This is a genomic window from Christensenella tenuis (genome assembly GCF_014287795.1).
GTDB lineage: Bacteria > Bacillota > Clostridia > Christensenellales > Christensenellaceae > Christensenella > Christensenella tenuis.
This window is the reverse complement of the sequence record NZ_JACOON010000001.1, coordinates 115343-230685: the sequence shown is the minus strand read 5'-3', so window position 1 is coordinate 230685 and position 115343 is coordinate 115343. Positions and strand designations below refer to the sequence as shown.

The following is a 115343-nucleotide window of genomic DNA, read 5'->3' as shown; positions in this document are numbered from 1 at the left end:
AATACATGGCAACCCACGTGATACCTTTCTTGCCTTTCCGCTTAAACGGATTGCCGCGCTTTGAATATGTTTTATTTGTATTTTTCATTTCTGCTTCTTCCTTCCTTTCGGCGGAAGGAGAAGCATCGTTGTCACTATATTCAGTTTTCAAAGTACTATCCGGTTGATGATAGCACTCTACCACACTGGAATCTGTTTGTAAAGCGCTATCCGTCTCAAAAACCGGAGGTAAACCCACTGATTTCAGATAGGCATTTATTTGTTGCTTAGTGAATCGATATTCATTACCATAACGGCAGAAATCAATTTTCCTTTCTCGAAGCAACTGATACATTGAAGTTCTGCCTATCTTCAATATATCCTGCACGGCTTTTGTTGTATAAAACACTTTTGAATAATTTCTCCTGCATATAAATACCCTCTTTTTTCCAAAGTGTTTATCATATTTTCCAAAGCAATTAAGGGAGATAAATTATTATATGATAGATATGTATAAGTATATCTATTCAAAAATTCAGAATGGCACATCGCTGTCATCTAAAGGTACTATAGGCGTTTGCTGCGCCCTCATACGATTTTCAAACAAACATAATTTTTTAAAATACATATGAGCATCTTCTGCGGATAAATCTTCGTAATTGCCGAACCTTTCTTTGATATCATCCGCACTTATCCCATATTCTTTATATTCTGTTGCCAAGGATACGATTTTGCTTTGTATTCTATCATTTAATGATGAATTTGAACCGTCAAAATTCTGCAAAGAGTTAGAACAAGCCAGTTTTTCAAAATCTAACTTTCTTTCAATCTTCGCCGCATCATCGACCTCTACCTTTATATTTGTCTCTATCTCTTTATTATTATTCTTTTCTTTTTCATTATTCTTATTAAGTGGTTGTAAACCATCGGGTTTGCAACCACTTTCCTGAGATGAGAGAGAAGATATATTTTCTCTTCTTACAATACTTTTGAGAGTACTGATATTTATGCCTGTCATTTTTCCGATAGTACCATAACTATAACCGCAAGCGCGATATCTCATAATTTCTTCATAATCAATTTCGCGCGGTCTGCCACCGCTATTGTTAGATTCAGATGTTTTTTTCCCACATTGGTAATCGTATCTTTGCTGTGCAGCATTTACATTGGGGAGTGCTTGTGCTATTACCATATTCACGATAGAATTAGAACTTTCCTGCAAAATCCCCGTGAAACTGTAATTCAGGAGAGTTTGTATCGCTTCCAACCTATCGCTTTCGCTTGCGATATGATTGATTGCCTGCCATGTGCTCGCAAGCATTATGGCAGTATCATTTACATAATTTTTCATATCTGTCATATCGACCGACATTTCTTCTTTTTTAAAATTCATTTATTTTTTCACCTCAAATTTTTAATATTTTTTCACAAAAAGTTATTGACAATTTCTCGCGGTTGTAGTATACTTAAATTAGCGAGGTAAACGTCGCTTTTTTTGTGATACTTTTATAGTATAGCACATTTTGATTGATTTGTCAACCCCTTTTAACTATTTTTTTAGAAGTAATGGGAAAAGAAACACCGTTTCCAGTGGAAACGGTGTTTTTTTGGTTTTTTCTATCTATTTTTTTCCCGAAGGTGTTCAACCATCTCAGTAACGATTTTTATATCATCGGGAGATAAACCCTCTAAATCCAAAACATTAGTTTTGGTTCTTCCCAATAAATAATCAGTGGTAGTGTGGTACAGATTTGCAAGTTTGATAAGCACATCATAAGATGGGGTACGGTGCGTGACTTCATACGAACTAATCACAGATACAGAAACACCGATACGCTGCGCAACCTGTTTTTGTGTTAAATGATTATTTTTTCTTAATTGTTGAAGGTTATTACCTAATGTATCGCCAATTTTAGCCATAAAAAATACCTCTTTATATAGTGTAATACCTGCGATTATATTTAAGGCGTATATAAATACGCCTATTGTTGAATTTGCTGTTTGGTTGTTATAAAATAGAAATAATACATATGGGTTGCAAGTGAAAGGGGAAATGAAAATGAAAAAGATAATATGTCTATTGGCTGTACTGTCTATGGTTGTTGCCACGTTTGCGGGGTGTGGTAAAGATGGACAGCAACAATCACCAGAACCTACAGAAACGGTTATATCAAATTCTGAACAGCAAGATGAGATAACGCCTACAGTATCTCCGTCGGCAAGTGTCTCACCAACGCCAAGTGCTTCGCCGTCCGCTTCACCATCATCAACAGCATCAAAATCTATTTCTGGTACGGATGGGAGAAACGGTAGGGATGGACAAGACGGCAAAGATGGGGCAAATGGTGAAGATGGTCGGGATGGTGCCGACGGTCAAACGCCATACATTGGTTCTAATGGTAATTGGTGGATTGGAAGCACAGATACAGGTGTATCGGTTACAGGGCAAGGAACAGGAGGTTCGGTAAGGACTTCTTTAGCAGATGTTCCGGTTGGCACGAAGTTTCCCTGCTATCCCAATAAAGAGTTTGATTGGGTGGATGGATATAGTGGCAAAACAGTCCACGTTAATTCAATCGTAGTGGAATTAACATCAAAGAATAATTTTGACGAGTGGGCGACCAATCCTGATTTGAGAACGGGATATTCTTTTTATTCACCATACACCGTGACAGCGCAAATAAACGGATATATTAGTGGCATGAATAGTGGTAGTGTCGAAATTGTTTTAAAATCTAATGATAATGGATTTGCACAGGCATCGAGTGCAATTAACAATGATGGAACTTTCCAAGTAACAACGCAATTTGACGATTTAACACGTATAGTAGATATATGGTTTGGACGCGCTTCTGTTTATAGCAAGACACCTACGCCTACACCAACACCTACGCCGGAGCCGCCTGTTATTGCTGATGTTGAAGCATTTATTGATGTGGCAAAAGCACAGTTAGATAAACCTTACTCTTACGGTGGCAAGGGCCCAGATTCTTTTGATGCTTCTGGATTGGTTTATTATGCTTTAAAGAAAAGCGGGAGTAATATAGGATTTATGAATCTATTAGGATGGACGCAGGATAAGTATTATCCTACAGTCGAGAATATTAACGATTTACAGCGCGGAGATTTTATTTGTACAAATATCGGAATGGGCATCTACTTAGGAAATAACCAGATGATAGAAGCGTCACTGTCACAGGGAAAGGTAGTGATAGTAACGGTTGACGATGATATCAGAAATAATTTTTTGTGTGGCAAGCGGTTACACGCTGGTACCGATACCTTATCCAAGCAGTCAATACAAGAGCCTATACAATCTGATAATATAGCTGTTCCATCTGCAAGTGTAGCAGATACGCAGTCACCAACTGATGCTCCGATACCTACAGAAGCACCTGAGGCGGTAGAATCATCTGTATCTCTTTCCCCCGAACCAACGGCAGAAAAATCACCAGCACCCAGCGCAACAGCAACAGACGATACAGAAACACCGGTTTGACATAAATTTTCACAAATTTACTGATATAGAAAAATGTGATTTTTCATGTCAAAGAGAGTTATAATGAAATATGCGGGGCGGTAGAGTAACACTGAGATATGTATTACTTGCCGCCCCGCCATTGTTTTTATAACGTGTGGTATTTTTTTAGATGTATTTTTTAACTTGCTGTTTGCCGCCTTGCCTGTATCGCTCTGTAAAGCGTAGCAGACGATATGCCAGTCATTTCTGTGATTTCCTTAATGCTGTGCACCTGTGAATCATAAAGGCGTACAGCGCGTTCTACGGCTTTAGAATCGGCTTTCGGTCTGCCGCCCTTCCTACCCCTTGCCCGTGCCGCTTTTAGCCCTTCCTGTGTGCGCTGTACCGTTATATCGCGTTCAAACTGGCAGATAGCGGAAAGAACTGTTAAAAGCAATTTCCCTGTAGGTGTTGAAGTATCTATATTTTCTTTTAGAGATATTAATTTAACGCCCTTATTATCCCATTCATCAATCAATGTCAAAAGGTCTTTACTGCTGCGTCCTAACCGTGAAAGGGATTCAATGACAACGGTATCGCCCGCGCGGACTATCATCTTCACTTTATCCAATTCGGGACGGTTTGCTTTTGTGCCTGTGATTTTTTCTGTATATAGTTCATCAACGCCATAGGCAGTCAAAGCATCTGTTTGACGTGCTAATTCCTGTTGTTCTGTGCTTACTCTTGCATAGCCAATAATCATAATGAAAACCACCTTTTATTTAATATAACCATCATATCATAAACGGAGGTAAAAGGGAGCATGTTTTTGAGAAATGTTTTGAGAAAGAAAATGCTGTAAAAAGCAGTGATTTTTCAGCACTTAAAAATTTTATCATAAACAATCGTTTTTGATGATAACCTTCATATGACTCGTTTAAGTGGTATAATAAAAGACACCTAAACTATGGGAGGACTCAAAGATGCCTGAACTTTTTATACGGGGAAGTTTGTCAGACTTATTCAAGAAGATAAAAGAAACTGTTGATTCTGATATTGGTAAAATCACTAATGAAGAAATTCTAAATATTGATATCAACGAATGGACGAAATTTCTATGGAATAAATATACTATTGAGCCGATTACTCTTTATGAAGAGAATATCACTTATAATTTGGAAGAAACCACTATTAAACGATATAATAAATTTCATCATCATAATCCATATGAATCTGAATATTTTTCTATGGATGGATATAAGATGACGTTCTCTGTTCCTTTCGAGGGCAATGAAAAATTGCTATATTTTCAAGCATCGACGTATATAATGAGCCGCTTTGAGGTTGATTCTGTCGAGAGTTCCACTAGTAATAAATGTGGTATAATTAAATATTCTTTAGAATACACTAGACAGGAATTAGAAAGTAAAGAAAATCAGAAAGACTTTATTCTCTCTCAATTTAAATGCCGATTTGACAAGTATATAAAAAATATTGACTATATAAACGATGATGTGAAAAAATTTAACACTTCCCTTAATTTATCCATAAAAGAATCTCTGGAAAAAAGACGTAAAAAGGCGGGAGATTATATTGCTTTGCGCGCAAAATTAGATTTACCTCTAAACCTTAACCCGAATGCGCCAAACACAGTCCCTGTTGTACTTGCAAAGAAAAGTAAAACAATACCATCCAGACCAGAAAAGAAATTTTCAAAGCCTGAATACACTATTTCTGATAAAGATTATGAAAATATCAACAACATAATTAGTATGTCATGCACTTCTATGGAAAAAACAGCATCTACTTTTATCAAATTACAGGAAGAAGAATTGCGAGATATTGTCGTTTCTCATTTGAACACACATTATTCAAATGTAACGGGCGAGACATTTAACAAGGTTGGAAAAACGGATATACATATCTTGTTTGATAGCAAGGCGGCATATATTGCTGAGTGTAAGATTTGGCATGGAGAGAAAAAATTTAAAGAAGCACTGGAACAATTATTTAGTTATACTACATGGCGCGACATCAAAACTTCACTAATCGTTTTTAATAAAGAGAATAAAAATTTTTCCAATGTTTTATCGGTTGTAGAAAATTATTTGAAAACGTGTCCTTTGTGCAGGACGAAACGCGAGAAAAACAAAAATGAATGGGATTGCACATTTCAAAAATACGCAGCTAGTGATGAAATTATTTCTGTCTTTATTGGTGTATACGATTTATATTGTTAAGATGAACGAATAAGAGCGGGGGTACTAAACAATGTGCACCTATCTTTTTCTCCGCCAAAAGAGGTTTAGTAGATTCTTTCGCTTGTTCCAGATTGTACAATACCTTGCTGAATATAGCGACTGATGCTTCATCCTTCCAAGAATTTTGTACAGATTTTGTACAAATTAGTTGTTTTCGTGATTCAGGCGGTTCTCAATAAAACAAAAAAACTGCCTGAAACCCTTTGTTCAAGCAGTTTTTTCTGGTGACCCACCGGAGACTCGAACTCCGGACACCTTGATTAAAAGTCAAGTGCTCTACCACCTGAGCTAGTGGGTCATTTTGCGTGGAACGTCAGTTATTATATCATAACTGCAGACATGTGTATAGTCTTTTTTTAATCTGCAGACATTTTTTTTGGCTGGGGTAGCAGGATTTGAACCTACGAATGCTGGAATCAAAATCCAGTGCCTTACCGCTTGGCGATACCCCAATGACAAAAGATAAAAAGAAAAATGGGGTGAGTAGTGGGATTCGAACCCACGGCCTCCAGGGCCACAACCTGGCGCTCTAACCAACTGGGCTATACCCACCATGTCCTTGTTTATCTTTTTGGCGCGCCTGAAGGGATTCGAACCCCTGACACACGGCTTAGAAGGCCGTTGCTCTATCCAACTGAGCTACAGGCGCATAGCACTCGTGGCGCAACCTTGTTGAAATATTCCAGCCTCGGCTGACAATTAGAAATTATAGCAAACGCACTTTCAAAAGTCAATTGCTTTTCTATATTTCCATGATAAGAAATGCATAGAAATTTTGTTTATTCAAGTAAATAATGAAATAATGCATTACTCTTCTGTAAAAAGGGTATCAATCTATCATATGCAAACAATATAGTGAAATTGTAATGAAATGTTCAGAATTTGCGCATAGATTTTGACATACTACTGTGCTATAATCTGAACTTGTGTGAAAAAGGCGGTTCATTAAAAATGGCCACACATGGCGAAGGAGGGCTTAATTTGTTATCGTTTATTACAAACTTCAATTTAGCAATGTTTATACTTTTCACCGCACTTTACTCGTATCAGGTGATTTATGTCGTGGTTGCACTTTTTAAAAAGCCTAAAAAACCTGCGGCAGCTGCAAAAAATCATCATTTTGCAATCCTGATTGCAGCGCGTAATGAAAGCGCGGTGATTGGACAACTTATCAGCAGTATTAAAAAGCAAAAATATCCTCAGGACAAAATCGATATTTTTGTTGTTGCTGATAATTGTACTGACGATACGGCCAGAGTCGCCGAAAAAGCCGGCGCCAATGTTTATGAGCGCTACAACAAGAAATATGTAGGGAAAGGATATGCTTTAAGCTACGCTTTGAATGCCATCAAACGTGATTATGGGAAAAATGCTTTCGAGGGCTATTTTGTATTTGATGCCGATAATCTGCTTGATGAAAATTACGTAGCAGAAATGAATAAGCTGTTCGATCAGGGCTATCGGGTACTCACCTGCTACCGCAATTCAAAGAATTATGGCACCAATTGGATTTCCGCCGGCTACTCCTTGTGGTTTTTGCGGGAATCGAAATATCTCAATAATCCGCGCATGATGCTCAAAACCAGTTGCGCAATCTCGGGCACCGGTTTTTTAATCCACAATGACATTATCCAGAAAAACCACGGGTGGAAGCACCATCTGCTTACAGAGGATATCGAATTTTCTGTAGATAGTATTATCCATGGTGAAACCATTGGCTATTGCGGCGATGCGAAAATTTATGACGAACAGCCCTGTACGTGGAAACAGTCATGGACGCAACGCCTGCGTTGGTCCAAAGGTTTTTATCAGGTTTTGGGCAAATATACCAAAGGGCTTTTAAAAGGTTTTGCCTTAGAGCGGCGCTTTGCCTGCTATGATATGTTTATCACCATTGCTCCAGCGATCTTTGTATCGCTTGCTAGCATTCTTGTGAACGCATGTTTCCTTCTGAACGGTATGATGGGAAGCAACTTTTACATTCAACATCTTGTCTTTTCCACTACAACTACAGCCATTCTTTCATCGCTGTTCAATTTCTATATTATGTTGTTCCTTGTAGGGTTGATTACCACGGTTACTGAATGGAATGAAATCCACGATACGAGTCCGGTGAAGAAAATACTATACACCTTTTCTTTTCCCTTCTTTATCCTGACTTATATTCCGATTTCGATCGCGGCACTTTTCAAGAAAATTGGCTGGGATCCAATCCCGCACAATATTTCAAAATCGATTGAAGATTTTGAACGTTCGTAAGAATAAATAAAAAAGGATGCCCTCCGGCATCCTTTTTTATTTCTGTTTTACCCTCTCTCAAGATCGATACGAAACTCGTTTAGGTCTCCCCGGTATTTTGCAATCGAATATTCCACCGGTGTTCCATTCTTCGTATAAGAAAGCGTGTAAACCACATAAATCGGCGATCCTTCCGGTATTGCCAGCAACTCCGAGAGTTCCCCGTCCGCAAGCCCCACTTGCAATCTGCGCGAAACCCGGTGTACCACAACCCCAAATTTTTCCTCTAAAGTTTTATATAAGGAATGCTTTCCAAGGTCTACCTTCAATAGTTCTTTAAAAGGTTTAGCCGGAAGATACGTACGTGCATAAACCATTGGATCATTGTTCGCGTATCTTACGCGATTGATATATACGCAGGACGAGCGCCCATCAAGGCTCAATTGTTCGAGGACTTCCCTGTCATGCATGATCCCCGAATCTACCACCACCGAAGAAGGCTGCAAGCCTTTCTTCTTCATCTCATCATTAAAACTTTCAATGACCTGAAAAAAACGCCCCTCTACTTTAGGTTTCGCAATAAAGGTCCCTTTCGCTTTCTGGCGTTTCAAATGCCCTTCGTTTACAAGCTCGCTGAATGCTTGGCGAATTGTGGCCCTGCTGATATTGAGTATTCCACATAGTTCTTCTTCTGTCGGAACGGCATCCCCTTCCTTCAGCTTCCCATTTTCAATATTTTCAATCATAAACTGTTTCAGTTGATAATAAAGCGGAACGGGAATATTACGATCCAATTCCAACTGATAATATACAGAATTCATGATACCGACCCTTTCAGATGCTGTGCTGAATTTAAAACAAACAATATTTTATTTATTATACAGCATTTACACCAGCATTTCAAACAACAAAAAATCCCGAATTTGCTTTGGGCTTTTTCAGGCAGCCAGTACTTTTATATATTCTATTACAATTTCACTAGAGCTCCCCATTCGCTCAGCGCCTACTGCAAGCAAGTACAAATATGTGGCAATATCCCGAGTGCCGCACACCGCCTCAACGTCTATCTTCGACGGCTGCTTTCATGATAGGGAACTAAAATTTAAGCGCCTATTTTGCATTTCTTCCTATAAATGCCGCCCGTACCTTATCGAACCATATTTTTTGACTTGGATAAAGCCCATAATATCCTGAAAAAACATAGCTGACCGCACATGCCAAAAGAAAAAACAATCCAGCCCCAGATCCGAACACTTCCAGCCCCAGAACAAACGCAGTCAGCGGGCAATTCACCGCTCCACAGAATACTGCGACAAGCCCGGTCGCGGCGCCCATAGATGGAGAAAGCCCCAGCAAATTCCCGGCAAAACTGCCAAAAGTCGCTCCAACAACAAAAGTCGGGACAATTTCTCCTCCCTTAAATCCCGCACCGATCGTAAGGGACGTAAATGCAATTTTCCATAAAAAATCCTGCGGTGCGGAATTGCCGTTTACCGCTGCGCCAATCAGTCCAATGCTGTCTCCATTATACAAGTTGTTTCCCACCATGTAAGTAAGGCCTACAATGAGAAGGCCTCCAGCTATTACGCGGGAAATTTTACCAGGAAAAACGTGCTCATATAACTGTTTCGATTTCCGGAGCGCAATGCAGAACAGTATACTGACAAGCCCACACATAGCCGCCAGAACTGCCACTTGCAGAATTGATATTGGTCCTAGCTCAGGAATCCCTTTCAATGTATACCGTGGAAAATCAATGTGAAATGCAGATGCAATCATAAAGCCTACAACAGAAGATAATGCGCACGGCAGGATAGCCGAATAGTAAACAACGCCGATCCCTACAAGCTCCAGCGCCAGTACAATCGCCGTTACAGGCGTCCCAACCACAGCAGCAAACCCAGCGCTGATGCCACACATGATCATAATCTTCTTTTCCTTAGCATCCATACGGAACATCCTGCCGAGGCTGGATGCAAGCCCTCCGCCAAGCTGGATCGCCGCTCCTTCTGTACCAACCGAGCCGCCAAAAGCACGCGTGAGCAGCGTGCTGACAAAGATAAGCGGTACCATAACAGTGGGAATACGGTCCGTTTTCCGTACAGAGAAAATTACGGTGTCTGTTCCATTATCATGACTTTTTTTGCACCATCGATATAACAGCACGATGAATATTCCGCCAACTGGCAGCAGCCAGATTATCCAATTATGTTCCAAGAAGAATTGCGAGCTTTGATTAATCAGAAGGCAAAAAACAGAGCCAATAGTTCCGGCCACAGCTCCCACTGCGGCTGAACATATGACCCACTTCAAAAAAGACTTCAGATATGGCGCTGCGTTGCTCCAAAATTTTTGCATGCGAACTGACCCATCCATTCTTTCTTATATTACCCTTAAGAATCTGCTTATAAACAAAAACAGGCCTTATATAAGACCTGCCCTTTATGTTTTTAATGTTCGCAATTTAGGAATGACTCCCATTTTTCCGATCAGTAATGTTGCATAGTAAATATTCCCATCCCAGGATGCGCCGGCACTCCCCGGGTTCACCAGCCATAAACCATCTTCGTATTCGCAGTATTGCCTATGTGTATGCCCGAATAATGCGGCCGCCGCCTCGCACTCTTTCGCATGGTAAAACAACCTGTCATATGAATATTTTACTTTATAAAAATGCCCGTGTGTAAGTAATATCTTCTGCCCTACTAGCACGATCTCATCTTCTGTGTTGCCTGCGTCACCTACGTCGCAGTTTCCTTTTACGCAAATTACCTTGGCGCGTATATTTTGGTCAATATAACGTGCATCCGCTATATTATCTCCCAAGTGAAAGATATATTCCACATTTTGATTCTGCCCCAACACCGCATCGATCGCACTCCTGTTTCCATGTGTATCACTCAGTACAAGGGCGTGTATATACTGTCCCACCTATATCTCCTGCACTTTTTCCTGAAGCTTTTTCAATGCTTTTGCACGATGGCTGATCTTATTCTTGACCTCTGGCGGAATTTCAGCAAAGGTCTGGCCATATTCTTCGACATAAAAGAGCGGATCATAACCAAACCCGTTTTCTCCACGCGGCTCATCGATGATTTTTCCCTCCGCGCGTTCTTCGACATATAACTTTTCTTTTCCCCCGTTTGCCAGCACCAGTGCACATACGAACCATGCCCGGCGGTTTTCCTGCTCTTTCACCAACGAGAGAAGCTTGGCATTATTCTTTTCGTCAGTTGCTCCTTCCCCGGAGAAGCGGGCCGAGTAGATCCCGGGCGCCATATCGAGCGCTTCCACACATAGTCCGGAGTCATCCGCCAAAACATCGCCTTCCACCATTTCGCTGATTTCCACTGCTTTCTTTCGCGCGTTCGCGTGGAAACTGTCTCCATCTTCCACTACATCAACTGCGATTCCGGCATCCTTTAAAGATTTGATTTCATCATAAAAATCTCCAAGGATCGCTTTGATCTCCCTAACCTTTCCCTGGTTATTTGTCGCAATGATCAATTGTTTCATACTGTAATTCCCTCTTCTTTCAAAATTTCTTTCTGCCGGGCGATGATTTGATGGATTCCTTTCTTGCATAGGGCCATCAAAACCGTAAACTCCTCTTCCGTAACCGTACGCTTTTCTCCGCTGATCTGTATTTCCCCAATATTCCCGTCATCTGCCGCAACCATATTCATATCGGCCTGCGCGCCGCTGTCTTCCGCATAGCAAAGGTCAAGCAGCGGAGTATCCTCTACGATCCCCGCGGATACCGCGGCGACATGTTTGGTGAGTGGAGATTTGGTGAGCATTCCTTCTCTTACAGCTTTATCAATACAAAGGGCGGCAGCGATAAATGCCCCGCTGATTGAAGCGGTACGCGTACCTCCATCTGCGTTCAGTACATCGCAGTCGATATAGATCGTATACTCACCCATTCCTTCAAAATTGCATACACTGCGCAGCGAACGGCCAATTAGCCGCTGTATTTCTACGCCCCGCCCATCTTGTTTTACGCCGTCGCGTTTTTTTCGATGCGGCGTTGAAGCTGGTATCATTGAATATTCTGCCGTCAACCAACCATTACCCGTTTCCGCGAGGAACGGCGGCACGCCTTCCTCCAGCATTGCCGTACACAGGACTTGTGTGTTCCCGGCGCTGATCAGCACGCTTCCGTGTGCATTTTTCAATACGTTTGCCTGAATGCTCAAAGGGCGGAGTTCATCCGGTTTTCTTCCGTTTTCTCTCATAGCAATCCCCCATTTATTTGCTGTGTTCATTTTAGCACAATTCCTGTGTTCATACAATTGGATGTGGTATAATAATAAAATGGAGGATGCTTTATGACATTGGATGGCTTGACATTACATATGTGCGTAAATGAACTGAAAGAACGCTGCGCCGACGCTAAGATACAAAAGGTGCTGATGCCCGGCAAAGAAGAGGTTGTGCTCCAGCTCTATTCTGCCGCGGAAGGGACGCTCCGTTTGGTGCTGAGTGCGGATGCGGGCGATTGTGCCCTCTACCTTACGCGTACCGCAAAAGAAAATCCCAAAGTGCCGCCGGTTTTTTGCATGTTCTTACGTAAATACCTGACCGGAGCCCGCATTACAGACATCGGGCAGCGCGGCCTTGATCGTGTCGTCATCTTTACGCTTGAAACAAAAGACGAACTTCTCCACCCCATTACGCTTAAACTTGTGATTGAAATCATGGGGAAGTACTCCAATATTATCCTTACGGATGCAAACGATAAAATTCTCGACAGTATTCGGCGTGTATCTGTGGATATGAGCAGTAAACGGCAGGTTTTGCCCGGGGCGCGGTATGAAAATCCGCCCCAGACAAAATTCGATCCTCTTTCGCTTTCTCCTACGACGCTTGCAGAAGCTCTTACAACACATAAGGATACCAAAATCATCAATCACATGGTTTCTACTTTCGACGGTCTTTCGCTGCAAACTGCACAAGAAATCCTGCAGCGTTCCGGAATCGGCGTATTTCTTACGTCCGAATTATCTTCGAAACTGGCGGAACGTCTTGCCGGGAGTATGCGAAGCTTCCTGCAACAGGCTGTTTCCAGGCCTGCACCATGCGTGCAATTCAATACCGACAGAATGCCCGTTTTTTTTTCATGCATCCCCTATGAAACCTATCCAGCCGAAATGCGGAAAGATTTCCCTACCGTCAATGAGACGCTGGATTTTTATTATAGCCAGCGTCTGCTGATTTCTCGTTTGAGGCAGCAAAAGGAATCCCTTTACAAGGCAGTTCATAAAATCTATGTCAAACTGCAAAAGTTGATCGGCGTATATGAAGCTACACTGCGCGATGCCGCCAAAGAACAGAAGCTGCAAAAACGTGCCGATCTTATCACAGCGAATATCTATCGGCTGAAAAAAGGCATGAAAGATTTTGAGGCTGTGGATTACGAAACTGGCAAAACTGTCATAGTTTCCCTCGACGTATCGCGTACGCCGCAGGAAACGGCACAAAAGCTTTATAAGAAGATCAGTAAGTTGAAAACCGCATCCGCAATCAGCGCGAAAAAGCTGGCAGACGCCCGTGAAGAGGAAGATTTTCTGGAAGGAGCGCTTCACTTTACAGAGAATGCGGAAACGCCTGAGGATATTGCCGATATCCGGCATACACTTGTGCGTGCGGGATATCTTTCCGCTCCCCCCAAAAACAAAAAAGAGCCGGAAGTTCAGTCTCATCCTCTTCGTTTCAAATCCCCCAGCGGTTATGAAATTTATGTCGGAAAAAATGACAGGCAAAACGACCAGCTCACTATGCGTACCGCTTCAAAAGACGATATTTGGTTCCATACGCAAAAGATTCCCGGTTCACATGTGCTTCTGGTCACAAACGGTGTACCGCTTGACGATATTGACGACGAAACCATCGTCATGGCGGCCGAGCTCGCAGCGGCACACTCCCGTGCGCGCCAGTCCGGGAAAACCCCCGTCGATTATACGCAGCGGAAAAACCTCAAAAAACCGCCGTCCGCCCGTCCGGGTAAGGTAACTTATGACGACTATTTTACGGTCTATGTGGACGCACATAGGGGGGCCCTTTATATGCCCACGGAGGAAAACTAATGGATATCAGGGATGAAATCTATGATTTGTTCACTGAAGGAATCGACAGGAATGAAAACCGGAACCTTCCCATCCCGGATCGGTATATTATCAAGCGAGGTCATTCCCCGAATGGCTGGTATTCCCTTTCCAATAAAGACCGGATCCGCCTTCAGCTTTCGCCTGTAGCAGGCAGTTGGGATTATGTCCAGCTTAACGATCGCATGTTCCTATGGTATCATGGCAATATATTGAAAAAGTTGATTGCATATGCAGACTATCCTGACGAAAGTACGCGTGCTTATTTTGAAGGTGATTTCCACATCCCATCCATCATACGCCGCAGGATCCCGCCTGTCGTGCTGACGCGCAAATATTGTAAAATCTGTGCGGATAACCTTCTTGGGCGGGAAATACGCAGTTTTTATGTCAATCTCGGGGCAAAAGATGCTGGGGAAGGATTTTACGATATACGTTTATATGACAAAAAGCTTTTCTTTCACAGCCCGGTGCCCCAAAGAATCGACGCTATCTGGCCATTTAATAAATGGTTCCAACGTGGACTTCGTTTCCATGCGCCGTGCTATCTGTCATTATCGGAAACAAAAGAGAGCCGCAGCTAAATCCGCGGCTCTTTTTCTGTTATACTATTTTACTGGAAGTTTCCTGCTTCCCGGTTTTATGAGCGGTATGTCCGTTTTGCAGATTGGGCATTCATCCGGTTCGTAGGATTTGACTTCCATGGAAAGTACCGCACGGAAGGGTACGCCAAAATCCACTCCACCCGCACTGCGGTCAACGACGCTGCCTACGCCGACAACTTCGGCTCCCATTTCCTCAAGCAGCGCAATCACTTCTTTCACAGAGCCGCCTGTCGTGACGACGTCTTCCGTCACAAGTATCTTTGCTCCCGGTTCCACGGTAAAACCGCGGCGCAAAGTCATTTTTCCGTCTTCACGCTCTGCAAAAATATTTTTTACACCAAGCTGGTGCGACATTTCATAAGCCATAATAATTCCGCCAATCGCCGGCCCCACCACAAGGTCGATCTTCATATCTGAGAATTGCTCTGCAAGCTGTGCGCAGATCTTTTCCGATACATCCGGATACTGAAACAGTTTTGCGCACTGCATATATTTATCCGAATGCCGCCCTGATGTCAGTAAAAAATGGCCTTCCAGCATCACTTCTTTTTCCTTAAAAATCGCAATGATTTCTTCTTGTGTCATCATGTATCAATACCTCTCCTCATTCTATATTCAGCGAACCAGTCAAGTCTCCGATCCGTTCCAATCCTATTTTATCTGCAAATTGCTCCAGTTCAAATCCAATTTCTTTCGCTGCCGATGGGTTGCGCATCGTAGCAGTTCCAACCATCACAGCGTCTGCTCCAGCGATCATAAATTCGGCGGCATCCTCTCCCGTCATGATTCCGCCCATACCAATAATTGGCAGTCCGAGGTTCGCACGATAGACTTCCCATACCATCCGCAAGGCAACAGGCTTCACCGCAGGACCGGAGAGTCCCCCTGTAACATTGGCAAGAACCGGCTTTCTGGTGACTGCGTTAATTGCCATCCCGGTGATGGTATTAATCAGAGACAGTACATCTGCTCCGCCATCCGCCGCAGCCTTCGCCATATCCGCAATATGGGTCACATTAGGCGTTAATTTCACAATCAGCGGTTTTTTGGAAACTTTTTTAACTTCCTCCACTACGCCGCGCAGCGTCTTTTCATCTGTTCCAAAGTTGACGCCGCCATGCTTTACATTCGGACAAGATACATTGACCTCAAAAAGATCGATTCCAGTATCATTCAGGCGCTCGGCAACATAAATATAGTCTTCCACACATGCGCCCGCAATGTTGGCAATCTTTACGGTATCAATCTCTTTTATCCGAAGCCACGTTGTCCTCAAAAACTCATCAACTCCAGGATTTTGGAGCCCAACCGAATTCAGTACCCCACTCGCCGTCTCCGCGATACGAACAGGCGGATTCCCCAAACGCGGTTCCCGTGTCAGCGCCTTCAAGGCAATCCCGCCCAGCCGGGAAAGATCCGTATAAAGTGCATATTCCTCGGCAAAACCAAACGTCCCTGAGGCGGTAACGATAGGATTTTTCAGCTCTACGCCCGCTATATTTACACGCATATCAGTCATAAAGCGAATCCACCTCCCGGATATTAAAGACAGGTCCTTGCAAGCACACCTTCTTGTATTGGCCCCCAACCTTGCACACGCAGGTCGCACAGCCTCCGGTTCCGCATCCCATATGCTGCTCCAGGGAGACAAACGTAGGAATCTCTCCCACCACCTTTGCAAGGGATTTGAAAAACACATGCGGCCCGCATGCAAGAATCACATCCGGCGGCCCGCTTTCTTCAAGCTCTGCACGCAATACGTCGGTGCAAAAACCACGGATACAATAGCTGCCGTCGTCGGTTGTAATATGTGTTTTGGCAAACAATTCAAAGTCATGTGCCTCGTACACGCATTCCCGGCTGCGATATCCCAAAAACGCCGTATATTCCCGATCCGGATATTTGCAGTAAAGCGATTTCAAGGGAGCAATTCCAATTCCGCCTCCAACCAACCATACCCGTTTCATATCGCCCGCAAGCTGGAAACCATTTCCCAGCGGCATCAGCACATCGAGCATGTCTCCCGCGCGAACAAGCGAAAGGAGTCTGGTTCCTTTGCCAACGGCATTATAGGCCAGATGAACTTCCTTTTTTTCGAAGTCCACATAATTGATGCTGATCGGCCTGCGCAGCAAAAGATCCTTTGCATGTGGTATTTCAATGTGGGCAAACTGCCCGGGACGATAAATCCGCAAAAAATCCTCTGTGCACGTAAGCCTCATCAAATAGGTGTTTTGTGCAATCAGTTCGTTTGCAAGAACCTTCTCCGTAAAATGCTTTTTAATCATGACCTTCTCTTCCTGTCAATGAGCTCGATAAATTCGTCGAACAGGTAGGCCGTATCTTCCGGCCCAGGCGCAGCTTCCGGATGGAATTGGACTGTGAACATCGGATACCCGATATATTTTACGCCCTCAATCGTCTGATCATTCCAATTTTTGTGCGAAACGACCGCACATGCCGGAAGCGAACGGCTCATAATCGTATAGCCGTGATTCTGCGAAGTAATATATACTTTATTTTTCTGCATATCCTTTACAGGATGGTTTGCTCCCCGATGGCCATATTTCAATTTCTCCGTATCCGCTCCCATGGCAAGGGCAACAAGCTGGTGTCCGAGACAGATGCCAAAAATCGGCAGCTTTCCAATTAGCTGCTTTAGATTTTCAATGATCTCTGTGTTTACCTTTGGATCCCCCGGCCCATTGGTTAGCATAAGGCCGTCAAAGTTCCCCTCAAGAATTTCCTGCGGGTCTGTCCTGGCTGGGAATACCGTAAGTCCGCATCCGCGTTTTTCAAGGCTGCGGAGAATATTGCGTTTCAGGCCAAAATCAAGCACCGCTACCTTGCGCTCTCCCACACAATATTGATATTTCTTCGCACAAGTCGTTTTGTCCACCGGCCGTTCTACTTCAAATACCTTCATCTCTTCAATCTGGTGGACGGACGGAGGAACCTGCGTGATGATGCCATGCATCGTTCCCTTATCGCGCAGCTTCCGTGTCAGCTCACGCGTATCGATCCCCGCGAGACCAACGATATTATACCGTTCCAAATACTCTTGCAAGGTCTCCCTGCAATTCCAGTTGGAAGGCTCTTTGCAAAGCTCACGCATAACGAAGGCACGTACCTGCGGTCCGGAAGATTCCGAAATTGCCTCGTCAATGCCGTAATTCCCAATCATTGGATACGTCATCGTCACAATTTGGCCGCAATAGGACGGATCGGTCAGCACCTCCTGATATCCCGTCATACCCGTGTTGAATACAACCTCCCCCATAATATCAATTTTCGCCCCGAAGGATTCTCCTTTGAATATTGTTCCGTCTTCCAGTGTCAGATACGCCATTATTTTACGCTCCCTTATTCATCGTATGAAATTCCATTTTTATCAAAAGTATCAAGGATATCACGCTGCATTGCAAGCGTCGCTTCCCTCGCCGCTTGGTCGAAAGGCATCTTCGCATACGCCTCATTACGGTAAGCAGTCAGTATCGCACGCGAATTGTTCACGATTCCTCCAAGGCCCTTCCTGTCAAAATTCGGCAGCAGTCCTTCCGCACTGCCGCCCTGCGCCCCATATCCCGGAATAAGCACAAAAATGTGCGGATGCGTTTCCCGGATACGGGCCGCCTGCTGTGGGTACGTCGCCCCGATCACCGCCCCAATGGAAGAATAGCCGTAGATTCCAATGCATCCTTCTCCCCACTCTTGCACATAGTCTGCCATACGGTCATAAATTGTTTTATGCCCGAATTCAAGATCCTGTATTTCCCCCGAACTTTTGTTTGATGTTTTTACCAGTACGAAGATTCCCTTGTCATATCTTTTACAGTCTTCTACAAACGGGGCGATCCCATCCGTACCAAGATAGCCGTTCACCGTTGCAAAATCCGCATCGAAAACGGGAATTTCTTCTTCTCCAATCTTTGTCCTGCCAATATAAGCGCTTGAATATGCCGTAGCTGTCGCGCCGATATCATTTCGCTTTACGTCCGCAATCACAATAAGCCCTGCATTTTTCGCATAGCGGATCGTATCACGAAAAGCTTTCATGCCTTCGCAGCCATACATCTCGTAATAGGCGGCCTGTACCTTCACAGCCGGCACAATATCTGCAACGGCATCTACCAGCGCGCAGTTATACTGGAATATATTGTTCGCCGCATAGGTAAGAGCATCCGTCGAAAATTCATGGGATAAAAACTCCTGCGGAATATAATCAAATTTTGTATCGAGCCCCACGCAAATCGGGCTCTTTTTTTCTATAATCTGCTCAATCAGCTTGTCTATCATAGGTAAACTTCCCCTTCCTGATCGTATAGCATACGCGCCCCCTCAGTTCCATTCCCAGAAACGGACTGTTTTTCGCTTTTGAAGCAATCATATCTTTATTATACACGAATTTCTCATTTGTGTCGCATATCGTAATATCTGCGCATACATTTTTTTTGAGCTCACCGCCCGCGATTCCGAGAAGCTCATGTGGCCGTTTGGAAAGCAGCCTTGCGATATCTGTAAGCCCGATTATGCCCGGGCAAAGCAGATTTGTCACGGTAAGCGGAAGCGCTGTTTCGAAACCAATCATCCCAAAGGGAGCATCTTCAATTTCCCGCGCTTTTTCCTCTTCGCTGTGGGGTGCATGGTCGGTCGCAATCACATCAATCGTTCCATCGGCAATTCCTTGCCGCACGGCCAGCATATCTTCCTTTTCCCGCAGCGGCGGGTTTACCTTTGCATTTGGATTTCGATCCAATATCTTTTCATCCGTAATAGAAAAATAATGAGGGCCTGTCTCACATGTCACAGGTACGCCGTTTGCTTTTGCCCGCCGTACAAGCTCCACACTTCCCGCCGTGGATACATGGCAAATATGAATCGGTACGCCCAGCTTTTCCGCATAAAAGATATCACGGGCCGTCATTGTCTCTTCTATGGCACGCGGTATCCCGGCAATTCCTGCTTTGCGCGCATTTTCCCCGTCATGCACTACTCCGTTTCCGCGTTTGGCCAAATCTTCCTCGTGCAGCATCAGCAGCGCGTGAAGTTCCTTTGCGCGCCTCATTGCCGCAAGAATTATTTCATCCTCTGCAACGGGCATCCCGTCATCCGAAAAAGCTACCGCTCCTGCTTTTAGAAGCCCTGCAAAGTCCGTGAGTTCTTCCCCCCGCATGCCCCGCGTAACCGCGGCGACTGGCAGAACCTCTGCAAAACCTGACTTTTTCGCTTTTTCGATGATGTATCTTACAACCTCCGCGCTATCTGTCACAGGCTTTGTATTCGGCATGCAGCACACAGCGGTATATCCTCCCGCCGCCGCTGCACGCGTGCCGGTTACAATATCTTCCTTATGTACAAGGCCCGGATCGCGCAGATGACAATGCATCTCCAAAAATCCAGGGAACGCTGTAAGGCCGGCCCCGTCAATTACGCGGGCCGCATTTCTTGCAAGTCCCATTCCCATTTCCGTAATGCGCTCTCCTTCAATAAGGATATCCACATTTTTTTGAATACCGTCTGCATTTACAGCCGTGATATTTTGAATGAATATCGACATAAAACTCCTTTATAGAGAGAGCAGCGGGCGGGATATCCCGCCCGCTCCCCAGCCTAAATGTTCTTTGGAAGTACAATATTGAGTATAATTCCCGCAAGCGCGCTCAGGAAAATATTTGAGAGCGTAAACGATTCCGAGAACTGGATGCCGCCGGAAAGGCCGAGGCCAATAACCAGCATCAGGGAAACAATAATCAGATTGCGGCTGTGTGTAAAATCGAGCTTCGCTTCTGCCAGCGTCCGCAGTCCGATTGTTGCAATCATGCCAAAGAGCAGAATAGAAACCCCACCCATAACCGCGCCCGGTATAGAGCCAAGGAATGCGGTAAATACACCAAAAAAGCTGATGACGATAGCAAATACCGCCGCAATGCGCAGCGTAACCGGATTATAGTTTTTCGTTACGGCCAGAACACCCGTGTTCTCGCCATAGGTTGTATTGGCGGGTCCACCGAGGAAGCCGGCGACCATCGTTGCAATACCGTCACCCATCAAGGTTCTGTGCAGGCCCGGATCCTCCAGGAAATTTTTCCCAACGACAGCGCCGTTAGTCGTAATATCGCCGATATGTTCCATAAAGGTAACAATCGCAATCGGCGCAATAATACTGACGGATGTTAAAACGCCTGCAGGCTCCAGATCATGCGTCAGGAAGATGTTGAATGGCGGTACCTGAAATCCAAGATTCGCGCCATTCTGGAATCCGGAAAAATCCACCTGCCCCATCAATGCCGCGCAGATATATCCTACTGCAATGGCAATGATAATCGGTACTAGTTTGAAAAATCCTTTGGCAAAAATCGAGATAACTACCATCGTTACAACAACGATCAGCGCAATCACCCAGCGCATCCACAAAATATCCGCAACGCCCTCCGCTGCCGGTGCGGTAATGATATTGTTAAATGCCGTCGGCGCGAGTGTGAGCCCGATTACCATAATCATTGGCCCTGTTACAACTGGCGGGAAAATTGACATTACGCGTTTAACGCCCACGAGTTTTACCACAAGAGCAAGAATCAGGTACAGAGCGCCCGCCGCTATGATGCCAATGGCTACATACGGCAGCGCCGCCTGGTAAGCCGGGGATGCAAGATAGCCTTCTACCGACGGATCCACACCGCTAATCTGCGTCGCTACAATTACGATGACGCCAATAAATGCGAAGCTGGATCCCAAGAATACCGGTACTTTTCCCTTGGTAATCAGGTGAAAGATTAATGTGCCAATCCCGGCGCAGCAAATAGCTACCGCGGGATTGAGCCCCGTGAGAAGAGGAACCAGCACCGTTGCGCCAAACATAGCAAAAAGATGCTGGAATCCGAGAATCAGTTTCTTGCCGACTCCCTTTTGCTGGTCAAGTGAATTTTCCATATGATACCTCCCAATATAATATGAATGATAAAATGCATTCCCTTACCGCTGCTCTTTGGCTGCGGCATGGGTATGAAAAAACCTTATCTGCAGGATAAGGTTCAATCGTTGTTTTTGAGATCACAAATATCGACGCTCTCTTCCCCGTCAAATTCCGTGACCTTGACTGAAATAAGTTCATGAGCCGCTGTGGGAACATTTTTTCCAACAAAATCGGCGCGGATCGGCAATTCCCGGTGTCCCCTGTCTACCAATACGGCAAACTTAATAAAGTTTGGCCGTCCCATGTCCATAATCGCATCCATGGCAGCCCGTGCCGTACGCCCCGTATAGAGAACATCGTCGAATAGAACGATTCTCTTTCCATTTACATCGAATGCAAGGTTTGACGCCCCTACAACCGGCTGGTCGGAACCATGCGAAAGGTCATCCCGATAAAACGTAATATCAAGCGTCCCTATGGGAATTACAACCCGCTCAAATTCATGAATATATTCTGCAATCCGGCGGGCAATGGTTACGCCGCGCCGGGCAATGCCAATGAATACGAGGTCTTGTGCGCCATCCGTATTTTCGATAATCTGATGGGCAATGCGTTTTAACGTACGCTGCATTGTTTCCCTATCCATGATTGTCGTTTTCCTGTTGCTTTCCATCCCGTATTCCTCCCATTAAAAAAGCCTTCCCACATCATTTCAAGACGCAGCAAGGCACACAAAAACTAGCTTTGATATGTCACCTTACGGCCTCTCAACGGACCAGTTTAAAGGTATGATTTTCTTCCCATTCAGTATAGCAAATTTTATCCTAGGGTTCAATCTGTTTTTACATTTTTTTTAATTTTACAAGTATCGCCTTAAAATGTTCGGGCAAAGGTGCTTCAAATATCATTTTTTCACCTGTTTGGGGATGGATCAGTTCCAGCCTTTTTGCGTGCAAAAGCTGTCCGTCAAGACCATACCTATCTTTCTGTCTGCTGTAAACCGGATCGCCGACCACTGGATGTCCGATATGTTTCATGTGAACACGAATCTGATGAGTTCGTCCTGTTTCCAGTTCGCATTCCACAAGAGTATATCCTCCATAGCGCTCAAGAACCTTGTAATGCGTAACTGCCTGGCGCCCTCCTGCCCGCAGCACTGCCATCTTCTTTCGATCCCGCGGGTCGCGCCCGATAAGCGTACTGACCGTCCCGTTATCTGTTTTAATATTTCCATAAACAAGCGCAAGATAGATGCGTTTTGCTTCTTTTCGTGCAATTTGTTCTGAAAGCGCCTTATGCGCAATATCGTTTTTAGCAATCACCAGCAGCCCCGAAGTATCCTTGTCAAGCCGATGAACGATTCCGGGGCGCAGCTTTCCATTGATTCCCGAAAGATCGTTCATATGATACATAATCGCATTTACGAGAGTTCCATTATAGTTTCCTGGCGCAGGATGCGTCACCATGCCCTGCGGCTTGTTGATTATTGCAATATCGCCATCCTGATATATAATCTCAATCGGAATATTCTGTGGTTCTACCGATATTTCCTCCGCCTTGGGAAGATCAAGGAGAATCTCATCCCCTTCCTTCACTTTCACGCCTGCTTTTGTTCTGCCGCCGTTCAGTAAAATATACTCCCGGTCAATGGCATTTTTCAAAAAAGAACGCGAAAAATGCGGATATTTCTCCACAAGGTATGTATCCAGTCTTTGGTTCTCTGAAGAGTTAACTTTGCTTTTTAGTACCGTCATCTTCTATTTCCGCTTTTTTATGTTTATCCCAAAACCATAACACCCATATCCCCAGCATAATCGCACCAAATGTTACAAAGCAGTCCGCAACATTGAAAATCGCAAAATCCACAAAGGTAAACTGCATCATGTCGGTAACATACCCCTGTATGATTCTATCGATCAGGTTGCCGATTGCCCCGCCGGCAATAAACGCCATCGCAGCATTAAAGAGTTTGGAATTTACTTGTTTTTTATATTTAAACAAAAGAAAGATAACGACAGCCGCCATAACCGCAGAAAGCAGGGTAAGTATCCATGTTGCGTTGCTGAACATGCTAAATGCCGCTCCCGTATTCTGAACATGCGTAAAATCCATAAATCCTGGAATAAAGGTAACGCTTCCACCCACCGGAAGGTTTGCCACTGTAAAATATTTTGCAACCTGGTCCCCAATCACAATCGCCGCAATCAGCAGTATGTAAATCATATTCTGCACTCCATTTTTTATAGTCAAGGTGATTATACCATATTCCAGGCAAAAAAAATACCGCTTGCCAAACAAGCGGTATTGCAAATCATATTTCAATCGTCAATAATTTCATTTACAATTTCCTGAAGGTTCGCAGTACTTTGCTTAAAGTCATGCTCCGTCTCTTCTTTTGACTGCTTCAATATTTCGTTTAAATGAATCGACGTATTCTGCGAATCGCTGTCAATATCCGCTATCTGATTGGTCAGATTACTGATCGACTGGCTGATTTCCGTTGCCTGATGCTTCAATACAGCCTCATCATCCAGTTTAGATTCGGCATACGCCATTTGTTCATCCAAAAACAAGCGAAACCGCCGCTTATAGTCTGCAACCTGCTTTTCATAACGGCGAATTTCCTGTTTTGCCGCTTCCATACGCAGCTGTGTACTTTCAATTACAGTTTTTGCGTTCTGATTCGCAACGTCCATAATTTTCTGTGCCTGAAGCTCTGCCTTTTCAATATATAAGGTTGCATTCCGCTGGGCCGTGATCACAGTAGCCATCAGCTTTTCTTCCACATTTTCAAGCTTATCCGCTTTTTGTTTCAACCGCGCGACCTCGGATTTCAGTTCTTCATTCTTGGCGATAATATTTTCATTTTCTTCCAACAAAGATTCAAACTGCTTGATGATCTCATCCAGAAATTCATCAACCTGTTCCTGATCATAGCCATTGAATTTTTTTGAAAATTCTTTTTCCAGTATATCCTTTGGTGTGATGTTCATCGGTTTACCTCAATTACGATTGGTTCAGTCCCTCTCCAAATATCCGCCAAAGCCAAAATCATCAACCGATTCCGCCGCATTCGTAGATACATCGACATTGTACGGTGCAACCACAAAAATATTCCGTGCCGCTTTCCGAATATTCCCATTAAGCGCATAGACAGCGCCGCTCACAAAATCCAGAATACGCTGCGCCACATCGGTATCAAGTTCATCCAAGTTAATAATAATGGGCTTCTTTTCTTTCAAATTGTCGATGATACTTTGCGTATCTTCATAAGAGACCGGCTTGTAAATCAATACCCGTACCTTGCTCGTATCCGGGATCCCGATTACTTTCCCTGTATCCCCTCTATGCTCCCGGGCTTTTTTGTTGAACTTTTTCTCTTCTACCGGAGCTGGCTCATAGTCGTCCGGTGGGAAACTCATATCATCATCCATCATTTCCTGATCCTCATATTCATCTTCGTATTCTTCTTCATCTGTCGGTTCTAATCCGATAAAAGAAAGCAACTTGTCTCCAATTTTAGCCTTAGCCATGCATCAAGCCTCCTACTTATTTATAAATTCTGCTGCCAAAAATGGCCGTGCCTACGCGTACCATATTTGAGCCTTCCAGAATTGCGTCCTCATAATCGTTCGACATTCCCATAGATAAATACTTAAATCCCGGAAAGTCCTTCTTCTTTGCATCATACAGCGTCTTCGCCTGTGCGAAAATCTTTCGCAAATACGTTCTATCCTCCGTGTAGGGCGCCACTGTCATAAAACCCTTTAAGCAAATCCGGTCAAAATCCGCAATTTCATCCAGAAAAGCATCCACTTGTTCTAAATATAAACCGGATTTACTCTCTTCTTTCGCAATATTTACTTCTATCAACGCATCAATTGAAGTATTTTTCTTCACACATTCTTTCTGCAATTCCTGTGCCAGCGAAAGACGATCCAAAGAATGTAATAACGCTACTCCATTATTAATTATATACTTAACTTTGTTCGTTTGCAACTGTCCAATCAAGTTCCATTTGATATCGCTGGGCAATGCTTCACTCTTTTTCAGATATTCCTGTACACGGTTTTCACCAAAGCATCTCAATCCCTCACGATAGGCAGCCTCTACCGTTTCTGTATCCACTGTTTTTGACACGGCAACAAGCGTAACATCTTCCGCCTTGCGTCCCGCTCTGTCCGCGGCAAAAGCAATTTTCTGCCGCACTGCCGTAATGTTTTCTGAAAGTCCCATCTTACACCTCTACATGCTGGCGTTCAGCCAACAAGCTTTCCCCTTCCACCGGGGTAATAATCGCATTTCCATCTTTAATAATATCTACTGTCACAGGAACAAAAGTTTTATCCCGCCCTACGACTACGTAAACTCCAGTTACTCCATCCTTTTCCTTCAGCGCTTTTTCGGGAACTTTTAGTCCTTCAAACTGGGTAAACACCCTCGCTTCCGTCCTGCGTACATTCAGAAGCTCCCCGATGTCATCCGAAATTTCTATCACATAAAGGTAATCGTTTTCTTCTTTCACCGTCCCTGATACAACGCCCTGATATTGCCGCGCAACATAATCGTCAAATGCAACAGAAAACTCCCTGTCATTGGTAAATTCCGGAATCTCCGTCTCGGACTGGACTACCAAATACCATTTAAAACTGTTCACCAGACGGTAAACAGGTTTTTCAGCTTCCTCATCCTGAGACGTCTGCACACTCGTTGTTCCATTCAGGATATCTACAATATCCGCCGATTTTATATTTTCGATATTGGCTGCATTCAACGTATCCTCCGCTCCGTCGAAATAATAACTTACTACGCCTGCCGACGGAGCTGTCAATTGTTGCCTCCAGTTGTTAACCCGCCCTTGAATTTCCTCTTCCTGTGTATAAAATTCCTGTAATTGCTGATCTGCAGATACGTTGTCTTTCAAATATTGCTGTTTCTGTGCCATCAGGGCTTTAAGTTCACGTTCCGCGGTGACAACATCACCTTCTGCCGCGCCATTTATAATATTACGAAGCTCCACAGCTTTCGCTGTAATCTGATTTTGTAAATTTGTTAATTCCTCTGACTCGAAACCATTTTCCTGATACTGCTCAATCTTAGTCTGGTAATCGATCAGATCGTTCATTACTTTTTCGTTATAGCCCCATTTATATACTTCCATCACAGGCGCTTCCGCTTCTACCCGTTCACCCTCGGCTGCGATATAATTCGCTTTTCCATAGTTCTGCGCGGAAATAACCTGTTCATCCCTCACGACAACAACCGAGACTTCCGCCTCGAAAGGAATCGCGCCCCGCTCCACTTCCACCGTTTGCAGATTAAAAATAAAAAAGAGAACGACAACTGCAACCACTGCGATAGCGCCAATAAATAGGTAAAATTTAGTGTTTGCACGTCTTCTCCGTTTAATTGCCATATCGGAATCCTTCTTCAAATTGTCTCAATACTACCATATTCAGTAGCTACGGATGTATTATACCACAATTTGAAGAATTATCATAGCTTTAATGTCACATCCACTGTATTTCCACTCTCACTATAATGGAAGCTGTCCGTCATCATTTTTACCAAATAAACGCCGCGCCCGTTTTCATTCATCAAAAATTCTCGCGTCGTTACATTCCTGGAGACCACAGGACCTGTCTCAAAACCGCTTCCATCGTCTGCAAGCACGATATGCAGCCCGTCTTGCCCATATTCTGCCTGAAGCTTTACTTCATTCGCATCAGAATATTTAAATATATTAACTACCAGTTCGCTTAGAACGAGGCGAATACGGTATTCCTGTTCGTCATCAAGCTTTTTCTCCCGCTCTACTCCTCTGATAACCGAACAGATCGCTTCATTTAGTTCATTCAGACTGAATAACTTTTTCCTTACCAGCAAAATTCCATACCCCTGATACTTTTTTCTAAGGTATTCATACCCCCAGAAAAAAACGACTAACGAAACAAATGTAAAAAAATTTTGAACATGTCAAACCAGCCGGTATTCCAGCGCTATACAGCTCCCTATTTTTTGTATACCATTGCCAATTTGTTAAGGATTTTTCGTTCCATACGCGATACCTGCATCTGTGAAACGTTCAGCATATCAGCAACTTGCTTTTGCGTTTTATTTCCAAGATAACGCTGTTCAATAATTTTTTTCTCCGTGTCGTTCAAAAGACTCATACAATAATTGATAAAATCATGGTTCTCTACATGTTCAAAACTTGCGTCTTCCTGCCCCAGAACATTTCCAAGGGAAAAATTTTCGCTGTCTGCCGCAAGCGCGCTGTCGAGAGACAAAATGTTATCTGCCTGCTGCATTTCAAGCACTTCAAGCACACGCTCCACCGAAAGATCCATCTCCGCCGCAATTTCCCGTGGCGATGGTTTTCTTCCATTCCGCGCCATATATTCCTGCGTATACAATTTTATTTTTTTCAGTTGTTCCGTATCCCTGCGCGGAAGGCGCATGACCCTCGACGAATCCCGGAAATAATTCTTAATTTCCCCAATTAGGGAGGGAGTCGCGTAACTCGAAAACTTGATTTCCCGTTCCGGTTCAAAACGTTCAATCGCTTTCACGAGCGCAAGGCTGGCAACCTGAAAAAGATCTTCATAGTCTACGCCCCTGCCTGCGAATTTTTTTGCGGCAATCTCTGCAATATACAGATACCGCTCAATCAGTATATTTCTGATGTCAACATCGTGCTCTTTCACATATAATTTAAACAGCTCGTCGCTGTCCATCTTTGTATAATCTGCCACTGAAAACTCCTCGTCTTTTACGCTGCCGGCCTTTTGCCAAATGAAACCGACCTCAGCATTCCGTCTTCTTCCTCAAACTCCGCATCGTCGCTTAAAGACTGGATCATCAACTTGCTGATTTCTTCACTGAATCCCGTGCATTCAACACATTCTTCGCATACGACCTGCCGCCCTTCTCCACGCACTGTAACAGATACGTGGTCGCCGCAGTCCACCACGACTTCCAGAATCTCGCTTTTTTGTCTGCACAGGAATAAAATACAAGACTCCGCAACGCATGTTTTCAAATCTTCGATTTCGTCAACATCATATGCGCTGTTGCACGCAATTCCTGCCACAGCGAGGCGAATTGCCTTCAAATATTCCCGTTTTGCCGGGAACTTCATTCTTACCGTATCAGTCATTATTCAGCCACCTCAATTTTAAATACATTCGTCAGGCCCGTCACATCAAAAATTTTGAACAAATAGGGTTTGAGTGCCTTGATCTCCATTATGCCGCCATACTCTTTTACTTTCTTCAGGATACTGACAAGAACGCCAAGTCCTGTGGAATCGATATACCGCAGCTCCACGCAACTGATCGAAACATCCGTTTTGTTTTCTTCGAGCGCCTCATCCATCTGCCGCTTAAAGTCATTGACGCTGTTCAGGTCGAGATCTCCATTTAAGTCTACCAAAATTTTGTTTTCTTGGTCATCGAATTTTACTTGAATATCCAAAACTATACCTCCGAAATAATAGGTCATTTTTATACCTCTTATTGATAAACATCCAGCGGTTTCATTAAACGAAAAAAACAGGGAAAATCACTTTTCCCTGTTTTTTTACTTTTTCACTTGTTTCAAACAATGCCCTGGGCCATCATGGCATTCGCAACTTTTTTAAAGCCTGCAATATTTGCCCCTGCCACAAAATTATCTTTGAAACCGTATTCTGTGCTGGCTTCCTCACACTGCTTATAAATATTGATCATAATCTGATGTAGTTTTTCATCAACTTCTTCGAACGTCCACGGAAGACGCATACTGTTTTGTGTCATTTCGAGGGCCGATGTCGCAACACCGCCCGCATTTGCCGCCTTTCCGGGTGCAAACAGGACGCCTGCTGACTGGAAGACCTGTGTACCTTCAATCGTTGTCGGCATATTTGCGCCTTCGCCCACTGCATATACACCGTTTTGCACAAGAATTTTAGCGGATTCTTCATCAAGTTCATTTTGCGTCGCGCAGGGAAGCGCAATATCACACTGAATTGTCCAGATTCCTTTGCATCCCTCATGATACTCGGCACTCTTTACGATGTCGGCATATTCCTTAATCCGGCCGCGGCGCACTTCTTTAATTTCTTTTACAACGTCAAGCTGAATTCCATTCGGATCGTAAACATATCCGGATGAATCCGAAAGCGCCACAACCTTCGCGCCATACTGCTGCGCTTTCTCAGTTGCATAGATCGCAACATTGCCCGATCCTGAAACAACAACCTTTGCATCCTGGAAAGACTTTCCTTTTGCCTCAATTACTTCTTTCATGAAATAAACAAGACCATAGCCGGTTGCTTCCTTGCGGGCAAGGCTCCCGCCATATTCAAGGCCTTTGCCCGTGAGAATCCCGCTGTACTCATTCCTGATTTTTTTATACATCCCAAACAGATAACCAATTTCGCGCGCTCCTACGCCAATATCACCCGCCGGTACGTCCGTATCCGCTCCAATATGCCGATAAAGCTCCGCCATAAAAGATTGGCAAAAGCGCATGACTTCGTTATCGCTTTTCCCCTTCGGGTCAAAGTCGCAGCCGCCTTTGCCGCCGCCAATCGGCGTACCTGTGAGGCTGTTTTTAAATACTTGTTCAAAGCCCAGAAATTTAATAATGCCAAGATTCACGGACGGATGGAAACGCAGGCCGCCTTTATACGGACCAATTGAGCTGTTGAATTGAACACGCATCCCGCGGTTTACATGCACATTTCCTTGGTCGTCTACCCACGGTACACGGAACATAATGACCCGTTCCGGTTCAACAAGCCGCTCCAGAAGCGCTGCTTTCTCATATTCCGGATGCTTTGCAAACACCGGTTCAAGCGTTCCCAGTACTTCTGTGACTGCCTGTATAAATTCCGGCTGATCGGCATTTTTTTCTTTTACCTGATTTAAAACATTCTGTACATAAGACATTTCATAAACCTCCATTGCTTTATCTTTTTCTTTAATCATTACTTTGACATTATATCAGCAATAAAATTCAAAAACAAGTAATTTCAAACGATTTTTAGCGTTTATTTTTTATTTTTCTGCAATTTTTCTTTTTTTTCTTTCATATTTTGTAGCAAAATGTATCAAACTTGCCTTTTGAAACATAATTTGCTACAATAATTATATTCAAAGTTGTTATATTGGTGGGGACCAATAAATGCGGAGGCAGCACTGCTTATGCGGTGTTGCTTTTGTTTTTGGCAAAATTCTTTCGTTGTCACACTGGCTCGCTATAGTGTATAATGAAACTGATTTTTATGGAGAGCAGCAATGAAGGTAGAGTGGAATAAAAAATATACGACCATTGCCGTCTATACCATTATTGTGGCGGCTATTGTCACAATGATCGTCTTGTTTTTCCTGAATATTCAATTTTTCGGCAGCGCCATCGCCGCTTTTTTCATGATATTAATGCCTTTTATCGTCGGTTTTTGTATTGCCTATCTTTTGGTGCGCCCCTGCCGTTTCGTAGAAAAGCACTGGTTTTCTTTCATTGAACGCAGGCGGCCTCATCCGCGTTTACGGCGTTCTCTTTCTATCTTCATTGTAATTATGATTGCATTCGCAATTTTTGCATTGCTGATTTATTTTATTATTCCGCAGGTTGTCGCAAGCCTTACGATGTTGTTCAACAATATTCCCATGTATCTGGATGAACTTCAGGGATCGGTAGTAGGTCTGCTTCAATCCTGGAATCTGTATACACCTGAAGTGGCAGAACAAATTGCAAACCTGCGCAGCACGTTGCTTGACCTGACATCCTTTTTTGATAAATTGATAGAGAGCCTGCCCAGCATGCTTACAAGTGTAGGAACAGGACTGTTTAACTTCTTTGTCGGCCTTATTGTCAGTATTTATGTCGTTTTTGCCCGCGAGAAATTTAAACGGCAGGCCAAAAAACTGACATACGCTTTATTTACTCCGGGTTTTGCTGACAAGTTTCTCGATGTGTTGCGTTATTCCAATAATGTATTTCTTGGATTTATTAACGGAACCTTAATTGATGCAGCCTTTGTTGGAATTACTACCTTTATTTTCATGACAGTCTGTGGGCTGCCCTATGCCTTGCTGATTGCAGTTATCATTGGATGCACCAATATCATTCCCTTCTTCGGGCCCTTTCTCGGCGCCATACCAAGTGCAGTTATCCTACTGATTGTCGATCCATTGTATGCGCTTATATTTGTTATTTTTATTCTTATTCTGCAGCAAATTGACGGAAATATCGTGATGCCGAAAATCGTGGGCCTGAACATCGGTATGTCTGCCTTTTGGGTGCTTTTTGCACTCATTCTTTTTGGCGGTCTATTTGGATTCTGGGGTATGTTGCTTGGCGTACCTGTTTTTACAATCATTTATTCCCTGATCAAAACATGTATCAACCGTTCACTGGAGAAAAAAGGGATTCCTCCCCAAAAATATAGTTATCCCAAGGATATCATTGAAAAAAATGGCGGAAAGAAAAAACGAAAAACAGAGCGCCAGTCAAATAATAAATCGTAAAAATACCCTCCGGTAATCATGAGTGCCGGGGGGTATTTTTTCATTTTACTCCGGCTTTAAGAGATCTTTACTCCAACAATTTCCTGTCCTCTCGTTCCTACAACCAACATATCCTCAAAGACAGCTGGTGAAGCCTCGATATTAGCTCCAAAATTCAGGCGCGAAATCAACGTTCCCTTGCGAGCGTCGAGCAGGTCCATGTCCCCCGCTGAATTGCATACGATAAGATACGCATTTCCCTCACGATCGTAAATATCCACCGGCGAACTCCACACATATTTTCCTGTAGGATACCGCCAGACCTCTTCTCCTGTTTTTTTATCGAGCGCAACCAAAAGGCCGGTACGTACCTGCGGTGTACGCGCAACTGGAAAAATGACGAGATCAGAAATCCCCTTTTTTCCATTGATGCAGGTCGCCTGTATCCCCCCGGAAATGCCTGCAACCGTATTGCAAAGGTAAGTATGCTTCCATACATATTCCCCTGTAATTGCATTGATCTTAAAAATGGGAACGTCGCCGAGCTTTAATCTGCGGCTCGCCGTCCAGTGCAGCGATGTTGCAATGTAAATATAAGGAATGTTTTCTTCCACACTGAAAACCGGTGAACCATTCGTGTCATCTACCACATCTTGAGCCCACATAATTTTCATGGTATTGATATCAATACACATCAAATTACCGCCGTTATCCGCAATATAAAGGTAGTCATTCCACATCACGCCGCTGTCTTCCATCCCCAGCCAATAGCTCTGTTCGCTGGAACGGTAGGTTTTATAACGCAATTTCACGATTTCAGAAGGAGAAATCGAAAGTTCACCTGTCTCACGATTGAATTTTGTATTCAGCTTCATTGTATACAGAATTCCGTTTTCACCGGGAGCAATCAATGTATCCGCTTTTTCCGCAACAAGCACCGAACTATCATAGCCATGGAATTTACGCAGTGCGAAAGGATCGTGCGCGCCAAATTCATACAGCTTTTTGCAATCAATCAAGCTGTAAATAAAACCACGGGCCGGCTCATCCCCACAGGAATCTCCGGGGCCGAGGTACAGCATGGGAATACCGCGCGGGTCGAGTGCTCCAGCTCCTTTGAAAGGTAGTCCTACAAAAAGATCGTCCCGCGTTTTTTCGCCGTCTTCGATGTCAATAAAATAGACGTTTCCATCCATTGTGGAATAGATCGCTTCCGTAAGACCTTCCTTTTGCTTTTTATGCGGATAGATGTTCATAAGCATACGCAGCTCTGCAGGCCAGCGCACAATGAGCGGCTGCCCGGTCCAGCCGCTTCCTGTCCAAAAACCTTTTCCATATCCTTTTTGCAGCCTTCCGGTGGAAACAGACCACTTTTTTTCTAACCTTTGCGGCTGTGAGGAAAGCGTTCCAAAGGCTGCACCGCTTCTCAGATTATTTCCGCGGAAAGTTACGATACCCTCCAATTTCGTATAAGGTTCTTCCATGGGAAAGGTGATCGTCTCCGGCCTGTGATAATCCTGCCTTATTGCTCCATCCACTTCAAGATCACATTCAATTCCCAAATCTTCCTGTGCCGTCCCCTTGACCGCATGCGGCCTGTCGGATAGGCTGCTTTTTTCCACTGCTTCATAACGGTATACCTTGTCGAACCGCCGAAACATCCGCAGAAAAAAGAGTACCACCGTATCCAGCGCCATCATAAATATCCGAAACCAACGACTTGTTTTCATTTATTTCACCTCACCACAAACCTTAGGCCACTCATTTTTGTTCATTTAGCAGCTTCTTTTTCAGATTATAAAGCCCGTCCGACAAATCTACTTTATAGAGGTGCGGGCGTTTGATCCGTCTGAATTCATCCCAGAAGCTCGCCATATCCTTTTTGGCATATTCCTGTATTTCTTTCAGGGACGGTGATTCGTAAACCTGCTTTCCATCCACGAATACCGGCACAAGCAACTCTCTGATCTCGTAATCTGTCAGCGTCATTTTTTTCCATGTTTCAATTGGATCAAAAATTGTAAGGGATTTACTGGCATCTATCGTTTCATTCCCGAGCATAATCAGATCAGCAATCGCCATATGGTCCTTTTTGCCGTAAATACGTACGACTTTTTTAATGCCGGGGTTGGTAATCTTCCATACGTTTTCACTAATCTTAAGTTTAGGGACGACTTGTCCGTTTTCCACATTTGCGCTCAACTTATATACGCCTCCAAGGGCCGGATGATCATGCCCGGTGATCAACCTGGTTCCTACGCCCCAGACATCGATTTTTGCCCCCTGCTGCTTAAGATCCGCGATGGTGTATTCGTCGAGGTCACTCGACGCAAAAATACGCGCATTGGAAAATCCCGCGTCATCAAGCATTTTGCGCGCCTGCTTGGAAAGGTAGGCAAGGTCCCCTGAATCAAGGCGTACGCCCACCGGCTCATATCCTTTTTCCCGCAATTCCCGGAAGACGGTGATTGCGTTGGGAATACCGCTCTTAAGCGTATCATAAGTATCTACAAGAAGCATGCAGCCCGTTGGAAACGTGTTTGCATAAGCACGGAAGGCAGAAAGTTCGTCCGGAAAGCTCATAACCCAACTATGGGCGTGCGTTCCCGCCGCAGTAGCTCCAAACATCTGGGCTGTAAGAACATTCGATGTAGAACTGCAACCACCTATAATCGCGGCGCGCGCCCCATAGATTCCAGCGTCCGGCCCTTGGGCGCGCCGCAGTCCAAATTCCAGAACCGGATCTCCTTGGGCCGCATAAACTACCCTGCTCGCCTTGGTTGCAATCAGCGTCTGATGGTTTACGATATTCAGGAGCGCAGTTTCTACGAGTTGTGCTTCACTGATGGGCGCGCTCACGCGTACCAAAGGTTCCATAGGGAATACCACTGTTCCTTCCGGAATCGCATAAATTTCTCCGGTAAAACGGAACCCCCGCAAATATTCCATAAACTCTTCGTCAAACAGGTTCAGCGAACGCAAATACTCGATATCTTCTTCCTCGAACCGTAAGTTGTTAATCAGGTCTATCACCTGTTCGAGTCCCGCGCATATCGCATAATTGGTTTCATCTCCCTGACGACGGAAAAAAAGATCGTACACAGCTTTCTCGCCGTGCTTGCCGGCCTTAAAGTATCCATACATCATCGTCAGTTGATACAGGTCCGTCATCATCGTCAAATTTCTCACAATACACACCTCTTGCAATTAAAATTTAAGGGCGGAAAAATCCGCCCGTGTTTGTTCCCTTCTTATGCTTCCGCTTTTTTGAAATTTTTGCAATACCGCCCCTCATAAAGCACATCTGGTTTATTTCGTTTGCGCATAAAAAGGATGTACGCAATACCTATAATCACCAGTATCAAGGAGAGCAATTGAGATACCGGCATTCCAAAACCGGTTTGCAGTGTAGATATACGGATTCCCTCGATCCAGAAACGTCCAATCCCATACCCGATTAAATACATGGCGAATACGTTTCCATCATGCTTCGCCCTGCGTGCATAGAGAAGCAACAGTACCATCACACCGAGATCCCACATGCTTTCATAGAAAAACGTTGCCTGCACCCATTGGTTAATAACCCATTCCGTTCCGGTAAAACGTTCTTCGATATAAACCGCATATGGAAAAAATTGCAACTTGGGATCCGTCACAATATTCCCAAATGCTTCTTGGTTTACAAAGTTACCCCAACGGCCGATTGCCTGGCCCAAAACCAAACCAGGCGCGCAAATATCAAGCAGCCTTCCCAACGGAAATTTCCGCCACTTCGATAAAATGAGCGCCGCCACTACCCCGCCGATAATGGCCCCATAAATGGCAATTCCACCATTCCATACGGCGACAATCTCCTCCGGATGCTGGGAATAATAATCCCATTCAAACGCAACATAATAAATACGCGCACCTACAATGGCAAGCGGCAAGGCCAATATCATAAAGTCGACCAGCAGTTCCGACGTATACCCGCGCCGCTTTGCCTCGTGGACCGCCAAAAGCACACCTGCAACGATCCCTATTGCAATTAATATGCCATACCAGGCAATATCCAGTCCTTCGATCCCAAACAGATTGTGAATTGCTATCTTGTCCGGAGCACCCATCTATCTTTCCTCACGCGGTCTCAATTTTTGCCGCATCTTTCAGGTTTAGTTCTTCAATTGCCCATTCGCGCATTTTGAATTTCTGTATCTTCATACTTGCCGTCATCGGAAATGTATCAACGAAGCGTACATAGCGCGGCGCTTTGAAACGGGATAACCCGTTTTTTACAAACTCAATCATTTCTTCTTCCGTGGCCTCCGCGTCGTCTTTCAGAATAATGCATGCCAACACTTCCTCCCCGTAACGCTTATCCGGCACGCCGATTACCTGTACGTCGCGCACTTTATCATTTGTATACAGGAACTCTTCGATCTCCCGCGGATAAATATTCTCGCCGCCGCGAATAATCATATCCTTCAGGCGGCCTGTAATTTTAAAATATCCATCTTTATCCATGGTACCAAGATCCCCGGTATGCAGCCATCCATCCTGATCGATCGCCTGTGCCGTCGCCTCCGGCATTTTGTAATACCCTTTCATCAGGTTATAGCCGCGTGCAACGATTTCTCCTTGCGTATCGAATGGCGCGTCTTCGCCTGTTTCCGGATCAATAATTTTTGCTTCCACATGCGGAATTTTTTTGCCTACCGTCGCAACACGTACTTCAATTGGATCATCTGTGCTTGTCATTGTGATTGCCGGTGAGGATTCCGTCTGTCCATATGTAATCGTAATTTCCCGCATATTCATATCCGACATTGCACGTTTCATAAATTCAATCGGGCATGGCGATCCCGCCATAATTCCCGTCCGCAGCGTCGAAAAATCGTATTTCCCAAAATCCGGATGATCCAGCATAGAAATAAACATTGTCGGCACACCGTGCACTGCCGTACATTTTTCACTCTGGATTGCTCCCATTACCTTGAGCGGATTAAAATGGTCAATCAGTATCATCGATGCCGCGTGCGTATAAGCCGCCATCACGCCCAGTACACATCCAAAACAATGAAACAGCGGAACCGGAATACACAGCCTGTCTTCATGCGTCAATTTCATACAGTCGCCGATTGCCATACCGTTATTCACTAAATTATAATGCGTCAGCATGACTCCCTTGGGGAACCCCGTTGTGCCCGACGTATACTGCATGTTAATTACATCATGGATATCAAGTTCCCGTTTCCGCATTTCCAATTCTTCCGGGCTGACCTTGTCTGCAAACGCATAGATGTCGTTCCACTGATACATTCCCGGATGATTTTCCTCATCAAGGAAAATCACATTTTTCAAGTAAGGCAGGCGTTCAGAAGAAAGCTGCCCCGGTTCGGATTCCCGGAGCTCCGGGCACAAGCCGTAAATATGGTTTACATAGTTGTTATCCTTCACGCCTTCCATCATGATAAGCGTCATGGTATCGCTCTGCTTCAAGAGATATTCAAGCTCAAACTGTTTGTAATTCGTATTGACCGTGACCATCACAGCCCCCATCTTAGCGGTAGCAAACTGCGTAATCATCCATTCTGGATAATTGCTTGCCCAGATAGAGACCTTATCTCCTTTTTCAATACCCATCCCCATAAAGGCGCGGGCAACAAGATCTGTGAGTTCATTAAACTCCTTATACGAATAGCGGACGTCCAGATACGGTGAGACAAGACAATCCTGATCCGGATACAGCCCCGCTTGCTTCTCCAACAAATCGCCAATCGTTATTTCCATCAATGCAGACATATCAGTGCCTCCTTGAAAATTCATTCAAACTTAACTTTTTTATTTTATCAAAAAAGAATTCGTTACGCAACATGCGCCCCTAAAAGAATTTTTTGAAACAGCCGCGAAAAACAATGCTTGACAATCCTGCAAAACAATGTTACGCTTTTTACAAAATAAAACATTGTTTCATTTCGTTATATATGGGAACCCCTTTAGGGCCCCTGTATGTATGAAATGGTTCGTTTGAAAGCAGGAGCAGAAAAATATGAACACGGCAACTCATCTTATTTCGAAAAAAGATTTATTGCTTATGACGGGAATCTCTTATGGGCAGCTGTATCGCTGGAAGCGCCAGGGATTGATTCCTGAGGAATGGTTTTTAAAACAATCAGCGTATACAGGTCAGGAAACCTTCTTCCCACGCGAGCAGATTCTGAGCCGTATCCAATCTATTTTAGAACTAAAAGACAAGTATTCCTTTGATGAGCTTGCAGACCTTCTGTCTCCCAAAGCATCCGGAATTGAATTTTCATGGGATGAACTAAAAGCATTTCCTGAAGTAAACGGCGAACTCGTATCTGTCCTTCCTGCGAACCGGAAGTATACCTATTCCGACCTTGGTTTTTTCTCCGCCCTTTCTTCCCTTCCGCTTTCCGGGCAGGCGCGCGCAGAACTGGCTGAAAAAGCACTTCGCTCCCAGAGCCTCCATGCGGTAAAAAACTGTGCCGTTTTTTCCTGTGAAGAAAAAGTCCATTTTGCTTTTCTCAATTCTGTTGAAGGTCTCTTTCTGGATGATGGTCTGCATCTCATCGGCGTCTTCTCTCTGGAAGAAGAAACCGCCAAAATAAAAATGAAGTATAAGAAGAAATCTACAAATTTATAAGGATATCACAGGAGGACAATGTCATGCAAAATTTTTCTTTCAACGGAAAAGGTACGATGAACGGCGGAGAATATTCTACAGTTATTATTGACGGAATTGCGGAATGCACAGGCGGCCTGAAGGCGGAGCATCTTGATATTGACGGGATTTTTAAATGTGCCGGAGCAGTAAAGGCGGATGTAATCGAATGTGATGGCGTCGCCGAATTCAGCTCGGAAGTAACGGCCAAAAAATTTTCTGTAGACGGTGTCGTAAAAATGAAACGTCTGGGAGCAGATGAAATCAATTGCGATGGACTCATCAAAGCCGAAGGCGAAGTGTCGGCCGATATAGTACGTGTAGACGGCTGTATCAATGCAAAAGAGATTGTGGGCGATCATATCAGCATTAACCCGCGTTCCGGAAAAATTACAGGCTTGTTGACACGCAAGACATCTTGCATCGACCTGATCGAGGCAACAACCATTCATCTGCGGGGGGTTAGCGCGCAAACAGTAAGTGGAAAAGATATTACAATCGGGCCCCATTGCAAAATCAAAACGGTCGATTGCAATGGTACACTTTCCATCGATAAGAAAGCAAAGGTAGAGAATATCACCGGGGAATATTCCCTGAAATAGGACCGAGTGCGCAAAAATAACCGGTTTCCATGAAATTTATGGAAACCGGTTTTAGGTTCAAAGCCTTTTGAATGTTTCTCTTCCCGCATACATTGCCGCATCCCCAAGTGCCTCTTCAATACGCATCAGACGATTATATTTTGCAGTGCGGTCCGTTCGCGCAGGCGCACCAGCTTTCAACTGTCCTGTACCTGCCGCGACTGCAATATCCGCAATGCTGGTGTCTTCCGTTTCCCCTGAACGATGGGAAATGATCGCTGTATACCCGGCAGATCGCGCCATCTCGATCGCTTCAAACGTTTCGGTCAGAGTTCCAATCTGGTTGACTTTAATCAAAATAGAATTTGCCGCATGCTCCTTAATCCCCTTCTCAAGACGCTGCGTATTGGTAACAAATAAGTCGTCCCCTACAAGCTGAATAGGTACTTCCTGGGTCAGCCTTGTCCATCCTGTCCAATCGCGGTCGGCGAGGCCATCCTCAATCGAAAGAATAGGAAATTCATCTGCCAGCTTTTTCAAATGATCGATCAATGCGCCTGTATCCATCCGTTGCTTCCGTTTCGAAAGTATATACTCTCCGTCGGTATACCATTCGCTCGCGGCCGCGTCAAGCGCGATACCAATTTCATCGGTTGTATATCCCGCTGTTTCAATGGCCTCAATAATCGTATGAATAGCTGCTTCGTCACTTTCAAGATCCGGCGCAAAGCCCCCTTCGTCCCCTACGGCGGTTGAAAGCCCCTGCTTTTTTAAAAGTTTTCCCAAAGTATGATAAACCTCAACGCCCCAGCGAAGTGCTTCATGGAAGCTTGGCGCGCCAAAAGGAACAATCATAAATTCTTGAATATCAACAATATTGGAAGCATGTTTTCCACCGTTCAGGATATTCATCATGGGCACGGGCAGAACCCGGGCCATAGCCCCTCCGAGATAGCGGTAGAGGGGAACTTGCATTGCAGTGGCTGCAGCGCGGGCATTGGCGAGCGATACCGCCAGAATGGCGTTTGCGCCAAGGACTTCCTTATTTTTCGTACCATCGGCTTCAATCATGGCGTGATCAACAAGAACTTGCTTCGATGCATCCATGCCAATTAGAACAGGCGATATTTTTTCATCAATATTACGCACAGCGTTGAGGACTCCTTTTCCTTCAAACCGCGTTTCATCCCCATCGCGCAGTTCATGCGCTTCAAATATCCCGGTAGATGCACCTGAAGGAACGCTCGCCTTTCCTACAGCGCCGCATACAAGTTTAACCTCAGCCTCGACTGTCGGGTTTCCACGGGAATCCAGCACTTCACGGCCATATATGGAACTAATTTCAAATCCTGATTTCATCTTCTGCACTTCCTTTTTTTATTCTAAAAATAGATAAACACAAGTGGAATTCTTTATTCCCTTTTTTCAGTTGAAACTCCCTTTCACACGCTGCAAATTGTCCTGCTAAACAAAATATTTTAAATCAAGATGGCAAAATTAGGGTTTACAAGAGATAGCGATTATGATATTATAATACACGAAAATTAGATATTGTTTTCCTGGGGTGTGCGTTACGCTTTGTATTTTAAACCCACATTCTAAATTCGGGAATCTGGGTTTTGCAGCGGTGAGCAAGTCTGTTACGTGCAGAAAGCCTGAAGCTACGAACAGGATACCCACCTGCCGTGAGGCGGGTTTTAGAAGCAAGGCGGACGGCACTTTGGGGTAATTTTAAAAAGATAGCGGAATTGTGTAATGGTAGCACAAACGACTCTGACTCGTTTAGTTAAGGTTCGAGCCCTTATTCCGCTGCCACAACGGAACAGAAAATTTTGTTCCGTTTTTCTTTTGCCAAAATTTCCTTTTCGTCTTTTTCCCTTTTACGCGCTCGCGCCTCCCCTGCTTTCAATCGTTTTGGCTTCTTCCACGCACGAATGGCAGTACTTAACAAGATAGTATCTATTTAATATTATATACCTTTCTTAGATTGTATTATTTACTATTCTGTGATATAGTTGTTCAATCAAATAATTGTTTTGGAGGCTGTATGAAAAATCTATTTTGTCGTGCTATTTCTGTGGTATTGGTTACTCTTTTGGCTCTTCCTCTGTTTGTGGGGTGCTCCATAGGCACACAGCTTCCAAAACTCGATCCTTCTAATCCGGTATCCCTTGAATTGTGGCACTACTATAACGGTCCCCAAAAGGTTGCATTTGACGAAATGGTTGCCGAGTTCAATAATACGGTTGGCCTCGAAAAAGGGATTATCGTGGAGGCTTTTAACCAAGGAAGCACAAATGACCTGTTGACTAAGGTGGTCGATGCCGCTAATAAAAAAGTGGGCGCAGACGATATTCCAGATATTTTTGCGGCTTATTCAGACACCGCATATGAAATTGACCAACTAGGGTTGGTGGCTGATCTCGATCCATATTTTACAAAGGACGAACTCGCCGAATATGTTCCCTCTTATATTGAAGAAGGCCGTTTTGACAAAGAGGATTCTCTGAAAATTTTTCCCATTGCAAAATCTACGGAAGTGATGATGCTCAATAAGACAGATTGGGACAAATTTGCCCAGGCAACCGGCGCGACCACAAACGACCTCGCAACGATTGAAGGTGTTACGGAAACCGCAAAAAAATATTATGAATGGACTGACAGCCTCACAGAAACACCGGACGATGGCAAAACTTTTTTCGGACGTGATGCGGTCGCCAATTATATCATCAGTGGTATGCAGCAGCTGGGCTCAACCATCTTCGATGTAACCGACGGTGAAGTTTCTTTCCAGCTCACTGAGAGCGCCTTGCGAAAAATATGGGATAATTATTACGTCCCTTATATCAATGGATATTTCGGAGCGTATGGAAAATTCCGCTCTGACGATGCAAAAACAGGCGATTTAATTGCACTTGTATGTTCTACGACAGGCTCGGCCTATTTCCCAACGGAAGTAACCGTTAATGACAATGAAAGCTATCCGATTGAGTCTCTAACCCTGCCCGCGCCTTGTTTTGAAGGCGCCGAACGTTACAGCATACAGCAGGGAGCCGGCATGGTCGTGACAAAATCCGACGCTAAAACGGAATATGCCGCAGCAGAGTTTTTGAAATGGTTTACCGATACTCAGCGCAATCTGGATTTCACAGTGGAATCAGGATATCTTCCCGTAAAGAAATCTGCAAACGATACGGATCTTGTAAAAAAAACATTTGAACAGGCGGATGGAATTTCTTCTGCACTTGAAGACTCCGTTCTTGTTTCTATCGACGAAGTGAATCAGGATATTCTCTATACCAATAAAGCCTTTCAGAATGGATTCAATGCAAGAAATGTATTGGAATATTCCCTTTCCGACAAGGCTCAGGCCGATTATGAAACGATCTTGACAGATATTTCAAACGGTATCTCCCGGACAGATGCCGTAGCTAAATTCGATACGGATGAAAATTTTTCTTCTTGGGTATCGGAGCTCACTTCCTCTTTAGAAGAAACACAGAAATAACCGGAGTGAAATAAGATGCACAAGCGAATGAAAGATAAGTCTATTATGCATAAATTTATGATCCCAATTTTGGCGATCATGTTGGCGCAGACTGTTCTTTTCGCTTGTATTTTCTTATTTAGCGGTACAGTAAGCCGCCTGAATGACAACTCATTTGATATTTTAACGGAACGGACGCAAAGCCGGAAAAATTATTTGCAAAATGAAATGATCCAGAAATGGTCCAATCTGGATTCAGCCGAAGCATCTATTAATACTGCTGTAGATGAGCTCCTTGCAATTCATAAGCGTTCATCCGCACAGTTTGACCAAGAAACAGGAACGGCAATTTTAAATGCCATATCAGGTGATCTGATTACTCTCCTGCGCGAGCATGCCGTTACTGAAGCTTTTGTTATTTTAGATGGCAGCGGAAACAGTGCAACAAAGCAGGGCCTTTATCTTCGTGACCTTGACCCAACAACCAATTCCGACGACAACTCCGATCTTCAGGTGGAGCGTGCCCCATCTTCTGTAACAAAGAAGCTCGGCATTTCCCTTGCAAGCACATGGTCATCTAATTTTGAACTTTCCGCCGCAGACGAAAACAGTAAATTTTATTATCTCCCCTTAAATGCTGCTTCCGATTATCCCGATGCTTTGTCCAGTGACCTTGGCTATTGGAGTCATCCGTTTTCCCTGTCTCCCGATTTTGGCAGTTCTATTGTGACGTACACAATTCCGCTGCGTACTTCTGACGGTACGGCGTATGGTGTTCTTGGCACGGGAATTACGACGGATTATCTTGCCGGTTTTCTCCCCTATAGTGAAATTGATATCAATAAAAAAGGTGCTTATCTGCTAGGCATCCGCGAGGATGAATCCAGCGATCTCACCCCAATCGTAACCAGCGGACTTATGGCAAAAATGTATATCGGTACTTCCGAAACAGCTTCCTTAGTCCCTTACGCTTCCTATGACAATATTTATACGTTGGAAAAAAACGACCGTATCACCGATGATGTGTATGTAAGTACACAAGCGTTGCGGCTGTATAATACCAACACTCCCTTTGAAGACGAACAATGGATTCTCTCCGGCATCATTGAAGGCAAATATCTTCTTGATTCTTCTTCTCACGTAATTGTAATGGTATTAGTTTCATTTATCATTTCAATTTTATTCGGCATCATTTCCGCTGTGATCGTTGGCAAAGTGCTTACCGCGCCGATTTCCATACTAGGCCGTGTACTCCGTGCAAGTACGGCCGAAACGCCGCTTCATTTTCCCAAGACACATATTACGGAAATTGATAGTTTAGCTGACGCTGTTCAGATTTTAAACCGTGATGTCGAACGGACGGCTTCCCGTTTTTCGCAGATCATCCAAGCCGCTGATATTTCAATGGGTGCTTATGAGTATAACCCCATCACAAACCAAGTACTTATCAGCGGAAAATTTCTTTCCCTTTTTGGGCTTTCGGAACGTACGCACATGTCGAGCGAGGAGTTTGGTGCCCAGTTAAAGCTCTTCTCTGCCGCCCGTGAAGAAACCCCGGACCGCAACACATATATCTACAAAATCCCAACCAAGGATGGCGGAATGCGTTGGCTGCGCCTTCGCCTGATCGGGGATGACAAACCTTATATGGGTGTGCTTTCAGATGTCACGCGGGAACTCCTTGAAAAACGCAAAATCGAATACGAGCGCGATTATGACGCCCTGACAAACCTTCTGAACCGCAGGGCTTTTCATGCCGCTATGAAGGATATATTCGCCCATTCTGAGAAATTAAAAGTTGCCGCATTTATGATGTGGGATCTGGATAATCTGAAATATATTAACGATACGTATGGTCATGATTACGGTGACGAATATATCCGCAGTACAGCGAATGTATTGAAGCGCTTTATTCCATATAATAACGCCATTGTCTCCCGAATATCCGGTGATGAATTCTACGTTTTCCTTTACGGATACGACAATAAGAACTCGGCAATGGACATTATTCGCTCCATCAAGGCAGAAATGGATACAGAACCGTTCCAGCTTACGCCAAAAAAGCAGACAAGGCTGCGGGCCTCTGTCGGTATCGCTTGGTATCCGGACGATGCGGTAAATTATTTCGATCTGATTAAATATGCAGATTTCGCAATGTATACCGTCAAACATACGGAAAAAGGCCAAATTGCAGAATTTGACAGCAATCTTTACCACCGGGATTCTTTCCTGCTCCACAGCAAGGAAGAGCTCAACAAGCTGATTGAAGAGGAATCTGTTCAATATGTATTCCAGCCGATCATAGATGCGCATACTGGGGAAATTTTCGCTTACGAAGCGCTTATGCGGCCTATTTCTGCTCATCTCGCGACGCCTACGGATGTTTTACGTATTGCAGAAACACAGTCCAGGCTGCGGCAAATTGAGAAGCTGACTTTATTTAAATCAGTACGGACTTACCTTAACTATCCCGATATTGTGGCAGGCCGTAAGTTATTTATCAACACCCTGCCCGGCCAGATGATTTCAGGTAGGGAGGTCAAGGAGTTTGAATATGAATTCGGCGGTATTCTAGATCAACTTGTATTTGAATTTATGGAAACAGAAAAACTGGATAACGAGTTCACACAGGATAAGCTAGATTATTACGCAAAATGGAACTGCCAAATTGCACTCGATGATTACGGTACAGGCTATAATAATGATTCGATCCTGCTTCTTTTGCATCCTGATTATGTTAAAATCGATATGTCGATCGTGCGTAATATCGATACCGACCGGAATAGGCAGATTATGCTTCAAAACCTGTTGTCTTATTTAAAATACCAGCAAATTAGTGTGATTGCTGAGGGTGTTGAAACATCTGCCGAAATGAATACGCTGATTTCTTATGGTATTGATTATTTGCAGGGATACTATGTTGGAATGCCCGAAGCAGTTCCGGCCCGAAACAGCATCCGGTCTGTGGAAATCCGTTCCTGCCAGAGTGGCCTTGATACATAAAAATTTCTGTATTTGCCCGCAAAGATAAATGATAATGACGTGCCCGCTTCATACGGTATACTTGCAGCTGCAAAACATCAAAGGGAATTTCTTTCGCTGTTTTTACCGAACCAATATGAAAGACAAATATTTTCTAGTTCTTCTGCTTTCACGCCGCCAATCACCCAAAGTTTCCATAGGCTCTGAAACGAGACCGCTTTTTCTGTTCAAACCGCTTTTCTCCGATCATCTGCAACAGCATCAGCAACAGGCATAGAAACGCATAGGCGCTATAAAAAATCCATGACAGCGGCGTAACCCTGTTAAGGATGATTTCCGGATTGTACATAATTCGTGTCTGATCCAATAGCACTCCCATAAGCAAAACCGCAATACACCAGAATATAGCAAGCACAAAGCTTCGGTCGCGGTAATCAAAACGATAAATTGAAAATGCGCTGCGGCCCTTTAAAGTATATCCGCGACATTTCATGGAATCCGACGTTTCTATCATATTTTCCATTGTCCACGTTACAACGATGGAGGCGATGCGTAAAAAATTACGGATCCTCCTGAAAAAGTTTCCCTGTCCTGTGCCTCTACCAATCGCCCTTTGGGCTACATTGATTTTATGGGCACGTTCCTTGATCCGTGGAACCATGCGCAGTAAAATAGAAAGGAACAGCGATAGCCGTGGTGAAATACGGCCAAACAGGTAAACTACCTTATCGCTCGACACGACGGCATTCATGCAGGAAAACCATATGAGAACACTTGCGATCGTAACACCAATCACCAGCCCCGTCACAAGGGATTCTAGGGTAATCATATTCCCGATAAAATTAACAGCAAGATTTGTCACCCCAAAGTGATTATATCCCGAATAAAAGAGAGCAAACAGAATTATACACGGTATCAAAACCAGATTAAATATAACCGCTTTTTTCCCGTTTAGCTTTACCGAATAGAGAAAAAAGCAAATATACCCGATTGCTAAAAAAACAGGTTGGTTAAACGCAATCGCTGCGGTAATCACCACTCCAAAAAATATAAAGTTGATTGCCGGATGATAGGAATCAAACCTCATTGCGTGGAATCCTCCATCATGCCATACTTTATCTTTACCCGGTCAAGCTTCTCGAACATAGGTTGGGAAACAAGCAGCAGTGTCAGGACCGTAGCCGCAGCATGTACGGCATTAACGGGCAGCCCTGAAAGGTAAACCGCAGCGGCACCTTCCGGCGTAACGGCCGAACCCATGGTAAATAAAGCGCAGATATCCAAAAGTGGCCCTACGACAAGCATCACGATAACTCCCCCCAATGCACAGGGGAAGCTTTTCCTTTTTGAGCAGTCCTTTTTGGTATAGCAATCCGGCTAAAAATCCGCAATCCCCAAGGCAAACATTTGCCACTGCGTCCATGGTCCCTGTCCAAAAATAAAATTCGAAACGAATTCGGATATAGTGCCTGCCAGGAAGCCTGATTCCGTACCAAATGCAATTCCAGTAATGATAATAATTGCTGTCATCGGCTTGAAGTGAGGTAGCCAGATAAAAATTGCCCGTGAGGTAATGGCGATTCCGCACATCACGGCCAGAATAACAAGTTCTCTTGCCTGCGGCTTTCGTTTTCAAAAATAAGGAAGAACGGTATCATCGTATAAACAATAATCAGCAGGCTGGTAATTAATATAGTAATTGCGGTCTCCATATCGCCACCCTAATCAAATTATAAATGGATTTATATAAAAATAATGAAAACGGCAAAACAGTACGCTTGAAAAGCTTTCTCTTGCATACCGGCCCTTTTGTTTTTTCTTTATCCGGTTTGATCCTGTATTCTTTGCCTATATCAATCCTCCGTTTGAATCTGCAGCACTTTTTCGCAGCACCTTTTTGCATCCGCAAGATATTCTTCCGGCGGAATCGGCGGTGCCTGATATTCATGTGCCGGATCCTTATCGAATTTTTCCATATCAATTGGATAGCAGGACTCAAGCATCAAAGAACCGCCAAATCCTGTTTTTTCAATCGTCCGCTTAAATGCCATCCAATCAATGGTTCCGCTGTAAGGCAACAGATGTTCGTCACTCGTTCCATGGTTATCATGTACGTGCAGGGCAAATATCCGGTCTTGGTATCTTTCCAGCAGTTCAAAATCATTCGGTATTGTTACATGATTATGCCCTGTATCAAAACAAATCCCCACATAAGGATTTGCGTTTAAATGATCGACGATATGCATAAAGCCTTTCCTGTCCGGAAGATTTTCTATTGCAAGCCTAATCTGCTTTTCAGCACTTTGGCCTGCAATACGCTCCATGCGTGCAGAGAACACCTCCCAAATTCCATTTTCCGGTACAAACCGTTCAAACGGATGCATTACCACTGTCCCGATTCCGCTTTCTGCCGCTTCCGAAACCCCTTTGCAATACTGTTCGCATAAAGTATCGCCATCCATTCCCGGCCGCCATAACTCGTCACAGCCATCATAGGGTAAATGAGTATGCTCCAGATAAAGTCCGGCAGCCAGCGCCTGTGAAAAATGCTCCTCTTTCCGGCCGTCGATTTCGACGAACATATCGTCCCACCACGTGCAAATTGTGTCAAATCCCGCTTCTTTTATTAAGCGTAGTTTTTCTGGAAATGGAATGACAAAACCAAACCAGGTGTAAATTCCACATTTTTCCATCTTCATTTGTTCATTTTTCACAGTTCAATCACCTCCTCGTTGGTCATGGCTTTTTTGAATATGTGGCGACTCATCCGGTTTATACTTCTCAACTTTTCCCCATTGACGAGCACTTTGCCCCGGTAAGGCTCGCGGACATTACAGATTGCTTTAAGCATAGTGGATTTCCCTGTTCCATTGCCGCCTACCACTGCAAAAAAGATGCTTGGGGGACGTCCATACTTACTTGAGTACGTCTGGTAAATCTTTCTCATACTGGAACCAAACCTCCTACAGCGAAAGAACAGCATGTTTGCCCGCTGCTTCCACCAGTGCTCCAGAATCTGGCAGGTTATCTTCAGTAAGTTCGCGCCCCGCCATTTCTTTCGACAGCCAATTTCACCCTTCTCTCACCGTAAGCGGTATATATTATTGCTCCTAAAAGTATCATTTCCGAGCACTCGTCTGATGCAACGAACCACGACATAGCAATTGCACATACAAAAAACCTGCAAGTGTATTTTTGCAGGTTTTAAGCGCAGTATCAATCTCTGCGGAGTGGTGGGACTAGCTGGACTCGAACCAGTGACCCCCTCGATGTCAACGAGGTACTCTAACCATCTGAGCTATAGTCCCACATTTTTCTTTCTTGTTCTTGCCGAATGCACCCAGACCTTTGCCTTTTTAAAAACAAGTCCATTTTGTTACCTTTATTATTATACATAAATCCATATAAAATTCAAGCGTTCCTTTCGAAAGATTTTCCCATATGGTATAATAATCTTGGAGGGACTGTTTTTATGAAAGTAAAACCCAAGCAGACTATGGCGCATAACAAGTTATTACTGCTCTATTTTCTTGAAAAAAGCGGTATGGCGCTTTCGGAATTACAGCTTGTCCGCACTATGACCGAACTTTCGTTCATGGGATATTTTGATCTCAAAGAATGTATTTTTGAATTGGAGCAGGGAGGACATATTTATTCAAAATCCACTCCGCAAAATACGGTGTATGGAATTACGGAAGCCGGAAGAAATATGCTCAATGTACTGGTCAGCGATCTTCGTCTTTCCTTCCGGGAAACGGTTGATGCTTACCTGAAAGAACACCGCAGTGAATTGGAATTGGAGTCCCAGCTCGTTGGTGAATATATTAAACTTGCCCAAAATGAATACCGAGTCATCCTGAAAGTTTTAGAGCATGACCGCACAATTTTTGAAATCAACAGTATTGTATACTCCAAAACTGAAGCACAGAAAATTGTGGATAATTGGCGTAAAAATGCCGTCAGTATTTATAAGGACGTGGTCCTTCGTCTAGGTTAGGGTAGCTGCCGGAGGACATCCGCAGCAAGATAAAAAGAGCCGCATACAATTAGTATGCCTTTTTTTTGCTCTGTCAGGCGTTGGGCTTCCTGGAATGCATACTCCGGGTCTTCTATGGCCACGCTTTTATCAAAATACAAAGCCAACTCCTTTGCGGGAAGCCCTCTTCTTTTTTCGGCGCATGTGCAAACGACACGGTTGGCAAAGCTGCCGATGCCCGCGGCAATATGTTCCACATCTTTGTCGCGCATAACGGCGGCAAGCGCTGTGATATCTTCGTGCGGATAATGCCGTCTGACCGTCTGCGCAAGCTCCTCAATCGCCGCAGGATTATGCGCCCCATCGATGACAAGCTTTCCATCTGCCTGCACCCTGGCCGGAATAACCGTCTCTTCAAGCCCACTGCGAATAGAACGCTCGCTGAAACCAAGCTCGACGGCCGCCATCAATGCGACGCACGCATTTTCCACCTGCATTGGAGAGATGGCCCGTATCCGGAGGTTTTTATAGCGCTTTCCTTCGTAAGCAAAATCAAATCTTTGTCCGGAAATCGTGCTTTCTTTTACATTGACCTTGTTTTCATCAAGCACAATCAGCCGAGCGTTCTTCCCTTTGCACGTTTGCCTGATTACACGCATTGCCTCTTCTTTCTGCGGATGGGAAATCACAGTGGACCCCCGTTTGATAATACCGCATTTTTCACGTGCAATCTCCGTCAGCGTATTCCCGAGAATCGACATATGATCATAGCTGATGGGCGTTAAAACCTGCATCTCCGAAGGCACGGTATTGGTTGGATCAAGGCGGCCCCCAAGTCCCGTTTCGATTACGGCATATTTTACGTTCTGGTCTTCAAACCATGCAAGCGCGGCGTGTGTCCAAACGCAAAAGAGGTGCATTTCTCCGTCACCTCTTATACGCTGCATATATTCATCATATTCCGTTTTGGAAATCATTTCCCCGTCAATCTTCATTCGTTCGCGCGGGGAAATGATGTGGGGCGAAGTAAACAAGCCGCAGGAATGCTCCTTTGAAATGATTCCGGCAATATATTGCGCCGTGGAGCCCTTGGCGTTTGTCCCCGCCAGATGCACATATTGCATGCCTAGTTCATATCCTCCATAAACGCAATGCGTTCGGAGAGTTTCCCGCGCATTTCAAGATAAGTATCCAGCTTAGCGCGTTCTTCTTCCACAACTTTTGCGGGCGCTTTCTCGGTAAATCCCTTATTGTTCAACTTGCTTTCCGCCCGCCTTATCTCCCCTTCGTTTTTCTCCGCTTCCTTTTTCAGGCGCGCCAGTTCTTTTTCCACGTCGATGAGCTCTGCAAGCGGCATAAACGCTTCACCCACCGCGCATACTGCTGAAACGCTGTTCTGTGGAATCATGGATTTATCTTCGGCTACCGTAACTTCGCTTGCATAAGCAAGGCGTTTCAAATATTCAGCGCAGGCTTCTATCGCGTCTGCATGCTTTGTAAGCACAGTAATTTTTGCTTTTACGCTCGGCGGGACATTCATCTCCGCACGTACATTCCGAATGGAACGAATCAGATCCATTACGCCATTCATCATGTCCGCCTGTTCCCTTCCGCCTTCGTATGACGGTCTCGGCCACGGCCCAAGCATGATCGTTTCTGCCGCGCCGGGCAGGCTCGTATAAATTTCCTCTGTAATAAAGGGCATAAACGGATGCAGTAGTTTGAGCGTGTTTTCAAGCACATATACAAGCACACTGATCGTCGCTGCCTTCACTTCTTCATCGTCACCATACAGGCGCGGTTTTGCCATTTCAATATACCAATCGCATAGCTCGCTCCATGAAAAGTCATATATTTTCTGCGCCGCAAGGCCAAGATCATATTTTTCAATATTATCTGTACATTCACGGATTGCTTCGTTCAGTTTTGCAAGAATCCAACGATCCGCAATATCGAGTTTCTTTTCATCAACCGGAGCCACTTCGCCGTCGCCGATATTCATCAGTACAAAACGTGATGCATTCCATATTTTGTTCGCAAAATTGCGGGCAGCTTCCACTTTTTCCCAATAAAAACGCATATCATTCCCCGGACTGTTGCCTACCGCAAGGGAAAACCGCAGTGCATCCGCACCATATTTCCCAATCACTTCAAGCGGATCAATTCCGTTGCCAAGAGATTTTGACATCTTGCGTCCTTCGCTGTCCCGCACGATGCCATGGATATCTACCGTATGGAACGGTACATCTCCCATGATTTCAATACCGAAAATAATCATTCTGGCAACCCAGAAGAAAATAATGTCATATCCGGTTACGAGTACATCCGTCGGGTAGAAATAGTCGAGTTCCGGTGTTTTCTCCGGCCAGCCAAGCGTCGAAAAAGGCCATAATCCGGAAGAAAACCACGTATCAAGCACGTCTTCATCCTGAATCAATTCCGTATGACCGCATTCCGGACACACGGAGGGTTCTTCCACCGCCACGATGAGCTTTCCGCAGGCTTTACATGTATAGGCCGGAATCCGGTGTCCCCACCATAACTGGCGGGAGATGCACCAGTCCCGGATGTTATACAGCCAATTAAAATAAATTTTAGAGAAACGTTCAGGGACAAATTTTACCTTGCCTGTTTCCACCGCTTCAATCGCCGGCTGTACAAGCTCTTTCATTTTCACAAACCACTGGCGCGAAATGATCGGCTCGATCACTGTATGACAGCGGTAACAATGTCCGACATTGTGCTTATAATCTTCAATTTCTACGAGCGCGCCGCACGCCTTAAGATCCTCCACAATTTGTTTGCGGGCTTCATCCCTATCCATGCCCGCATACTTTCCGGCGTTTTCCGCCATTGTTCCATCGTCGTTCATCACACGCACGACGGGCAGTTTATGGCGTTCGCCCACTTCATAGTCGTTCGGATCATGTGCGGGCGTAATTTTCACCGCGCCGGTTCCAAATTCCATATCCACATATTCATCTGCCACAACAGGTATCGGCTTATCGAGCAGTGGAAGGATCACATGTTTTCCTACCAAATCTTTGTAGCGTTCGTCCGCCGGATTGACGGCAACAGCCGTATCGCCGAGCATCGTTTCCGGGCGTGTCGTCGCTACGACAATCCCTTCCCCGCCATCTTCCGTACGATACCGCATATGCCAAAGATGGGAATCCTTCTCTTCATATTCCACTTCCGCATCCGAAAGCGCCGTCATGCACTCCGGGCACCAGTTAATAATACGGTTCCCTTGATAAATCAACCCCTTTTCGTATAGGCGGACGAAAACCTCACGCACCGCACGATTACAGCCTTCGTCCATTGTGAAACGCTCGCGTTCCCAGTCAAGCGATGAGCCGAGCTTTTTTAATTGGCGGGTAATCCTGCCGCCGAATTCATCACGCCACTGCCATGCGCGTTCCATGAACTTTTCGCGTCCAAGTTCCTCCTTCGACGTCCCTTCATCGCGCAGCGCATCTACTATCTTTACTTCCGTCGCAATACTGGCGTGATCCGTACCTGGCATCCATAGAGTCGAGTATCCCTGCATACGTTTTGTGCGGATAATTGCATCCTGCATCATATTATCGAGCGCATGGCCCATATGAAGCTGCCCCGTAATATTCGGTGGGGGAATTACAATAGTAAATGGTTTCTTGTTGTGGTCCACCTCTGCGTGGAAGTATCCCTTTTCCAGCCATTTCTGATATAGTTTTTCTTCTGTCTCTTTGGGATCATATGTCTTGCTCAGCTCTTTGCGCATCCTTTTGCCTCCAACCACTCTAAATAAATATCATCAGGAATCCTGCAATCGCAACGCCAAGGCCAACGAACTTCAAAACCAAATCCGTATGCTCATAGCGAAATCTCTTCGCAATATGCTTTGCAGTAAAACTGAAAACAGCCCCTGCCGCAAGCACAACAAGACCAATGACCTGTACGATTGTGATATTTGCAAAAAATTCCATAGTTTCTCCTGTTCACATACTTTTCTATTATAGCGTCAATACCCGATATTATCAAGAGAATCGCTCGATTGTAAAATTTTCATCAAACTGTGTTTTCAGTCGCAATTTAGAGTATAATAATAAATAATATCGCATATTTTGGAGTACATTATGGCTGAAAACAAATATAAGCATCTTATGAACCGTGATTTAAGCTGGCTGAAGTTTAACGAGCGGGTATTGGAAGAAGCTGAGGATCCTTCCAATCCTTTGTTTGAACGGCTTAATTTTATGGCAATCTACCATAGCAACCTGAGCGAATTTCTTATGGTACGTGTAGGCAGCCTGCACGACCGCCTCTTGCTGAAGAAAGATGAGATTGATCCACGTTCCGGCATGACCACACTTGAGCAGCTGCGTACAATCAACCGTAAGATACGGGATCTTACGCCGCGTAAAAACCGTGCTTTGATCGAAATTTTGAGTAAGCTCGAGGAATACCATATTTTTTATAAAGCAGGCGTGCACCTCACCAAGTATGAAGACCGCTTTTTGGAACGTTATTTTGAACGCAACGTGCTTCCATTACTTTCCCCACACATTCTTGATAAGCACCATCCTTTCCCATTTTTACAAAACAATACCGTATATATTGCGGTATTGCTGAAATCAAAGGATGGGAAAACGCAACTTGGTATTATTCCGGCAAGCGGTTATTTCGAACGTTTGCTTCTCCTGCCCAGCAAGTATATAAAATTTACATTGATTGAAGATTTGATCTATCGGTTTGCTTCCAAAGTATTTCCCAAGCATAAGGTGGAGGCGCGCAGTATTTTTTCAATCACGCGCAATGCAGATATCGATGCGGACGAAGCGTTTTTTGATTATGATATGTCCTACCGTGATATTATGGAGATTATCGTCAAAAAACGCAAAAAGCTGGAGCCAGTGCGCCTTGATATCTGCCGCAACCAGAGTGCTGAAATCACCAAACGGCTAATGAAGCATTTGAATCTTACCCAGGATGAAGTATTCTTCAACGAAATGCCTACCGTACTTTCTTTCGTATCTGATTTGAAAGATCAGCTTACAGACGAAAAATACCAAGCTCTTTTTTACCCGCCGTTGATCCCGCAGCCTTCGGGCAAGATCGATTTAAACAGAAAGCTGATCCCGCAAATCCAAAAAAAGGATATTCTTCTTTCCTATCCCTATCAGGACATGAAAGCTTTTGTCCGCCTTCTTGAGGAGGCGGCGGCAAATCCAAGCGTAATGTCTATTAAGATTACTCTATACCGTGTGGCACGCAATTCAAAAGTAATCGACGCCCTGATACGCGCCGCAGAAAATGGAAAAGAAGTCATTACCGTCGTGGAGCTTCGGGCCCGTTTTGATGAGGAAAATAATATCGATTGGTCAAAACGGCTTCAGGAGGCCGGGGCCTCGCTTATTTACGGCATTGAGGATTACAAAGTTCATTCCAAGCTCCTCCTGATCACGATGAAAAAGCGCGATGGCGAACTCGGGTTCATTACGCAGATTGGCACAGGAAACTATAATGAAAATACGGCAAAGCTGTATACGGACTTATCACTGATTACTGCGGATGAAGATATTGCTCTCAACGCGCAGGACGTTTTTAAAAACTTGTGCATGGGGAGCCTTGTGGAAAATTCAGATATCCTGATGGTTTCTCCCTTGACGCTTAAGCAGTCTGTCCTGCGTTACATCGACCAAGAAATCCTGATGGCAAAATCGGGAGCTCCCGCAGAGCTCACTTTCAAGGTAAACTCGTTGAACGATCTCGATATCATCAAAAAGTTAATAGCGGCTTCCGATGCCGGTGTAAAAATACGGATGATTATTCGCGGCATTTGTTGCCTTAATGTGGAGGCTTCAGGCAAAACACGCAATATCGATATATCAAGTATCGTCGGGCGCTATCTTGAGCATTCACGGGTCTATTTATTTGGGCCAAAAGAACGTCAGAAAATCTATATTTCTTCTGCCGATTTCATGTCGCGCAATACAGAACGGCGGGTAGAGGTTGCCGTTCCTATTCTGGATCCCGACTTAAAGCGGGAGATCAACGACTTGATCGACCTCCAATTGAAAGATAATGTCAAGACGCGTCATCAAGTCGGTAAGGGCGTTTACCAAAAACTCCCCGTTCTTAAAGGAGTCCCGCGCATCGACAGCCAAATCGAATTATTCAAGCGCGCTTACCGCGAAGCCGGAACTCCCCTGCCCACCTGGCTGAAAAATAGAAATCTCTGATTAACTACCGATATTTGATTGACAGCAGGCACAAAAAAATAGTAAAGTTATAGTATCAATTTGCAATACTTCTCATGCGGCAGTCCCTTACTTCTGCCGCATCCTTATTGGTAGAAAGAGGCTTTAAGCCTCTTTCTTTGCATCTGCACGCAAACTACTTGACTAGTCAAATAGTTTGCGTTATCCTATTACTTGACTTATCAATTATTCGGGAGGTAATAATGCAAAATACAGAATACGTTGATCGAATCGGACGGTACATTGGCGTCCTGCATCGGTCGGCTCAAAAATATATTAACAGAAGGATGCAGCCTTTTGGCTTTACGTCTTCGGATCATTGGTTCCTCATCCATATTTCAAAAAACGAAGGGATCAACCAGCGCAGTTTAGCCCGTATGCTATCCATTGATGAAGCCGCAGTAACTCGAGCCGTAAAAAAGCTTATAGACGGCGGTTTTGTGCTGCGAAAAAAAGACCCAGAGGACATGCGTTCATTCTCGCTTCATCTCACAAAGCGCGGCCATGAAGCGATTCCTATTCTCATTCAGACATTTCAGGATTGGGATGAGATACTTTTGAAAGGATTTTGCGCGGAAGAATTGATCTCCCTGCGGACCCAATTGAAAAGAATAACGGAAAACGCAGTCGCAGCCGTCGGGGAGGTGCGGTAATATATGGAACAGGCAATGAAGAATCCCCTTGGAGTAGAAAAAACGGGAAAGCTGCTCGTCAAGTTTGCAGTCCCAAGTATTATCGCAATGCTTGTAAGTGCGCTTTATAATATTGTAGATCAAATTTTTATCGGCCAAAGTGTTGGTATGCTCGGCAATGCGGCAACCAACGTCGCTTTTCCTTTAACAACCGTATGCACTGCCATTGCCCTTCTCTTAGGGATCGGCGGCGCGGCAAACTTTAATCTTTCCATGGGTGCAAAGGAGGAAAGACGTGCTTCCGGTTTTATTGGCGGCGCAATTATCTTGCTGGTTACGTGCGGAGTTGTTTTAATGCTCATCGTACGTATTTTCCTGAACCCAATGATGCACGCTTTCGGTGCAACTCCCGAAGTTTTGGAATATTCTCTCACTTATACGGGAATTACGTCATTTGGATTCCCTTTCTTGATTTTTTCAACCGGTGCAAGTAACCTGATCCGGGCCGACGGAAGCCCAAAGTTCTCTATGGCATGCGTACTTGTTGGCGCTGTTATTAACACAGTACTCGACCCCCTGTTTATTTTCGGATTTAATATGGGAATGGCAGGCGCCGCTCTTGCAACGATTCTCGGTCAGATCGTTTCCGCCCTGCTCGCGGCATATTATCTCATCTTTCGTTTTAAAACGGTCAAGCTGCGCAAAAGTGCATTTCGTGTTACCTGGCAAAAAAGCCGTGCCATCATGGGCCTCGGGGCAGCGGCATGTTTTAACCAACTCGCTATGATGGCTGTGCAAATCGCTCTCAATAACGTACTCACCTATTATGGCGCCTTGTCTGTCTATGGAAGTGAGATTCCTTTAGCGGTCGTGGGGATCATTATGAAAGTCAATATGATCTTTATGTCTATTATTATTGGTATAGCCCAGGGCCTGCAGCCGATTTCCAGTTTTAATTACGGTGCCCGGAAATACAGCCGGGTACGTGAAACATATCGCAAAGCAATCACTGCAGCGACAATTATTTCCATATGCGCGTTTCTGGCATTCCAACTGTTCCCCCGCCAAATCATCGGTATTTTTGGTTCGGGGAGCGAGGAATATTTCTATTTTGCAGAGCGATGTTTTCGTATTTTCCTGATGTTTACTTTTGTAAACGGGATTCAACCTGTTACCTCTAATTTCTTTTCTTCGATCGGAAAAGCGACCAAGGGCATCTGGCTTTCCCTTACGCGGCAGATCATTTTCCTGCTTCCTCTTGTGTTGATCCTTCCCGTTTTCCTTGGGATTGACGGCGTTATGTATGCAGGGCCGGTAGCAGATGGTATGGCGGCGCTTGTAGCAATCCTTCTCGTTACAAAAGAAATCAAAAATATGAAACAGCTTGAATATAATCAACTGCCGCCCGCGTAAATCCGCAGACGGGCACTTCAGTTTTTCCATAAGATTTGTGAATTGATTATCCGGCCTGCGTACACGGGCCGGATTTATTTACGTTGGGGCAAATATTTGCTATATACCACGCCAAAAGCTATGCTATATTTATACTGGTACGTCTAATTAATTGCAAATCCTATGCAGCGAAATATCCTCAAGAAGCCGGCGAAACGGCAGATGATTGATCCGGCTATACTGGAGTGATAGGCCTGAAGCATCTTTTCACGCACCCCCAGAACAAAGCCCCCAGGTTTTTGTTGTGGAAATCCAGGGGCTTCTTGATGGCGTACGGATTTTAAAAGTCTTTCTCATTGATTTTTCCGCTTAAATTCTTCTAGTCTTCTGTTCATATCTTTCCATTTTTTTCGATTGATATTCCAGCATACAAGCCAGATAACAATATATGCTCCGATAAAGCCTGTATAATATAAAACAATCCATTCACTTGGAGGAAGCCATCCAAACCAAATCATAAGCAGCGTGCATCCTGTGATGAGTACAATAAAGTGGACAATTGTGCGTATGATATACGTCTTGTTGCTTTTATCCGATCCGACCCATATAAGCTGTACGCAGGCGATAAAAAGGGCCAGTACAAAACCGTTTCGTAATTCCGCAAGCGGCAGGGATTCTGCGCCGAGTGCAACCGCGATGATTGCGCTGATTGCAAGCGCAATTAAGAAAGCGATTGCGAACACTGTGAAAAACAGGCTGAAAATTTTTTTCATTTTCTTTTACCTCCCTAGTCCAAGCTTTTCTTTAAGCGCCGGCGCATACTGGCGCGATATAATCTGCTTTTCCCCGTTTTCAAGTTCCACCTCAATTTTCCCGTTCAAAATTGGATTCAGGCTGCGAACCTTTGCGAGATTGATGATCGTCGACTTATTGGCGCGCAGAAAATTGGTTCCCTGGAACTTCTCTTCAATCTCATACAAGCGAAGCGCGCAATCATATATCTTAGATTTCGTATAAATAAAGACTTTATCATCCACGCATTCGAAATAGTATACATCACCCGGTTCGAGCAGGAAGGTCTGCTTTCCCAAACTGCCAACCACCTTTTTTTGCGAACTGTTTGCAAGCGCTACAATTTTCAACAGGTCGTCGTTGAGTTCTGCACATCGGATAATAATCTCGTCTTGCGTATGGCCCGGATCAATATCGAGCGTTACTTTCATTTGTCCATCCTCCTCCCTGTATTTTAGTATAGTGAACGAAAAACGCGCGTCAATGCGTTTTCTGTAAGATGCATTGCGCGCGCCGTAAGTTGCAAATTCTGTTTTGTCATTTCAACAAAAAGCGTTCAAGTAAGGATACGTCATCTGCAATATAGCGGCAAGTAAATTTCGCCGCATCCTCCATACGGCTGAAACCAAAGCCCCACAGCACGGCGCAGAAATCAATTCCGGCAGCCTGTGCTCCTTTTGCGTCATAATCGCTGTCCCCTATAAGAATACAATCCTCCGGGCTTGAATTGGTGCGCGATACCGCTTCCTTCACGATCGCTTCCTTTCCTTTGATGTTGATATCCTCTGGCGCGCCACAGATAGCGTCAAAATAACCAGTAAGATCGAAATGCGCGAGCGTTTTCCGCACAATTTTTTCCATTTTGACAGAGGCAACCGCACATGTCACTCCGGAATTTCCAAGATTTTGAAGCAGCTTCTCCATCCCTGGATAGATATCCGCCTCAAGCATTCCCTCTTCAGCGTAGCGTTCCCGGTAATGCTGTACGGCTTTTGCCGCTTGTTCATCACTCATGCCGCATACATTCACAAACGAAAGCTTTAACGGAGGACCGATGAACTTTCGAAGCGTCATATCGTCCGGCAATTCAAAGCCCATATCTTCAATCGTACGCTTTGCGCAATACAAAATTCCCCGGCTTGTATCCATGAGTGTTCCATCAAAATCAAACAGTACTGTCTTATACTTCATTCTTTTCGTCTCTCCAGTTTCTTATCTCTCTTTTTTGCTTCCTTCCCGGCTCCATCGAAACAAGCGCTCCGCCACACGGCTAAAGCACAGAATGTCCTGCAAATAACTTATACAGTATAAGCATGCTGCCATATTATATCCACCCGATCTCCAAAATCCTGATGCTTTCCGGAGGAAGCGTTGCTTGTACAAGTCCTTCATTCACCGTATAAATTTCATTGGTTAATTTGCAAACCGCCCCTTCAAACTCGAGTTCACGGAACGCAGCCGTATCCATAATAGGCATCAGTTCTTCCTGAGCAAACAGGTCTACTGCAACATTGTGAGATTCTTTTCCTCGATTTACAAGCGTCAGGTACATCCCGTCCCGGGCACGAATGCCGAAGGCATCCTTACCGTCTATACAGTAACGTAAAATGCCAAGCACATCCTCCCCCTGTTCGTAAAATACGCAATTTCCCGTTTTAAGGGCATCTGTGTCACGACGCAGCAAGGCAAGCTTCTGATAATATTCACTCATATCCAGGTCACGTATTTGGCGTGGTTGCCGGTTGAAAGGATCCAGCAGGCCATGCATTCCCGTTTCATCCCCGTAATAGATGCAAGGCATTCCCGGAAGCGTAAACTGGAGTCCGGCCGCAATCTTTTGCAATTTTGCACCATATATATCCTGTTCATCCGATACAATGAAGCGCGCCTGCTGTTCGCGCGTCAGGGATTGAGGATCGATTTTCGTTCCAAGCACGGTACGGATTCGTGCAATATCATGGCTTGAAAGCAAATTCATCAGGCAGTAATACATATCCTTTGGATAGTTCTGGCTCTGCCCAACCAGGAATTGTTTCAATTTTGCCGCACTGCTTTTTCCCTGCAAGAAATCTGTTACCACCGCGGCAAACGGATAATTCATCACTGAATCAAGTCCCCGCCCCAGGGCATAGGTTCTGCGCTTACCATAACTTTGTTTGGTGGTCGCGTCCTCCCAGACCTCACCGAGCAGAAAATTGTCCTGTGAGGCATGCTTAATCTTAGCACGCATCTTTTCAATCGTCTCGTCCGGCAATTCATCGGCAACATCCAGCCTAAAACCGTCTGCCCCGCGCGCAAGCCATGTCGCAAGCACACCTGTTTCCCCATCGATGACAAAGTCTACCCATTCGGGCTGTGTCTCATTCACTTCCGGCAGGGTAGTAAAACCCCACCAGCTTTTATACTGATCCGGATAGTCTGTAAATTGGTACCACTTATAATAGGGTGATTCCTGGCTTTGATAGGCTCCAAGGGAATCGTAGCGCCCATATTTGTTAAAATATACGCTGTCGTCACCCGTATGGGAGTAAACCCCATCGAGGATAACACGAATCCCGCGTTCATGCGCCTCGCGTGTAAGAAGATCAAAGTCTTCTTCTGTCCCTAAAATCGGATCAACGCGCAGGTAATTTCCGGTATTGTAGCGGTGGTTGGATGCAGCCTCTACAATAGGATTCAGGTACAACGCCGTGATCCCCATATCGCGCAGTGCATCCAGCGAATGAATGATCCCCAAAAGCGTTCCGCCGTAATAATCGCATGGCTCGTAATGCTCCATCCCCTCCGCTGCCTCGTATAGAACTGTTTCGTTCCAGTCGTGATGCACGAGAACGTTCCTTCCACGCGACCGGTGATATTCTACGCCTCTTTCAAAGGTGCCGCTGTCGTCCCGCGCAAAACGGTCGGGAAATATCTGATACAGGTTGGCGCCTTTGGCCCAGCCGGGTGTAGCAAACGCCTCATCGTATACCGTAAGCTGGAACGGCGGCGGCGGATTCCAATAGACTTCCCCTGCGCCGCTCGTGCACCCGGAATGCGCGCCATAATAGATGCTCGTGTCTTCATCTATACGGATACAAAACCAATACCAAACGACGCATGGTTCCACGGGCGCTTCATACTCCGCCCACCATGTGCCATTTTCGCTTTCCTGCATCCGGATATTTTCCTCCACCTCATTTACAACAAGCGTAAGATACATTTTCTTGAAATAAAGACCGCGTACTGCAAGCGAAAGCCGCACACAGGTTCCCGCCGTTACCGCGCCCATCGGGCTCCTATATTCTTCCTTGGCGGAATCATGCATAAGTTGTTTTGAAAAATCAATCTGCATCTCTCATCCTCCGGTCAGGTCATTTCCCGCAGGCGCCAAATCTTATCGTTATATTCATGGATTGTACGGTCGGATGAAAAAACGCCCGATTTGGCTGTATTGGTTGCCGCCATACGTTTCCACCGCGCGGCATCCTGATAAGCGCTTACCGCACGTTCATAGCCCTGCGAATAGGAAGCGAAATCATACAGCAGGTAGTATTTATCCGCACGGTCTATATCTCCAAAAAGCAGCGAATGGTAAAGATCGGAAAACTGCCTGTCGTTTGCTACAGGCAGCGTACCGTCGATCAGGCGGTTAAGAGCCTGCCGAAGATCCGCATTCTGTTCATAATATTCGCCTGGTTTATAGGTGCCGTAGCGTTCCATTTTGCTGATCTCACGTTCCGTCGCGCCAAAAATAAAAATGTTATCTTCTCCAACAGCCTCATATATTTCCACATTTGCACCATCCATTGTTCCAAGCGTTACTGCGCCGTTCATCATAAATTTCATATTGCCCGTTCCGGATGCCTCAAGCCCAGCCGTTGAAATCTGTTCGCTGATATCCGCTGCCGGAATCATAATTTCCGCTTCAGATACGCTGTAGTTTTCAATGAATACCACTTGGAGCACATCTTTTGTATCGGGGTCGTTGTTCACCATATCCGCTACCGCAAGAATCAAACGAATAATGTTTTTGGCCCTGACATATCCGGGAGAAGCCTTTGCCGCAAAAATAAAAGTACATGGCTCTATGTGCAGCGCCGGGTTCTCTTTTTTCAAATTATAAAGATGCAGAATATGCAAAACCTTCAGAAGCTGCCGTTTATATTCGTGCAGCCGCTTTGCATGTACATCAAAAATTGTGTTCTCATTCAATTCAATTCCCTGCGTCTTTTTCAGATGCTCACGAAGTCTGATTTTATTCTGTTGCTTAACCGCCATGAAGTCGTCAAGGAATTTCGGATTATCGAGCAAATCGGCGATGCGATCCATTTCCTTATAATCTTTCAGGAAACCATCGCCAATATGATCGATGAGCAGCCTTGTAAGCGGTTGGTTCGCCTTTGCAAGCCACCGCCTGTGCGTAATACCGTTTGTGATCCCGAGAAATTTATCCGGAAATACCACGTAAAAGTCCCGGAATGTACGCGACTTGATGATTTCACCATGCAGCTTGGAAACACCGTTCACTTTGTTACACACCGCAATGCATAGGTTTGCCATGCGTATTTCCTTATACGCGATGATCGACATTTTGCTGATTTTATCCCACTCGCCCGGATAAACGTCCCAAAGCATGTTGCAAAATTTATCGTTAATAACCTTTATGATCTCATAGATACGCGGGAGCAACTCCTTAAACATATCCTCTTCCCAGCGTTCGAGCGCCTCGGACATGATTGTATGGTTCGTATAGTTGAACATACGGCCGCAAATGTCCGACGCCTCCTCCCAGCCCATGCCTTCCTCATCCATCAGGATGCGCATCAGTTCCGGGATTGCAAGTGTGGGGTGGGTATCGTTGATCTGCACCGTGAAATAATTGGGCAGCGTATGCAGATCCCCATAATTGGCTTTATGCTTGCGCACCATATGTTGCATTGTCGCGGAGGTAAAGAAATAGAACTGCTTTAAACGCAGTTGTCTGCCCTGCTCATGATTGTCTTCCGGATACAGCACCTTGGAAATAACCTCGGCAAGCTCGCGTTCCTGCATGGCGCGTGCATAATCCCCCCGGTTAAAATAATGCATATCAAGACCAGTCTTCGCTTTTGCGCTCCATAGCCGCAGCGTTGCAGGCATTTTGCTCATATATCCGATCACCGGATAATCATACGGGATCGCCAAAACGCTATAATAATTTTTGTGGTTGATCTTAAGTCCCTGATCCGTCCACACTTCTTCAAGCTCGCCGCCATAGCGGACCTCAACCTGCTCTTCCGGCCGCGGGATCTCCCATACGTTTCCCGCTTCCAGCCAATTGTCGTCCACTTCCACCTGTTCTCCATCAAGAATACGCTGCTTAAACAGACCAAATTCGTAGCGGATACTGCATCCCGTCACAGGCAGATCCAACGTGGAGAGGGAGTCGAGGAAGCACGCGGCAAGACGGCCAAGCCCTCCGTTTCCGAGGCCAGCGTCCCTCTCCTGTTCTTCAATATCATCAAGGCTGATACCCATTTCGGAAAGCACCTCCTGGTAATCCTTTAGCAGGTGCAGGTTGATCATGTTGTTAACAAGGGCACGCCCCATCAAAAACTCCGCGGATAAATAGTAAAGGCGTTTTAAGCCCTGATTCAGAACCTGTTTATTTGCGTCTGTCCATTTTTCGACGATAACGTCCCGAATAGAGAGCGCACAGGATTTATAGATTTGATCCTTGGTTGCCTCTTCCAGCGTCTTTCCAAAATGCCGTTTCAGCTTCCCAAGAATCTGTGATTTAATTTCTTCTTTTTTTGCGATATTATCGGCCATTGCATGAACCTCCTGTTCGTTCGGCTTCAAAATCTTCAATGGTAATATTATATCATATACCCTGTCGTGAATGCGATTATTCATAATAATTTTACGCAAAAAGAACTGCCGTGTTGCAGCAGTTCCCATTCCGTTCAATTTACTTTTGCTGTTTGAGCGGCGTCACCGCTCCGCATCGTCCAGCACAGGGAAAAGTTCTTCCTCTTCTTCTGTTTGGAACTCGTCCGTATCCCGCTCAAGAACCGCAAAAATCTCTTCCGGTTCCTCTTCATCCGCCGATTTCGGTTCCCAATCCCGAGCATCCGGCACCGTATATTCGTCAATATGGACTGCTTCATCCAAAGCGGTTTCCTCTCCTACCATCTGGTCAAGTTCCTGGGCGATTTCGGTAATCGCCTCCGTACCTTTCTCGTTTTCACATCTTAGGGGAACGTCGGTCAGTTCCGTTCTTTTCTCTTCCTGCTTCTTTGATAAAGCTATTCCCAAAAAATTCCATCTCCTTGTTCCGTCCAAAACCGTCGCGCGGTTTTGCCGTTGTTTCTATATTGTTGAATATTGTATTAGAAAAAGAACCTTTCGTCAATACGCAGGATATCTTTGTTGCGATGCAATCAACAGAAAAACGGGCTTCTGCCCGTTTCTGCCCGTTTTCCTGTTGTTCTTGCTTACAGAATTTCTTTATAAAGTTCTATATATTCCCCGGCTGATTTCGCAAAACTATTGTCAATTGCCATTGCCGATTGGATTAGCCTGGATAAATTTGTCTTGTCCTGATACACATTAAGTGCAAACCAGATCGTATTCAGCATATCGTGCGCATTGTAATTGCTGAATGAAAATCCATTTCCCTCCTGCGTATAGATGTTATAAGGCTGTACCGTATCCTTAAGACCACCTGTTTCCCGCACAATCGGCAGAGTGCCGTAACGCTGCGCGATCATCTGCGAAATCCCGCATGGTTCAAACATAGACGGCATCAGGAAAAAATCACATCCCGCATAAATCCGGTGCGCAAGCGCGTCGCTGTATCCTAAGCAAATTGCCGTTTTATCCGGATATTTATCGGCAATATACTTGAAAAAGCTTTCATATTGTTCTTCGCCGCTCCCAAGGAGCACAAACGCCACATTTTCGTAGAGCAGCTCTTCCAGTACCGCCCGCACGAGATCAAGCCCCTTTTGTTCCGTCATACGCGTCACCATACCGATCAACGGAGCACTGGGACGGGCAGTAATATCAAGCTCGTTCATTAACTGCTCTTTGTCGTAATATTTTCCGGTGAGGTCGTCTGCCGCATAAGCGCATTTTAGATTATGATCCTTTTTCGGATCAAATTCTTTTGTATCAATGCCGTTGAGAATACCCACCAGATCATTTTTGCGCGCATTTAAAATTCCCTCGAGTCCACGCCCATAATACGGATCGAGAATTTCCTGCGCGTAGGTCGGACTTACAGTTGTAATCTTGTCCGCAAACACAAGGCCTGCTTTCATCATATTTGCACTTCCATAAGCCTCCATATATTCCGGGGTAAAATACCGGTCTTCCACTCCCAGGATATCTTTAGCCATTTCAAAGGACGTTTGCCCCTGATATTGTAAATTATGGATCGTAAGTACCGTCTTGGCCCGTCCCTGCTGCTTTTCCTGATATTGCGTACGCAGCAGAAGCGGAATCATGGCTGTATGCCAATCGTTCACATGAATAATATCCGGATCAAAATCAAGGAACGGAATCGCCTCCAGAACCGCGCGGCAGAAATACGCATATTGTTCTGTTTCCGCTTCTCCGCCTTTATAAATGCACCAGCCGAAATAATATTCGTTGTCAATAAAATAGTAGGTAACTCCATCAAGTTCCATCGTTTCGATACCCAAATACAGGTTTCGCCATCCCATTTGCAAATTCATGGTTGCAATGACACGGAGGCGGTCGCCATAATTTTCCTTAACCGACCTGTGCTTAGGCAAAATTACACGCGCGTCCACGCCTTGTTTTACAAGCGCACGCGGAAGTGCGCCGATTACATCGGCGAGTCCGCCGGTTTTTGCAAACGGCGTTGCTTCCGCGCCCGCGATCAGGACCTTCAGCATACTCATACGATTGCCCCCTTACGGATAATGACAGGAAACACCTCATCTCCAATAAGCCGCCTCCCTTGCCGGATATTTACCGATTTATCGAGAATGACATATTCAAGGTCAGAGTTATTGTAAATTTCGCTGTTCTGCATAATAATACTGTTTTTGATCTTCGCCCCTTTTCCGACATAGACTCCGCGGAAAAGAATACTGTTTTCAACTTCTCCTTCTATAATGCATCCATTCGCTACCAGGGAGTTCTTCACATTCGAGGTTTTAGCATATTTAGCAGGCACCTCATCCTTGATCTTCGTATAAATTTGGTTGTCACTGTAGAACAGGTGATCCTGTACGTCCCTGTTAAGAAAATCCATATTGATTTTGTAATAGGAAGCCACAGAATGCAACCGTCCGACGTAACCTTTATGTTCATAACCCATAATCTTAATCCGGTTCAGGTTTCCCATCAAAAGATCACTGACAAAATTATATTTTCCGCGCGACATACAATCCTCTACCAGGTATTCCAAAAGATCCTTCCGCATGACATAGGTATCCATGCCCACCTTTTTGGAATCGCTCGTCGTGGCGTTGATCTCAAGATCAACCACCCGGCCTTCTTCATTTAAATGCAGGCGTACATCGTTATACCGTTCCCCTCTGAAGAAATCGGCTTCTTCCTCGTTATACAGCATAGTGATGTCTGCCCCGCTGTCCATATGGCATTCCACCATATCGTCAAAGGTACGGTTAAAAATGGTATAGGAACCGGAGAGGATACAATACTGTTGCTTGGAACGGCTAATATACCCCATCACGCCTTTAATGGCGTCTACAAGGCCGCGGTAGGTTCCCATATTCTCCGCGCTGGAAAATGGCGGCAGGATGAATAAACCATCATTTTTGCGGGACAGATCCCACTCCTTTCCTGAACCAAGATGATCCATCAGGGAATGGTACGACCGCTGTGCGATCACACCGATATTACGTATCCCGGAATTTACCATGTTGGATAATATAAAATCAATTGCACGGTAACGTCCGCCCACGGGGAGCGCTCCTACCGTACGCAAGTATACAAGCTCGCGCAGGTTGATATTCTGTTCTCCGGCATAAATCAATCCAAAAGTGTTCCTAAGCATTATGAAGCACCTCCCGTCGTATTCTTTACGATTCGCTTGGCGGGCACGCTTTCCCCTGCCGCAACCGAAGCGCCCGCCCGGATGACGGCTTTATTCCCAACCACGGCAATTTCGCCCTTGCCGCCTATGCTTGCGCCTTCCTCAACAATGACTTCTTCATCCACAATACTTTTCACGACCTTGCTTTTTTCCCGGATCACTGTTTCCTGCATAATAATACTATCACGCACCACTGCACCTTTTTCTACGGTAACGCCTGCCGATAGAATGCTGTTTTCCACAGTTCCATAGATATAGCAACCTTCCGATACAAGCGAATTCTTGATCTTGGCGCCTTTATCTACAAAATGCGGTGGTTTATTCGGATTACGGGAAAAAATACGCCACGCATCATCATAAAGGTTGAGCCCCGGCTCTTCCTGGAGAAGTTCCATATTGGCCTCCCACAGGGAATCGATTGTACCGACATCCTTCCAATATCCTTTATAGGGATACGCAAACAGGCGTTCCCCATTCATAAGCATTGTCGGAATAATATTTTTTCCGAAATCATTGCTCGATTTTTCATTTTTGGAATCAGCAATCAAATATTCCTTCACTTTTTTCCAGTTGAATACGTAAACGCCCATGGATGCCATATTGCTTTTCGGTTTCTTCGGCTTTTCTTCAAACTCTTCAATACGAAGCGATTCATCTGTATTCATGATCCCAAAACGCGGCGCCTCCTCTATAGGCACTTCAATGACGGCAATTGTTGCGTCAGCCTTGTTGTCCTCGTGCGCTTCGATCATTTGGCTGTAATCCATCTTATAGATGTGGTCCCCAGACAGCACAAGAATGTAATCCGGATTATATTGTTCAATAAAGTAAATATTTTGGTAAATGGCATTTGCCGTACCGGTATACCACTCCCCGCGCTCTCCCTTGACATAAGGCGGTAATACAAATGCACCGCCTGTGATCCCGTCAAGGTCCCACGGCGATCCCGTACCAATATAGGCATTGAGTTCAAGCGGTTCATACTGCGTCAAAACGCCTACCGTGTCAATACCTGAATGAATGCAATTAGAAAGCGGAAAATCAATAATACGGTACTTTCCGCCATACGTGACGGCCGGTTTTGCACGGTGCTTGGTTAAAACGCCAAGCCGGCTGCCTTGGCCGCCTGCCAGAAGCATTGCTACACATTTTTTCTTTTTAATCATTTCACCCATCCCCTTTGTTCTTCAAAGTGAATTTATAATAAACCGCGCCAAGCGGCGGCAATGTTATTATTGCACTGTGCTCCATCCCATTCAAGGCCTGGCGCTGTGTTTTTATTTTGGGTTCCGGCAATACACCAGAGCCTCCGTATTGCGCTTCATCGCTGCAAAGCAGGCATTTTAGCGTTCCCTCCCGCGGCATGGCGATCCAATAATTTTCCCGCACAACAGGCGTAAAATTCACGGCGCAGACCACAGATTCCTCTCCATTTGTGCGCATAAACGCAAAGACGCTTTGTTCCCGGTCTTCCACATTCAACCACTGGAATCCATCCCAGCTATCGTCAATTTCATATAAGGCGGGATGCTCTGTATAAATGTGGTTAAGTTTCTTTATGAACCGTTGCATTCCTGCATGGGAATCATATTCAAGAAGAAACCAATCGAGCTGCTTTTTATAATCCCACTCAATAAACTGCGCAAACTCGTCTCCCATAAACATTAATTTTTTGCCCGGATGCGCAAACATAAACGCATACAGGGCCCGCAGAGAAGCAAATTTCTGCCAATAATCACCAAACATTTTGTCCACCATGGACTTTTTTCCGTGCACTACCTCATCGTGCGAATACGCCAAAATATAATTTTCAGAAAATGCATAATACATCGAAAAGCTTATTTTGTTGTGTTCGAACTGACGAAAATAATGATCCATTCTCATGTATGCAAGCGTGTCATGCATAAATCCCATGTTCCATTTGAAAGTAAATCCAAGCCCGCCATCATACGGCGGCTTTGTGATCATCGGATAGGCTGTGCTTTCTTCAGCAATGGTCATTGTTCCCGCATAATTGGTGAGTACGACGCTGTTTACCCTGCGCAGCATTTCAACGGCATGGTTATCGATATTCCCGCCGTCTTCATTGGGTACAAAATATCCGTCGCGCGCGTAATCCAGATACAGGATCGACGTTACGGCATCTACACGCAAACCGTCAATGTGGTATTTATCCATAAAAAACATGGCGTTCGACACGAGAAAACTGATCACTTCCGGCCTGCCGTAGTTAAAAATCAGCGTACCCCATTGTGGATGCTCACGCTGGAGAACGTTTTCATGTTCATACAAATGGGTTCCGTCGAACTTGGAAAGGCCCTGTTCGTCTTTTGGAAAATGACCGGGAACCCAGTCCATGATAACTCCAATACCACGCGAATGCAGTTTGTCCACGAAATACATAAAATCCTGCGGCGTACCATAGCGCGAGGTAACTGCATAAAAACCCGTAATTTGATATCCCCACGACCCGTCGTACGGATGTTCGGCAACAGGCATAATCTCGACGTGCGTATATCCCATACCGCTTACATAATCTGCAAGCTCGTCTGCCGTTTCCCGAAAACTTGGAAAACGATATCCCTCTTTTGTCCGCCATGAACCAAGATGCAGTTCATAAATTGAAACCGCATCTTTCAGCACATTCCTTTTCATACGGCGCTTCAAATAGGATTCATCGTGCCATTCATACCCGCCGATATCCCACACTTTGGAAGCAGTTTGAGGCCGAACCTCAGCGTGAAAAGCGAATGGATCCGCCTTCATGATTTTACTTCCATCGTAACCGTGTACAAAATATTTGTAATTCTCGCCGTCTGCCAGTCCCGGTACAAAGGCAGCCCACACACCGTTCTGGTAAAGCTCCATGGGGGTCTTGCCGGCATCCCAGCCGTTGAAATCCCCCACGATGCTTATTTTCCTTGCATTTGGCGCCCAAACGCAAAAACGGTGCATTTTAAGTTCCGGAATATAATGGCACCCAAAAAGCTCATATGCTTTCTGTGCTTCACCGATATTGTAAAGATAGATGTCTTGTTCCGGTAAGTACTTCTGATAACATTCTTTCATCGTGCCCACCGTCCTTTTTCAATCTCCAAAATAGTCTTATACCTGATAAACGAATTTTCCGTCCTTTCCCTGGACAGCATTGAGCTCTGCCGCCTTTTCTTCATATCCTTCGCGTCCCATAAGCGCAAATGTCGCAATTTTACCCGCTTCCACACCCGGCTGGTCGAAAGCGTCAATTTCAAGAAATTCCCCGGCTGCCGCCGTTGCCATTTCAAGGAAAAAGAAAAGAGCGCCAATCTCTCTTGCATTCATTTCCGGCAATGTAATACGCATATTCATCTTGCCCGCCTGCGTGACGGCATATTCCGTCGCGCGCATTTCGGAAGCAATCAGTTTATTGATTGTCTGCCCCTGCAAATAAGCCGCATCCATCATATCAATGGGGGCATCGGGAATTTTCAGTTCCGTGTTAAATTTTTCCACGTCAATAAAGGAAATTACTTTATCAAACGGCCCTTCCGTATAAAGCTGTATCTGTGAATGTTGATCGGTTACACCAAGCGCACGTACAGGTGTTTGGCCTTTATTGACAACGCTGCCATCATTCCCGTAACGTTTTCCGAGCGACTCCGCCCACAGTTGTGCATACCATTCGGCCATATTAAGAAGCCCGTCGGCATAGGGCATCATTACCGAAATATTAACTCCCATATCCATTGCGGTGCAGTAGAGAAGCGCATACATATAAGCCGGATTTTCCCATAGGTCTTCCCGCGTGCATGCTTCGTCCATCTCTTTTGCACCCGCAAACAATGCATCGATATCAATATTGAGGACTGCTGCAGAAAGCAGGCCAACCGGGCACAAAACAGAGAAACGCCCGCCTACACCGTCCGGCACCGTAAATGTCTTGAACCCATACTGATTGGAAATCTTTTTCAGAATCCCTTTCTCTTTATCTGTCGTGAGCACGATGTTGTCTTTAAAATCTTCACCCAGAACTTCTTCCAGCTTGCTAAGAACGATCATAAACTGGGACATCGTTTCTACTGTATTGCCGCTTTTGGTAATTACGTGGAAGCATGTTTTCTTTACATCAATTACATCGAACAAGGCATTGATTCCGTCCGGATCCACGTTATCCACTACGTAAAACCGGGCTCCTCCACGTTTCTCACGCGAAATCTCGTTATATTTCAGGTGTTTCGTGCCTGTAAAAAGCGCTTTTGAACCAAGCGCACTCCCGCCAATTCCCAGCACCACAAAATTATCAAAATTTGCATTGATTCGATCCGCTTCCTTTTTAATGTCTGCGACGATCTCCGCCTGGTTATAGGGCAGGCTGCGCCACGCCATCGCATCTTTTTTCGCACACATATTCTTGTGCACCTGCGGAAGCTTCTGCGCCATTTTCTGTATATCCTGCTCTCGGATTCCATGCTCCCCAATGCTTGTTTGCAACATATTATTAAAATCGATTTTCATATTCTCATCCTCCAATACTTCATTTTTATCTCAACCCTTCGGATTGATTATTCTTTTTTTCCGGTATTTCCGGATCCTGACTTCCGGTCATCGCCGCAGCCGCCTGCATTTCTATTTTCTGCTGCCATTCCCTCCGGATATAATATCGCTCCAGCACACCTTTGAGCGCCAGAAATAAAATCGCGCCTGCGGGGAGGACGGCACATACCTGATATACCCCGTTGACAAGGAAAAATGCACTGGAAAAAGTTGCAATATAAAAGCCAAACTGCACATTTATATTTGTGGCATACCCATCCCCTGCAACCGTAACCGCAATTGTGAACAAAATAATGATAATCATCCACAACCACTTCAGTTTGATTTTTGCCCGAATGCACGAGATGGAGGCCCATACAATCACCGCATAAAACGCAATCGTCACCGCTATCATAATTCCCTGCGGCGCAGCGGTTTTTGCCTCGTCCACAGTTGTCGCCGCAGAATAGTCGGCAGCGCTCACAATATTAAACGCGTTAATCTTCCAATTCCCGCCGTTTACCCGCTCCTGCTGTATCTGAATATAATATTCGTCGGCATCGGTTACGACCTGAAGACTCGCGCTCCTTTGAGTAATCTGGCTGCCCGTTCCAAGGTCGTTGGTTGTATCAACGGAAATATCGGCTACTTCGGTGTGAATAACCTCTCCATGAAAATAGTCAGCCATCTGCTGAAATGTTTCCTCTGTAATGGTAGCCGCCGCCTCTTCCGTAAACATCGCTTTCGCATCGGCCGCATTCCCGTCTTTGATTACAGCAAGTATTTCTTCGGCAGCAACCGCAAGGGACTCCCCAGCACTTTCCACAGAATTGTCCTGGGCAAAGCAGGCTCCCTGCAATGCGCAGATAATCAGTATCACAGCAAAAGCCATCGCAGCAATTTTCCTGCTCATATCAGTTACCCCTTCTCTTGCGTTCTTCCGTAAACCTCTGTTTCCGTGCGCAACCATTCAATCCGTTCCCTGCTGAACGCATCCTTTTTCATGCGCCACTTCCAATTTCCCAGCGCTTTTGACGGATAATTCATACGCGCCTCACCTCCAAGGCCAAGGACATCCTGCATCGGGATGATGGAAATATCCGCAACGCTCATCATGGCAAGGCGAATCAGCTTTCCGGTTATATCAGTTTCCGCTGTTTTTCCAATATAATCCTCCAGAAATCTTTTGGTTTCCGGCCCGATTGTCTGAAACCAGTGGAGCGTCGTATCGTTATCGTGTGTTCCTGTATAGACCACGCTGTTGCGCGGATAGTTGTGCGGCAAATAAAAGCTGTCTTGCTCGTCAAAAGCAAATTGTAAAACCTTGAGCCCCGGGAACCCGCAATAATCGAGGAATCCTTTTACATTGTCGTCAATCGCACCAAGATCCTCCGCTATGATTGGCGGCATCGGAAGCGCCGTTTTAATTGCGTCAAAAAGCTCGCCGCCCGGGCCTTTCACCCACTGCCCATCTTTGGGCATACCGCCTTTTGGTATCTTAAAGTAAGCTTCAAAGCCACGGAAATGATCGATACGCAGGATATCGTACAGGTGCAAACTGCGCTGCATGCGCCTTACCCACCATTCATATCCATGCGCACGCATATAATTCCAGTCGTAGAGGGGGTTTCCCCACAGCTGCCCTTCCCCGCAAAAATAGTCGGGCGGCGTGCCCGCCACGCTTCCGTCTTTTACAAAATATTCCGGGTGCGCCCATGTCTCCGCCGAATCGGGAGATACATAAATCGGAATATCTCCAATCAACTGGATTCCTTTTCCATTGGCATATGCTTTCAACGCAAACCATTGGCGTTCATATAAAAACTGCGTAAACTGCACAATCTCAATCTCACGCTCATACTTTTGCGTCATCTCCATGATTGCGGCCGGTTCCCGTTCCACAATACACTTGTCCCACTCGCGAAACGGCAAATAATGGAAGTGCTTTTTCAGCACGACAAACAGAGCATAATCAAATAGCCAGCTCGAATTTTCAAATTTGAAAGCAGCAAATTCATGGGGGTAGCGCTCAACTCCGGATTGATATGCTTTTTCCAAAATGTCATTTTTCAGATGAAAAAGCGCCTCATAATCGACGCATGTTTCATCTTCCCCAAAGTTTAAATGAGCATAATCGCCTTTTTTCAGAAGGCCCTCTTCAGCCAAGAAGTCAAAATCGATAAAATAGGGATTGTAGGCAAAAGCGCTCGTACCTGAATAAGGGCTATCGGCATAGCCCGTAGGCGTACATGGAAGTACCTGCCAATATGACTGTTTCGCCGCAGAAAGACTGTCTACGAAATCATACGCCGCTTTCCCGAGCGTCCCGATCCCATAAGGAGATGGTAAGGATGATATGTGCAACAGTATCCCGCTTCCCCGTTTCATAGACTTGTCTCCATAGTTTTTATTACACCTTTATTATATATTTTTTCTCATGAAAAGTATAGCGCTTTCCAAAATTTGCTTCCTTTTGTTTATCCTCTTCACACAATGGATTTAAACATTTTTATTCTTTTCGTTTTCCTTTTTTATGGAAAGCGCCTCTGGTAGAGTTGTAGAGTTGCCCAAAGACACAGGCGTAATAACACGCCCTACTGAAAGCAAAAGAAAACCCCCGCTGGCTTTCCAAGCGGGGGATAATCGTTGCTACAGACGCTCAGGCACTTTTTCCGCAGCATTTTTTATACTTTTTGCCTGAGCCGCATGGACACGGATCGTTCCTGCCCACCGTTTTCTCGCTGACAGCCTGCTTGGATGCGCGCCATTCCCGGGTGATTTCATTCCGGCGTTCTTCCGGCAGTACACCGTCCCATTGCGGCAGTGTGTACAGCCATTTTGCCTTTGCTTCATGCATGTTAAAATACAACTTTTCAAAATCAATATCCAGCTTAATGGCAGTGTCTTCCTCGAGCGAATCGAGATCAATCTCCTTTTTGAGGCTGGTATTAATGCCATCGATAAAGCCGCAGAACACGACCGGTTCCATACCGACCTTTTCCGCAACCTCTTTTACCGTACCTTCATAGGCAACGGACGTATCGCCCAATATCTTCTCATATACGTCGGTCTCCATAGAAAAATAGTCGTCCCAAAATGCCTGCTGCTGCGCAGGAGTCTGCGCCATCTGCGCAAGATTTTTCCATTGTTCGTATAAAGCCATTACAGAGCCTCCCTAAGTTCCTCATCCAGCCGTTTTGCAATTTCGCGGATAAAACCGTGGGTATCCACCACTGTTTTATCTCCCTTTTCCCACAAAAGCGCAAGGTCTTTCGTCATCACACCTTCTTCAATTGTGCGGACCGATGCCTTTTCCAACGCTTCCGCAAAATTTACGAGTGCGGTATTGCCATCCAATTCTCCCCGCTTTTTGAGCGCGCCCGACCATGCGAAGATCGTCGCCATGGAATTGGTGGAAGTTTCTTCTCCTGCCTGATGCTTATAGAAATGACGCGTTACCGTACCGTGCGCCGCTTCATACTCATAGTTTCCGTCTGGTGAAACAAGCACAGACGTCATCATGGCAAGGCTGCCGAAAGCGGTTGCTACCATATCGCTCATGACATCCCCGTCATAATTCTTGCATGCCCAGATATATCCTCCTTCCGAACGGATCACGCGGGCCACGGCATCATCGATCAACGTGTAGAAATACTCAATACCGAGCGCTTCAAATTTTTCTTTATATTCCGCATCATAGATTTCCTGGAAAATATCTTTGAACGTGTGATCGTAGATCTTGGAGATCGTATCCTTGGTCGCAAACCAGAGATCCTGTTTGGTATCGAGCGCATAGTTAAAGCAGCTGCGTGCGAAGCTGCCGATGGATTTATCTGTGTTGTACATGCCCTGCGCAACACCGCCGCCCTCATACTCAAACACGGGCAGTTTTGTTTCCGTTCCGTCCTGTGCAGTGAATACCATTTCAAATTTTGTATTTGCGGGCACGCGATACTCCGTATTACGGTATACATCCCCATAAGCGTGACGCGCAATCGTAATCGGTTTTTTCCATGTTTTTACAGACGGGGAAATCCCGTCAACTACAATAGGGGCGCGGAATACTGTCCCGTCAAGAATCGCGCGGATAGTACCGTTGGGGCTTTTATACATTTCCTTCAGGTGATACTCTTCCACACGCTGCGCGTTCGGGGTAATGGTGGCACACTTTACGCCCACACCGTATTTTTTGATTGCATTCGCCGCATCATACGTCACCTGGTCGTCCGTTTCATCCCGATACGGAAGTCCAAGGTCATAATATTCAGTATTGAGCTCAATATATGGCAAAAGCAAATCCTGCTTGATCATATCCCATATAATTCTCGTCATTTCGTCCCCGTCCATTTCGACAAGGGGCACCGGCATCTTGATTTTCTGCATATCCTATCCTCCTCAAAGCTTATTCCACGCGCTGCGCGCGTTTGTTACAGTGCTTCCAGTCCCGGTCCGCGCTCCGTCCACATTACGTATGCATCTTCCCCGTTGTTGGAATAGTACCGTTTTCGAATTCCGTGAATTGAGAATCCACATTTCTTATACAATTTTAGCGCCGCCCTATTGGACACCCGAACCTCGAGCGACATTGCGTCTGCTCCGCGTTCTTTTGCAGCCCGGTTCAGTTCCCTCATCAGCGCATAGGCATATCCCCTGCCGCGATACGCCGGCAGAATACACACATTTGTAATATGCGCCTCGTCGAAGATGATCCACATGCCGCCATAGCCAATGATCCGGCCTTCTTTTTCTACAACGAGATATACCGTGTTTTCATTTTCAATAATATCATCGTAGAGCATTGCGTAGGACCACGGAAGATCAAAGCTACTGTTCTCGCAATAATGGATATCTTCCAGATCCCCGCGTTCCGCAGCCCTGATGACCACATCGCTTAAAGATCTCAACGTTTCCTCAACCTTTCCGCCTGGCTTTCCCGTAAATAATGCGGTTCCAGTTCGTCATACCCGAGTAATTCACCCTGCCTGTAAAGTCTCTCCGCAACCGCGCATACAGACGACGCACGCTGCAGCGCAAACTGCTGCGGCAAAAACAAGCTATCCGGCCTGTTCTCCATAATTTCATTTTGAAAGCGTTCTGCCGCGTCTCCCACAAACACCACAGGCCCCTTCGGCAGCAACTCCGTGAGAAGCGTTACAAGCGGCACCGCACACTCGCGGACAATAGATTCGCCGCCGCATTTTGCCATCGTATAAACCTCGCCTCTGCGCGCGTCCATAACCGCGCATACGGTTCGTTTTTCTTTTCCTGCATTTTCAATGAGCGCATCCAGCGTATTCACCGCAACCGCAGGCTTCCCTGCCCCGTGTGCCATTGCCGCGCATGTTGCGGTACCAATCCGTATTCCGGTAAATGATCCCGGCCCGCAAGCCACCGCAAACGCATCCATATCTCCTGCTGTACAGTCTGCCGCGCGAAGCGCGCCGTCCACCGCAAGCATCAGCGTACTGGAATGTTTCTTTCCGGTATCAAGGTAGATTTCCGCAAGCAGCCTTCCGTCCTCACTGACCGCAGCGGAAAGCGTATTTCCCGTCGTGTCCATTCCCAACAGCTTCATTTTTTTACCTCTTGCAGGGTTATCTTCCGTTCCATTTCACTTAGACGTTCGATTCTGACGTCAAATCGCGGTATAGGGAGTGCGTCCGGAATAAGGTCCGCCCATTCGCATACACAAACGCCATCTCCTGCTGCATATTCGTCAAAGCCCGTTTCATAAAGCTCATCTTCATCCGCAATACGATAAACGTCAAAATGATAGAGCGGCACCCGTCCCGTCTCATAAACACGGAGAATCGTATAAGTCGGGCTTACGATGCTTTCCGTTACGCCGAGGCCCTGGGCCAGTCCTTTTACAAAGGCTGTCTTGCCTGCACCAAGATCCCCATAAACGGCAAGAAAGCTGCCTTGAACCAGACGGGAAGCCAGCTTTTTTGCGAACTCTTTTGTTTTTGATTCACTATCACTTAAAAATTCCTGCATCTGCGCCCGGTTCCTTATTGCTTCTGTGCATCTGCACATTTTCTTATTATAAAGGAAAAACGCCGCTTATGCAAGGTATCACGCGGTAAATACGGCCCAACAGCTTATTTTTCCACAGGGCATTCCTTTATGCTTTTAATCTCTTTAAGCCCGAACAAACGCCCGACCGTCTTATACAGCGCAAAAGTCAATATCGAATTGATTCCCGCCTTAATCAGGTTAAAGGGCAGGATCGCCGGAACAATAAGCGCAATAACCTCCTCGCGCGGAACACCCATATAAAGAGGCGTCATTATAATATTCCACACAACCATAGCTATCGTCCATACGGCAACTCCGATTGCGAGGGCAAACGCCGCATTCTTACGCGTCTTGTTTCGTTTGTAAATATTTCCTGCCACAATAACAAAAATACCAGTCGCAAAAATATGCATCATAATGCCAATAATTCCAGCTGATGCACTTACCGTTATGCCCTGGAGTACAGCTACGATAACTGTAAGAACAAAGCCAACCAGAGGGCCAAACGCAAAGGTCGTAATAAAAATTGGAATATCGGCCGGATCATATTCCAGAAACGGCAAGAACATTGGAATGTGGATCATTGCAACCAGTATGACGGACAGCGCCGCCATAACAGCGATAGAAGTGATGTTCCGCGTTGTAAACCGCGGCTTTGAAAGAGTGTTCATGAGATGATACCTCCATATTAAAAAATTTCCGTGAATCGAAATCCCCGGAAATCAATATGTAACCATATCATTCTTCTCTCATCCAGACTATACTGTCGGCTGCGGAATTTCACCGCATCGGCCCCTTTACAGGGGTTCGCAGGCTATACTGCCGGTAGGGAATTTCACCCTGCCCCGAAGACTCATTCACTTTTCTTTACTTATTATAGTCCCCCTCTCTTTCCCTGTCAATACCCGCCATTTGACAGGGAATCTGTTTTTGTTTAATATAAATGGTATTGCTCGGGCGTTTAGCGCCTATTTCAAAGCATTTTAAGCTATAGGGGTATGGTCATGAATTTTGACTCGTTTATGTCCCGGTTTTCCGGGATTCTTAGCAATGTAAATGATTTTGTGTGGGGACCGGTTATGCTCGTTCTGCTCGTCGGTACGGGCGTCTTTTTGATGATTCGCCTGAAATTCCGCCCGTTGCGCAATTTGGGATACGCGCTGCAGCAGGTATTCTCCAAGCACAGCATTAAGAAGGAACACAATGATGACGCAGGGGATATTTCCCCGTTCCAGTCGCTCATGACCGCGCTTGCCGCAACCATCGGTACGGGGAATATCGTTGGGGTCGCCACAGCGATGACGCTGGGCGGCCCGGGCGCGCTTTTCTGGATGTGGATTTCGGCGCTGTTCGGGCTCGCAACAAAATACGGCGAATCTGTCCTTGCAGTTTATTACAGGCAGCAGGATCAAAAGGGCGAGATGTCAGGCGGACCGATGTTTTCCATCAAAAACGGGTTCAAGGTAAAGTGGCTGGGCACGGTGCTTGCCGCCGCCTTTGCTGTTTTTGCAGTGATCGCATCGTTTGGTATCGGCAATTTAACGCAAATCAATTCTATTGCAGATGCTGTTTTGGGTACATTCAATATCCCAACGTGGATTACAGGTCTTGTGATTGCCGTACTTGTCGGCATTGTACTCTTAGGGGGGATCAAATCCATTGGCAAGGTTTCCTCCAAAATCGTCCCGGTAATGGCTGTCTTTTACGCAATCGGCTGTATGATTGTCATCGTCTTGAATTTCGATTCCCTGCCGTCGGGTGTGGGGCAAATTATGAGCAGCGCCTTCTCGCCCACTTCCGTTCTTGGCGGGGTTGCCGGATTTACTTTTGCCAGCGCTCTCCGTTTCGGTGTTGCGCGCGGGGTTTTTTCCAATGAAGCCGGCCTCGGCAGCGCGCCAATTGCTGCGGCCGCGGCCAAGACCGATCATCCCGGCCGGCAAGGTTATATTAACATGACGGGAACATTTTTCGATACGATTATCGTATGTACCCTTACCGGACTTGCCATTGCAGGATCGGGCGTACTGGGAACCCTTGACGCAAGCGGTGAGCTCGTAACGGGCGCTTCCCTTACCATCGCGGCCTTTGGCAGCGTTATGGGGCCTGTTGGAAGCTATGTCGTAACAATCGGATTGATTTTGTTCGCATTTTCTACAATTCTCGGCTGGAGTTATTATGGCGAGAAGAGTCTCGAATATCTTACCCATTCCATTAAGGCGCGCTATATTTACCGCGCAGTCTTTGCATGCGTTGTATTCCTGGGCGCAGTCACTTCCCTCAAGATCGTGTGGAATTTTTCAGATACGGCAAACGGCCTAATGGCGATTCCCAACCTGATCTGCCTGTTGGTGCTCAGCAAAGTGATTGTGCAGCAAACAGACGATTTCGACGAGAAGTTCCTCAAACGTGAAAAAATGATGCGCAAACAGGCAAAACGCATCTGACGCAAAAGCAAATGGTATCGTGGGGTGCAGTATCGTTTGCTTTTGCCACTCCAACATGCCTGCTGCCGGATTTCATTGAAAATCTTTTATCGTTAAGTTATAATAGCAACAAACCGGATCATAAATGCGATTTAACATCTGGAGGGACTGTTTTGAAAAAGCTGCTATTTATCCTCACGTTTATCCTTATATTGTCTATATCCGTCTCTGCGCTCGCCGCACCTTATGCGGATCAGGCATATCACTATAACGTCGAACTTCCCGAAGAGGAGACCACATATTATTATACACAGGAAGGTTCGAATATGCCGGAAGACCTTCTTGCGGTCGCGCAGGGAAAAACGCCTCCGGTGTGTTTTTTAATCGCATCTTATGAAAATGGGACGACACTTTCCTATTCGCTCGATATGACCGCAACGCCGGTCAGCGAGATCCTTCCCAGTCTTTCAGCAGAAAGTGCCATTACGGATTTGTCCATGCTTTCGGCAGAGCAACTGGATTCCATCGCGCAGGAAAAGAAAGCGGAATACGGTTCTGTTTATACCTTTGACGCGGACACCACGGAAACGTTCGCCGGAAAAACGGCGCTCGTATTAACTGGGCGGCACACGGAAGATAATGGTTATACAACAAAAATTTATTTGCTTGCGGATGATAATTATTTATTCGCAATCACGATGCTCTATAAAAACGATGCGTCAAACACTTATCTGGCCCCCGCGGAAACCATTTTATCCACGTTGAGATTCGACAGCACTCCTGTTGCTGTGCAATCATCGGCGGCTCCCACAATTTCGCCTACCCCGGCCGCCACCGTTTCATCTACCCCTACCCCGGTACCGCAGTCCTCCTCAGCGCCAGCCTCAGGCGGAATCCAGCAATTTCTGCAGAACATCGGCCAAAGGATTACAGACGCCTACTATAACGACCCATATTTTCCGTTATATGTAGCCGGGGCTTGCGTTGTCGTGGCGCTTATCGTTATCATTATCATACTAATTCATGCAAGCAGGAAAAGAGAGATCACCTATAGCGCGGCTGAGGGTTCCATCGAGGTTAAGCCAGATACTGTAGACAGCGCTTCGCAAGGACTTGCAGGCGATACTTGTGCACGGAAGGCGGAGAATTCCTGTGGTTTGCCTGAAACAGCACGCGAACCCGAGGATACTTATGATCCCAATAAATATACGCGCGCTTCGCGTGGCTATGATGTAGGCAACCCCATTACGCGCCCCACCATCGCTGAAGAGTCGCTTGCCCGCCGGAATACCTCCGTAGACGAAGCGCCTGAATCCATACCCACACAGCCTGCTTCACCTGCACAAAACATACCGCACCCAGTCCGGGACTCTTCGCGGCCTAAAGTAGGCTCCCGGGTGGAACGGTATAGGGATCAATACAAGAAAAAGAAATAATTTCTATTTTAGAGTAAAAAGTGAAATCTATTTCTTGACTTCGGCCTGTTCGTATAATATAATATTTTGTGTTGCTCGCGGTAGTGCTGGAATAGGCAGACAGGCACGTTTGAGGGGCGTGTGTCCATGACGTATGGGTTCAAGTCCCATCTACCGCACCACAGAAAAAATCGCTTAATCAATTTAAGCGATTTTTTATATGCCATTTTGCGGGTATTCTCAATTTTCTTGTTTTCTTCTGAAATTTTGCTGGCATTATGTTTCAACGCAATACAAAATCGGGCTCTAAAATTTGTTTATGATTTCCGGTATGGCGGTGTCTGCCCTTCTTCTATTCCTTAAATTAATCTTCCTTTATTTCTCATTCCGGCGTTTGCCCGCCTCTAGACTTTGCTATGCACGGGAAATAGATTTTGCTCGCGGTGCTTTTTTATAATAAAATCTCCGAGGGGGCTTTACTATGATGAGTGAGTCGTGAAAAATTCCCAGTATCGTAAAGAGGGCGGAGCATGATGTACTTCATCTCGGATATACGGATATTGCATTGCTGAAAAATGAAGGTCCTGAATAAATGTATGAACAGGCTTGTATTCTTCAAAACAAAAAAAACAGACTGCTGCCAGCTTTATATTTATCACTGTACGGTTTACTATGCGAACATAGAAAATCCAGATCCTGAAAAACTGGAAAAATGAATAGAAATACAAAGGCCCCGGCATGATTGCTGCGGCCTTTGCATTTTTCTATTCATTTTTGAAAGACTTTTGCAATCTCTGCGATATACATCGTATGATAGTCCTTTTCCGGATACCATTTTCTGTCCGGCTCTTGATCAATAAAACATTTCGGGTCGTACTGCTGCGCGTACAGCTTTCGGCAGACAAGAACAAGACTCGCCTCTTTAAAATACGGCGTTTGTTCGTCGTGTAATACGGTCAGCCCCGATGTTTTAATCTTATCTTCATCACGCCCGGATACCGTTCCAAAATAATTCAACGTTTTGCGGTAGCTATCCTCTAAAAACGCAAGAGAAAAGGTATCTGTTGCATCAATAAACTCCTTTGTGTACCGGGTCGGACGGATTACAACAAACGCAACATTTTTCCCCCACATCACACCCATACCGCCCCATGAGGCTGTCATGGCATTCACTTGTCCTTCTTTTTCCGCCGTGACAAGCATCCAGCCCTTTCCGATCATTTCAAAGGGGTTCCCTTCAAGTTCCGCGGGATCCAGCTCCTTAAATTCCAACATTGCTTTCCTCCTCCTGTCAGCCAATTTTACGCCGTGTAGGCCTTTTTGGGGTCTCCTGCGGCAATTCGTCCATTACTTCATCCATAACATCCTGCGGTGTTACCTCAGGTATTATGGGTGTCTCCTCCTGTTTTGTCTTACGCCGAAAGAAAGAATTCTTCTCTTTCTCCTGCGTTTGCCCGAGAATCCTGCGCTGTGTCCGTGTCATCGGTTCTTTTGGCTCGTCAGTATATTTTTCCAGAAAATCCATAGCTGGCTCAAGCGGCTTGCGTTCTTCCCTGACCTCCGGAACTATCCTTGTCGGTTCTTCCACATCCGTTTCTTCTTCAGGCGCCAGATCTTTCGGTTCTTCAGATACGATCTCTTCCTCCGCCCATAGCGCTTCCTCCGTGCCGGTTTCTTCCGGCCATATTTCTTCTCCCATGGCTTCCGGTTCCGCCTGTGCACCTGTAAATATAGGAGTTTCGATCTGTCCGGCCACTATCTCGACCGTCTTTTTCGGAAGCATACGCGGGACGTCCGCATCCCCTCCGTGTCCATGTGCCGTATCGGCAGTAATATAATCTACCACCATTGCGTCCATTACCCGGCCAATATAATTCACCGTATCCATGGGCGTCATGGAATATTCTCCTTCCTGTTCTGCCGCAAGTTCGCCTGCCATTCCAGCGATATACACACCGGTAAGCGCTGCTTCATAAACGTCCTTTCCCTGCGCAAGCAATCCGCCAATGATACCGGTAAGAACGTCTCCACTGCCTCCCTTTGCCATTCCCGGGGTCCCTACGCACAGCAACGACGCATTTCCAAACTGGTCTGCGACAATTGTCGTGCTTCCCTTCAGGACGAGCGTCACACCATATTCAACCGCAAAATCAACAGCAGCCTTCACAGGATTTCCAAGAATATCTTCTGTCCGCATCCCCGAAAGCCGTGAAAACTCTTTGGGATGCGGAGTCAGGATTACCTCTCCCTGTTTGTTTTCTAAAAATTCCAAATGCTCTGCAAGTACATTGAGTCCGTCCGCATCCACCACTTTCGGTAGCTCACATTCCGTAATCAGGTTACCCACTACAGCGGCAATATCATCATTCACACCCAGCCCAGGTCCTACGGCAATCGCCGTCTTTCCCAGGGTAAGTTTTTCAAGGGAAGGAATTGCTTCCCTTGAAATAATTCCATTCTCTCCGCCAACTTCAAAGCAGGTTGCTTCCGGCACGTTTTGCTGCAAGACGCTGATCACTTCCCCGCAGGAAGCTGCCGTCACTAAGCCTGCTCCCGCACGGGATGCAGCCCGCGCGCTGAGCACCGCTGCCCCCGCCATACCATAACTGCCCGCAACCAATAAAAGTTTTCCATAGCTTCCCTTGTTGGAGTCGAGAGGTCGTTCCCCCAGACACATATCCGGATCGTCGCTTTCATAGGCGCATACCGCAGCCTGAAGCGGAATATCGCAGCCTTCATCCACACCGATCCTTACAACCTGAAGTTCCCCGGCATATTCCCGTCCCGGATACAGGAAGTGGCCTACCTTCGGATATTGAAAAGTCACTGAAATATCTGCGCGTACCGCCGCTCCCATAATAATACCCGTTTCCGCGTTGATTCCCGAAGGGATGTCTACACTCACCACCAGCGCATCTCTGGCATTTAAAAAATTCACCGCATCTTGATAGATTCCATCTATATTCCTCGCAAGTCCTGTACCGAAAATCGCATCTACATAAACCTCTGCCTCAGGAAGAGCCTCAAATTCCTCTTTATTCGTTATAATTGTATAATACTCCCTTGTTTCCCTGAAAAAAGCAAAATTCTCCGCAGCATCTTCTTTGAGCGAAGATGGATTCCCAAGGAGGATTACCTTTACATCATAGCCGTTTGCAAGCAGGATGCGCGCAACCGCAAACCCATCGCCGCCGTTGTTTCCTGTTCCACAAAATACCTGTACGGTACAAGGCTCTCTCTCTTCACGGATCGCCTCATAAACGCCATAGGCGGCGTTTTCCATCAGCAGGATACCGGGAATTTTCATCCGGTCTATCATATAGCGGTCTACCGCTCCCATTTGCTTTGGTGTCAATACTGTTCTCATTCTGGCCGTTCCTCCCTTTCGAGTATAGCAATTGCGCTGGCTGTATCTTCCGTATGTGTAATGCTAATATGCAGGGCCGTTTTCCCCTCGAGCGGACCGTGCAGCACGGCATAAGGTGCGCCGCTTTCCTTATGCAAAATTTCAATATCGGTAAGCCTTGCGTCTATAATGCCAAGCGAGAGCGCTTTCAGTACGGCTTCCTTTGCACAGAACATGCCCGCCGCACTTTGCGCAGCAAGTTTTTTCCCATCAAGGTAGCGCCTTTCCCGCTCCGTGAATACACGTTTCAAAAAAGCCTCCCGCTTGATTGCGTTTTCCATACGCGCAATGCGAAGGCTGTCGATTCCTACGCCAATTATCATGGTTTTTCCCCCGCGGCGAGAACGCTGTTTACAACAGCCCGCCGCGTCGCCTCAATGGCAGCGGTAATCAGCACGTTCATGTCCGCCGTTCTTGTCCCGTAGGAGAGGGAAAATATGGTATCGCCATCTACCATAGTATGAATCGGATCGATAGCTTTCGCAAGGCCGTCATGCGCAACCTGGGCCAGCTTAGCGGCTTCGTCTTTCGTCAGTTTTGCATTCGTTGCGACCACACCGATTGTCGTATTCCGCCCCTTCATAAATTCGGTTTCCACTTTATTCTCAAGCATGTATTTCGCCGTGTTGATATACGTTCCGTTTCGCTGCGCTCCAGCAAGCACCCTCCCGTTTTCTACTACATCTCCAAAGGCGTTCACTCCCACGAGAGCCGCTATAACAACCCCGCCAGGAAGATGCAGGCTGGCGGTACCAACGCCGCTCTTTTGCGCATGTTTCATGCCGAGCACTTTGCCGACCGTCGCGCCCATCCCAACGCCTACACTGCCCTGCGGCACTTTAGTACATGCATTGATACATGCCGCATAGCCCATTCCCGCGTTCGGGCGGATATCGCTCCTGCCATATCCAAGATCATAGATGACCGCCGCCGGAACGATTGGCACAACCGCATCTTCCGTGCGCACACCCATTCCCTGCTGTTCACAATAAATCATCACGCCGTCCGCAGCTGCAAGGCCAAAGGCGCTGCCTCCCGCAAGCAAAACCGCATAACACTCCTGCACCGCTTTCCCCTGCGACATAAAAGCGGTCTCCCGCGTGCCGGGCGCGCTTCCACGCACATCAACACCGCATACCGCGCCATTCGGGGCAAGGACGACCGTAATGCCAGTGCTTCCGGCGGTATCCTGGGCGTGACCGGTTAAAAGCCCCTGAATATCTGTAATACTTCCGCTGTACATAAACTTTCTCCGTCAGATATATTGCTCAATTCCGCGAACCGAAACTTCGCCTGCCATGAAAGACCTGGTTGTTCCGTCTGTATTGAGCAGCAACTCCCCCTGTTTGGAAAACCCTTCGCAAACACCCAGAACAATTTCTTTTCCGCTCAAAACTTTAATTTCTTTTCCTATTATAACACTATTTGCGCAATATTCATCAAAAATCGCATCAATCCCACCCGAAATATATCGTTCACAGTATGCAAATACATCGTCGACCATAGCGGCGGCAAGCTTTACCCGATCCTGTTTTTTCCCCGCCGCCATACAAAGGGATACCGCTTTTGGTGCAACCTCCGCTGGGAATTCCTGTTGATTCACATTAAGGCCCATACCACACACAATGTATTCCACACGATCCATATCCGAAGACATTTCCGTCAAAATTCCACACAGCTTTTTCCCGCCATATACAACATCGTTCGGCCACTTTATTTTTGCATCGATACCGCAGATCCTCCGAACCGCGCCGACTACGCCAAGAGCGGCGGCAAACGTAACCGCAGGAGCCTTCGGCGGCTCAAATTCCGGCCGCAAAAGCACACTCATTTGAATCGCATCCCCCGGTGAGGACACCCATCCCCGGCTCAACCTTCCCTTTCCCTTCGTCTGGTATTCCGCAATATATACACTTTCATGCGGCGCGCCTTCGCGCGCCTTCCGTTTGGCGTGCTCATTGGTGGAATCCACTTCTTCCATCCATTCGATAGTTTGTGCCCGCTGCGAGAAAAAGCCTACGTATTCCGGCTTCAATAAATCAGGGAAAGCCACAAGACGGTAGCCCCTCTTGGTGTGTGCTTCAATTTTTCCTCCTTCCTCTTTGATTGCTTTGATGTGCTTCCACACAGCCGCGCGGGAGATACCCAGCAATTCACTGATTTGCTCCCCGGAAAGAAAGTTATCTGCATTAAAAAGCAATTTTAAAATTTCTTTTTTCATTCTTCTTCATACCTTCGAAGCGCGCGTTTGATTTCCTCGTATTCAAATCCCTTTGCCATCAATGCGCGTATTATTTTTTGTTTTGCTTTTCCGGCTTCTTCGTTGCGGTGCTTTTGCTTCAGCCGGACAATGTATCCATCTATAATTTGTTCTTCCTGTCCGGCATCTTTTGCCGCTTCCTCCGCGATGCCACGCGGCACTCCTTTTTGCATCAGCTTTTGCACCGCAACACGCTGCCCATATTTTTGCAAAAGCTCCTGCGCGTACAGGCCGGCAAATTCACGATCGTCAAGATATCCTATCTCTTTTAATTTTTTCACCGCACGTTCGACGCAATCCTCTGAAATCCCTTTTCCGCTGAGCTTACCACGCAACTCTTTTTCCGTCCGCATCCGATAGGAAAGAAATTTCATTGCGCAGGCAAGCGCATATTTTTCCCCATCTTCACACAAAATACGTTCTTTTTCTTCGACAGAAAGTTCGCTCCCTATTTTTAGACGGTTTGCCAGAGCCGTATCAATATAGACGGCAAACGCAAATTCGCCGTCCATAAAAACGTTGATCCGGTCTTTATTGCGCGCTCCCTTTTGCATATCCGTAATTTTTCCCATAATTTTATTATACTGGAAACCTCGTAAATTTGAAACAAATTTGCATTTTTTCCCGTTTTTTTGTAGAATAACGATATGAAAAAATGGATTAGTATTTTACTCCTCGTTTGCCTCGTAATGGTTCTTCCGGCGATTGCGGCGGCAGAAGGAGATTCAGCAATTAAACAGCATGCAACCGGGGATGAAGTAGCACTTATCCAAAGGCGGCTGCGTGATCTTGGGTACCTGAATTACCGCCCTACCGGCAAGTTCAGCGATATGACGGTGCAGGCAGTTAAAAAGTTTCAGACGCAAAGCGGTATTTCTCCTGATGGCCAGGTAGGAGAAGATACTTACCAGGCTCTTTTTTCCGATGACGCGAAACGCGCCCCCATCAATCCTTCTGTAAAGAAGATATCCGGCCCTGCCTATTCGGGAGCAGTACAGGAAAAAGGAGAACTCCTTTCCTGGGAAAATATCGATCCTTTAATTCCTGTAGAGACACAGTTTTCCGTGCAGGATCTTAACACAGGCAAGACTTTAAATCTTATCCGCACAGGAGGAAATAACTGCGCCTATGTAGCAACTCCTTCGTCTGTAGATTACAATACCTACCGCTCCATATTCGGTGGAGACGACACATGGGAGCACCGTGCTGTCCTTGTCAGCGTGGATGGTCACACTTATGCCGCTTCCTTGTTTGGTATGCCTACGGGCGGGGATGATCTTTATGGAAGCGGAATGGCCGGGCATACTTTCCTCTACTTCAATAACAGTAAAACAGATGTTTCTGGTCTTCCTGACGAAGAACATATTCAGGCCGTCCTGCGGGCTGGGCAATAAGATGCAGAAGCAGCAAGGCGGAAAAAGGACGGGGTGAACCCGTCTTTTTATGCGATGCATCTTGTATCTATTGTTTTTCTTCCCAAGTGTTGACATTAAATTTTTATTCATTTATGCTTGGTACAGAGTTACCGGTGGCTCTCTTATAAACCAAAGGAGAGAGCAAATTATGTATCATGGGCACTTCAATGGAACACATTATGAGGTTGGCTTCCGCTGGGGAACAGCCTTGCGCAGGCGCGGAAGAATATTATTGGAGAAACTTCCTTTTTTTCTCACCGAGGAGCGCATGGAATTCAGCCGCTGCTGCCTTCCATTTTACGAATTCTGGTATCCGGAAATTTTAGAAGAAATACGCGGGATCGCAAATGGGCAGGAAATAGCGGTGGAACCGCTTCTTTCGTTCTTGCTTGGCATGTACTGTATTATGCCGGAGAACAGATGCTCCTGTTTTGCATTCCAAACGGAAAACAATAGTATTCTTGCCAGAAACAGCGATTTCCTTACAGAAATTGAAAACCTTTGTATGAATTGCATATATACCCTGGAAGGTGCGCATTCTTTTACTGGTAATACTACTGCATTTGTGGAAATGGAAGACGGCGCAAATGAACACGGCCTTGCAATCGGGCTGACTGCCATCTGGCCGCGTATCTTGGCTCATGGGCTCAATGCCGGAATGTTGCTGCGTTATGGGCTCGAAAAGTGCAAAACGGCAGAGGAATTTATTGGGGAACTCACACGGCTGCCAATTGCGTCCAGCCAAACTTTCACGGTCGCCGACCACGGCGGGAGCATTGCCCTTGTGGAATGTAACCCTGAAAAAGTAATTGTGAAAAAACCGGGAGAAGCATATCCTTTCGTATCAGCCGTCAATTCCTTTTATTGCCCGGAGATGGCAATCTATACCTGCACGGATATCGATACGTGGAATTCTGAGAAACGGTTTGCAACCATTCAAAATGCTTTTCGTGATACAAAAACGTATGATATGGATTTTGCAAAAAATCTTCTCGCGGGGCGCTACGGTTTCATGTGCCAGTATGACCGAAAAACCGGAAGGGATACAGTATGGTCTGTGATTTACGATATGAAATGCCCTGCCGTTTACCGCTGCGAAGGAAATCCTTTAAGGAAAAATTTCACCCAAGATATTCGTTTTAAATTTTCCGTTCAACCATAAAACAAATCCGCTAAAGAGAGACCGCCCTGCGGCAGCCTCTCTTTGCCTTTATCTAATGCCGTGTCGGCGCCCAGACCGATACGCTGCCGCCATTTACCGAAAAAAGAGCGCTTCCATCCTCTTCTACCGTTACGATGTCTTCCCTATTTCTCAGAACGTCATAAAAATGCCTGCCCGCAAACCGGGTACCCACATACATATTTTTTGACCCGCCAATCTCGTTGCTCATGACTACGGCCAGTCCGGAGTCTGCATGGGCATCGTCGCCTTCCCGCGTCCATCCCACAAGATGCGGGTCATCAAAATAGTCATGTTGCTCTCCATAGGCCAAGAGTTCACGCGCTTTTATCATCGGACGAAGCCACTGCCCTTTCGCTGCGATGCCGTGCGTCGGAATTCCATAATAATCCCCATAAAACACACAGGGATATCCGTCCTTCCTTAACAAAATCAGCGCATATGCAAGAGGCTTAAACCAGTCCTGCACCCATGATTCAAGCGACTGCCCGGGCTGCGTATCGTGGTTATCTACAAAAGGCACTGCGAGTAATGGATTTTCCTGTACAAGCGTACGGTGAAAAATCGTGCGCATATCAAACGCTCCTCCCGCATTTGCCGCGTCCCGGAAACGAAAATGGAGCGGTACATCAAATAGCGATAATGTTCCCTGTGTAATATCAATATAATTAGAAAGCTTGGCGACATCGCCGTTCCAGTATTCCCCTACGGCAAATAATTCTTTTCCCGCCGCTTTTCGAAGCTCCGCGAGCCAATGACTGTAGAAGGTGAAACGCATATGTTTTACCGCGTCGATGCGAAACCCGTCAAGTGGAATTTCCCGCAAATACCATTTTCCCCATTCCGTGAGTTCCCGCACCACTTCTTCATTGCTCAGGTCAATGCTTGCTCCCATCAAATATTCAAAATTACCAAATTCCTTATCTACTTCATCCTGCCACTGTTTGCCGCGAAATTGAAAGATCGCGGAACGGCCTGTTTTTTCGTCCCGGTCTATGGCCGCAAAATGCCCGCTGTTCCATCTGAAATCAGAATAAACTCCATTTCTTCCGGGAAAATCAAACCGTGTCCATGCGGAAATCTTTTGCTCCCCACTGACCTGCTCATATCGGTTTTCCTGCGCGAATTCACATGCAAGAACCTCTTCAATGCCATCCGCTCCCATTTTATGATCCAGAACAATATCGGCATAGACCTGGATTCCTGCCGCGTGAAGCGCATGAATTGCATGCAGGTATTCTTCTTTTGTTCCGTATTTTGTAGCAATAGAGCCTTTTTGGTCAAACTCTCCAAGATCATACAGGTCATAGACGGCATAGCCGACGTCAGCTGCTCCGCCGCTGCCTTTGTAAGCGGGCGGAAGCCATATCGCCGTGATACCGTCCTCCGCAAGCTCCCCGGCTTTGTCCGCCACCTGGTTCCACAGCATTCCGCAGGGAAGCTCCCATTCAAAATACTGCATCATTGTCCCGTTTTTTTTGGTGTTCATATAAAATTCCTCTCATATAAATTCCACCTGTCTATCTGTTTGATAAACAAAAACGGCATATGGCTAACTTAGCTCTTTTTGTAGTACCATTCATTTACATGCGCAAATACCTGGCCCTGGCGCGGATCTTTGATATCCGTCAGTAAATCGTTGCATACAATGGAATTCATACGGTAATAAAGCCCAATCTGGGGCATGCGCTCCATAAGCAGCCTTTGTACCTCGCTATAAGCTGCTTTGATATCTTCTTCCTTAAACGCATTGCGCGCCGCGTCGATTGCAGACGTAATCTCCGCGCTATCCACTCCGCCGTAATTTGCCGATCCGCCCGGGTTGAACATAAAACCGATATCCGGATCTTCATCCAGATAAAAACTGCACATCGCAAGTTGGAAATCTCCTGTCTGCAAACGGTTATAATACTCCTGCTGGTTCAGTTCTTCCACCGTAGCCTCGATACCTACCTCTTCTAACTGTTTGGCAATCGCCTTGGCCGCTTCCATTCGATAAGACATTTCCCTATCATCCGGCACAATAATAGAAAATTGCAGCACATTGCCCGTTCCTTCTTTACTGTTTCGATAACCTGCGCCTTCGAGAAGCGCGCGTGCAGTTTTCAAATCTTCGTCCTGATTATATTTGGAATCGTAAGCATAGAAATCAGGAGCAATCGGCATATTCGCAGGCACTCCATGGCCCATTAATACGGTTGAAATAAGCTCGCGCCTGTCAAGCGCGTAAGAGATCGCCTGCCGCACTTCGGTAATTCCAAGAGCCGGATTATTAAGGTTGGGCACCAGACAATCATAATAATTGGTCAAATACCCGACTACCTGCGTCTTCCCTGCAATCTTATATTTTCCCGCATACAGCACGTCCGTCGTAACAAAATCCAAGATGCTCGTTGTGACGGCTTCAAGTTTCGCCGTGTTGCCCGTCATTGGCTTTGCTACAATGGTTGGAATATTCGGTTTTGTACCCCACCATGCTTCGTTTAACGTAAGCACCATTTCGTTCTCCGGGTCAAAGGAATCGATCCGGTAAGGACCTGTTCCGACAACCTGCCCATCTGAATACAGCGCTTCATTCATAACGGGAAACGACATAAAATAGAGCGCTTCGGCACCCGGCTTGGTCATAGTAAGTTTTACCGTTGCCGTATCTACTACTTCAATACTCTCGACAAGCGAATTATATTGTGCATAATGGTTGGTTTGCGGAATTTCCACCACCGGCGATTCTTCCGGGCTTCCCGTCGGGCTGGGAGAATTCGACGGGCCTACGGATACGGTATCCTCGGAATCCGACGGGCTTTGTGTTCCCTGCGGATTATCCGGCTCCTGTGTTTCGGCCGGAGCGTTTGGGTCCTGTGTTCCTTCCGGATTCGGCAAATCTTCTGCAGCCGGGGCATCAAACTGTACACCTGTAAGTTCGCCTACCCGTTTTGCGCTGTATACAATATCGTCAGCCGTAAGCGGCGTACTTCCATCGGAAAACATAACATTTTGACGAACCTTAAATGTATATATCATTCCACTTTCGTCAATCTCCCATGACTCAATAAGCCCGGCTTCCGGCTTTCCATCCGCGCCAATGCATACCGCCGGCTCATAAATCAGTCCAAGAAGATTCACGAGATCTTCATCTGTTACAGTCAGCGGATCAAGCGAACTGATTTCCGCAGGCATCGCAATATAAAGATCGCCTCCCGGCTGTTTCTCTATCGCGCTGGAAGCGGAAGGAGTGGCGGAAGCCGCCGCTTCCCCGGATTGCGTTCCTCCGATCAGATTCCCGCATGCGCACAGTGTAAGCATCATACAGACGAGCGGGAGGGCAATTAATTTCTTACTCCAGTTCGTAAAGTTCCTTGTATTTCTCATATGCTTTCGTCACCTTTTTGACATAATTGTCCGTCTCTTCATAAGGAATATTCGTAAGATTTGTTCCATCTGAATATTGTGGATCCTGCAGCCATTCTTTTACTTTATTATGACCCGCATTATAAGCCGCCATTATAACGGGCAGGGTGTCAAACCGCTCCTGCAAAAACTGCAAGTACCAACAACCCATCTCAATATTCGTTTCCGGATTTAAAAGATCATCCGCAGTAAAATCCTCCACCCCGAGTTTTCCCGCAATCCATTCGCCTGTTTCAGGCATAATCTGCATCAAACCCATCGCCCCCGCACTCGATATCGCTTCCGGATCAAAGCCACTTTCGGTATGGATCACTGCGGCGACAAAATAGGGATCGATTCCATACTGGGCCGCATATTTTTCAATCAGTTCCGCATATTCCAGCTTATACTGCGCCCGTTCGATTTGCGGTATCAATACAAATATACAAGCCAGTATGAAAGCAGCCGCCACGGCAATGCAAATAACTGCCACAGCCGCTTTATTTACGCCTTTTTTTTGGCGCTTATAACCCATTCGTCCCATAAAAATGTTCCTCTACTTGTTTTTTCAATTGTTCAAGCGTTCCATCATTTGTCAGCACGACATCCGCAACCCCGAGCATCTGTTGCTCGCTTGCCTGGCTGTTTAAACGGTTTTCCGCGTGTGTTCTATCAATTCCGTCCCTGCTTTGAATCCGTTCCATCTTCCTGCCGGTTCCGGCGCGCACAAGCCATATTTCGTCCACATCCCGGTCAAGACCGGTATCAACCAGAAGCGCGCAGTCGATAACCACGGTATCTTTTTCAGAGGCTTCTTTTCGCCTCCGCACCTCGTTGAGCACGAGCGGATGCAGGATGTTGTTAAGCCGTATGAGCGCTTCTCTGTCCGCAAACACATAAGCGCCAAGCTTGTGCCGGTCAAGCGTGCCGCCCGCACGGAAAAATTCCGTTCCAAACGCTTCTTTCACTGCAAGATATCCTATCTTTCCAGGTTCGCACAGCTCACGCGATATCCGGTCTGCGTCGATAATCTCCGCCCCTAGTTTTTCCAGATATTCCGCAACGGTGCTTTTCCCTGCGCCGCTGTTTCCCGTAAGGCCGATGGTACGCTTCATTTTGCCTCCGCCCATGTTTTTCCCTGTGCTACATTTACGCGAAGAGGCACGCTCAATTTCATCGCATTTTCCATGCAATCGCGCAATAGCTCCGTGACCGTTTCTACCTCGCCGTCCTTTGCATACAGAATCAGTTCGTCATGCACCTGCAGCACAAGCTTGGATTCGTAGCTATGTTCTGCGAGCGCCTGCTTTACACGGTTCATCGCAATTTTAATAATATCTGCGGCGCTGCCCTGTATAGGAGTGTTGAGCGCCGCCCGTTCGCCGAAAGAACGTATGTTGTAATTTCCCGAGGAAAGTTCCGGAATATACCGGATACGGCCGCATAGCGTGCGCACAAAGCCATCCTCATGCGCTTGTGCAATAATCTTATCCATATATTTACGTACGCCGCTGAATTCCTCAAAATAGCGGGCAATATACTCTGCTGCCTGCTTACGCGAGATCCCAAGGTTGCGGGCCAGTCCAAAATCACTAATGCCATATACAATACCAAAATTCACCGCTTTCGCGCTTGCGCGTTCCGCTGGCGTCACCTCTTCAATTGCCTTTCCCAGCACCTCCGCCGCAGTACGCGCGTGAATATCCTGCCCCTTCATAAACGCATCCTTCAGATGTCTGTCATCTGCGATTGCCGCAAGGATACGCAGTTCGATCTGGGAATAGTCCGCAGATACAATCTGGTATCCGTCCGGGGCGACGAAAGCGCTGCGAATGTCGTTCGCCATAGCTGATTTGATCGGAATATTCTGCAAATTCGGTTCCGCACTCGACAGGCGGCCCGTCGCAGTCGCGGTCTGCAGGAACGTCGTATGGATCACGCCGCCCCTGATCATGCCGATAAGGCCGTCTATGTAAGTGCCCTTCAGTTTCGTAAGCGCCCTATATTCAACAATATATGGAATAATCGGATGCTTTTTTTCAAGTTTTTCCAGCACTTCAATATCGGTAGAGTAGCCTGTTTTGGTTTTTTTAACAATGGGCAGTCCTAATTTTTCAAACAAAATTTCCGCAAGTTGCTTGGTAGAACTTATATTGAACGACTCTCCTGCAAGTTCAAAAATTTTCTCCGTGAGCGCTCCAATTTCTTTATCATATTTTTCTCCCAGCCGGGCGAGCGCATCCCTGCTTACGCGGAATCCTTCCGCTTCCATGCCATACAGGACGCGAAGAAGGGGCTCTTCGATTTCATACATAATATTTTCAAGTTCTGTACGCTCAATCTCATCCCGCTGGCGTTCCGCGAGCGTAAAAAGATCCGCTGCATTTTCCTCGAGTTCGGCACGCTTCATAACGCTTGCAAGATCATATTTAGGATATGACGGGCTCAAAACCCATGCACCAAGCATCGTATCATAAAAGTCGCGGAACAGGTTCCCCCATTCGTGCATCAACGCCTTGACGTCGTGTGCAATAATCTTCTTGTCCGCCAAGAAGGGTTTCAGTTCCCGAAGGACATCATTGAGGTCGTATCCTTCATCGAGCAGTGTTTGCTTTAGGGGAATTACATATTCCGTTTCCCCGCTGATCGCAATCCGCACTCCATCTTTTATAAGAAGTGCAAATTCATATGCGTCGTCTAAAATGCCCAGCTCCTGCGGGGATATAATTTCCGTTTTTATCGTCTTTTCCTTTTCCTGTCCGAGGTTAAACCGTTTAAGAAATGAAGTAAAACGATATTGTTCGCTCACTGACCGCAGGCCATCCATATCGAATCCCTGGAATTTAAAATCTTCCAGCGTCTTTTTCAAAGGCATGTCCGTTTCGATCGTTGCAAGGTCTTTTGACATAAAGGCCGCTTCTTTCCCCGAAACCAATTTTTCATGCAGCTTATTTTTGGGGAGGTTGTCAATGTTTTCATAAAGCGCTTCAATGGTTGGATATTCGTGCAGCAATTTCAGCGCCGTCTTTTCCCCAATTCCCGCAATTCCCGGGATATTGTCCGAAGCATCGCCCATCAGGGCCTTGAGGTCAGGAATTTGCGCAGGAGTAAGACCCATTTCTTCCATCAGCGTTTCCCCTGTCATCAGCTTGGTTTCCGTAACGCCTTTTTTCGTGAGCACCACGCTGATGTGTCCGTCAATCAACTGAAGCTGGTCTTTATCCGCAGTAAAAATATAGGAAGACATGTTCTTGCCTTCCGCCTGCACAGATAACGCGCCAATAATATCGTCCGCTTCATACCCCGCCTGGTCTACCCACTGGACTCCTATGCGCTGGAGCGCATCCTGAAGCATCGGAATCTGTGCCAACAGCTCATCCGGCGTTTTACGCCTGCCCGCTTTATATTCCTCATACTTTTTATGCCGGAACGTTTTTTCGCTCCGGTCAAAAGCAACTGCAATATAGGTCGGATGATATTCCTCCACCACACGGAAGAGCATCGTAAAAAAGCCGTACATTGCATTGGTCGGCCTTCCTTCCTTATCCTGCATTGTTGTGGGCAGCGCCCAATAGGCCCTGAAAACAAGGCTGTTCCCGTCAATTGCAAGCAATGTGTCCGCCATAAAAGCTCCTCCTTAAATTCCGCATTGCGGCGCTAATATTCTATCATGTTCCCGTCTTAAAATCAAACTCGCTCAGCGGGTTCCATGCCTCATTCACACGTAAATTCTGTAAAAACTTTTTGAACTTTACAAACCATCCGCCGAATAAAAAATACCGCCCGTCCGTGATATCGTGGACAAGGCGGCTGCACTTTGGGCTGGTTACAGGATAATTGTTGCAAAAAGGACGGTGAGAATTCCTGAAACGCCGATGGCAATCCCGCTCATCGCTCCTTCCACTTCGCCAATCTCGAGCGCCTTTGTAGTGCCGAGCGCATGGCTGCACGTCCCAATGGCAACGCCTGCCGCGATGGAATTGTCCACCCGGAACAACCTGATGAGTGAAGGCGCAAAAATCGCGCCGACAATTCCCGTAACCACGACCGCGGCAACCGTAATTGACGGCTCTCCTCCAAGTTGAATAGAAAGGTCCATAGCAATCGGCGTCGTCACCGATTTAGGGATCAACGATTGAGTAAGTACGTCGTCAAGCCTGAATAACCTGCACAGGCCATAAACGCTTCCCATAGATACGAGCGAGCCAACCGCACTGCCAATGATGATGGGAAGAAAATTTCGTTTTAAAAGCCATACCTGCCGGTAAATCGACAGGGCCAGCGCCGCCGTCGCCGGAATCAGGAAGAAGGCGATCAGGTCTCCTCCTTGGTTAAAGTCTTCAAGTGGAATATGAAATACGCTCAGGATCACAATTACGAGTGCGATTGCAATCATCAGAGGGTTCGCAAGGGGGGATTTCGTTTTACGGTTGATCCACAGCCCCACCGCATAGGTTCCAATACACAATACAATACCAAAAAAAGGGGACGTTACGAAATCATTCATGGCGCTTATCCTCCCGCACCCTTTTCTGTGCCGCCATCACTGCTTTAACCGTATAGGCAGTTGCAAAAAAGGTAATGATTGTTGTGATAAAACAAATTAGTAAAAACGGAAAAAGATAATTTTTAAGAAGATCGAATTGCTCCATGATGGCAACGCCCGCCGGAATAAAGAAAAATGCCATATTTTTTAAAAGAAAATCACTAAATTGCTCAATATGGCGGGGTTTGACGCATTTTGAAAGCAGCAAAACGAACAAGAGGATCATGCTGATGACACTCGTTGGGATTGCAGCCGGAATCGCCTCCGAAACCAGTTCGCCTGCAAGGCAAACCGCGAGCACAATCCCTACCTGAAATAAACTCTTCATTTACTTCCTCTCCTATCGCTAAAACTATCCCCATGGCATTATAGACCTCTTTTATTCCGGGAGCAACCTTTTGTTTTCACCGCTTCGTTTCCCCATCTGCAAAACATCCGTTTTTTGCCCAAACAAAAGACTCCGCACGTTTGAAATGCGGAGTCCCTTTTTCTTACTGAATGATATATGTTCCCGTAACAGTCGCCGAAACTTCAATTTCCTGTGGGCTGATGGGCGTAACCGCACCAGCCGCAGCGCCGGTATCCACCGCCGCGGACTCCGCCGTCATATAGGGCTCCGCACTGTATCCTGCACTGCCCTCCTGAATAGACTGGGGGCGTATAATGGTATAACCACCTGCCTTCGCTACTGCGGCTGCCTTGTTCCCGACGTTTTCCATCGCTTTGGCCAATGCTTCCATGTAGATGGAATCCCTGTCCGCGAGGTCAAAGGAAAGCGAATATGTAGAGTTTGCTCCGGCCGCGACCGCTGCGTCAATGACCGCTCCTACCGTATCAATGTCGCGTATCGTTACACGGTACGTATTTTCCACCACCGTCTGCTGTGGATTCTCATAATCCTCATATACATTCAGATTTTGTGTTTCAAGATCGTCCTCCGCAACCCCCTGTGCCTTGACTGCGCCAAGAAACGCTTGCGTAATACGTGCATTTTCTTCCTGTGCTGCTTGTGCCGTAACGCCTGTAGTGCGCACGCCGATGCTGACATACGCAATATCCGGCATTTTTTTCACTGTTTCCGTCGCGCTAACGGTCAGCGTGCTGTCTGCCGTTTCCACCGCGGCAGGAGCTGCGTCTACGGTGGGCGCGGCACTCTCCTCCGGTTTCACCGTTGCCGTCGGCACAGAACTTTGCGTGTCTGTCGAGGCAACCGCCGGTTCAGATATTGGCGTAGTTTCCGCATCCGGTATTGCCGCGCTGCTGTCGCAGCCTGCCAAAACAAAGGCACAGGCCAAGACCACCAGGGTAATCAGTATCCATTGCTTTTTCATCGGTATTTTATCCTTCCTTTCCTGTGAGCCGCATCATCTGCTCTATCTCTTTTCCGGAACCGGCCATAATGTAGAACCCGGCACGGGTTGAACTGTCCGCCGCGCCTGAAAGGTTCTTCCATCTGACGGGGCTCTCTTCAATAATACCCCCGGGATAAAGTTCCTTAACCGTCTTTATCCGTTCCACATCTTCTGGCGAGAATAAAAAACGCACTGCCGCCGCTTCATAGTGGGCACGAAGCGATAAATCAATTGGCTGGCCTGCCGCCGTATTGATCGTCATTCCGAGAAAGTCGTACCCTGTTGACAGGGGAACCAAATGGGATCCGATACAGTCGCCCCCCATGCGCGCACCAATTTCAATAATGCGCGCCGTTCCATCAGGCAGCAGCTTGAATTCCGCATGCGAGGCGCCTGTCGTGATTTCCAAGGCATCCAGCGCCTGAAAAATTTGTTTCCTGATACTTTCCTGCCATTCCTGGGGAATATCGGAAGGCTCACTATGCCCCGTCTCGATAAAGTGCGGCGTTCCCGTCGTTTCTTTTTTGGTAAATGCCAGAAAATGGTGCTCTCCTTCCTGTGAAATACATTCACAGCTATATTCCGGCCCGGTAATCAGTTCCTCGACGATCGCTTTTTTCTCGAATGAATACTCAATCGCCGCACGGGCCGCCGCCTTTGCCTGTTCCATCGAATAAACCTCAGTAATCCCGCGGCTTCCCGAACGGTCCGTTGGTTTTATAATAAAAGGAAGAGCCATATTTTTTAAATTTTCTACACTTTCCGGCGTTTCCAACAATGCAAATCCGGGCGTTTCTACTCCCGCTTTTTTCATTGCCCTGCGCATTTGATATTTATTGGTGGAACACTCCGTGCAAACTTCGTTGTTACATGGCAAACCAAGCCTTTGCGCGACGTAGTTTACCGTATGCGTCGCCAAGTCGGAAGCAATGGTAACGATTGCCTCCGGTGCAATTTTCTTACAGTATTCAAAAATTTTTTCTTTTTCCACGATGCTGACCGGATAGAAAAAGTCTGCAGTCCGTTCTCCAATATCCCCGTTTTGCCATGCAAACACATGCGTTTCGTATCCCATTTCCTTTGCGCGCAAAATCAATGGATTTTGGAATTCCCCCGCGCCAATGATGACAATTTTTTTCATACCGGCATCTCCCGGTTATAATAGAACTCCCTGATAGTGGAAATTACATAGTCCACGTCGTCTTCCTGTAGTTCATAGTACATTGGAAGACGCAGCAGCCGTTCGCTTTCCCGGGTGGTGTACCTATCTTCCCCAGCGAATACTCCAAAACGCTTTCCCGCTGGTGCGTTGTGCAGCGGAATATAATGAAATGCCGTCTCGATATATCTGCTTTTCAAAAAAGAAATAAGTTTCGTACGCTCTTTCAAGTCCTTTGTTTTGATATAAAACATGTGAGCATTATGTTCGCAGCCCTCTGGTATTGCCGGAAGTTCAATAAAGCCCTCTTTTGCCAACGGCAGCAGGCCGTTATAATAGCGCTGCCAACTTTTCATGCGGTCCAGCAGGATGACATCGGCAATCTCAAGCTGCCCCAAAAGGAAAGCGGCGTTGATATCACTCGGCAGATAGGATGAGCCACAGTCCATCCACGTATATTTATCGACCTGTCCACGGAAAAATTTGCTGCGATTGGTTCCTTTTTCACGAATAATCTCTGCGCGTTCCGTGTAACGCGATCCATGGCAAAGCAGAGCGCCGCCTTCCCCCATGCTGTAATTCTTTGTTTCGTGGAAACTGAAACATCCAAAATCCCCCAGCGTTCCAAGCGCTTTTCCATGATAGGTAGATTTTACGCCCTGGGCAGCGTCTTCGACAACTTTAAGGCCATAACGCCCGGCAATATCCATAATTGTATCCATTTCGCATGCCACACCTGCATAATGCACAGGAATGATCGCCTTTGTCCTCGAGGTAATCGCCTGTTCTATCAAAGTTTCGTCAAGGTTCATAGTGTCCGGACGTATATCCACAAACACAACTTTCGCTCCGTGCAGTACGAACGCATTTGCCGTGGAAACAAAAGTATAAGCCGGCATAATCACCTCATCGCCTGCTTCGATTCCACACAGCATCGCCGCCATCTCAAGAGCGTGCGTACACGAGGTCGTTAGAAACGCATTAGAGATTTCACAATTGAGCTTAAGCCACTGGCTGCAACGCTGGGTAAACTCCCCGTCGCCGCATGTATGCCGCCGGAATACGGTTTCTTTGATATACCGGAAGCTATTTGGTCCGCAGGGCGGAACATTAAAACTAATCATTGTAAATTCCTTTCAAAATTATGGGTAAAGCGGCAGATAGATACCAAAGAAAATATAGGCTGTCATTCCCGCGATCAGTACAATAAAACCAATCAGGATTTTGTCTGCCGCTTTCCTGCGGAAAATCCTGCGCACAAGCGTCTCAAGGCCTACTGTGACAAACGCCATAAACGAAAGCAGCATGGAAAGAATATACCTCCCTTGTGGCTGATAATCGCTTGTATAAGAATAATATATGCTAAGGGCAATGGGAATGACTATAGTAAGCGCCATACAAAAACCCGCAAGCCATTTCTTCGAATATCCGCTGCCGTGTTCCCGCAAAAATTTTGCAAAATGTATCACACAGCCAATAAGCGCTGCCAGGAACAGTATGCTGTATACCACGTAAATCCAGACTGGGAGCCACACGTCCATTGAGCCGAATGCACCGATGGCGCTGCAGTAGGTAAGCTTCGCCCATCCCATCGGAATCAACATACTGTAAAGGGAAAGCCCCTGTTCCTGTACCGTTTGATAGTGCGATGGTTTCAAATCGTCTATTGCATATAATTCCTTATAATGTTCTGTGACAGTAAGCCCCAGGAAGTCTCCGTCATAAATGATATAACTGCGGATAAACCACCATGCGGCAATAGCCGCAAATAGGGCTGCAACTACATAAATTTTCACACGAAAATGACGGTCTTTCCATCTTGCACCATCCATCCCAAGGTTGGAAACAAAAAACAGGATAACGCTTGCCAGAAGCCATCCATATGCATTGTAGTACGACATGGCGCACAGCCCCATACCGATTCCAAGCAGCATGCAGCTTTTCATCGGCCATTTTTGCTTGAGGCCGATAATCCATGCATAAAGGATAATCGCCGAAGAGAAAATTGCAAAGCAATCGTTATTCACATATGCCGCAAGGTAAATAAACTGCGGAAGCGCTGCAATCAGTATGACAAAAAGCCAGCGTGCCACGCCCTTGAAAAGTTCATTTGCAATTTTAATAGAAATCCAGACCGTTGCCGTTGCGCACAACACATTAACAAGCCGCAGCGCCATCAGAAGGGCGAATCCCTCCCACCCGAATAGCCCGGCGATTTGCATAAATCCTACGCCGATCAACTGGGCTAAATAAGGCGCAAATCCATAGGAAATACCCCAGTTCGCATCGCGCAGGACAGGGTCCGCTCCATGGGGCAGATATCCGTTTTTATAAATAAATTCAGGGATCTGGCAGCGCATCGTTTCATCCGGTGCAACCCCCGGCGGCAAATGCAGGCTCCATGCATAATAAAAAACAAAAACAAGGGCCAACAAAATCAGATGCTCTCCCTTGACAACTTCCCACAGGGAACGTTTTGCAGGCTTTAGTTCAGTCATGCCGCTTCACCCTTTCGATGATAAAGACCGGCCGATTGCGCGCAGCATCGAAAGTTCGCCACAGATAAGCACCCAAAACCGCCATGGCAAGCATTACCATGCCAAATAGAAGGAACAGCAGGAGAACGACCACCGCAAACCCGGAAAGCGGCACAGCTTCTGCAAAACTATAAATTAAATAACAGGCAAGCCATATAAGAGAAACCGCAAACGATATACAGCCTATTATCCAAATTGCTTTCAATGGAGCCGTTGAAAAACCAAGCAGGGAATCTGCCGTAAGCTTTACTTTTTTGGAAAAACTCCATCTGGACTTTCCTGCGGTGCGCGCAAGACGCGTATAGCCGACTTGTGCCGTTTTAAAACCGCTCCATAGAATCTGGCTCATAAGCGACGTGTTAAGTTCGTCCATGGAAACCAATACGTCAATCACCTTACGGTCGATCAGGAAGCTGTCAAAGCCTCCTTCCGGCATATTTGGCAGTGCATGTCTGCGCATCATATTTGCATAGCATCTTGAGAAAAAACGTTGCGCAGCAGGTTCATTCCTGTCCTCACGAACGGCCAGAACTACATCGTTTCCCTCCTCATATTTTTCCAGCAGGTCAAGAACCAATTTTGCGGGTTCTTGGGCGTCCGCAGACTTTTTAACGGCACAGTCGCCTGTACATATATTGAGCCCCGCCAGAAGCGCCGCATGTTCGCCAAAATTGCGTGATAGTTTCACCAGGCTAATATGCTTATCCTGTGCGGCGAGTTCTTCCATAATGGCATAAGAACTGTCTCCCGAACCATCATCCACCATAACAACCTCGTATTTACATTGCAGGACACTAAGTACCTCTGCCCGCAGGCCTGCGTACATATCCCGCAAATTTTCTTCGTTATAGTAGACCGGAATAATAATCGATAATTTTTTCATAAAAAATTCACTTGCTTTTCCAGGCAACACAAAAAGCCCAAACTTCCCCCGTTCCATGTTAGTATCAAGACAAATCTTTTTCTGCCGGGCCTGTGTGTTTCTTTCCCCTGCCCCTTTCTATTCTACCCCATTTTGAAGATAAAAAGACCCCTTACTATTCACTTTAATAAAAATTTAACAAATAGATCCATTTTCATTTCCCGTTGACTTTTTACCCGGTTTTCATTATTGTTAAACTAGATAACGAAAGCGGTTTCCCCGCTGCTTTCTCTTTCGGAGAAATTGTTTTCGTTAATGAAATTACAGGAGGAACTTTTTTTATGGCTGAAATATGGACCATGGGCGAAATGCTTGTAGAGATTATGCGGCCGAAAATCGACCAAAATTTTTATGATCCAGCCGAATTCCTTGGCCCCTATCCAAGCGGTGCACCCGCGATTTTTATCGATACGGTAGCACGTCTGGGGCATACGGCGGGCATCATCAGCACGGTGGGCCCCGACGATTTCGGCAGGTGTATAATTGACCGTCTGGAAGGACACGGTGTCAATTGCGATCTGGTCGGGGTAGATAACGAGCTTGCCACGGCCGTCGCGTTCAACACGAATTTCAGCGACGGTGGACGCCAATTCATCTATCATCTGGGACCAGTGGTAAAAACCAAGGCCCCCGCGAAGATTCCTGACGGCAGGCCTGAATTTTTTCACCTGATGGGCAGCGCAGTAAGCAATGAAATTACATATGCCAAAGAAATCCTGAAAACGGTTGACCAGTGTCTTGAAATGGGCGCTAAACTTTCATTGGATCCGAATATCCGCCCCGAATTGCTTCGTGGACGCGGGGCAACTGAAATTATGCAGCCGATTATCGAAAATTGTTCCGTGCTTTTTCCCGGTGAAGAAGAATTGCAGCTCGTGGCGCAGGAAGAGAATCTTGACCTTGCCGTGGAAAAGATGTTCGACCATAAAAAACTTGAAATCATCGCCTTAAAGCGCGGTTCGCGCGGCTGTACTATTTATTCGCGCGACGAATCGTTTGATCTTGGCGTTTACAGGATTGATCCTGTCGATCCTACGGGTGCGGGCGACTCTTTCGGCGCAGGCTTCCTGTGTTCCCTGTTGGAAGGACGTCCCCTCCTTGAGTGCGCAAAAATTGCTTCGGCAGCCGCGGCACTCAACACCTGCGCCTTTGGTCCGATGGAAGGAAATATTACGCCCGAAACAGTTGCGGAAATGGTACAGTCAAATGCCATGACTGAATTCAAAAAATAACAATACGAAACGAGGAAAAACATATGCCTTTGGTAACTTCAGAAGAACTTTTACTGGATGCGCAGAAAAATGGTTATGCCGTCGGCGCATTTAATGTGGAAAACATGGAAATGGGGCAAGCCATTGTAATGGCCGCGGAAGAATTAAATGCTCCCGTCATCCTGCAGACCACTCCCTCCACGATCCGTTATGCCAGCGTGGAAATGTATCATGCCATTGTCGAAACGCTTGCCAAAAAAGCGTCGGTCCCGGTGGTCATGCATCTCGACCACGGAGATAGCTATGATCTTGCCATAGCGGCGCTCGGTGCAGGCTATACCTCTGTGATGATTGACGGTTCGCACGAAAGTTTTGAAGATAATATTACACTCACAAAAAACGTCGTAGAACAGGCGTGTGCGAAAAACATCCCTGTCGAGGCGGAACTTGGCAAGGTCGGCGGTAAGGAAGACGATCTTGACGGCGGCAGCGGAGGATATACCGATCCTGCAGAGGCCAAGGAATTTGCGGAACGTACAGGGATCTCTTCCCTTGCGGTTGCAATTGGTACGGCACACGGAATCTATTCAGGCACACCTGTACTGGATGTGGAACGGTTGCGTGAAATCAGGAAAGTTGTTTCCGTTCCTCTCGTACTTCACGGCGCCTCAGGGCTGCTTGACAAGGACATTATCGAATGCGTAAAAGCAGGTATTTGTAAAGTTAACTTTGCAACCGAACTGCGTATCGCCTTCAGTAACGGTGTAAAACACGTACTTACGGAAACGCCGGATGTATTTGATCCAAAAAAATATGGAAAAGTTGGGCGGGAGTATGTTGTTGAAGCAGTCAAGACCCGTATCCGTGTTTGCGGCGCAGACGGGAAAGCATAAGAAGGGAAAAAAGGGCGGGAAAGAGGTTTTCTTTCCTGCCTTTTTTCTTTATTTTCTTGTAACTGCACGGGTAATTTGATCATAAACCCATTCTTTTTGTTTGCACTGTTTGGGAAGCTGCTGCCAATATTGATCGATCATGGAATAAAAGGTGTTGACTGATAAAAATTCATCCGTCAGAACACGAACTGTCGTATCAGTGGCCTGTGAGAAATAAGCGATTGCATTTTCCTTAACCCATAAATTAATTTCGGGCAGGAACTGTTTCGTACCATAGGGCAGCAAAGCTACTTCTACAGTAGGATCATATTTTGTATCGTCAATAAACAGCTTAATTTCGCGCGCAATATTTTGGCTTGAAATTTCTACTTTCCGTCCCAGCAGCGAAGAAAAGACCGGCATTTCCGTCTTATGCGCCGGGAGCAATGAATGAATATATTCCATACTGAAAATCACCCTGCTGAAATGATGTTCCGACAAAAATTTCTTTGAATTTGCATTGCATGTCCTATAAAACCGCATAATTTTACGTTCCTCCGCCGGGGTAAGCTCCATCTCAAAAATAACATTTTCAATCGTTTCCTTACCGATTGAAATAAACGGAGAAGACGCAACATTAACATATTGGTTCATATCTTTTTTTAGGAATTCGGCAATTTCGTTCTCTTTGAAGTCGTCGCACAGGTCTTTATGGCGAAGCTGCTTCATCAGCGGTTTAAAGCCTTTTATATGATTTTCAAGATAAGAATCAAACTGTGTCACTGTCATGGGGTCGTCATATACCGCGGTATACATATTTGCCACGTCGTCATTATGTGTGGTTCCTACAAGCGCGAGCTTTCCCTTGATCGAATAAATATAACTGTAAAACGGCTCCTCTGTATCATAAGTGTAATACGCCTCCATCTGAGGCGATAAAAACATGGGCAGCCAATATTCCGACATATTATAAATCTGCTTTGCCGGGCGGTTCATATAAAACATTGTCTTAAGCTTATGTCCCTTTGGGTATCTAAAAACAACTTCTGCGAAGCTGAAGAATTGTGGGATCCGGAATAGAAAATGTGGGAATCTGCATCATATCCCCAAATTTCTTCACCACCTGGAAGAGAATCTGCCACCTTCAGCAAATAAAGAATTGCTTCCCGTTTTCCCGCAGGCCCCTTGTAAATTTTGTAAGAAGCATCATAGAGGCTGTTTCCATTGTCCGGCTCTTGGAATTTCTTTTCAAAATCCTTTGATATAAGCCATCGTGCCGCGTATTCATACAATTCTTCCCTATTGTTTATTTCCACGTCATTGATTGACGAAAAAAAACGTTCTAAAGTCTTAATGCCCTGCTGTTCGTTGATATCGAGTACGGCATTCACAATATCACTGAAATACTGCGATTTCATGTTGAGTTCTGCGCGTCCATTCTTCCACCTGCTAATAATCGTTCGATCCACGTGGACGGCTTTTGCAAGCTGCGTTCCCTGGATGTACAGCATATCCATCAAATAAGCAAGTGGTGTTACCGGTTGTTTTGTCATATCTTTCTTGTTCCCTCTTTTTAAATTCACCCTTTTCATTAATATAAACCAGACTTCCGGGGTGAAATATTAAAAAATAAAGTCCGCCGAAAAAAGCTCGCTTTTTTATTGCGAAACGCGTGTTTATTTTATAATTCCGAGAGATAATTTCCAGCACAGGACGCGCTTTACGGATTCATCGATTCGTTCTTCGGTGAGAGTTCCATCGCGCAATGCATCCAGCACTGCCTGATATTGCTCTTCAAACTGAGAACTTAAAACAAGATCATTGCCCGCTTGTACCGCGAGGACAGCTGCTTCACCAATACCATATTCATTCCGGATCGCATCCATATAAAGATCGTCCGTCATGATTACTCCGGAAAAGCCAAGGTCGGAGCGCAGTATCTCATGCACTTTGACCGATAATGAAGCCGGATATGCGCTGTCCATGCATTCCACGATATTATGGCACACAAGTATACTACCCGCCCCTTCTTCAATTCCTGCTGTGAAAGGCAAAAAATCGTTGTTTAGAAACGTTTCATATTCCCGTGCATCATATGCGATACCCGTATGCGTATCCGCATTGGAACCATATCCGGGAAAATGTTTAAGCGTACAGCCGATTCCACTCTCATTCATCTGCCTTACTACTTCCGCAACATAGTCTGCGGTCATTCCGGCATTCTGCCCAAATGCCCGTTTATAGATAAAATCATCGGGATTTGTCGATACGTCACACACGGGGGCAAGATTTACATTGATGCCAAGTCCCTTTAGAACGCCGGCCTTTTTAGCCGTGTCATCTATGACAAGTTCCATCCCGCCCTCATTGTAAAGCTCCTGAGGAGATAAAAACGGTTCGCTGCACAATACTTCGTATTTACTGACGCGCTTTACCGTTCCACCTTCCTCATCAACGCCGATCAGCATCGCAATTTTCGATACGTCCTGATATCCGGCGATATTTTCTTTTACTTCATCCCTCGTTTTTCCTTTAAAATCCCTGTCAAATAAAACATATCCTGCAGGTTGGTATGTTTCGGTGATTTCTTGCGCATTTTCCTCCGGACAACGCGCAAAAAACATTTGTCCGACTTTTTCCTCTGCCGTCATTCCCTGCAAAATTTCTTCCGCACGTCTTTCATACAGGTTAAAAGGTGGATTGGGTGCATTTTGCTTAACCGTTACCTCTCGTACGAGGCGGACTTCCCCCTCCTCCGTATAGGCTATCTCGACGACGGCTCCCGGTTCCATCATACGTACTGTGGGTAACTCCGAATCCTTCAACACCAGCAAATAAGGCTGCTGGATTCCATCTTCATTCTCCAATAAAAGTTCATTTCCATCCACGCTTCGAACCATCCCTGAAGCACACTTCACTTCCTGCTGCGCGGAAGGCGAAGGTTTGCTTTGGCTATCTTCTGACGCGGACACCACGGTTGGCACCACTGCGGATGCTTGCTTTGTTCCCTTTGCCGCGCATCCCGCCAAAAACAGAAGGCCACACAACAATATTGCTATGGTTTTTATTTTCATCTTATTTTCCCCCATCCATCGCTTGCAGTTTTAGTATATCACAAATTGCGTTTTTGATTGACTTTTAAATTACAGTATGCTATTATTTTTGAGTCAACTTTTTATGCCGAAGTGGTGGAACTGGCAGACGCGCTGGACTCAAAATCCTGTGGTAGCAATACCGTGTGGGTTCGATTCCCACCTTCGGCACCATTCAAAAAGCCCTTGTTGGGCTTTTTATTTTTCTGCGTAACAGCTTGTCTTTGCCGTTTGACTGATTTATCTTTTCTAAAAAATATAAGCCGTCTTTACCAACCGGTGGGAACGTCCCCTTCTCGCTGTTCTCTCCCTCCGTTGCAGAAGTCAAGCCAGGCGCGCGCCGATGAAGGAGGTATCGGCCGTTGCCATCAATGCCAAAGGATACGGCTTTTGCACTGCATTTACAATTAAAACGCCTATACCCTGTCGTGCATGGTGACACCTGCTACCTTTTTGCCTTTGCTATTGCCTGTTTTCCACCATTTGTTTTTCTTGATATTGCCCATCTTAACTTTTAGCCCCGCGTCACTTGAGGTTCATATCATCTTCACATTCTTCTTTCATACTGAAGTTATCGCAATAATGAAAAAATCCAGGAGGCTTTCATGGGTACAAAAGGAACGAAAAGCGCAAAAAAGAAAATGACAAAGAAGAAATGGATTATTGTGGCAGCTGTTGTTGCTGCCGGCGTCTTGCTGGCAGTTTTCTTATTACCGCAATTTCTTTTTCGTGCAAATATGCAGTCAGAGGCAGGCATAACGCGCACGGCATCTGTAGAAAAAGGAACAATCGAAACCACGGTGGTCGGTTCGGGCAATCTTGCCGCGGGCGACACGCTTCAGATCAAACTTCCGTCCGATGTAACGGTGGATACCGTTTTGGTAGACGCCGGAGATACCGTGGCCGCAGGCGACACGCTCGCCACCTTGAATGCCGCTTCACTTCAAAGCGCAATTGCGAATGCCGAGGAAGAGCTCTCATCCCTAGATTCCAAAATTGACGAAGTAAAAGACGATACGGAATCCAATACCATCACTTCCGCTGTCAGCGGCCGTGTCAAGCAAATTTTTGCCGGAGAAGGTGACAGCACATCCAACATAATTGATGAAAATGGCTCACTGGCCGTGGTTTCCATCGACGGAAAAATGAAGGTAACATTTACGCCTTCTTCTACGGATGGCTTAGGTATCGGTTCCGAAGTGGATGTTACCTTGTCTGACGGCGACACAGAAACGGGAACCGTAAGCACCCTTTCCGCAAAATCTTGTACCGTTACTTTGACTGATAACGGCCCAACCTGCGGCGACGACGTCATCATATCTTTAGACGGTACGGAACTGGGTACAGGAACGCTTGAGATCAACGCACCCATTGCAATCCTCGGAGGCACTGGTACCATAGAGAGTGTGGATGTTTCCTTAAATGAAAGTATCAGCAGCGGCGATACCCTGTTCACACTGACTGAAGCGGCGGTATCCCGGGAGTATGAAACCCTTCTGACAGAACGTACGGAATACGAAGAGATCCTGCGGATATTGCTCAAATATGCAGAGACAAACTCCATTACGGCAGAAAGCGGGGGTACAATCAGCGAGGTTTCCATAACTGCCGCGGGTGACTCGTCCGCTTCTACTTCTACCGGCTCGGACGCGCAGTCTTCCTCATCTGCCGCAAGGGGAGTCTCATCCCTGTCTGGCAACACGGATGATTTTGTGCAGTTGCTTTCCGCTTCTTCCGGAGATTCAGAAAACATCACGCTTCTGACAGAGTCTGATGCCGTCACCGAACTTACCGGCGTTACGGAAATTTTTGTCAACAACCCGGCCATCGGCAATACGCCGCAAAGCACGATTATGCCGGGCAATGGATATACCGGAACGATCTCCTGGGAACCTGCGGATTTGAAATTCGAAGCAGGCACGGTGTATGCAGCCAATATAACGCTTACGGCTGCTCCCGGATATCATTTTTCATCGGATGCTACCGTAAATGTCGCAGGGGCAAAAATTGAAAATATTACTGTCAGCCCGGAAACATCTGGAAATGTCCTTGCTTTCCGCGCTGTATTCGAGGCAACGGCGCAGGATACACAGCAGGATCAGCAGGCTGCATCTGCAGAAAGCAACGCACAAGGCGATAATAGTGCGGCGGCAAGCGGGGGTATGCCGTCAGGCTCGTCCGGCAGTACTTCTTACAGCGCTTCGAACGCTTCCGGTTCGGCGGCGGCATCCACCGCATCGTCAAGCGGTTCCTCTTCGTCAGACAGTGAAGATTCACTTTTACAGACTGCGTTTACCATTCAGACCGGCGAGGCCAATTCCCTTACCGTAAACGTAGATGAACTCGATATCCTTACGATCGATATTGGACAGGAAGCGACAATTGTGTTGGATGCGCTTCCCGACGATTCCTTTCATGGAACAGTTACCAAGATTTCAAATTCTGGAACCGTGCAGTCTGGCGTGACCACCTATCCAGTCACGATTACACTGGATGATATTTCCGGTTCGGGCGCTCTTACAGGTATGAATGCAACTGCAACAATTTCTATCGCTACCAGCACGGATGTCCTGTTGATTCCCCTTGATGCATTGCAGGAAATGGGCAACGAACAGTTCGTATATATCGTCGGCGACAGTGATGAAGGGCTGGGCGAACGGCGTATTGTGGAAACAGGTCTCTCCGACGGCACCAACGTTGAAATCATATCCGGGCTTTCCGAAGGAGAGCAAGTCGCTTATATAGAGAGCACCTCTGCCGGCGATTCTGAACAGACAATGATGCAGGGCATGGGCGGCGGTACACCTCCTAATGGCGGCAACATGGGCGGCGGTACGCCTCCTAATGGCGGCAACATGGGCGGCGGCCCCATGGGCTGAGGAAAGGAGGCTTTCATGATCCAGATGAAGAACGTTTCAAAAATATATACCATTGGAAATGAGGAACTCTATGCACTCAATCGCGCAACGCTTACCATCAACGACGGGGAATTTGTAGCAATTATCGGTCCGTCAGGCAGTGGAAAATCCACCCTGATGAACATCATCGGCTGCCTTGATACGGCAGACGACGGTAAGTACCTCCTTGACGGACAAGCCATCGAGGATTATACGGAAGATGAATTAACGCGGATACGTAACTTCAAAATTGGTTTTGTGTTCCAGAATTTTAACCTTCTTCCAAAAAACACGGCGCTTGAAAATGTGGAACTTCCCTTGATTTATCAAGGAATTTCGCGAAAGGAATGCCGGGAACGCGCCGAAAACGCTTTAATCCGCATGGGGCTTTCCGAACGTATGGACCATAGGCCGTCTGAGCTCTCAGGCGGGCAACAACAACGTGTCGCCATTGCGCGGGCCATCGTGACCTCCCCATCGCTTATCCTCGCGGATGAGCCGACCGGGAATCTCGATCATAAGACGGGCGTGGAGATATTAGAATTGTTCAAAGAACTCCATGCGAATGGAAATACCATTGTGCTCATCACCCACGATGACGGAATCGCACAGAAAGCTGAACGCCGCCTGCGCATTCTCGACGGACAGGTAACGGAGGATACTGCATCATGATCTTACAATCATTCCGCATGGCGTTTGCCTCGATTGTAGCAAATAAAATGCGCTCTTTTCTGACAATGCTGGGAATCATCATTGGCATTATGGCTGTGGTGGTATTGGTATCCATCGTTTCCAGCGCCACGGATTCCGTCACGGGCGAACTGGAAAGCCTCGGCGCGGAGACGCTTTCTGTCACCGTTACAAGCTCGCGCTACCAGCCTCTTTCTGTAAACGACGTAACAGGCCTTTCCGATGAATATGAAAGCATAGGTTCCGCTGCCCCTACCACGACGCAGAGCGCCACACTTAAATCAGGCGATACCAGCACCACCGCGTCTGTCGTTGGAACTACGGCGGCTTATGCGGATATCAATAACCTGTCTCTCCAATCCGGCCGCTTCATCAAGTCCCCGGATGTAACCAACAATTCTGCAGTTGCCGTGGTGGGAACCGATGTGGCAGACGACCTCTTTGGACGAACCGATATTGTCGGCGAAACCATTTCCGTAGATGGGCGCAGCTTTCTCGTGGTGGGTGTGCTTGCCGATGCCGGAGAATCCCTGATGGGCAGCGAAAACAGCAACATCATCATCCCTTATACCACGGCACAGCGAATGTTCTATATTTCTGGCGTGACCTCCTTTACGGTTGCCGCAGAATCGAGCGAACTGGTGGACGCAGCGGAAAACGATCTCACAAATGATCTCATGTCGCGCTTCAAAGATGAAGATGCGTTTTCCGTGATGAACCAGTCTACCATTCTCGAATCCATGGATTCTATCACCAACACTATGGCTATGATGTTTGGCGGGATCGCGGGGATTTCCCTGCTTGTCGGCGGGATCGGCATCATGAATATCATGTTGGTATCCGTGGCAGAACGCACACGGGAAATCGGTATCCGCAAGGCTATTGGCGCGGGACGCAAACGCATCCTGCTTCAGTTCCTGATCGAGGCGCTGGTCGTAAGCACGCTTGGGGGTCTCATAGGCCTTGGCCTTTCATGGGTACTGCTCGCCATACTCTCCCTCGTGATGGATATGACCTACACCATGTCTGCAGGCGTCGCCCTGCTTGCCGTTTTCTTCTCTATGGCAATCGGCGTGATCTTCGGCATCAATCCGGCCAACAAGGCTGCAAAAATGCCGCCGATTCAAGCGCTGCGGACTGAATAGCGCCGCAAGGCCCCATTAAGGCTCCAGCCCGGAAGCCAAGGCCGCCAGCAGAACCAGCAGCTTAGACAGGCCCCATAAAGAGTATCAGCCAAAGGGTATTCTGCCTGCGTCCCTGTATTGCCGCCGTTCAAAAAGCAATATTGCTTTTTCATCAATAGTATTCTTATAGCAAAAGATACTCCCTCCCCCGGCGGTGCCGGGGGAATTTTTACGCTTAAGCTATATCAATAACGGTATAATTTCAGTATTTTTGTTCTATACCGAAATTATACCGTTACGCGAATCCTCTATGTTCATCTGTTATTTTCAGACCCGCTTCATCAATAAAATTTAATTTATGCCTCCACGCTCATGTCGGTGATCTCACCGTTGTAGTCCGGAATGAGCATGATGTCCGCGGTATCCTTTTTCATGTTATACCAGCCCGTGCGTTCATTGCCGCAGATGAATCCTGTGGAGAGTTCGTCCCAACCGTCGCTGCCCGTCCCCCAGTTTTCGCTTGCAGTATCTTTGTAGAGCGTGATCTCCTTCCCTCCATTTTTATTGTAAAGCGTCATCGTTTTTTCATTCGGATCAAAGACACACAGCCCATAACCCGGATAGAACTTAGTCTCTGCATCTTCGCACAATTTTACAGGCTCAAGAATTTTTTCAAAAGTTTCGTTTGTGACATAGAAATATCCCGTGTTCGTGACCACCCAATAAGCTCCGTCTTCATAATAGGGATAGGAATCTTTCGGTCCTTCACCATCCTGAAAATCTGCTGCCATGTTTCCCGCCCTGTCGTACAGGACATAATCTGCCATATTGAGGATATATTGGTCGCCCACAAGGGTGAAATCGAATCCGTATTTCTCCTGTACTTCCGCAACCGTTTCCATTTCTTTGTCCTTTATTTCACGCGCAGGCGTTTGCTTGCCCGTCTTCATATCAAGCACCACCTGTCCGTCACTATAGATGTTATATGCGATGCAGACCGTATCGCTGTATGCGGATACGCCGCCTGTGAAATCATAATCCGTCAGGTCTAAGAACTCCGTTGCGC

The 115343-nt window shown here is 46.1% G+C and carries 104 protein-coding genes, 8 tRNA genes, 1 other RNA gene, 1 pseudogene and 1 riboswitch (2 of these 115 running past the window's edge); of the genes and pseudogenes, 27 read left to right on the top strand and 87 right to left on the bottom strand.

Annotated elements, in window-relative coordinates; genetic code table 11:
- From H8S18_RS01155 to H8S18_RS01145, 3 genes are all read right to left on the bottom strand, one after another.
- Nucleotides 1-388, bottom strand: the 5' portion of a protein-coding gene (locus H8S18_RS01155; RefSeq protein ID WP_186856477.1) for a tyrosine-type recombinase/integrase. It extends 1124 nt beyond the left edge of the window; only the first 388 of its 1512 coding nucleotides appear in the window; it begins with the start codon at nt 386-388; its stop codon lies beyond the left edge, outside the window.
- Between the two features lie 126 nt (nt 389-514).
- Nucleotides 515-1372 carry a hypothetical protein gene (locus H8S18_RS01150; protein WP_186856476.1) on the bottom strand — a complete coding sequence of 286 codons (858 nt, stop codon included), beginning with the start codon at nt 1370-1372 and terminating at the stop codon, nt 515-517.
- A 224-nt stretch (nt 1373-1596) separates the two neighbouring features.
- On the bottom strand, nt 1597-1899 hold the full coding sequence (locus H8S18_RS01145; RefSeq protein ID WP_186856475.1) for a helix-turn-helix domain-containing protein: 303 nt from the start codon (nt 1897-1899) through the stop codon (nt 1597-1599).
- 139 nt (nt 1900-2038) lie between these two features.
- On the opposite strand from H8S18_RS01145, the gene H8S18_RS14765 reads away from it, so the two are divergent.
- On the top strand, nt 2039-3478 hold the full coding sequence (locus H8S18_RS14765; RefSeq protein ID WP_186856474.1) for a C40 family peptidase: 1440 nt from the start codon (nt 2039-2041) through the stop codon (nt 3476-3478).
- Between the two features lie 160 nt (nt 3479-3638).
- On the opposite strand, the gene H8S18_RS01135 is transcribed toward H8S18_RS14765, so the two are convergent.
- Nucleotides 3639-4202: a recombinase family protein gene (locus H8S18_RS01135; RefSeq protein WP_186856473.1), complete on the bottom strand. Its 564-nt coding sequence runs from the start codon at nt 4200-4202 to the stop codon at nt 3639-3641.
- A 220-nt stretch (nt 4203-4422) separates the two neighbouring features.
- Between H8S18_RS01135 and H8S18_RS01130 the strand changes: the two genes are divergently transcribed.
- Nucleotides 4423-5679: a hypothetical protein gene (locus H8S18_RS01130; protein WP_186856472.1), complete on the top strand. Its 1257-nt coding sequence runs from the start codon at nt 4423-4425 to the stop codon at nt 5677-5679.
- A gap of 243 nt (nt 5680-5922) precedes the next feature.
- Here H8S18_RS01130 and H8S18_RS01125 read toward each other — a convergent pair.
- From H8S18_RS01125 to H8S18_RS01110, 4 genes are all read right to left on the bottom strand, one after another.
- Nucleotides 5923-5998: transfer RNA gene (locus tag H8S18_RS01125), tRNA-Lys, on the bottom strand.
- Between the two features lie 79 nt (nt 5999-6077).
- Nucleotides 6078-6152, bottom strand: a tRNA-Gln gene (locus tag H8S18_RS01120).
- Between the two features lie 23 nt (nt 6153-6175).
- Nucleotides 6176-6252, bottom strand: a tRNA-His gene (locus tag H8S18_RS01115).
- Between the two features lie 20 nt (nt 6253-6272).
- Nucleotides 6273-6349: transfer RNA gene (locus H8S18_RS01110), tRNA-Arg, on the bottom strand.
- 332 nt (nt 6350-6681) lie between these two features.
- Here H8S18_RS01110 and H8S18_RS01105 point away from each other — a divergent pair.
- Entirely contained in the window at nt 6682-7959 is a 1278-nt protein-coding gene (locus tag H8S18_RS01105) for a glycosyltransferase family 2 protein (RefSeq protein WP_243165024.1), read from the top strand.
- A 47-nt stretch (nt 7960-8006) separates the two neighbouring features.
- Here the strand turns inward: H8S18_RS01105 and H8S18_RS01100 are convergent, their stop codons facing one another.
- The 5 genes from H8S18_RS01100 to rph all read right to left on the bottom strand — a co-directional run bounded on the left by H8S18_RS01100 (nt 8007) and on the right by rph (nt 12176).
- The gene (locus tag H8S18_RS01100; protein WP_186856470.1) at nt 8007-8759 is read right to left on the bottom strand and encodes a GntR family transcriptional regulator; all 753 of its coding nucleotides are present in this window, start codon (nt 8757-8759) and stop codon (nt 8007-8009) included.
- 289 nt (nt 8760-9048) lie between these two features.
- Entirely contained in the window at nt 9049-10104 is a 1056-nt protein-coding gene (locus tag H8S18_RS01095) for a chloride channel protein (RefSeq protein ID WP_186856469.1), read from the bottom strand.
- 276 nt (nt 10105-10380) lie between these two features.
- Entirely contained in the window at nt 10381-10869 is a 489-nt protein-coding gene (locus H8S18_RS01090) for a YfcE family phosphodiesterase (protein ID WP_186856468.1), read from the bottom strand.
- Nucleotides 10870-11454, bottom strand: coding sequence for an XTP/dITP diphosphatase (locus H8S18_RS01085; RefSeq protein WP_186856467.1), 585 nt, complete (start codon nt 11452-11454; stop codon nt 10870-10872). It abuts the gene before it with no gap.
- A complete protein-coding gene (gene rph, locus H8S18_RS01080; RefSeq protein WP_186856466.1) occupies nt 11451-12176 on the bottom strand; it encodes a ribonuclease PH in 726 nt (241 codons plus the stop codon). The genes H8S18_RS01085 and rph overlap by 4 nt, the downstream gene beginning before the upstream one ends.
- Nucleotides 12177-12269: 93 nt before the next feature.
- On the opposite strand from rph, the gene H8S18_RS01075 reads away from it, so the two are divergent.
- The gene (locus H8S18_RS01075) at nt 12270-14027 is read left to right on the top strand and encodes an Rqc2 family fibronectin-binding protein (RefSeq protein WP_186856465.1); all 1758 of its coding nucleotides are present in this window, start codon (nt 12270-12272) and stop codon (nt 14025-14027) included.
- Nucleotides 14027-14629, top strand: coding sequence for a hypothetical protein (locus H8S18_RS01070; RefSeq protein ID WP_186856464.1), 603 nt, complete (start codon nt 14027-14029; stop codon nt 14627-14629). Before H8S18_RS01075 ends, H8S18_RS01070 begins: the two co-directional genes overlap by 1 nt.
- Nucleotides 14630-14653: 24 nt before the next feature.
- On the opposite strand, the gene pyrE is transcribed toward H8S18_RS01070, so the two are convergent.
- The 19 genes from pyrE to gdhA form a co-directional block, all read right to left on the bottom strand.
- Entirely contained in the window at nt 14654-15235 is a 582-nt protein-coding gene (gene pyrE / locus H8S18_RS01065; protein WP_186856932.1) for an orotate phosphoribosyltransferase, read from the bottom strand.
- Between the two features lie 19 nt (nt 15236-15254).
- Entirely contained in the window at nt 15255-16169 is a 915-nt protein-coding gene (locus H8S18_RS01060; RefSeq protein ID WP_186856463.1) for a dihydroorotate dehydrogenase, read from the bottom strand.
- A complete protein-coding gene (locus H8S18_RS01055; protein ID WP_186856462.1) occupies nt 16162-16938 on the bottom strand; it encodes a dihydroorotate dehydrogenase electron transfer subunit in 777 nt (258 codons plus the stop codon). The genes H8S18_RS01060 and H8S18_RS01055 overlap by 8 nt, the downstream gene beginning before the upstream one ends.
- A complete protein-coding gene (locus H8S18_RS01050; RefSeq protein WP_186856931.1) occupies nt 16935-18002 on the bottom strand; it encodes a carbamoyl phosphate synthase small subunit in 1068 nt (355 codons plus the stop codon). The genes H8S18_RS01055 and H8S18_RS01050 overlap by 4 nt, the downstream gene beginning before the upstream one ends.
- A gap of 11 nt (nt 18003-18013) precedes the next feature.
- Nucleotides 18014-18946, bottom strand: a complete 933-nt coding sequence (pyrF, locus tag H8S18_RS01045; RefSeq protein ID WP_186856461.1) for an orotidine-5'-phosphate decarboxylase — start codon at nt 18944-18946, stop codon at nt 18014-18016.
- Nucleotides 18927-20207, bottom strand: a complete 1281-nt coding sequence (locus H8S18_RS01040; RefSeq protein WP_186856460.1) for a dihydroorotase — start codon at nt 20205-20207, stop codon at nt 18927-18929. The genes pyrF and H8S18_RS01040 overlap by 20 nt, the downstream gene beginning before the upstream one ends.
- A 53-nt stretch (nt 20208-20260) precedes the next feature.
- Nucleotides 20261-21580 carry a uracil-xanthine permease family protein gene (locus tag H8S18_RS01035; protein ID WP_186856459.1) on the bottom strand — a complete coding sequence of 440 codons (1320 nt, stop codon included), beginning with the start codon at nt 21578-21580 and terminating at the stop codon, nt 20261-20263.
- A 101-nt stretch (nt 21581-21681) separates the two neighbouring features.
- Nucleotides 21682-22236: a bifunctional pyr operon transcriptional regulator/uracil phosphoribosyltransferase PyrR gene (pyrR, locus tag H8S18_RS01030; protein ID WP_186856458.1), complete on the bottom strand. Its 555-nt coding sequence runs from the start codon at nt 22234-22236 to the stop codon at nt 21682-21684.
- A 169-nt stretch (nt 22237-22405) separates the two neighbouring features.
- Nucleotides 22406-23317: an RluA family pseudouridine synthase gene (locus tag H8S18_RS01025; RefSeq protein ID WP_186856457.1), complete on the bottom strand. Its 912-nt coding sequence runs from the start codon at nt 23315-23317 to the stop codon at nt 22406-22408.
- Entirely contained in the window at nt 23292-23786 is a 495-nt protein-coding gene (gene lspA / locus H8S18_RS01020) for a signal peptidase II (protein ID WP_186856456.1), read from the bottom strand. The genes H8S18_RS01025 and lspA overlap by 26 nt, the downstream gene beginning before the upstream one ends.
- 95 nt (nt 23787-23881) lie before the next feature.
- A complete protein-coding gene (locus tag H8S18_RS01015) occupies nt 23882-24556 on the bottom strand; it encodes a DivIVA domain-containing protein (protein ID WP_186856455.1) in 675 nt (224 codons plus the stop codon).
- A gap of 24 nt (nt 24557-24580) precedes the next feature.
- Nucleotides 24581-25096: a cell division protein SepF gene (locus H8S18_RS01010; protein WP_186856454.1), complete on the bottom strand. Its 516-nt coding sequence runs from the start codon at nt 25094-25096 to the stop codon at nt 24581-24583.
- 16 nt (nt 25097-25112) lie between these two features.
- On the bottom strand, nt 25113-25799 hold the full coding sequence (locus H8S18_RS01005) for a YggS family pyridoxal phosphate-dependent enzyme (protein ID WP_186856453.1): 687 nt from the start codon (nt 25797-25799) through the stop codon (nt 25113-25115).
- A 1-nt stretch (nt 25800) separates the two neighbouring features.
- Nucleotides 25801-26979 (bottom strand): HlyD family efflux transporter periplasmic adaptor subunit, encoded by a 1179-nt coding sequence (locus H8S18_RS01000; protein ID WP_186856452.1) that lies wholly within the window; start codon nt 26977-26979, stop codon nt 25801-25803.
- Between the two features lie 80 nt (nt 26980-27059).
- Nucleotides 27060-27449 (bottom strand): ATP-binding protein, encoded by a 390-nt coding sequence (locus H8S18_RS00995; protein ID WP_186856451.1) that lies wholly within the window; start codon nt 27447-27449, stop codon nt 27060-27062.
- A 125-nt stretch (nt 27450-27574) separates the two neighbouring features.
- Nucleotides 27575-28318: a sigma-70 family RNA polymerase sigma factor gene (locus H8S18_RS00990; protein WP_186856450.1), complete on the bottom strand. Its 744-nt coding sequence runs from the start codon at nt 28316-28318 to the stop codon at nt 27575-27577.
- 17 nt (nt 28319-28335) lie between these two features.
- The gene (locus tag H8S18_RS00985) at nt 28336-28722 is read right to left on the bottom strand and encodes an ATP-binding protein (RefSeq protein ID WP_186856449.1); all 387 of its coding nucleotides are present in this window, start codon (nt 28720-28722) and stop codon (nt 28336-28338) included.
- On the bottom strand, nt 28722-29039 hold the full coding sequence (locus H8S18_RS00980; protein ID WP_186856448.1) for an STAS domain-containing protein: 318 nt from the start codon (nt 29037-29039) through the stop codon (nt 28722-28724). Before H8S18_RS00980 ends, H8S18_RS00985 begins: the two co-directional genes overlap by 1 nt.
- Before the next feature lie 122 nt (nt 29040-29161).
- On the bottom strand, nt 29162-30496 hold the full coding sequence (gene gdhA, locus H8S18_RS00975; RefSeq protein ID WP_186856447.1) for an NADP-specific glutamate dehydrogenase: 1335 nt from the start codon (nt 30494-30496) through the stop codon (nt 29162-29164).
- Between the two features lie 348 nt (nt 30497-30844).
- Between gdhA and H8S18_RS00970 the strand changes: the two genes are divergently transcribed.
- The gene (locus H8S18_RS00970; RefSeq protein WP_186856446.1) at nt 30845-32077 is read left to right on the top strand and encodes an AI-2E family transporter; all 1233 of its coding nucleotides are present in this window, start codon (nt 30845-30847) and stop codon (nt 32075-32077) included.
- 56 nt (nt 32078-32133) lie between these two features.
- On the opposite strand, the gene H8S18_RS00965 is transcribed toward H8S18_RS00970, so the two are convergent.
- From H8S18_RS00965 to H8S18_RS00950, 4 genes are all read right to left on the bottom strand, one after another.
- Entirely contained in the window at nt 32134-33786 is a 1653-nt protein-coding gene (locus H8S18_RS00965; protein ID WP_186856445.1) for an outer membrane protein assembly factor BamB family protein, read from the bottom strand.
- Between the two features lie 31 nt (nt 33787-33817).
- A complete protein-coding gene (locus tag H8S18_RS00960) occupies nt 33818-35230 on the bottom strand; it encodes a nicotinate phosphoribosyltransferase (protein WP_186856930.1) in 1413 nt (470 codons plus the stop codon).
- Nucleotides 35231-35307: 77 nt separating this feature from the next.
- Nucleotides 35308-36162 carry a prolipoprotein diacylglyceryl transferase gene (lgt, locus tag H8S18_RS00955; protein ID WP_186856444.1) on the bottom strand — a complete coding sequence of 285 codons (855 nt, stop codon included), beginning with the start codon at nt 36160-36162 and terminating at the stop codon, nt 35308-35310.
- A 10-nt stretch (nt 36163-36172) separates the two neighbouring features.
- A complete protein-coding gene (locus H8S18_RS00950) occupies nt 36173-37837 on the bottom strand; it encodes an AMP-binding protein (RefSeq protein WP_186856443.1) in 1665 nt (554 codons plus the stop codon).
- A 247-nt stretch (nt 37838-38084) separates the two neighbouring features.
- On the opposite strand from H8S18_RS00950, the gene H8S18_RS00945 reads away from it, so the two are divergent.
- Both H8S18_RS00945 and H8S18_RS00940 read left to right on the top strand, forming a co-directional pair.
- Nucleotides 38085-38702 (top strand): DUF4004 family protein, encoded by a 618-nt coding sequence (locus H8S18_RS00945; protein WP_186856442.1) that lies wholly within the window; start codon nt 38085-38087, stop codon nt 38700-38702.
- Nucleotides 38703-38725: 23 nt separating this feature from the next.
- Nucleotides 38726-39322, top strand: coding sequence for a hypothetical protein (locus H8S18_RS00940; RefSeq protein WP_186856441.1), 597 nt, complete (start codon nt 38726-38728; stop codon nt 39320-39322).
- A gap of 57 nt (nt 39323-39379) precedes the next feature.
- Here the strand turns inward: H8S18_RS00940 and eno are convergent, their stop codons facing one another.
- The gene (gene eno / locus H8S18_RS00935; RefSeq protein WP_186856440.1) at nt 39380-40660 is read right to left on the bottom strand and encodes a phosphopyruvate hydratase; all 1281 of its coding nucleotides are present in this window, start codon (nt 40658-40660) and stop codon (nt 39380-39382) included.
- A 194-nt stretch (nt 40661-40854) separates the two neighbouring features.
- On the opposite strand from eno, the gene ssrS reads away from it, so the two are divergent.
- From ssrS to H8S18_RS00915, 4 genes are all read left to right on the top strand, one after another.
- Nucleotides 40855-41032: non-coding RNA, 6S RNA (ssrS, locus tag H8S18_RS00930), on the top strand.
- Between the two features lie 10 nt (nt 41033-41042).
- Nucleotides 41043-41116, top strand: a tRNA-Gln gene (locus H8S18_RS00925).
- Nucleotides 41117-41348: 232 nt separating this feature from the next.
- Entirely contained in the window at nt 41349-42809 is a 1461-nt protein-coding gene (locus tag H8S18_RS00920; RefSeq protein ID WP_186856439.1) for an extracellular solute-binding protein, read from the top strand.
- A 27-nt stretch (nt 42810-42836) separates the two neighbouring features.
- Nucleotides 42837-45791 (top strand): EAL domain-containing protein, encoded by a 2955-nt coding sequence (locus H8S18_RS00915; RefSeq protein WP_186856438.1) that lies wholly within the window; start codon nt 42837-42839, stop codon nt 45789-45791.
- 160 nt (nt 45792-45951) lie between these two features.
- Here H8S18_RS00915 and H8S18_RS00910 read toward each other — a convergent pair whose 3' ends face one another.
- The 6 genes and pseudogenes from H8S18_RS00910 to H8S18_RS00885 all read right to left on the bottom strand — a co-directional run bounded on the left by H8S18_RS00910 (nt 45952) and on the right by H8S18_RS00885 (nt 49078).
- Complete coding sequence (locus H8S18_RS00910; RefSeq protein WP_186856437.1) at nt 45952-46857, bottom strand: energy-coupling factor transporter transmembrane component T; 906 nt, start codon at nt 46855-46857, stop codon at nt 45952-45954.
- Nucleotides 46854-47078 (bottom strand): hypothetical protein, encoded by a 225-nt coding sequence (locus tag H8S18_RS00905; RefSeq protein WP_186856436.1) that lies wholly within the window; start codon nt 47076-47078, stop codon nt 46854-46856. Before H8S18_RS00905 ends, H8S18_RS00910 begins: the two co-directional genes overlap by 4 nt.
- A 69-nt stretch (nt 47079-47147) precedes the next feature.
- Nucleotides 47148-47375: pseudogene (locus H8S18_RS15000) on the bottom strand (ECF transporter S component); the annotation flags it as partial.
- Nucleotides 47376-47623: 248 nt separating this feature from the next.
- Nucleotides 47624-48484, bottom strand: coding sequence for a sugar phosphate isomerase/epimerase family protein (locus H8S18_RS00895; RefSeq protein WP_186856434.1), 861 nt, complete (start codon nt 48482-48484; stop codon nt 47624-47626).
- The gene (locus tag H8S18_RS00890) at nt 48481-48717 is read right to left on the bottom strand and encodes an ATP-binding cassette domain-containing protein (protein WP_186856433.1); all 237 of its coding nucleotides are present in this window, start codon (nt 48715-48717) and stop codon (nt 48481-48483) included. The genes H8S18_RS00895 and H8S18_RS00890 overlap by 4 nt, the downstream gene beginning before the upstream one ends.
- Before the next feature lie 284 nt (nt 48718-49001).
- A tRNA-Val gene (locus H8S18_RS00885) sits at nt 49002-49078 on the bottom strand.
- A gap of 164 nt (nt 49079-49242) precedes the next feature.
- Between H8S18_RS00885 and H8S18_RS00880 the strand changes: the two genes are divergently transcribed.
- A complete protein-coding gene (locus H8S18_RS00880; protein WP_186856432.1) occupies nt 49243-49767 on the top strand; it encodes a DUF4364 family protein in 525 nt (174 codons plus the stop codon).
- Here H8S18_RS00880 and H8S18_RS00875 read toward each other — a convergent pair.
- The 3 genes from H8S18_RS00875 to H8S18_RS00865 are packed head-to-tail and all read right to left on the bottom strand — an operon-like array spanning nt 49764 to nt 53714.
- Complete coding sequence (locus H8S18_RS00875) at nt 49764-50870, bottom strand: bifunctional folylpolyglutamate synthase/dihydrofolate synthase (protein ID WP_186856431.1); 1107 nt, start codon at nt 50868-50870, stop codon at nt 49764-49766. The genes H8S18_RS00880 and H8S18_RS00875 overlap by 4 nt on opposite strands.
- A gap of 2 nt (nt 50871-50872) precedes the next feature.
- Entirely contained in the window at nt 50873-53509 is a 2637-nt protein-coding gene (locus H8S18_RS00870; protein WP_186856430.1) for a valine--tRNA ligase, read from the bottom strand.
- A 19-nt stretch (nt 53510-53528) separates the two neighbouring features.
- Nucleotides 53529-53714, bottom strand: a complete 186-nt coding sequence (locus tag H8S18_RS00865; protein WP_186856429.1) for a hypothetical protein — start codon at nt 53712-53714, stop codon at nt 53529-53531.
- Between the two features lie 150 nt (nt 53715-53864).
- Here H8S18_RS00865 and ppk1 point away from each other — a divergent pair, with 150 nt between their 5' ends.
- The 3 genes from ppk1 to H8S18_RS00850 all read left to right on the top strand — a co-directional run bounded on the left by ppk1 (nt 53865) and on the right by H8S18_RS00850 (nt 58033).
- A complete protein-coding gene (gene ppk1, locus H8S18_RS00860) occupies nt 53865-55970 on the top strand; it encodes a polyphosphate kinase 1 (RefSeq protein WP_186856428.1) in 2106 nt (701 codons plus the stop codon).
- A gap of 221 nt (nt 55971-56191) precedes the next feature.
- Nucleotides 56192-56641 carry a MarR family winged helix-turn-helix transcriptional regulator gene (locus H8S18_RS00855; protein ID WP_186856427.1) on the top strand — a complete coding sequence of 150 codons (450 nt, stop codon included), beginning with the start codon at nt 56192-56194 and terminating at the stop codon, nt 56639-56641.
- A 3-nt stretch (nt 56642-56644) separates the two neighbouring features.
- Complete coding sequence (locus H8S18_RS00850; protein ID WP_186856426.1) at nt 56645-58033, top strand: MATE family efflux transporter; 1389 nt, start codon at nt 56645-56647, stop codon at nt 58031-58033.
- Nucleotides 58034-58365: 332 nt separating this feature from the next.
- Here the strand turns inward: H8S18_RS00850 and H8S18_RS00845 are convergent, their stop codons facing one another.
- The 19 genes from H8S18_RS00845 to H8S18_RS00755 all read right to left on the bottom strand — a co-directional run bounded on the left by H8S18_RS00845 (nt 58366) and on the right by H8S18_RS00755 (nt 79060).
- Nucleotides 58366-58785, bottom strand: a complete 420-nt coding sequence (locus tag H8S18_RS00845) for a DUF3021 family protein (protein ID WP_186856425.1) — start codon at nt 58783-58785, stop codon at nt 58366-58368.
- A gap of 6 nt (nt 58786-58791) precedes the next feature.
- A complete protein-coding gene (locus tag H8S18_RS00840; protein ID WP_186856424.1) occupies nt 58792-59235 on the bottom strand; it encodes a LytTR family DNA-binding domain-containing protein in 444 nt (147 codons plus the stop codon).
- 106 nt (nt 59236-59341) lie between these two features.
- Complete coding sequence (locus H8S18_RS00835) at nt 59342-59995, bottom strand: HAD hydrolase-like protein (protein WP_186856423.1); 654 nt, start codon at nt 59993-59995, stop codon at nt 59342-59344.
- A gap of 133 nt (nt 59996-60128) precedes the next feature.
- On the bottom strand, nt 60129-62138 hold the full coding sequence (locus H8S18_RS00830) for a glycoside hydrolase family 13 protein (protein WP_186856422.1): 2010 nt from the start codon (nt 62136-62138) through the stop codon (nt 60129-60131).
- A gap of 14 nt (nt 62139-62152) precedes the next feature.
- Nucleotides 62153-64597: a glycogen/starch/alpha-glucan phosphorylase gene (locus tag H8S18_RS00825; protein WP_186856421.1), complete on the bottom strand. Its 2445-nt coding sequence runs from the start codon at nt 64595-64597 to the stop codon at nt 62153-62155.
- A gap of 162 nt (nt 64598-64759) precedes the next feature.
- Complete coding sequence (locus tag H8S18_RS00820) at nt 64760-65083, bottom strand: hypothetical protein (protein WP_186856420.1); 324 nt, start codon at nt 65081-65083, stop codon at nt 64760-64762.
- A gap of 179 nt (nt 65084-65262) precedes the next feature.
- Nucleotides 65263-66687: a glycogen synthase GlgA gene (gene glgA, locus H8S18_RS00815; RefSeq protein ID WP_407926951.1), complete on the bottom strand. Its 1425-nt coding sequence runs from the start codon at nt 66685-66687 to the stop codon at nt 65263-65265.
- Between the two features lie 5 nt (nt 66688-66692).
- Nucleotides 66693-67820 carry a glucose-1-phosphate adenylyltransferase subunit GlgD gene (gene glgD / locus H8S18_RS00810; RefSeq protein ID WP_186856419.1) on the bottom strand — a complete coding sequence of 376 codons (1128 nt, stop codon included), beginning with the start codon at nt 67818-67820 and terminating at the stop codon, nt 66693-66695.
- Nucleotides 67820-69022: a glucose-1-phosphate adenylyltransferase gene (locus H8S18_RS00805; protein ID WP_456237101.1), complete on the bottom strand. Its 1203-nt coding sequence runs from the start codon at nt 69020-69022 to the stop codon at nt 67820-67822. The genes glgD and H8S18_RS00805 overlap by 1 nt, the downstream gene beginning before the upstream one ends.
- Nucleotides 69023-69026: 4 nt before the next feature.
- Nucleotides 69027-70928, bottom strand: coding sequence for a 1,4-alpha-glucan branching protein GlgB (gene glgB, locus H8S18_RS00800; protein ID WP_186856417.1), 1902 nt, complete (start codon nt 70926-70928; stop codon nt 69027-69029).
- 36 nt (nt 70929-70964) lie between these two features.
- Nucleotides 70965-72353: a glucose-6-phosphate isomerase gene (locus tag H8S18_RS00795; protein ID WP_243165022.1), complete on the bottom strand. Its 1389-nt coding sequence runs from the start codon at nt 72351-72353 to the stop codon at nt 70965-70967.
- A gap of 25 nt (nt 72354-72378) precedes the next feature.
- Nucleotides 72379-73284, bottom strand: coding sequence for a DUF5104 domain-containing protein (locus H8S18_RS00790; protein WP_186856415.1), 906 nt, complete (start codon nt 73282-73284; stop codon nt 72379-72381).
- Nucleotides 73285-73289: 5 nt separating this feature from the next.
- Nucleotides 73290-74759, bottom strand: a complete 1470-nt coding sequence (gene malQ / locus H8S18_RS00785) for a 4-alpha-glucanotransferase (RefSeq protein ID WP_186856414.1) — start codon at nt 74757-74759, stop codon at nt 73290-73292.
- 271 nt (nt 74760-75030) lie between these two features.
- A complete protein-coding gene (locus H8S18_RS00780) occupies nt 75031-75534 on the bottom strand; it encodes an SEC-C metal-binding domain-containing protein (protein WP_186856413.1) in 504 nt (167 codons plus the stop codon).
- A complete protein-coding gene (locus H8S18_RS00775) occupies nt 75534-76754 on the bottom strand; it encodes an NADP-dependent isocitrate dehydrogenase (RefSeq protein ID WP_186856412.1) in 1221 nt (406 codons plus the stop codon). Before H8S18_RS00775 ends, H8S18_RS00780 begins: the two co-directional genes overlap by 1 nt.
- Nucleotides 76755-76798: 44 nt before the next feature.
- Complete coding sequence (gene rimI, locus H8S18_RS00770) at nt 76799-77275, bottom strand: ribosomal protein S18-alanine N-acetyltransferase (RefSeq protein WP_207721610.1); 477 nt, start codon at nt 77273-77275, stop codon at nt 76799-76801.
- Complete coding sequence (gene tsaB, locus H8S18_RS00765; RefSeq protein ID WP_186856411.1) at nt 77272-77946, bottom strand: tRNA (adenosine(37)-N6)-threonylcarbamoyltransferase complex dimerization subunit type 1 TsaB; 675 nt, start codon at nt 77944-77946, stop codon at nt 77272-77274. The genes rimI and tsaB overlap by 4 nt, the downstream gene beginning before the upstream one ends.
- Nucleotides 77943-78368 (bottom strand): tRNA (adenosine(37)-N6)-threonylcarbamoyltransferase complex ATPase subunit type 1 TsaE, encoded by a 426-nt coding sequence (gene tsaE, locus H8S18_RS00760; RefSeq protein ID WP_186856410.1) that lies wholly within the window; start codon nt 78366-78368, stop codon nt 77943-77945. The genes tsaB and tsaE overlap by 4 nt, the downstream gene beginning before the upstream one ends.
- Before the next feature lie 104 nt (nt 78369-78472).
- The gene (locus tag H8S18_RS00755; RefSeq protein WP_186856409.1) at nt 78473-79060 is read right to left on the bottom strand and encodes an ECF transporter S component; all 588 of its coding nucleotides are present in this window, start codon (nt 79058-79060) and stop codon (nt 78473-78475) included.
- 66 nt (nt 79061-79126) lie between these two features.
- A riboswitch (FMN riboswitch) is annotated at nt 79127-79246 on the bottom strand.
- 165 nt (nt 79247-79411) lie between these two features.
- Between H8S18_RS00755 and H8S18_RS00750 the strand changes: the two genes are divergently transcribed.
- From H8S18_RS00750 to H8S18_RS00740, 3 genes are all read left to right on the top strand, one after another.
- Nucleotides 79412-80833: an alanine/glycine:cation symporter family protein gene (locus H8S18_RS00750; RefSeq protein ID WP_186856927.1), complete on the top strand. Its 1422-nt coding sequence runs from the start codon at nt 79412-79414 to the stop codon at nt 80831-80833.
- 152 nt (nt 80834-80985) lie between these two features.
- The gene (locus tag H8S18_RS00745) at nt 80986-82248 is read left to right on the top strand and encodes a hypothetical protein (RefSeq protein WP_186856408.1); all 1263 of its coding nucleotides are present in this window, start codon (nt 80986-80988) and stop codon (nt 82246-82248) included.
- Between the two features lie 77 nt (nt 82249-82325).
- Nucleotides 82326-82409 (top strand) — tRNA-Leu (locus H8S18_RS00740).
- A 586-nt stretch (nt 82410-82995) separates the two neighbouring features.
- Here the strand turns inward: H8S18_RS00740 and H8S18_RS00735 are convergent.
- Genes H8S18_RS00735 through H8S18_RS00710 form a run of 6 tightly spaced genes read right to left on the bottom strand, consistent with a single transcriptional unit; the run spans nt 82996 to nt 88465 of the window.
- On the bottom strand, nt 82996-83502 hold the full coding sequence (locus H8S18_RS00735; protein ID WP_186856407.1) for a flavin reductase family protein: 507 nt from the start codon (nt 83500-83502) through the stop codon (nt 82996-82998).
- A 16-nt stretch (nt 83503-83518) separates the two neighbouring features.
- Complete coding sequence (locus H8S18_RS00730) at nt 83519-85594, bottom strand: NAD(P)H-hydrate dehydratase (RefSeq protein WP_186856406.1); 2076 nt, start codon at nt 85592-85594, stop codon at nt 83519-83521.
- Nucleotides 85591-85956 (bottom strand): holo-ACP synthase, encoded by a 366-nt coding sequence (acpS, locus tag H8S18_RS00725; RefSeq protein ID WP_186856405.1) that lies wholly within the window; start codon nt 85954-85956, stop codon nt 85591-85593. Before acpS ends, H8S18_RS00730 begins: the two co-directional genes overlap by 4 nt.
- Nucleotides 85953-86876, bottom strand: a complete 924-nt coding sequence (locus H8S18_RS00720; protein ID WP_186856404.1) for a P1 family peptidase — start codon at nt 86874-86876, stop codon at nt 85953-85955. The genes acpS and H8S18_RS00720 overlap by 4 nt, the downstream gene beginning before the upstream one ends.
- 12 nt (nt 86877-86888) lie before the next feature.
- Nucleotides 86889-87854 carry a biotin--[acetyl-CoA-carboxylase] ligase gene (locus H8S18_RS00715; protein WP_186856403.1) on the bottom strand — a complete coding sequence of 322 codons (966 nt, stop codon included), beginning with the start codon at nt 87852-87854 and terminating at the stop codon, nt 86889-86891.
- Entirely contained in the window at nt 87851-88465 is a 615-nt protein-coding gene (locus H8S18_RS00710) for a RecX family transcriptional regulator (protein WP_207721609.1), read from the bottom strand. Before H8S18_RS00710 ends, H8S18_RS00715 begins: the two co-directional genes overlap by 4 nt.
- 75 nt (nt 88466-88540) lie before the next feature.
- On the opposite strand from H8S18_RS00710, the gene H8S18_RS00705 reads away from it, so the two are divergent.
- Both H8S18_RS00705 and H8S18_RS00700 read left to right on the top strand, forming a co-directional pair.
- Nucleotides 88541-89287, top strand: coding sequence for a peptidoglycan-binding domain-containing protein (locus H8S18_RS00705; RefSeq protein ID WP_186856401.1), 747 nt, complete (start codon nt 88541-88543; stop codon nt 89285-89287).
- A gap of 169 nt (nt 89288-89456) precedes the next feature.
- Nucleotides 89457-90470: a C45 family autoproteolytic acyltransferase/hydolase gene (locus tag H8S18_RS00700; protein WP_186856400.1), complete on the top strand. Its 1014-nt coding sequence runs from the start codon at nt 89457-89459 to the stop codon at nt 90468-90470.
- Nucleotides 90471-90522: 52 nt separating this feature from the next.
- Here the strand turns inward: H8S18_RS00700 and H8S18_RS00695 are convergent, their stop codons facing one another.
- The 12 genes from H8S18_RS00695 to H8S18_RS00640 form a co-directional block, all read right to left on the bottom strand.
- A complete protein-coding gene (locus H8S18_RS00695) occupies nt 90523-91977 on the bottom strand; it encodes an alpha-amylase (RefSeq protein ID WP_186856399.1) in 1455 nt (484 codons plus the stop codon).
- A gap of 68 nt (nt 91978-92045) precedes the next feature.
- On the bottom strand, nt 92046-93857 hold the full coding sequence (locus H8S18_RS00690) for an ABC transporter substrate-binding protein (RefSeq protein WP_186856398.1): 1812 nt from the start codon (nt 93855-93857) through the stop codon (nt 92046-92048).
- A complete protein-coding gene (locus H8S18_RS00685) occupies nt 93823-94419 on the bottom strand; it encodes a lytic transglycosylase domain-containing protein (RefSeq protein ID WP_243165020.1) in 597 nt (198 codons plus the stop codon). Before H8S18_RS00685 ends, H8S18_RS00690 begins: the two co-directional genes overlap by 35 nt.
- Nucleotides 94400-94990 (bottom strand): dephospho-CoA kinase, encoded by a 591-nt coding sequence (coaE, locus tag H8S18_RS00680; protein ID WP_186856397.1) that lies wholly within the window; start codon nt 94988-94990, stop codon nt 94400-94402. The genes H8S18_RS00685 and coaE overlap by 20 nt, the downstream gene beginning before the upstream one ends.
- Entirely contained in the window at nt 94987-97500 is a 2514-nt protein-coding gene (gene polA / locus H8S18_RS00675) for a DNA polymerase I (RefSeq protein WP_186856396.1), read from the bottom strand. The genes coaE and polA overlap by 4 nt, the downstream gene beginning before the upstream one ends.
- A gap of 201 nt (nt 97501-97701) precedes the next feature.
- Nucleotides 97702-98382, bottom strand: coding sequence for an LrgB family protein (locus H8S18_RS00670; protein ID WP_186856395.1), 681 nt, complete (start codon nt 98380-98382; stop codon nt 97702-97704).
- Nucleotides 98375-98749: a CidA/LrgA family protein gene (locus H8S18_RS00665; RefSeq protein WP_186856394.1), complete on the bottom strand. Its 375-nt coding sequence runs from the start codon at nt 98747-98749 to the stop codon at nt 98375-98377. The genes H8S18_RS00670 and H8S18_RS00665 overlap by 8 nt, the downstream gene beginning before the upstream one ends.
- 163 nt (nt 98750-98912) lie before the next feature.
- Nucleotides 98913-99752, bottom strand: coding sequence for an SIMPL domain-containing protein (locus H8S18_RS00660; protein ID WP_186856393.1), 840 nt, complete (start codon nt 99750-99752; stop codon nt 98913-98915).
- A gap of 7 nt (nt 99753-99759) precedes the next feature.
- Complete coding sequence (locus H8S18_RS00655) at nt 99760-100914, bottom strand: ATP-grasp domain-containing protein (protein ID WP_186856392.1); 1155 nt, start codon at nt 100912-100914, stop codon at nt 99760-99762.
- Nucleotides 100911-102056 carry a dTDP-4-amino-4,6-dideoxygalactose transaminase gene (rffA, locus tag H8S18_RS00650; RefSeq protein ID WP_186856391.1) on the bottom strand — a complete coding sequence of 382 codons (1146 nt, stop codon included), beginning with the start codon at nt 102054-102056 and terminating at the stop codon, nt 100911-100913. The genes H8S18_RS00655 and rffA overlap by 4 nt, the downstream gene beginning before the upstream one ends.
- Before the next feature lie 18 nt (nt 102057-102074).
- The gene (locus H8S18_RS00645; RefSeq protein ID WP_186856390.1) at nt 102075-103430 is read right to left on the bottom strand and encodes a glycosyltransferase family 39 protein; all 1356 of its coding nucleotides are present in this window, start codon (nt 103428-103430) and stop codon (nt 102075-102077) included.
- Nucleotides 103423-104352 (bottom strand): glycosyltransferase family 2 protein, encoded by a 930-nt coding sequence (locus H8S18_RS00640; protein WP_186856389.1) that lies wholly within the window; start codon nt 104350-104352, stop codon nt 103423-103425. Before H8S18_RS00640 ends, H8S18_RS00645 begins: the two co-directional genes overlap by 8 nt.
- Before the next feature lie 320 nt (nt 104353-104672).
- Between H8S18_RS00640 and H8S18_RS00635 the strand changes: the two genes are divergently transcribed.
- Complete coding sequence (locus tag H8S18_RS00635; protein WP_186856388.1) at nt 104673-105623, top strand: sugar kinase; 951 nt, start codon at nt 104673-104675, stop codon at nt 105621-105623.
- Nucleotides 105624-105646: 23 nt separating this feature from the next.
- Entirely contained in the window at nt 105647-106495 is an 849-nt protein-coding gene (locus H8S18_RS00630) for a class II fructose-bisphosphate aldolase (RefSeq protein ID WP_186856387.1), read from the top strand.
- A gap of 48 nt (nt 106496-106543) precedes the next feature.
- Here H8S18_RS00630 and H8S18_RS00625 read toward each other — a convergent pair whose 3' ends face one another.
- The 3 genes from H8S18_RS00625 to H8S18_RS00615 form a co-directional block, all read right to left on the bottom strand.
- Nucleotides 106544-107440, bottom strand: a complete 897-nt coding sequence (locus tag H8S18_RS00625) for a hypothetical protein (protein ID WP_186856386.1) — start codon at nt 107438-107440, stop codon at nt 106544-106546.
- A gap of 26 nt (nt 107441-107466) precedes the next feature.
- Nucleotides 107467-108027 carry a hypothetical protein gene (locus H8S18_RS00620; protein ID WP_186856385.1) on the bottom strand — a complete coding sequence of 187 codons (561 nt, stop codon included), beginning with the start codon at nt 108025-108027 and terminating at the stop codon, nt 107467-107469.
- A 123-nt stretch (nt 108028-108150) separates the two neighbouring features.
- A complete protein-coding gene (locus tag H8S18_RS00615) occupies nt 108151-109548 on the bottom strand; it encodes a glycoside hydrolase family 3 protein (protein ID WP_186856384.1) in 1398 nt (465 codons plus the stop codon).
- A 105-nt stretch (nt 109549-109653) separates the two neighbouring features.
- On the opposite strand from H8S18_RS00615, the gene H8S18_RS00610 reads away from it, so the two are divergent.
- From H8S18_RS00610 to H8S18_RS00595, 4 genes are all read left to right on the top strand, one after another.
- Nucleotides 109654-109740: transfer RNA gene (locus tag H8S18_RS00610), tRNA-Leu, on the top strand.
- 431 nt (nt 109741-110171) lie between these two features.
- A complete protein-coding gene (locus H8S18_RS00605) occupies nt 110172-112445 on the top strand; it encodes an efflux RND transporter periplasmic adaptor subunit (RefSeq protein ID WP_186856383.1) in 2274 nt (757 codons plus the stop codon).
- 15 nt (nt 112446-112460) lie between these two features.
- Nucleotides 112461-113135, top strand: coding sequence for an ABC transporter ATP-binding protein (locus tag H8S18_RS00600; protein WP_186856382.1), 675 nt, complete (start codon nt 112461-112463; stop codon nt 113133-113135).
- Entirely contained in the window at nt 113132-114298 is a 1167-nt protein-coding gene (locus tag H8S18_RS00595; protein ID WP_186856381.1) for an ABC transporter permease, read from the top strand. Before H8S18_RS00600 ends, H8S18_RS00595 begins: the two co-directional genes overlap by 4 nt.
- Before the next feature lie 335 nt (nt 114299-114633).
- Here H8S18_RS00595 and H8S18_RS00590 read toward each other — a convergent pair whose 3' ends face one another.
- Nucleotides 114634-115343, bottom strand: the 3' portion of a protein-coding gene (locus tag H8S18_RS00590; RefSeq protein WP_186856380.1) for a hypothetical protein. Its footprint extends 1390 nt past the window's final position; 710 of the gene's 2100 nt are visible here — the last part of the coding sequence; the start codon falls outside the window, past its right edge — the gene reads right to left on this strand; the stop codon is at nt 114634-114636.

Excerpts from the sequence above, each read along its gene's own strand:
- H8S18_RS00970 (WP_186856446.1), top strand. The coding sequence starts at position 30,845 with ATGAAGGTAGAGTGGAATAAAAAATATACGACCATTGCCGTCTATACC.
- H8S18_RS00840 (WP_186856424.1), bottom strand. The coding sequence starts at position 59,235 with ATGAAAGTAACGCTCGATATTGATCCGGGCCATACGCAAGACGAGATT.
- H8S18_RS01135 (WP_186856473.1), bottom strand. The coding sequence starts at position 4,202 with ATGATTATTGGCTATGCAAGAGTAAGCACAGAACAACAGGAATTAGCA.
- H8S18_RS00835 (WP_186856423.1), bottom strand. The coding sequence starts at position 59,995 with ATGAAGTATAAGACAGTACTGTTTGATTTTGATGGAACACTCATGGAT.
- rffA (WP_186856391.1), bottom strand. The coding sequence starts at position 102,056 with ATGATTAGTTTTAATGTTCCGCCCTGCGGACCAAATAGCTTCCGGTAT.
- H8S18_RS00945 (WP_186856442.1), top strand. The coding sequence starts at position 38,085 with ATGAACACGGCAACTCATCTTATTTCGAAAAAAGATTTATTGCTTATG.
- H8S18_RS00690 (WP_186856398.1), bottom strand. The coding sequence starts at position 93,857 with ATGAGAAATACAAGGAACTTTACGAACTGGAGTAAGAAATTAATTGCC.
- ppk1 (WP_186856428.1), top strand. The coding sequence starts at position 53,865 with ATGGCTGAAAACAAATATAAGCATCTTATGAACCGTGATTTAAGCTGG.
- H8S18_RS00845 (WP_186856425.1), bottom strand. The coding sequence starts at position 58,785 with ATGAAAAAAATTTTCAGCCTGTTTTTCACAGTGTTCGCAATCGCTTTC.
- H8S18_RS00655 (WP_186856392.1), bottom strand. The coding sequence starts at position 100,914 with ATGAAAAAAATTGTCATCATTGGCGCGGGGGAATTCCAAAATCCATTG.
- H8S18_RS01035 (WP_186856459.1), bottom strand. The coding sequence starts at position 21,580 with ATGGAAAATTCACTTGACCAGCAAAAGGGAGTCGGCAAGAAACTGATT.
- H8S18_RS00735 (WP_186856407.1), bottom strand. The coding sequence starts at position 83,502 with ATGTTGGAATTTAAGGAGCTGGATCCCGCGGAACTTGAAGGGAACCCC.
- malQ (WP_186856414.1), bottom strand. The coding sequence starts at position 74,759 with ATGAAACGGGGAAGCGGGATACTGTTGCACATATCATCCTTACCATCT.
- H8S18_RS01040 (WP_186856460.1), bottom strand. The coding sequence starts at position 20,207 with ATGTCGATATTCATTCAAAATATCACGGCTGTAAATGCAGACGGTATT.
- H8S18_RS00625 (WP_186856386.1), bottom strand. The coding sequence starts at position 107,440 with ATGTCGGAATATTGGCTGCCCATGTTTTTATCGCCTCAGATGGAGGCG.
- H8S18_RS01000 (WP_186856452.1), bottom strand. The coding sequence starts at position 26,979 with ATGGCAATTAAACGGAGAAGACGTGCAAACACTAAATTTTACCTATTT.
- H8S18_RS00985 (WP_186856449.1), bottom strand. The coding sequence starts at position 28,722 with ATGACTGATACGGTAAGAATGAAGTTCCCGGCAAAACGGGAATATTTG.
- H8S18_RS00940 (WP_186856441.1), top strand. The coding sequence starts at position 38,726 with ATGCAAAATTTTTCTTTCAACGGAAAAGGTACGATGAACGGCGGAGAA.
- H8S18_RS00830 (WP_186856422.1), bottom strand. The coding sequence starts at position 62,138 with ATGCAGATTGATTTTTCAAAACAACTTATGCATGATTCCGCCAAGGAA.
- H8S18_RS01055 (WP_186856462.1), bottom strand. The coding sequence starts at position 16,938 with ATGATTAAAAAGCATTTTACGGAGAAGGTTCTTGCAAACGAACTGATT.
- H8S18_RS00855 (WP_186856427.1), top strand. The coding sequence starts at position 56,192 with ATGCAAAATACAGAATACGTTGATCGAATCGGACGGTACATTGGCGTC.
- H8S18_RS00665 (WP_186856394.1), bottom strand. The coding sequence starts at position 98,749 with ATGAAGAGTTTATTTCAGGTAGGGATTGTGCTCGCGGTTTGCCTTGCA.
- H8S18_RS00960 (WP_186856930.1), bottom strand. The coding sequence starts at position 35,230 with ATGATGACGGACCTGTATCAACTGACGATGATGTATGGATACTTTAAG.
- H8S18_RS00750 (WP_186856927.1), top strand. The coding sequence starts at position 79,412 with ATGTCCCGGTTTTCCGGGATTCTTAGCAATGTAAATGATTTTGTGTGG.
- rph (WP_186856466.1), bottom strand. The coding sequence starts at position 12,176 with ATGAGAGAAAACGGAAGAAAACCGGATGAACTCCGCCCTTTGAGCATT.
- H8S18_RS00865 (WP_186856429.1), bottom strand. The coding sequence starts at position 53,714 with ATGGAATTTTTTGCAAATATCACAATCGTACAGGTCATTGGTCTTGTT.
- H8S18_RS00620 (WP_186856385.1), bottom strand. The coding sequence starts at position 108,027 with ATGACAAAACAACCGGTAACACCACTTGCTTATTTGATGGATATGCTG.
- H8S18_RS14765 (WP_186856474.1), top strand. The coding sequence starts at position 2,039 with ATGAAAAAGATAATATGTCTATTGGCTGTACTGTCTATGGTTGTTGCC.
- H8S18_RS00695 (WP_186856399.1), bottom strand. The coding sequence starts at position 91,977 with ATGAACACCAAAAAAAACGGGACAATGATGCAGTATTTTGAATGGGAG.
- H8S18_RS01005 (WP_186856453.1), bottom strand. The coding sequence starts at position 25,799 with ATGGGACTTTCAGAAAACATTACGGCAGTGCGGCAGAAAATTGCTTTT.
- polA (WP_186856396.1), bottom strand. The coding sequence starts at position 97,500 with ATGGCGGACACATTGCTTGCAATTGACGGGAACAGCCTTGTTTTCAGG.
- H8S18_RS00710 (WP_207721609.1), bottom strand. The coding sequence starts at position 88,465 with ATGGGAAAAATTACGGATATGCAAAAGGGAGCGCGCAATAAAGACCGG.
- H8S18_RS01150 (WP_186856476.1), bottom strand. The coding sequence starts at position 1,372 with ATGAATTTTAAAAAAGAAGAAATGTCGGTCGATATGACAGATATGAAA.
- glgB (WP_186856417.1), bottom strand. The coding sequence starts at position 70,928 with ATGAAAGAATGTTATCAGAAGTACTTACCGGAACAAGACATCTATCTT.
- H8S18_RS00870 (WP_186856430.1), bottom strand. The coding sequence starts at position 53,509 with ATGCGCAAAGAGCTGAGCAAGACATATGATCCCAAAGAGACAGAAGAA.
- gdhA (WP_186856447.1), bottom strand. The coding sequence starts at position 30,496 with ATGTCTTATGTACAGAATGTTTTAAATCAGGTAAAAGAAAAAAATGCC.
- H8S18_RS01130 (WP_186856472.1), top strand. The coding sequence starts at position 4,423 with ATGCCTGAACTTTTTATACGGGGAAGTTTGTCAGACTTATTCAAGAAG.
- H8S18_RS01025 (WP_186856457.1), bottom strand. The coding sequence starts at position 23,317 with ATGACGGTACTAAAAAGCAAAGTTAACTCTTCAGAGAACCAAAGACTG.
- H8S18_RS00595 (WP_186856381.1), top strand. The coding sequence starts at position 113,132 with ATGATCTTACAATCATTCCGCATGGCGTTTGCCTCGATTGTAGCAAAT.
- H8S18_RS00720 (WP_186856404.1), bottom strand. The coding sequence starts at position 86,876 with ATGTACAGCGGAAGTATTACAGATATTCAGGGGCTTTTAACCGGTCAC.
- glgD (WP_186856419.1), bottom strand. The coding sequence starts at position 67,820 with ATGCTTAGGAACACTTTTGGATTGATTTATGCCGGAGAACAGAATATC.
- H8S18_RS01015 (WP_186856455.1), bottom strand. The coding sequence starts at position 24,556 with ATGAACATCACACCAAAGGATATACTGGAAAAAGAATTTTCAAAAAAA.
- H8S18_RS00755 (WP_186856409.1), bottom strand. The coding sequence starts at position 79,060 with ATGAACACTCTTTCAAAGCCGCGGTTTACAACGCGGAACATCACTTCT.
- H8S18_RS00670 (WP_186856395.1), bottom strand. The coding sequence starts at position 98,382 with ATGAATGATTTCGTAACGTCCCCTTTTTTTGGTATTGTATTGTGTATT.
- H8S18_RS00790 (WP_186856415.1), bottom strand. The coding sequence starts at position 73,284 with ATGAGCAGGAAAATTGCTGCGATGGCTTTTGCTGTGATACTGATTATC.
- H8S18_RS00795 (WP_243165022.1), bottom strand. The coding sequence starts at position 72,353 with ATGAAAATCGATTTTAATAATATGTTGCAAACAAGCATTGGGGAGCAT.
- lspA (WP_186856456.1), bottom strand. The coding sequence starts at position 23,786 with ATGATTTACATACTGCTGATTGCGGCGATTGTGATTGGGGACCAGGTT.
- tsaE (WP_186856410.1), bottom strand. The coding sequence starts at position 78,368 with ATGCAGGAATTTTTAAGTGATAGTGAATCAAAAACAAAAGAGTTCGCA.
- tsaB (WP_186856411.1), bottom strand. The coding sequence starts at position 77,946 with ATGAAGCTGTTGGGAATGGACACGACGGGAAATACGCTTTCCGCTGCG.
- H8S18_RS00640 (WP_186856389.1), bottom strand. The coding sequence starts at position 104,352 with ATGAAAAAATTATCGATTATTATTCCGGTCTACTATAACGAAGAAAAT.
- acpS (WP_186856405.1), bottom strand. The coding sequence starts at position 85,956 with ATGATAATTGGCGTAGGAATCGACAGCCTTCGCATTGCGCGTATGGAA.
- H8S18_RS00965 (WP_186856445.1), bottom strand. The coding sequence starts at position 33,786 with ATGAAAACAAGTCGTTGGTTTCGGATATTTATGATGGCGCTGGATACG.
- H8S18_RS00920 (WP_186856439.1), top strand. The coding sequence starts at position 41,349 with ATGAAAAATCTATTTTGTCGTGCTATTTCTGTGGTATTGGTTACTCTT.
- H8S18_RS00875 (WP_186856431.1), bottom strand. The coding sequence starts at position 50,870 with ATGCAATATGTGCATCTGGCGGGGACAAACGCCAAGGGCTCCACGGCG.
- H8S18_RS00910 (WP_186856437.1), bottom strand. The coding sequence starts at position 46,857 with ATGAGGTTTGATTCCTATCATCCGGCAATCAACTTTATATTTTTTGGA.
- H8S18_RS00850 (WP_186856426.1), top strand. The coding sequence starts at position 56,645 with ATGGAACAGGCAATGAAGAATCCCCTTGGAGTAGAAAAAACGGGAAAG.
- H8S18_RS00705 (WP_186856401.1), top strand. The coding sequence starts at position 88,541 with ATGAAAAAATGGATTAGTATTTTACTCCTCGTTTGCCTCGTAATGGTT.
- pyrR (WP_186856458.1), bottom strand. The coding sequence starts at position 22,236 with ATGGAAAGCAACAGGAAAACGACAATCATGGATAGGGAAACAATGCAG.
- H8S18_RS01085 (WP_186856467.1), bottom strand. The coding sequence starts at position 11,454 with ATGAAACAATTGATCATTGCGACAAATAACCAGGGAAAGGTTAGGGAG.
- H8S18_RS01060 (WP_186856463.1), bottom strand. The coding sequence starts at position 16,169 with ATGACTGATATGCGTGTAAATATAGCGGGCGTAGAGCTGAAAAATCCT.
- H8S18_RS00685 (WP_243165020.1), bottom strand. The coding sequence starts at position 94,419 with ATGGGACGAATGGGTTATAAGCGCCAAAAAAAAGGCGTAAATAAAGCG.
- H8S18_RS01075 (WP_186856465.1), top strand. The coding sequence starts at position 12,270 with ATGACATTGGATGGCTTGACATTACATATGTGCGTAAATGAACTGAAA.
- H8S18_RS00950 (WP_186856443.1), bottom strand. The coding sequence starts at position 37,837 with ATGTCTGCATTGATGGAAATAACGATTGGCGATTTGTTGGAGAAGCAA.
- H8S18_RS00645 (WP_186856390.1), bottom strand. The coding sequence starts at position 103,430 with ATGACTGAACTAAAGCCTGCAAAACGTTCCCTGTGGGAAGTTGTCAAG.
- H8S18_RS00880 (WP_186856432.1), top strand. The coding sequence starts at position 49,243 with ATGAAAGTAAAACCCAAGCAGACTATGGCGCATAACAAGTTATTACTG.
- H8S18_RS00730 (WP_186856406.1), bottom strand. The coding sequence starts at position 85,594 with ATGAGAACAGTATTGACACCAAAGCAAATGGGAGCGGTAGACCGCTAT.
- H8S18_RS00615 (WP_186856384.1), bottom strand. The coding sequence starts at position 109,548 with ATGAAAATAAAAACCATAGCAATATTGTTGTGTGGCCTTCTGTTTTTG.
- H8S18_RS00700 (WP_186856400.1), top strand. The coding sequence starts at position 89,457 with ATGTATCATGGGCACTTCAATGGAACACATTATGAGGTTGGCTTCCGC.
- pyrE (WP_186856932.1), bottom strand. The coding sequence starts at position 15,235 with ATGACACAAGAAGAAATCATTGCGATTTTTAAGGAAAAAGAAGTGATG.
- H8S18_RS00660 (WP_186856393.1), bottom strand. The coding sequence starts at position 99,752 with ATGAAAAAGCAATGGATACTGATTACCCTGGTGGTCTTGGCCTGTGCC.
- H8S18_RS00715 (WP_186856403.1), bottom strand. The coding sequence starts at position 87,854 with ATGAAAAAAGAAATTTTAAAATTGCTTTTTAATGCAGATAACTTTCTT.
- H8S18_RS00890 (WP_186856433.1), bottom strand. The coding sequence starts at position 48,717 with ATGAGAAAGATTTACCAGACGTACTCAAGTAAGTATGGACGTCCCCCA.
- coaE (WP_186856397.1), bottom strand. The coding sequence starts at position 94,990 with ATGAAGCGTACCATCGGCCTTACGGGAAACAGCGGCGCAGGGAAAAGC.
- H8S18_RS01010 (WP_186856454.1), bottom strand. The coding sequence starts at position 25,096 with ATGGCTAAGGCTAAAATTGGAGACAAGTTGCTTTCTTTTATCGGATTA.
- eno (WP_186856440.1), bottom strand. The coding sequence starts at position 40,660 with ATGAAATCAGGATTTGAAATTAGTTCCATATATGGCCGTGAAGTGCTG.
- H8S18_RS00915 (WP_186856438.1), top strand. The coding sequence starts at position 42,837 with ATGAAAGATAAGTCTATTATGCATAAATTTATGATCCCAATTTTGGCG.
- lgt (WP_186856444.1), bottom strand. The coding sequence starts at position 36,162 with ATGGGTGCTCCGGACAAGATAGCAATTCACAATCTGTTTGGGATCGAA.
- H8S18_RS00775 (WP_186856412.1), bottom strand. The coding sequence starts at position 76,754 with ATGCAGAAAATCAAGATGCCGGTGCCCCTTGTCGAAATGGACGGGGAC.
- H8S18_RS00780 (WP_186856413.1), bottom strand. The coding sequence starts at position 75,534 with ATGGCTTTATACGAACAATGGAAAAATCTTGCGCAGATGGCGCAGACT.
- H8S18_RS00600 (WP_186856382.1), top strand. The coding sequence starts at position 112,461 with ATGATCCAGATGAAGAACGTTTCAAAAATATATACCATTGGAAATGAG.
- H8S18_RS00825 (WP_186856421.1), bottom strand. The coding sequence starts at position 64,597 with ATGGCCGATAATATCGCAAAAAAAGAAGAAATTAAATCACAGATTCTT.
- pyrF (WP_186856461.1), bottom strand. The coding sequence starts at position 18,946 with ATGATAGACAAGCTGATTGAGCAGATTATAGAAAAAAAGAGCCCGATT.
- H8S18_RS00635 (WP_186856388.1), top strand. The coding sequence starts at position 104,673 with ATGGCTGAAATATGGACCATGGGCGAAATGCTTGTAGAGATTATGCGG.
- H8S18_RS01100 (WP_186856470.1), bottom strand. The coding sequence starts at position 8,759 with ATGAATTCTGTATATTATCAGTTGGAATTGGATCGTAATATTCCCGTT.
- H8S18_RS00630 (WP_186856387.1), top strand. The coding sequence starts at position 105,647 with ATGCCTTTGGTAACTTCAGAAGAACTTTTACTGGATGCGCAGAAAAAT.
- H8S18_RS01070 (WP_186856464.1), top strand. The coding sequence starts at position 14,027 with ATGGATATCAGGGATGAAATCTATGATTTGTTCACTGAAGGAATCGAC.
- H8S18_RS01145 (WP_186856475.1), bottom strand. The coding sequence starts at position 1,899 with ATGGCTAAAATTGGCGATACATTAGGTAATAACCTTCAACAATTAAGA.
- H8S18_RS00605 (WP_186856383.1), top strand. The coding sequence starts at position 110,172 with ATGGGTACAAAAGGAACGAAAAGCGCAAAAAAGAAAATGACAAAGAAG.